At 67.5% G+C, this 111,583-nt stretch carries 106 protein-coding genes; 49 read left to right on the forward strand and 57 right to left on the reverse strand.

The window, feature by feature from the left end; translation table 11 throughout:
* Nucleotides 1-228 precede the first annotated feature (228 nt).
* Nucleotides 229-1,107 (forward strand): hypothetical protein, encoded by an 879-nt coding sequence (locus tag ACFQEY_RS10535; RefSeq protein ID WP_379768274.1) that lies wholly within the window; start codon nt 229-231, stop codon nt 1,105-1,107.
* 14 nt (nt 1,108-1,121) lie between these two features.
* Here the strand turns inward: ACFQEY_RS10535 and ACFQEY_RS10540 are convergent, their stop codons facing one another.
* A complete protein-coding gene (locus tag ACFQEY_RS10540) occupies nt 1,122-1,433 on the reverse strand; it encodes a hypothetical protein (protein ID WP_379768276.1) in 312 nt (103 codons plus the stop codon).
* 101 nt (nt 1,434-1,534) lie between these two features.
* A complete protein-coding gene (locus ACFQEY_RS10545; RefSeq protein WP_379768278.1) occupies nt 1,535-2,032 on the reverse strand; it encodes an SRPBCC family protein in 498 nt (165 codons plus the stop codon).
* A gap of 117 nt (nt 2,033-2,149) precedes the next feature.
* Between ACFQEY_RS10545 and ACFQEY_RS10550 the strand changes: the two genes are divergently transcribed.
* Both ACFQEY_RS10550 and ACFQEY_RS10555 read left to right on the forward strand, forming a co-directional pair.
* Nucleotides 2,150-3,076 (forward strand): DNA-3-methyladenine glycosylase family protein, encoded by a 927-nt coding sequence (locus tag ACFQEY_RS10550; RefSeq protein WP_379768280.1) that lies wholly within the window; start codon nt 2,150-2,152, stop codon nt 3,074-3,076.
* A gap of 137 nt (nt 3,077-3,213) precedes the next feature.
* Nucleotides 3,214-3,618 (forward strand): DUF555 domain-containing protein, encoded by a 405-nt coding sequence (locus ACFQEY_RS10555; RefSeq protein ID WP_379768282.1) that lies wholly within the window; start codon nt 3,214-3,216, stop codon nt 3,616-3,618.
* 82 nt (nt 3,619-3,700) lie between these two features.
* On the opposite strand, the gene ACFQEY_RS10560 is transcribed toward ACFQEY_RS10555, so the two are convergent.
* From ACFQEY_RS10560 to ACFQEY_RS10580, 5 genes are all read right to left on the reverse strand, one after another.
* Nucleotides 3,701-3,934: a UPF0058 family protein gene (locus ACFQEY_RS10560; RefSeq protein ID WP_379768284.1), complete on the reverse strand. Its 234-nt coding sequence runs from the start codon at nt 3,932-3,934 to the stop codon at nt 3,701-3,703.
* 186 nt (nt 3,935-4,120) lie between these two features.
* Entirely contained in the window at nt 4,121-4,300 is a 180-nt protein-coding gene (locus tag ACFQEY_RS10565) for a DUF7836 family putative zinc-binding protein (protein WP_379768286.1), read from the reverse strand.
* Between the two features lie 85 nt (nt 4,301-4,385).
* A complete protein-coding gene (locus tag ACFQEY_RS10570; RefSeq protein WP_379768288.1) occupies nt 4,386-5,387 on the reverse strand; it encodes a transcription initiation factor IIB in 1,002 nt (333 codons plus the stop codon).
* Nucleotides 5,388-5,743: 356 nt separating this feature from the next.
* Nucleotides 5,744-6,700, reverse strand: coding sequence for a mechanosensitive ion channel family protein (locus ACFQEY_RS10575; protein ID WP_379768290.1), 957 nt, complete (start codon nt 6,698-6,700; stop codon nt 5,744-5,746).
* 44 nt (nt 6,701-6,744) lie between these two features.
* Nucleotides 6,745-8,010 carry a Zn-dependent hydrolase gene (locus tag ACFQEY_RS10580; protein ID WP_379768292.1) on the reverse strand — a complete coding sequence of 422 codons (1,266 nt, stop codon included), beginning with the start codon at nt 8,008-8,010 and terminating at the stop codon, nt 6,745-6,747.
* Between the two features lie 100 nt (nt 8,011-8,110).
* On the opposite strand from ACFQEY_RS10580, the gene ACFQEY_RS10585 reads away from it, so the two are divergent.
* Nucleotides 8,111-8,320, forward strand: coding sequence for a PLDc N-terminal domain-containing protein (locus tag ACFQEY_RS10585; RefSeq protein WP_379769248.1), 210 nt, complete (start codon nt 8,111-8,113; stop codon nt 8,318-8,320).
* A gap of 34 nt (nt 8,321-8,354) precedes the next feature.
* Here ACFQEY_RS10585 and malQ read toward each other — a convergent pair whose 3' ends face one another.
* Together malQ and malA are read right to left on the reverse strand one after the other, a co-directional pair.
* On the reverse strand, nt 8,355-9,845 hold the full coding sequence (gene malQ / locus ACFQEY_RS10590) for a 4-alpha-glucanotransferase (protein WP_379768294.1): 1,491 nt from the start codon (nt 9,843-9,845) through the stop codon (nt 8,355-8,357).
* A 124-nt stretch (nt 9,846-9,969) separates the two neighbouring features.
* Nucleotides 9,970-12,075 (reverse strand): alpha-amylase MalA, encoded by a 2,106-nt coding sequence (malA, locus tag ACFQEY_RS10595; protein ID WP_379768296.1) that lies wholly within the window; start codon nt 12,073-12,075, stop codon nt 9,970-9,972.
* A 169-nt stretch (nt 12,076-12,244) separates the two neighbouring features.
* On the opposite strand from malA, the gene ACFQEY_RS10600 reads away from it, so the two are divergent.
* Nucleotides 12,245-17,011 (forward strand): DUF7997 domain-containing protein, encoded by a 4,767-nt coding sequence (locus ACFQEY_RS10600; protein WP_379768298.1) that lies wholly within the window; start codon nt 12,245-12,247, stop codon nt 17,009-17,011.
* 58 nt (nt 17,012-17,069) lie between these two features.
* On the opposite strand, the gene ACFQEY_RS10605 is transcribed toward ACFQEY_RS10600, so the two are convergent.
* The 6 genes from ACFQEY_RS10605 to ACFQEY_RS10630 all read right to left on the reverse strand — a co-directional run bounded on the left by ACFQEY_RS10605 (nt 17,070) and on the right by ACFQEY_RS10630 (nt 24,671).
* Nucleotides 17,070-17,555: a DUF8009 family protein gene (locus tag ACFQEY_RS10605; protein WP_379768300.1), complete on the reverse strand. Its 486-nt coding sequence runs from the start codon at nt 17,553-17,555 to the stop codon at nt 17,070-17,072.
* Nucleotides 17,548-19,383, reverse strand: coding sequence for a MutS-related protein (locus ACFQEY_RS10610; RefSeq protein ID WP_379768302.1), 1,836 nt, complete (start codon nt 19,381-19,383; stop codon nt 17,548-17,550). The genes ACFQEY_RS10605 and ACFQEY_RS10610 overlap by 8 nt, the downstream gene beginning before the upstream one ends.
* Before the next feature lie 70 nt (nt 19,384-19,453).
* A complete protein-coding gene (locus ACFQEY_RS10615; RefSeq protein WP_379768304.1) occupies nt 19,454-20,602 on the reverse strand; it encodes an acyl-CoA dehydrogenase family protein in 1,149 nt (382 codons plus the stop codon).
* Nucleotides 20,603-20,666: 64 nt separating this feature from the next.
* A complete protein-coding gene (locus tag ACFQEY_RS10620; protein WP_379768306.1) occupies nt 20,667-23,075 on the reverse strand; it encodes an AMP-binding protein in 2,409 nt (802 codons plus the stop codon).
* A 53-nt stretch (nt 23,076-23,128) separates the two neighbouring features.
* Nucleotides 23,129-23,563, reverse strand: coding sequence for a universal stress protein (locus tag ACFQEY_RS10625; protein ID WP_379768308.1), 435 nt, complete (start codon nt 23,561-23,563; stop codon nt 23,129-23,131).
* Between the two features lie 154 nt (nt 23,564-23,717).
* A complete protein-coding gene (locus ACFQEY_RS10630) occupies nt 23,718-24,671 on the reverse strand; it encodes a transcription initiation factor IIB (RefSeq protein WP_379768310.1) in 954 nt (317 codons plus the stop codon).
* Nucleotides 24,672-25,013: 342 nt separating this feature from the next.
* Between ACFQEY_RS10630 and ACFQEY_RS10635 the strand changes: the two genes are divergently transcribed.
* Together ACFQEY_RS10635 and ACFQEY_RS10640 are read left to right on the forward strand one after the other, a co-directional pair.
* Nucleotides 25,014-25,415, forward strand: a complete 402-nt coding sequence (locus ACFQEY_RS10635; protein WP_379768312.1) for a DUF7961 family protein — start codon at nt 25,014-25,016, stop codon at nt 25,413-25,415.
* A gap of 3 nt (nt 25,416-25,418) precedes the next feature.
* The gene (locus tag ACFQEY_RS10640) at nt 25,419-26,042 is read left to right on the forward strand and encodes an METTL5 family protein (protein WP_379768314.1); all 624 of its coding nucleotides are present in this window, start codon (nt 25,419-25,421) and stop codon (nt 26,040-26,042) included.
* 78 nt (nt 26,043-26,120) lie between these two features.
* Here ACFQEY_RS10640 and ACFQEY_RS10645 read toward each other — a convergent pair whose 3' ends face one another.
* The 3 genes from ACFQEY_RS10645 to ACFQEY_RS10655 form a co-directional block, all read right to left on the reverse strand.
* On the reverse strand, nt 26,121-28,058 hold the full coding sequence (locus ACFQEY_RS10645; RefSeq protein WP_379768316.1) for a rhomboid family intramembrane serine protease: 1,938 nt from the start codon (nt 28,056-28,058) through the stop codon (nt 26,121-26,123).
* Between the two features lie 77 nt (nt 28,059-28,135).
* Nucleotides 28,136-28,414: a UPF0058 family protein gene (locus ACFQEY_RS10650; protein ID WP_379768318.1), complete on the reverse strand. Its 279-nt coding sequence runs from the start codon at nt 28,412-28,414 to the stop codon at nt 28,136-28,138.
* Nucleotides 28,415-28,598: 184 nt separating this feature from the next.
* Entirely contained in the window at nt 28,599-28,814 is a 216-nt protein-coding gene (locus ACFQEY_RS10655; protein WP_379768320.1) for a DUF7120 family protein, read from the reverse strand.
* A gap of 208 nt (nt 28,815-29,022) precedes the next feature.
* On the opposite strand from ACFQEY_RS10655, the gene ACFQEY_RS10660 reads away from it, so the two are divergent.
* The gene (locus ACFQEY_RS10660; protein ID WP_379768322.1) at nt 29,023-29,661 is read left to right on the forward strand and encodes a sulfite oxidase-like oxidoreductase; all 639 of its coding nucleotides are present in this window, start codon (nt 29,023-29,025) and stop codon (nt 29,659-29,661) included.
* Between the two features lie 179 nt (nt 29,662-29,840).
* On the forward strand, nt 29,841-31,196 hold the full coding sequence (locus ACFQEY_RS10665) for an isochorismate synthase (RefSeq protein WP_379768324.1): 1,356 nt from the start codon (nt 29,841-29,843) through the stop codon (nt 31,194-31,196).
* Nucleotides 31,197-31,216: 20 nt separating this feature from the next.
* On the opposite strand, the gene ACFQEY_RS10670 is transcribed toward ACFQEY_RS10665, so the two are convergent.
* On the reverse strand, nt 31,217-31,957 hold the full coding sequence (locus ACFQEY_RS10670; RefSeq protein ID WP_379768325.1) for a proteasome assembly chaperone family protein: 741 nt from the start codon (nt 31,955-31,957) through the stop codon (nt 31,217-31,219).
* A 101-nt stretch (nt 31,958-32,058) separates the two neighbouring features.
* Between ACFQEY_RS10670 and ACFQEY_RS10675 the strand changes: the two genes are divergently transcribed.
* The 4 genes from ACFQEY_RS10675 to ACFQEY_RS10690 all read left to right on the forward strand — a co-directional run bounded on the left by ACFQEY_RS10675 (nt 32,059) and on the right by ACFQEY_RS10690 (nt 37,124).
* Nucleotides 32,059-32,988, forward strand: coding sequence for an RsmB/NOP family class I SAM-dependent RNA methyltransferase (locus tag ACFQEY_RS10675; protein WP_379768327.1), 930 nt, complete (start codon nt 32,059-32,061; stop codon nt 32,986-32,988).
* The gene (locus ACFQEY_RS10680; RefSeq protein ID WP_459863136.1) at nt 32,985-33,575 is read left to right on the forward strand and encodes a DUF7122 family protein; all 591 of its coding nucleotides are present in this window, start codon (nt 32,985-32,987) and stop codon (nt 33,573-33,575) included. The genes ACFQEY_RS10675 and ACFQEY_RS10680 overlap by 4 nt, the downstream gene beginning before the upstream one ends.
* A 159-nt stretch (nt 33,576-33,734) precedes the next feature.
* The gene (gatE, locus tag ACFQEY_RS10685) at nt 33,735-35,618 is read left to right on the forward strand and encodes a Glu-tRNA(Gln) amidotransferase subunit GatE (protein ID WP_379768329.1); all 1,884 of its coding nucleotides are present in this window, start codon (nt 33,735-33,737) and stop codon (nt 35,616-35,618) included.
* A 351-nt stretch (nt 35,619-35,969) separates the two neighbouring features.
* On the forward strand, nt 35,970-37,124 hold the full coding sequence (locus ACFQEY_RS10690) for an acyl-CoA dehydrogenase family protein (RefSeq protein ID WP_379768331.1): 1,155 nt from the start codon (nt 35,970-35,972) through the stop codon (nt 37,122-37,124).
* Nucleotides 37,125-37,180: 56 nt separating this feature from the next.
* On the opposite strand, the gene msrB is transcribed toward ACFQEY_RS10690, so the two are convergent.
* Nucleotides 37,181-37,591 carry a peptide-methionine (R)-S-oxide reductase MsrB gene (gene msrB, locus ACFQEY_RS10695; protein ID WP_379768333.1) on the reverse strand — a complete coding sequence of 137 codons (411 nt, stop codon included), beginning with the start codon at nt 37,589-37,591 and terminating at the stop codon, nt 37,181-37,183.
* A gap of 87 nt (nt 37,592-37,678) precedes the next feature.
* Between msrB and ACFQEY_RS10700 the strand changes: the two genes are divergently transcribed.
* The gene (locus ACFQEY_RS10700) at nt 37,679-37,918 is read left to right on the forward strand and encodes a CDGSH iron-sulfur domain-containing protein (RefSeq protein ID WP_379768335.1); all 240 of its coding nucleotides are present in this window, start codon (nt 37,679-37,681) and stop codon (nt 37,916-37,918) included.
* 28 nt (nt 37,919-37,946) lie between these two features.
* Here ACFQEY_RS10700 and ACFQEY_RS10705 read toward each other — a convergent pair whose 3' ends face one another.
* Together ACFQEY_RS10705 and ACFQEY_RS10710 are read right to left on the reverse strand one after the other, a co-directional pair.
* Nucleotides 37,947-39,032, reverse strand: a complete 1,086-nt coding sequence (locus tag ACFQEY_RS10705; protein WP_379768337.1) for a DNA topoisomerase IV subunit A — start codon at nt 39,030-39,032, stop codon at nt 37,947-37,949.
* On the reverse strand, nt 39,033-41,498 hold the full coding sequence (locus ACFQEY_RS10710; protein ID WP_379768339.1) for a DNA topoisomerase VI subunit B: 2,466 nt from the start codon (nt 41,496-41,498) through the stop codon (nt 39,033-39,035).
* Nucleotides 41,499-41,664: 166 nt separating this feature from the next.
* Between ACFQEY_RS10710 and ACFQEY_RS10715 the strand changes: the two genes are divergently transcribed.
* Nucleotides 41,665-42,669: an SDR family NAD(P)-dependent oxidoreductase gene (locus ACFQEY_RS10715; protein ID WP_379768341.1), complete on the forward strand. Its 1,005-nt coding sequence runs from the start codon at nt 41,665-41,667 to the stop codon at nt 42,667-42,669.
* A 229-nt stretch (nt 42,670-42,898) separates the two neighbouring features.
* Here the strand turns inward: ACFQEY_RS10715 and ACFQEY_RS10720 are convergent, their stop codons facing one another.
* Nucleotides 42,899-43,093, reverse strand: coding sequence for a cold-shock protein (locus tag ACFQEY_RS10720; protein ID WP_095635894.1), 195 nt, complete (start codon nt 43,091-43,093; stop codon nt 42,899-42,901).
* 191 nt (nt 43,094-43,284) lie between these two features.
* Between ACFQEY_RS10720 and ACFQEY_RS10725 the strand changes: the two genes are divergently transcribed.
* Nucleotides 43,285-43,941 carry an NAD-dependent epimerase/dehydratase family protein gene (locus tag ACFQEY_RS10725; protein WP_379768343.1) on the forward strand — a complete coding sequence of 219 codons (657 nt, stop codon included), beginning with the start codon at nt 43,285-43,287 and terminating at the stop codon, nt 43,939-43,941.
* A gap of 24 nt (nt 43,942-43,965) precedes the next feature.
* On the opposite strand, the gene ACFQEY_RS10730 is transcribed toward ACFQEY_RS10725, so the two are convergent.
* The 10 genes from ACFQEY_RS10730 to ACFQEY_RS10775 all read right to left on the reverse strand — a co-directional run bounded on the left by ACFQEY_RS10730 (nt 43,966) and on the right by ACFQEY_RS10775 (nt 55,815).
* Nucleotides 43,966-44,226 carry a hypothetical protein gene (locus ACFQEY_RS10730; RefSeq protein ID WP_379768345.1) on the reverse strand — a complete coding sequence of 87 codons (261 nt, stop codon included), beginning with the start codon at nt 44,224-44,226 and terminating at the stop codon, nt 43,966-43,968.
* Between the two features lie 126 nt (nt 44,227-44,352).
* The gene (locus ACFQEY_RS10735; protein ID WP_379768347.1) at nt 44,353-44,814 is read right to left on the reverse strand and encodes a universal stress protein; all 462 of its coding nucleotides are present in this window, start codon (nt 44,812-44,814) and stop codon (nt 44,353-44,355) included.
* Between the two features lie 3 nt (nt 44,815-44,817).
* Entirely contained in the window at nt 44,818-46,572 is a 1,755-nt protein-coding gene (locus ACFQEY_RS10740) for a VC_2705 family sodium/solute symporter (RefSeq protein ID WP_379768349.1), read from the reverse strand.
* Entirely contained in the window at nt 46,569-47,030 is a 462-nt protein-coding gene (locus ACFQEY_RS10745) for a DUF4212 domain-containing protein (protein WP_379768351.1), read from the reverse strand. Before ACFQEY_RS10745 ends, ACFQEY_RS10740 begins: the two co-directional genes overlap by 4 nt.
* Nucleotides 47,031-47,142: 112 nt before the next feature.
* Entirely contained in the window at nt 47,143-49,137 is a 1,995-nt protein-coding gene (gene acs / locus ACFQEY_RS10750; protein ID WP_379768353.1) for an acetate--CoA ligase, read from the reverse strand.
* Between the two features lie 209 nt (nt 49,138-49,346).
* Nucleotides 49,347-51,251, reverse strand: a complete 1,905-nt coding sequence (locus ACFQEY_RS10755) for a bacterio-opsin activator domain-containing protein (protein ID WP_379768355.1) — start codon at nt 51,249-51,251, stop codon at nt 49,347-49,349.
* A 323-nt stretch (nt 51,252-51,574) separates the two neighbouring features.
* Entirely contained in the window at nt 51,575-51,811 is a 237-nt protein-coding gene (locus ACFQEY_RS10760; RefSeq protein WP_379768357.1) for a DUF2061 domain-containing protein, read from the reverse strand.
* A gap of 72 nt (nt 51,812-51,883) precedes the next feature.
* A complete protein-coding gene (acs, locus tag ACFQEY_RS10765) occupies nt 51,884-53,854 on the reverse strand; it encodes an acetate--CoA ligase (RefSeq protein ID WP_379768359.1) in 1,971 nt (656 codons plus the stop codon).
* A 114-nt stretch (nt 53,855-53,968) separates the two neighbouring features.
* Complete coding sequence (gene hflX, locus ACFQEY_RS10770) at nt 53,969-55,330, reverse strand: GTPase HflX (RefSeq protein WP_379769252.1); 1,362 nt, start codon at nt 55,328-55,330, stop codon at nt 53,969-53,971.
* A 128-nt stretch (nt 55,331-55,458) separates the two neighbouring features.
* Nucleotides 55,459-55,815 (reverse strand): DUF2209 family protein, encoded by a 357-nt coding sequence (locus tag ACFQEY_RS10775; RefSeq protein ID WP_379769254.1) that lies wholly within the window; start codon nt 55,813-55,815, stop codon nt 55,459-55,461.
* Nucleotides 55,816-56,047: 232 nt separating this feature from the next.
* Between ACFQEY_RS10775 and ACFQEY_RS10780 the strand changes: the two genes are divergently transcribed.
* Nucleotides 56,048-56,791 carry a ThuA domain-containing protein gene (locus ACFQEY_RS10780; protein WP_379768361.1) on the forward strand — a complete coding sequence of 248 codons (744 nt, stop codon included), beginning with the start codon at nt 56,048-56,050 and terminating at the stop codon, nt 56,789-56,791.
* 297 nt (nt 56,792-57,088) lie between these two features.
* On the opposite strand, the gene ACFQEY_RS10785 is transcribed toward ACFQEY_RS10780, so the two are convergent.
* The 5 genes from ACFQEY_RS10785 to ACFQEY_RS10805 all read right to left on the reverse strand — a co-directional run bounded on the left by ACFQEY_RS10785 (nt 57,089) and on the right by ACFQEY_RS10805 (nt 61,271).
* On the reverse strand, nt 57,089-57,949 hold the full coding sequence (locus ACFQEY_RS10785) for a glycoside hydrolase family protein (protein WP_379768363.1): 861 nt from the start codon (nt 57,947-57,949) through the stop codon (nt 57,089-57,091).
* 365 nt (nt 57,950-58,314) lie between these two features.
* Entirely contained in the window at nt 58,315-58,773 is a 459-nt protein-coding gene (pyrI, locus tag ACFQEY_RS10790) for an aspartate carbamoyltransferase regulatory subunit (protein ID WP_379768365.1), read from the reverse strand.
* On the reverse strand, nt 58,770-59,711 hold the full coding sequence (gene pyrB, locus ACFQEY_RS10795; RefSeq protein WP_379768367.1) for an aspartate carbamoyltransferase: 942 nt from the start codon (nt 59,709-59,711) through the stop codon (nt 58,770-58,772). Before pyrB ends, pyrI begins: the two co-directional genes overlap by 4 nt.
* A 142-nt stretch (nt 59,712-59,853) precedes the next feature.
* Complete coding sequence (engB, locus tag ACFQEY_RS10800) at nt 59,854-60,474, reverse strand: GTP-binding protein EngB (RefSeq protein WP_379768369.1); 621 nt, start codon at nt 60,472-60,474, stop codon at nt 59,854-59,856.
* Nucleotides 60,475-60,560: 86 nt separating this feature from the next.
* Complete coding sequence (locus ACFQEY_RS10805) at nt 60,561-61,271, reverse strand: DUF4013 domain-containing protein (RefSeq protein WP_379768371.1); 711 nt, start codon at nt 61,269-61,271, stop codon at nt 60,561-60,563.
* 89 nt (nt 61,272-61,360) lie between these two features.
* Here ACFQEY_RS10805 and ACFQEY_RS10810 point away from each other — a divergent pair, with 89 nt between their 5' ends.
* Entirely contained in the window at nt 61,361-62,167 is an 807-nt protein-coding gene (locus ACFQEY_RS10810) for a 5-formyltetrahydrofolate cyclo-ligase (protein WP_379768373.1), read from the forward strand.
* 798 nt (nt 62,168-62,965) lie between these two features.
* Here ACFQEY_RS10810 and ACFQEY_RS10815 read toward each other — a convergent pair.
* The gene (locus tag ACFQEY_RS10815; RefSeq protein ID WP_379768375.1) at nt 62,966-63,382 is read right to left on the reverse strand and encodes a DUF1428 domain-containing protein; all 417 of its coding nucleotides are present in this window, start codon (nt 63,380-63,382) and stop codon (nt 62,966-62,968) included.
* Nucleotides 63,383-63,506: 124 nt separating this feature from the next.
* Here ACFQEY_RS10815 and ACFQEY_RS10820 point away from each other — a divergent pair, with 124 nt between their 5' ends.
* A complete protein-coding gene (locus ACFQEY_RS10820) occupies nt 63,507-64,634 on the forward strand; it encodes a thiamine pyrophosphate-dependent dehydrogenase E1 component subunit alpha (RefSeq protein ID WP_379768377.1) in 1,128 nt (375 codons plus the stop codon).
* Between the two features lie 18 nt (nt 64,635-64,652).
* Here ACFQEY_RS10820 and ACFQEY_RS10825 read toward each other — a convergent pair whose 3' ends face one another.
* The gene (locus ACFQEY_RS10825) at nt 64,653-65,966 is read right to left on the reverse strand and encodes an NAD(P)/FAD-dependent oxidoreductase (RefSeq protein WP_379768379.1); all 1,314 of its coding nucleotides are present in this window, start codon (nt 65,964-65,966) and stop codon (nt 64,653-64,655) included.
* Between the two features lie 234 nt (nt 65,967-66,200).
* Here ACFQEY_RS10825 and ACFQEY_RS10830 point away from each other — a divergent pair, with 234 nt between their 5' ends.
* The 4 genes from ACFQEY_RS10830 to cdd all read left to right on the forward strand — a co-directional run bounded on the left by ACFQEY_RS10830 (nt 66,201) and on the right by cdd (nt 69,202).
* Nucleotides 66,201-66,653 (forward strand): hypothetical protein, encoded by a 453-nt coding sequence (locus ACFQEY_RS10830; protein WP_379768381.1) that lies wholly within the window; start codon nt 66,201-66,203, stop codon nt 66,651-66,653.
* 48 nt (nt 66,654-66,701) lie between these two features.
* Nucleotides 66,702-67,937, forward strand: coding sequence for a pyridoxal-phosphate dependent enzyme (locus ACFQEY_RS10835; RefSeq protein WP_379768383.1), 1,236 nt, complete (start codon nt 66,702-66,704; stop codon nt 67,935-67,937).
* Nucleotides 67,938-68,089: 152 nt separating this feature from the next.
* Entirely contained in the window at nt 68,090-68,680 is a 591-nt protein-coding gene (locus tag ACFQEY_RS10840; protein ID WP_379768385.1) for a GNAT family N-acetyltransferase, read from the forward strand.
* Between the two features lie 120 nt (nt 68,681-68,800).
* Nucleotides 68,801-69,202 carry a cytidine deaminase gene (gene cdd / locus ACFQEY_RS10845; protein WP_379768387.1) on the forward strand — a complete coding sequence of 134 codons (402 nt, stop codon included), beginning with the start codon at nt 68,801-68,803 and terminating at the stop codon, nt 69,200-69,202.
* A gap of 320 nt (nt 69,203-69,522) precedes the next feature.
* Here cdd and ACFQEY_RS10850 read toward each other — a convergent pair whose 3' ends face one another.
* The 5 genes from ACFQEY_RS10850 to ACFQEY_RS10870 all read right to left on the reverse strand — a co-directional run bounded on the left by ACFQEY_RS10850 (nt 69,523) and on the right by ACFQEY_RS10870 (nt 73,441).
* Nucleotides 69,523-70,194 carry a metallophosphoesterase family protein gene (locus ACFQEY_RS10850; RefSeq protein ID WP_379768389.1) on the reverse strand — a complete coding sequence of 224 codons (672 nt, stop codon included), beginning with the start codon at nt 70,192-70,194 and terminating at the stop codon, nt 69,523-69,525.
* A 202-nt stretch (nt 70,195-70,396) separates the two neighbouring features.
* A complete protein-coding gene (locus tag ACFQEY_RS10855) occupies nt 70,397-70,966 on the reverse strand; it encodes a DUF7110 family protein (RefSeq protein ID WP_379768391.1) in 570 nt (189 codons plus the stop codon).
* Nucleotides 70,967-71,278: 312 nt separating this feature from the next.
* Entirely contained in the window at nt 71,279-71,623 is a 345-nt protein-coding gene (locus ACFQEY_RS10860) for a glutaredoxin family protein (protein ID WP_379768393.1), read from the reverse strand.
* 122 nt (nt 71,624-71,745) lie between these two features.
* Complete coding sequence (gene gfcR, locus ACFQEY_RS10865; protein ID WP_379768395.1) at nt 71,746-72,384, reverse strand: transcriptional regulator GfcR; 639 nt, start codon at nt 72,382-72,384, stop codon at nt 71,746-71,748.
* Entirely contained in the window at nt 72,371-73,441 is a 1,071-nt protein-coding gene (locus ACFQEY_RS10870) for a glucose 1-dehydrogenase (protein WP_379768397.1), read from the reverse strand. The genes gfcR and ACFQEY_RS10870 overlap by 14 nt, the downstream gene beginning before the upstream one ends.
* Before the next feature lie 115 nt (nt 73,442-73,556).
* Here ACFQEY_RS10870 and ACFQEY_RS10875 point away from each other — a divergent pair, with 115 nt between their 5' ends.
* From ACFQEY_RS10875 to ACFQEY_RS10920, 10 genes are all read left to right on the forward strand, one after another.
* On the forward strand, nt 73,557-74,351 hold the full coding sequence (locus ACFQEY_RS10875; protein WP_379768399.1) for an NRDE family protein: 795 nt from the start codon (nt 73,557-73,559) through the stop codon (nt 74,349-74,351).
* A 152-nt stretch (nt 74,352-74,503) separates the two neighbouring features.
* Nucleotides 74,504-74,857: a helix-turn-helix transcriptional regulator gene (locus tag ACFQEY_RS10880; RefSeq protein WP_379768401.1), complete on the forward strand. Its 354-nt coding sequence runs from the start codon at nt 74,504-74,506 to the stop codon at nt 74,855-74,857.
* Between the two features lie 411 nt (nt 74,858-75,268).
* Entirely contained in the window at nt 75,269-76,453 is a 1,185-nt protein-coding gene (locus tag ACFQEY_RS10885; RefSeq protein WP_459864475.1) for a LeuA family protein, read from the forward strand.
* Between the two features lie 493 nt (nt 76,454-76,946).
* Nucleotides 76,947-78,779 (forward strand): biosynthetic-type acetolactate synthase large subunit, encoded by a 1,833-nt coding sequence (gene ilvB / locus ACFQEY_RS10890; RefSeq protein ID WP_379768403.1) that lies wholly within the window; start codon nt 76,947-76,949, stop codon nt 78,777-78,779.
* Nucleotides 78,776-79,474 carry an acetolactate synthase small subunit gene (ilvN, locus tag ACFQEY_RS10895; RefSeq protein WP_379768405.1) on the forward strand — a complete coding sequence of 233 codons (699 nt, stop codon included), beginning with the start codon at nt 78,776-78,778 and terminating at the stop codon, nt 79,472-79,474. Before ilvB ends, ilvN begins: the two co-directional genes overlap by 4 nt.
* Nucleotides 79,475-79,502: 28 nt before the next feature.
* Nucleotides 79,503-80,558 (forward strand): ketol-acid reductoisomerase, encoded by a 1,056-nt coding sequence (ilvC, locus tag ACFQEY_RS10900; RefSeq protein WP_379768407.1) that lies wholly within the window; start codon nt 79,503-79,505, stop codon nt 80,556-80,558.
* A 61-nt stretch (nt 80,559-80,619) separates the two neighbouring features.
* On the forward strand, nt 80,620-82,041 hold the full coding sequence (gene leuC, locus ACFQEY_RS10905) for a 3-isopropylmalate dehydratase large subunit (protein ID WP_379768409.1): 1,422 nt from the start codon (nt 80,620-80,622) through the stop codon (nt 82,039-82,041).
* Nucleotides 82,038-82,694: a 3-isopropylmalate dehydratase small subunit gene (gene leuD, locus ACFQEY_RS10910; RefSeq protein WP_379768411.1), complete on the forward strand. Its 657-nt coding sequence runs from the start codon at nt 82,038-82,040 to the stop codon at nt 82,692-82,694. The genes leuC and leuD overlap by 4 nt, the downstream gene beginning before the upstream one ends.
* Nucleotides 82,691-83,689 carry an isocitrate/isopropylmalate family dehydrogenase gene (locus ACFQEY_RS10915; protein WP_379768413.1) on the forward strand — a complete coding sequence of 333 codons (999 nt, stop codon included), beginning with the start codon at nt 82,691-82,693 and terminating at the stop codon, nt 83,687-83,689. The genes leuD and ACFQEY_RS10915 overlap by 4 nt, the downstream gene beginning before the upstream one ends.
* Nucleotides 83,690-83,889: 200 nt before the next feature.
* A complete protein-coding gene (locus ACFQEY_RS10920; protein WP_379768415.1) occupies nt 83,890-84,258 on the forward strand; it encodes a DUF555 domain-containing protein in 369 nt (122 codons plus the stop codon).
* Nucleotides 84,259-84,399: 141 nt separating this feature from the next.
* Here ACFQEY_RS10920 and ACFQEY_RS10925 read toward each other — a convergent pair whose 3' ends face one another.
* Nucleotides 84,400-86,325, reverse strand: coding sequence for a beta-CASP ribonuclease aCPSF1 (locus tag ACFQEY_RS10925; protein ID WP_379768417.1), 1,926 nt, complete (start codon nt 86,323-86,325; stop codon nt 84,400-84,402).
* A 221-nt stretch (nt 86,326-86,546) separates the two neighbouring features.
* On the opposite strand from ACFQEY_RS10925, the gene ACFQEY_RS10930 reads away from it, so the two are divergent.
* Entirely contained in the window at nt 86,547-87,056 is a 510-nt protein-coding gene (locus ACFQEY_RS10930) for a hypothetical protein (protein ID WP_379768419.1), read from the forward strand.
* A 48-nt stretch (nt 87,057-87,104) separates the two neighbouring features.
* On the opposite strand, the gene ACFQEY_RS10935 is transcribed toward ACFQEY_RS10930, so the two are convergent.
* The 5 genes from ACFQEY_RS10935 to ACFQEY_RS10955 form a co-directional block, all read right to left on the reverse strand.
* Complete coding sequence (locus ACFQEY_RS10935; RefSeq protein ID WP_379768421.1) at nt 87,105-88,001, reverse strand: SDR family oxidoreductase; 897 nt, start codon at nt 87,999-88,001, stop codon at nt 87,105-87,107.
* A gap of 68 nt (nt 88,002-88,069) precedes the next feature.
* The gene (gene psmA / locus ACFQEY_RS10940) at nt 88,070-88,894 is read right to left on the reverse strand and encodes an archaeal proteasome endopeptidase complex subunit alpha (RefSeq protein WP_379768423.1); all 825 of its coding nucleotides are present in this window, start codon (nt 88,892-88,894) and stop codon (nt 88,070-88,072) included.
* Nucleotides 88,895-88,898: 4 nt separating this feature from the next.
* A complete protein-coding gene (locus ACFQEY_RS10945; RefSeq protein WP_379768425.1) occupies nt 88,899-89,378 on the reverse strand; it encodes an Rpp14/Pop5 family protein in 480 nt (159 codons plus the stop codon).
* A gap of 7 nt (nt 89,379-89,385) precedes the next feature.
* Entirely contained in the window at nt 89,386-90,027 is a 642-nt protein-coding gene (locus tag ACFQEY_RS10950) for a class I SAM-dependent methyltransferase (protein ID WP_379768427.1), read from the reverse strand.
* On the reverse strand, nt 90,011-90,760 hold the full coding sequence (locus ACFQEY_RS10955) for an RNase P subunit p30 family protein (RefSeq protein ID WP_379768429.1): 750 nt from the start codon (nt 90,758-90,760) through the stop codon (nt 90,011-90,013). The genes ACFQEY_RS10950 and ACFQEY_RS10955 overlap by 17 nt, the downstream gene beginning before the upstream one ends.
* Nucleotides 90,761-90,889: 129 nt before the next feature.
* Between ACFQEY_RS10955 and ACFQEY_RS10960 the strand changes: the two genes are divergently transcribed.
* A complete protein-coding gene (locus ACFQEY_RS10960) occupies nt 90,890-91,174 on the forward strand; it encodes a DUF357 domain-containing protein (RefSeq protein WP_379768430.1) in 285 nt (94 codons plus the stop codon).
* Nucleotides 91,175-91,211: 37 nt separating this feature from the next.
* Here the strand turns inward: ACFQEY_RS10960 and ACFQEY_RS10965 are convergent, their stop codons facing one another.
* The 4 genes from ACFQEY_RS10965 to ACFQEY_RS10980 all read right to left on the reverse strand — a co-directional run bounded on the left by ACFQEY_RS10965 (nt 91,212) and on the right by ACFQEY_RS10980 (nt 94,229).
* Entirely contained in the window at nt 91,212-91,724 is a 513-nt protein-coding gene (locus tag ACFQEY_RS10965) for an MOSC domain-containing protein (protein WP_379768432.1), read from the reverse strand.
* Nucleotides 91,725-92,028: 304 nt separating this feature from the next.
* Nucleotides 92,029-92,712 carry an HAD-IIB family hydrolase gene (locus ACFQEY_RS10970; RefSeq protein WP_379768434.1) on the reverse strand — a complete coding sequence of 228 codons (684 nt, stop codon included), beginning with the start codon at nt 92,710-92,712 and terminating at the stop codon, nt 92,029-92,031.
* A gap of 82 nt (nt 92,713-92,794) precedes the next feature.
* A complete protein-coding gene (locus tag ACFQEY_RS10975) occupies nt 92,795-93,958 on the reverse strand; it encodes a Cdc6/Cdc18 family protein (protein ID WP_379768436.1) in 1,164 nt (387 codons plus the stop codon).
* A 70-nt stretch (nt 93,959-94,028) separates the two neighbouring features.
* Nucleotides 94,029-94,229 (reverse strand): hypothetical protein, encoded by a 201-nt coding sequence (locus ACFQEY_RS10980; protein WP_379768438.1) that lies wholly within the window; start codon nt 94,227-94,229, stop codon nt 94,029-94,031.
* A 130-nt stretch (nt 94,230-94,359) separates the two neighbouring features.
* Here ACFQEY_RS10980 and ACFQEY_RS10985 point away from each other — a divergent pair, with 130 nt between their 5' ends.
* On the forward strand, nt 94,360-94,761 hold the full coding sequence (locus ACFQEY_RS10985) for a hypothetical protein (protein ID WP_379768440.1): 402 nt from the start codon (nt 94,360-94,362) through the stop codon (nt 94,759-94,761).
* Nucleotides 94,762-94,791: 30 nt separating this feature from the next.
* Here the strand turns inward: ACFQEY_RS10985 and ACFQEY_RS10990 are convergent, their stop codons facing one another.
* Nucleotides 94,792-95,877 (reverse strand): DUF7973 family transport facilitator, encoded by a 1,086-nt coding sequence (locus ACFQEY_RS10990; protein WP_379768442.1) that lies wholly within the window; start codon nt 95,875-95,877, stop codon nt 94,792-94,794.
* Complete coding sequence (gene glpK / locus ACFQEY_RS10995; protein WP_379768444.1) at nt 95,878-97,419, reverse strand: glycerol kinase GlpK; 1,542 nt, start codon at nt 97,417-97,419, stop codon at nt 95,878-95,880.
* Between glpK and ACFQEY_RS11000 the strand changes: the two genes are divergently transcribed.
* The 13 genes from ACFQEY_RS11000 to ACFQEY_RS11060 all read left to right on the forward strand — a co-directional run bounded on the left by ACFQEY_RS11000 (nt 97,413) and on the right by ACFQEY_RS11060 (nt 111,562).
* Nucleotides 97,413-97,772, forward strand: a complete 360-nt coding sequence (locus tag ACFQEY_RS11000; RefSeq protein ID WP_379768446.1) for a hypothetical protein — start codon at nt 97,413-97,415, stop codon at nt 97,770-97,772. The two genes, glpK and ACFQEY_RS11000, sit on opposite strands and share 7 nt — an antisense overlap.
* Nucleotides 97,773-97,950: 178 nt before the next feature.
* A complete protein-coding gene (glpA, locus tag ACFQEY_RS11005) occupies nt 97,951-99,837 on the forward strand; it encodes an anaerobic glycerol-3-phosphate dehydrogenase subunit GlpA (RefSeq protein ID WP_379768448.1) in 1,887 nt (628 codons plus the stop codon).
* Nucleotides 99,824-101,203 carry a glycerol-3-phosphate dehydrogenase subunit GlpB gene (gene glpB, locus ACFQEY_RS11010; protein WP_379768450.1) on the forward strand — a complete coding sequence of 460 codons (1,380 nt, stop codon included), beginning with the start codon at nt 99,824-99,826 and terminating at the stop codon, nt 101,201-101,203. The genes glpA and glpB overlap by 14 nt, the downstream gene beginning before the upstream one ends.
* 71 nt (nt 101,204-101,274) lie before the next feature.
* Entirely contained in the window at nt 101,275-102,819 is a 1,545-nt protein-coding gene (locus tag ACFQEY_RS11015) for an anaerobic glycerol-3-phosphate dehydrogenase subunit C (RefSeq protein WP_379769259.1), read from the forward strand.
* A 105-nt stretch (nt 102,820-102,924) separates the two neighbouring features.
* A complete protein-coding gene (locus ACFQEY_RS11020; RefSeq protein WP_379768452.1) occupies nt 102,925-103,839 on the forward strand; it encodes a hypothetical protein in 915 nt (304 codons plus the stop codon).
* Between the two features lie 716 nt (nt 103,840-104,555).
* Entirely contained in the window at nt 104,556-106,004 is a 1,449-nt protein-coding gene (locus tag ACFQEY_RS11025) for a CRTAC1 family protein (RefSeq protein ID WP_379768454.1), read from the forward strand.
* Between the two features lie 85 nt (nt 106,005-106,089).
* On the forward strand, nt 106,090-106,290 hold the full coding sequence (locus ACFQEY_RS11030; protein WP_379768456.1) for a DUF7576 family protein: 201 nt from the start codon (nt 106,090-106,092) through the stop codon (nt 106,288-106,290).
* A 99-nt stretch (nt 106,291-106,389) separates the two neighbouring features.
* Nucleotides 106,390-107,115, forward strand: coding sequence for a ribosome assembly factor SBDS (locus tag ACFQEY_RS11035; protein ID WP_379768458.1), 726 nt, complete (start codon nt 106,390-106,392; stop codon nt 107,113-107,115).
* 263 nt (nt 107,116-107,378) lie between these two features.
* Nucleotides 107,379-107,897 (forward strand): aminoacyl-tRNA deacylase, encoded by a 519-nt coding sequence (locus ACFQEY_RS11040; RefSeq protein WP_379768460.1) that lies wholly within the window; start codon nt 107,379-107,381, stop codon nt 107,895-107,897.
* 224 nt (nt 107,898-108,121) lie between these two features.
* A complete protein-coding gene (locus ACFQEY_RS11045; RefSeq protein ID WP_379768462.1) occupies nt 108,122-109,165 on the forward strand; it encodes a metal ABC transporter substrate-binding protein in 1,044 nt (347 codons plus the stop codon).
* Between the two features lie 100 nt (nt 109,166-109,265).
* The gene (locus ACFQEY_RS11050; RefSeq protein WP_379768464.1) at nt 109,266-110,006 is read left to right on the forward strand and encodes a metal ABC transporter ATP-binding protein; all 741 of its coding nucleotides are present in this window, start codon (nt 109,266-109,268) and stop codon (nt 110,004-110,006) included.
* Nucleotides 110,006-111,190, forward strand: a complete 1,185-nt coding sequence (locus ACFQEY_RS11055; protein ID WP_379768466.1) for a metal ABC transporter permease — start codon at nt 110,006-110,008, stop codon at nt 111,188-111,190. Before ACFQEY_RS11050 ends, ACFQEY_RS11055 begins: the two co-directional genes overlap by 1 nt.
* An 87-nt stretch (nt 111,191-111,277) precedes the next feature.
* Nucleotides 111,278-111,562: a DUF7545 family protein gene (locus ACFQEY_RS11060; RefSeq protein WP_379768468.1), complete on the forward strand. Its 285-nt coding sequence runs from the start codon at nt 111,278-111,280 to the stop codon at nt 111,560-111,562.
* Nucleotides 111,563-111,583: the final 21 nt, after the last annotated feature.

Consider the following 111,583-nt stretch of genomic DNA (forward strand, 5'->3'; position numbering starts at 1 on the left):
GAGAGAATATTGCTCTCCAGGAAGCTCACGGATAGTGTGTCCGTGGGCTTTTTTCATGTCTTGAAGGCTGTCTGTGTGCTATGCTTTGAAGGCTGTCACCGTACAGCCGAGGCGATCTACGCGATATCGTGAGCGTCGATCAGCATGAAAACTGCAGCCGATACAAATCTCAATATTGAAGCATATACCCGTAAGTTTATCATTTTTGTCGCTGAAGCTAAGATCCTAATGGCTGTTCCGACGGAGCGCGACAGCGATGTCACGGTTCGGATCGCCACCGACGGAAAGCCGTCGGTCCGTGACGGAATCGCGTCGGAACGGGTGGTTTCGGTGCTGTTCTGTACCGGTATCGAAGAGTGGCGACGGGGCTGGAACCGTCGGGCGAGCGGTGCACCGACGCGAGAGGCGATCGTTTCGGCGGGCGACAACACTCGCGGAACGGGTGTTACGACGCAGGTTGTTCCCGACCGACAACTCGCCTACACGGTTCTCGGTGCATCCGCCGACACGGAGCGCGTTCTCGACGCCGTCTCGGAATATCTCGGCGGGGGAGGGTCAGCGCCGTCCGTGGTGATCGACGATGTCGGGCCGTTGCTTTCCGATCGAGGAATCTCATCGGTGGAGGCCCTCGTCGAGGGTATAGGGGCTCGCCTCGCCGAATCGGTTGGGCGCGTCGTGATCGGTTGCTCGTTCGGATCGGAGACGGCCGCTGGGGTCGTGTCGACGTTCGATCCGACCGTCGATATCGGGCGCATCGAGCATCCGGTCGTCGAGGTAATCGAGCAACTTCGTCGCGACGACCCGACGACGTTCGGCTATCTTCGGCGTCACTGGTCGGAAGCCCGGGACGGGATCGAGGCCTGCGATCGGAACTATCCGCAATCGAAGCAGGTTCACGCTGTGCTCTCTGATCCCGAGACGTCGCCGAGAACCCTCGGCGCGGCGTTATCGGGGCTCGTGACGGTCGGCGTCCTCGATACGTGGGGCGAAACGGTCGGATCGACTCGGTACGATCTCACCGCCTACGATCCTGGTCGAATGTGGGCGGTCGGAGCGGCGTTTGAGAGCGGGTCGATCGGGGACGGTGACGAGCCGCTCGGCGTGTGACGCTCGCCGGGCTGCTACGAGCCTCGCTCCGTACGATCGTGTGTGTCGGCGTCCGGAGTACACAGACCGAGATCGTGTTCGATCACCGTTCCATCCGGATTGAGCGCGATCGTTCCGAGTGTCGCGGTCTCACCGGTTTCGAACTCCTCCGCGACCGCTTGTAGTATCGACTGCCGATCGAGTCGTTCCCATACTGCTTCGGCGATACGGGTCTGGAACGCGTCCGGGTCGCTCCAGCCGGAGTCGACGTCCGACGGGACGTGCACGACGAATTGCAGCTCCGTGTCTGTCAGATGGATACCGACGCCGAACGTGTCTGCACACATACTTCGGAATTCACCCCGGACCTTCTAATTCCCGTCGCCCGGTAGGTGCCGTCGTGACGGCGACCGTCTGCTGAAGCCGGACACTCCTCTGGCACCGTCGGCTACGGTTCGAACCGATCTATCGTCCGCTCGTGTCGATCCCGGAACACCCCTTCGAACCCGATCTTGGCGAGCGGGCCGATTACGTCACCGAACGCACCGAGCGGGAGTCGATAGTCGACGGTGTCGACCACTAGCGTTTCCTCGCCGTCTTCGTAGAACGCGTGGGTGTGCTCCCACCGTCGGAACGGCCCCCCGCCCATGACGTCGACGAAGCGAGCGCTCGGTCCGACCGCCTCTCTCCGATCCGGTTCGCGCTCGACGATCCGGGAGATCCATCGCTGTCGTGGCCCCACGCCGAAGGGACGAATCGACATCCGTATCCGCGATCCCTCGACGAGCACTTCCGGATCCGCCGTTCCGTCCGGACCTTCGACGCCGTCGATCTCGAGATTCATCCAGTCGGGTGTGAGCTCTTGGAGCCCGTCGATCTCGGAGTGGAACGTCCACACCTCGTCGATGGGAGCCGGTACGCGGGTCGTCCGCCGATACGTCGGCATACCTCCTGTACGGTGTGCTCGGAGAAAAACCCCCCTCGGAACCCTCATACCGAGGCTGCCAAATCTCCTCCGCCGCTATCGAAACTCGAATACGGCCGTGTCGCTACCGGATCGACCATGGAACGAGGCGCGGTCGACATCGCGAGCCTGTCGGGTCCGTTCGACCTGCAGGCGACCGTCGAGAGCGGACAGAGTTACCTCTGGAACCGCGTCGACGGCGGAACGTACGAGAATCTTCACGCCTACGGCGGGGATCACTGGTACGAAACCGTCGTCACCCCGGTATCCGGTGTCACGGACGAGCGGGTTCCGCTCCGAGTCAGACAGGAGGGCGGCGTCCACGACGGGACGCTCCGGTGGGAGTCGTCTATCGACGCCGAGCCGCTTCTCGAACACCTGTTCCGCCTCGACGACGACCTCGACGCGATCCTTGAATCGACGCCGGACCTTCCGTTACTCGACCGAGCCTACGACGCGTACGAGGGGATGCGGCTCACGCGCGACCCGATCTTCCCCTGTCTGATATCCTTCATCTGCTCGGCGCAGATGCGCGTCGCGCGAATCCACGGGATGCAGCGTCGGCTCCGCGAAGCGTACGGTGACGTCGTCGACTTCGACGGGGGCTCCTACCACGCCTTTCCGACTCCCGACCAGCTCGCGTCGCGGACGGAGGCGGAGCTCCGGGACCTCTCATTGGGGTACAGAGCGCCCTACGTGCAGCGGACTGCAGAGATGGTTGCGTCGGGAGAAGCCCGCCCGCTCGATGCGGCCGACCTCCCGTACGAGGAGGCTCGTGAGTCGCTGACGCGATTCGTCGGCGTCGGTGACAAAGTCGCGGACTGCGTGCTGTTGTTCTCGCTCGGATTCCTCGAATCGGTGCCGCTTGACACGTGGATCCGGACGACGATCGAGGAGTACTACCCGGACTGTGAACGAGGCGGCTACGCGGAGACGTCCCGGGCGATCCGAGAGCGGTTCGGCGGGGAATTCGCCGGCTACGCACAGACGTACGTGTTTTATTACCTACGGGCTGGCGGAACGTAGGAGGTTCTGACCGCGTGGTGACATCCCGTACGAGCGATCCTCGGATCCGGCGCAATCCCGGCGGACGCCCACTCGATCGTCGCTCTGTCCCTATCAGCCGAAGCTTCATGCCGGCTCGCGTGGTACTTACACTCGTGATGGACTGTCGAGTCGTCGTCGAAGCAGCCGTCCCGGTGTACGACGTGGGGACTGCCGACGAGGCGGTCCGAATCGCGATCTCGAAGACCGGCGAGATGTTGAATCCCGATCTCAACTACGTCGAGATCGAGACCGGAAGTCGGACCGCTCCTGGCGGCGAGGAACTCGCTCCGGCGTTCGTTGCAGCGGACGAGGCGCTCGTCGCCCTCGAACTCCGGATGGACGTGTTCAACGTCGATCGGGGTGAGCACGCGAGCCGCGTCGCGCGCAAGGAGATCGGTCAGCGGCTCCGGAACATTCCGCTGAAGGTGCTCGACGTCGAGGAGATCGGGGACGAAGGTGACGACGCGGCCGATGATTCGACCGATGGCTCGACCGGGGGCGCGGCTGGCGAAATAAGTTGATCGATCGCACACGCACTGCGGAGACGAACTGCATCGCTGCCGCTCGTCGGTTCATGAACGGTCTGCAATCGGCAGTGAAGATTCAGTCTGCGGTCGGGGCCAGCGGCTCGGATTCGGCTTCGTCCATCGGCTCTGTGATTCCTTCGGTCAGTTTAAAAACAGCGGCTTTGTGGTCGGTCTTCGATTTGTGGATCGATGTCGGTTTGACGCCGAGTTCTTCGTAGGCGTCGAGGTCGATGTCTTGGTTCCAGAATTCGCACTGTTTTCGTACTTCTGCGAGGAGGCCGTGAAGGTGGATGAGCTCCTGCTTCTTCATGAGTAACAGTCCTTTGCTACCGGAGGTTTATATTATTATCTTGAGTCACGTTACCATGGGTAGTCCGTATACACCCGGTTTGTGGGCCGTAGACGGGTCTTTTTGGGTTATCGATCGGGATGATTCTCACGGTGAGCGTCCACGCTGGGTGACTGCGGATCGGTGACGCGGTTCGCTGGCGCGGTGCTACTGAAACTGCTTGACAGCTTCGAGGTCACGTTCGGTCCGCATGAACTCCGTCAGTCGGCGAGTCGCGTGACACTTGGGACAACTGAAGTTCGATCGAAGATTTTGCAGCTCCGCGGGGTTGTCCTGCCACTCCTTGGTGCACTCCGGACAGACGAGTCTGACGAACGCATCCACCATGGACTGACGTACACGCCACCGGGTTAAAAACGTACGTGGCAGTCCCGACCGAGGGGCGCGCGTCACTCGCTGACGCCGATCACGATCAGGCTGCCAGCCCCTCGCTCGCTTCGAGAAGCTCCTTGTAGCGGTTCCGGATCGTGACCTCGGAGATGTCCGCGACCTCCGACACCTGGCTCTGGGTCACCTTCTCGTTCGAGAGCAGCGCGGCGGCGTACACCGCGGACGCCGCGAGTCCGACAGGCGATTTTCCGCTCGTGATTCCGGCGTCTTTCGCGCCGTCGAGGAGCTCGCGCGCGAGCCGCTGCGTTTCCTCCGAGAGTTCGAGCCGCGAGACGAATCGTGGGACGTAGCTCTCCGGGTCCGCGGGCTGAACTCGCAGGCCGAGTTCGCGGATGACGTATCGGTACGTCCGCGTGAGCTCCATCTTGTCGACGCGTGAGACGGCGGTGAATTCGTCGAGGCTCCGGGGATTCCCCACCTGTCGAGCGGCGGCGTACAGCGAGGCGGTCGCGACGCCCTCGATGGAACGGCCGGGCAAGAGATTCTCGCTCAGCGCACGGCGGTAGATGACGCTCGCGGTCTCGCGGACGTTGTCGGGGAGGCCGAGGGCGCTGGCCATGCGGTCGATCTCACCGAGTGCCTGCTTGAGGTTGCGCTCTTTGGAGTCGCGCGTGCGGAATCGCTCGTTCCACGTGCGCAGCCGCTGCATCTTCTGACGCTGATTGCTCGAGAGCGACTTGCCGTAGGCGTCTTTGTCCTGCCACCCGATGTTCGTGGAGAGCCCCTTGTCGTGCATCATGTTCGTCGTCGGGGCTCCCACCCGCGACTTGCTGTCGCGCTCCCCGGAGTTGAACGCGCGCCACTCCGGCCCGCGGTCGATTCCGTCCTGTTCGACGACGAGTCCGCAGTCCTCACAGACCGTCTCGCCGTGCTCCGTGTCCGTGACGAGGCGACCGCTGCACTCGGGACACGTCGTCGTCCGTTCGTCCGCTGTCGATTCCGTCTCGGATTCCTGCTCGCTCGATTCGGTCGTTCGGTCACGCTCCGTTTCGCCAGTGTAACCGCGTATGTGTGTCTCGGTCATGGGTTCTCTCCGATCGAACTCCCGACAGAAATACTGGCGTCGGGTTCGCCGATTCGTTAACTCAGGGTAAGTTACCCATATATAAAAATGATTCGTGAGGGGTGTTGTCACCCATCTCGGTCATGGGTCCCAAAACCCCCGAGAGCGACGGTTTAGCGGATCGGCTGGGTTCAGTCTCGCTCACCGGACTTTCCGCTTCCGAGTGTTCAGCATATATAAATCATGGAGAAGAGTTCCGTGCGAATCCGTCCCGGCGCTGATCTGGTCTCGATCCCCCGATTCCGAGCCACCGATTTCGACTCACCAATTCCGATTCGCCAATTTTGAGCCACCAATTTCGGCTCACCGATTTTGAGTCACCGATTCCGACTCACCGGGAATGCCACCCGGTTCGGTTCCTCGTTGAACCGTTCGAGGATCCGCTCGTACAACTCGTTTTTGACGCGCTGTCCACGCCGGGGGTGAGTGAGGTATCGCACGCGAAGTTCCACCCACGACTCCCCTTGCGTCACGTTCACCGTCGGCCGGTCGTGAACCTCGAGTTCCACCGGGGTCTCCGCGAGGGCCTCGCGGTACGCCGCGATCCCTGCGGCCATCTCTTCGCCCAGCAAGTCCGTCGTCTCCTCGGTCATAACCGTCCGTGCGAAGTCGAGGTCCGTCTCGTAGGCGACCTGGATTCCGACCTCGTTCCACACGTACGGGGATCCACCGCCGCCGAAATTAACCACGTTCGAGGAGAGCACCACGCTGTTCGGAACCGTCACCACTCGCCCGGACGGCTGATTCGTGGTGACAAGCTCGCCGTTGATCTCCCAGAGCGTCGTCACGAGGAAGTCGACGCCGATGACGTCGCCCTTCGCGTCGTCGATACGAACGCGATCTCCGACGCCGTACGGCTGTTTCACCGTGATGTACACCCACGCGATCAGCGACAACAGGGGCTGCTGGAGGGCGAACGTGATCGCGAACCCGATCACACCGAGCGAGAACAGGAGCCCGAGCCAGTTCTCCGTCAGCACGGCGAGCGTCGCGACCGTTCCCACGAATCCGAACGCGAGACGCAGGACGTTCCGAGTGTTGTGCGCGCGCCGCTTGTTCGCCGACCGCATCAGCACGCCCACCGAGAGGAGATACGATCCGTACGACACCCCGATCACGGCGACGACGAACAGCGCTCGTCCGATGGCGAGCGCCGCCGGATACCCGAGCAGATCGGGCCAGCCACCGAGCGCGTCGGTCGTCACAACGATTCCGCCGGCGACCGCGGCGACGATGCCGACGGCGAGGGATCCGAACGCGAAGGGTCGTCTCACGGTCGTGGATCGCTGCGGACCGGCAAAACGGTTGTGACGCCGCGCTACTTCCCGGTGGCGACGCGCGCCAGCGCGCCGGCCAGCACCGCTGTTGCGGCGGCACAATCCGCCCAGTCGGTCCACTCGCGCGGGCTGTGCGAGATCCCGTCCCGAGACGGAGCGAAAAGCAACGACGCGTCGGTGACGCGCGCGACCCGCATCGCGTCGTGAGCGGCTCCGGAGTGGAGGTCGATCGCCGTCCGTCCGGCGGTCTCGGCGGCGGCGTGTGCGGCGTCCCGGAGCTGGTCGCTCATCGGGGTCGGGTCCACGTCGAACGGGCGCTCGAACCCCGTTTCGACGCCGCGTTCGCGTTCCAGCCGCGAGAGGGACTCTCGGGCGGTCGCGACCAGCGCCTCCATCGACTCTGCCTCGACGTCGCGAACGTCCACTCCCGCCTCGACGCGGCCGGGAACGACGTTCGTCGCGTTCGGCGACACGGCCAGCGAGCCGACGGTGCCGACGGCGGAGGCGCTCTCCCGGTCGACGATATCGTTCGCGGCCGCCTCCACGTCGAGGACGAACTCGCTGGCGGCCGCGAGAGCGTCGGTTCGATCGCCCATCGCCGTCGCGCCCGCGTGGTTCGCCTCCCCTTCGATCGTCGCCTCGCAGTGGGTTATCCCGGTGATCGTCGTCACCACGCCGGCGTCGGCGCTCGCGTCCTCCAAGACCGTATCTTGCTCCACGTGGAGCTCGTAGAACGCCTCCCACCCCGCGGGATCGATCTCGTCGCTGCCGCGGTAGCCGATCCGATCGAGGGCGTCACCGAGCGTCTCTCCGGAGTCGTTTTCGAGCGCGAGCGACTCGTCGAGATCGGTGACACCGGTCGCGACGCTCGACCCGAGCAGTCCGTTCCCGAACGTCGCGCCCTCCTCCTCGGTGAAACTGACGACCGAGATCGGCCGCTCCGGCTCGATCCCCACGTCCTGCATCGCGCGCACCGCTTCGAGCGCGGCGTACACGCCGAGCGGCCCGTCGAATATCCCGCCCTCGGGAACGCTGTCGAGGTGGCTCCCGCTCGCGACGGGAGCGGCGTCGGAATCAACGGAGTCGGGGAGCCACGTCCCGACGAGGTTTCCGACGGCGTCGACGGCGACGTCCATCCCGGCGTCCTCGAAGCACTCGATCAGCCGATCTCGCGCCGCGCCGTTCGCCTCTGTACCGGTCCGGTTCGTCCGCCCGCGTTTCTCGGGATCGTCGTACGCGATCCGTCCGAACGCCGCGTTCGCTTCCAGATCCGCGCGGAGCCGCCCGCCGTCGACTGAGAGATCCATGCCCGATGGCGGAGCCGGTGACGCAAAACGGTTCGTGCTCGCGCGCGGACTGTCCCCTCCCGGAAAGCACTTGTCGCTGGGGACGGAACGCGGTCGCACGATGTCCCCGATACTCCTCCAAGGAGGGTCCGGTGCGATCGTCCTGCTGTTCGGACTCCTCATGCTGCTCGTCCAGATCGCGATCATCGTCTGGGTGTATTCCGACGCACAGACTCGAAGTGACCAACCGGCGTTCCTCTGGGCGATCGTGGTGTTCTTCGCACCGTTCCTCGGACTGGTGCTGTACTGGCTCCTCGGCCGGAACCAGTAGTGAAACGCGGGGTACCGCCAGTCGGAGCACCGAGCTACCGTACGTGGCGTCCGCCGAACTCCCAGAGCCGGTCGGCTATCTCGTCGTCGAGCGCGTCCTCCGTCACACGCCAGTCCCAGTTGCCGTCGACCGTTCCCGGCTCGTTGAACCGGGACTCGCTGCCGAGCCCCAGCAGGTCCTGTACCGTCGTCATCGCTAGCACCGCCTCCGAACTCCACACCTCGTCGAGTATCTCCCACTCGACCGGGCGGTCGCCCTCGGCACCCACGTTGTACCGGAAGCAGTCGCGCTGACGCTCCGGGAGGTCCTCGAAGTAGCCGACCCACGTGTCCGTGTCGTGAGTCGACGTGTACCCGACGGCCCCCTCGGGGTAGTGCATCGGCTGGTACCGGTCGCCCTCGGCACACCAGTTCGCGTACTGCGGCACGCGCATGCCGGGGAAGCCGAACTCCGACATCAGCTCCTCCATCGCCGGGTCCTCGAAGCCGAGGTCTTCGGCGATGAACGGGGCGTTCCCCAGTTCGCGCTCGACCGTCTCGAACAGGTCACGGCCGGGCCCCTCGTGCCACTCGCCGGCGGCGGGATCGTCGGCGTCGGCAGGAATCGCCCAGTACCGTACGAACCCGAGGAAGTGGTCGAGCCGCGCGACGTCTGCGAGGTCGAACAGCCGGCGGAACCGGGCGATCCACCAGTCGTAGTCGCGGTCGGCGAGCCGCTCCCAGTCGTACACCGGGTTCCCCCAGCGTTGGCCGTCGTCCCCGGCGTTGGGCGGAACGCCGGCCACCGCGCTCGGCCGGTTCCGCTCGTCGAGACGGAACACCTCGGGATTCGCCCAGACGTCAGCCGAGTCGAGCGCGACGTAGATCGGCACGTCGCCGACGATCGAGACACCCTCGGCGGCGGCGACGTCGCGGAGCTCGCGCCACTGCCGGTCGAACGTCCACTGAACGAACTCCCGGAACCGGATCTCCTCGGCGTGTCGCTCGCGTGCGTCCGATAGCGCCTCCGAGTCGCGCGTCCGGAGCGGCTGTGGCCACTCGGTCCACGCTCCCTCCGTGCGCGCGTCGGAGATCGCCCGGAACAGCGCGTAATCGGCCAACCACGGCTCTCGATCGCGGAACGCGTTCAGGTCGGTCGTCGCCTCCGCCGAGCCGTCCGCGTCGAACCGTTCGAAGGCCGTCCGCAACAGCGGGAGCTTGTACTCGCGGACCGCGCCGTAGTCGACGCGGTCATCGGGGAAGTCGGGGATCGGTTCGAGATCGTCCTCGCCGAGCCAGCTGTCCTCAGCGAGCCCGTCGAGGTCGATCAGGAGGGGGTTGCCGGCGAACGCCGACGGAGACTGATACGGGGACTCGCCAGCGCTTGCGAGGGTCGGTCCGATGGGGCAGATCTGCCAGTGGCCGACGCCCGCGTCGCCGAGGAACGAGCAGAAGTCCTCCGCACCGCCACCGAGGTCGCCGATCCCGTGTTCGCTCGGAAGCGAAGTCACGTGACAGAACACGCCGCCGGAGCGGTCGAATCGCATGTTCTCCCCTGTGATCCCCACCGACTCAAGCGTTGCGTCCGCACGGCTTCCCCTGGCTTCGGTCTTCACTGGTCACAGCCCCACCTGCTTCGGTCTTCACTGGTTCCCGCTCCTCCGGTCCCGTTCACCGATCAGTCTCCCGCACCACCGCGACCTCGTCGACGCGGACGCGCTCGGTTCCGTCGCCGTCGACGACGACGCACGACTCGTCGGTCACGAGGTCCCGGTCCGCATGGTCGACGTCGGGGAGCGCGACGCTAGCGTCCTCGGGCGCGAAGTTCAGTACCACGACCAGCGATTCGTCGCCGTCGCTCCGGCGGAACGCGACCACGTCGTCGGGGTGGATGTTCCCGCTGGCGACGATCGGCCGCTCGGAGAGATCGCCGCTGGCGACGTGGTAGTCGACCCGTTCGAGGTCGCTCTCGGGCCCGAGCGCCGGGTGGTCGGCGCGGGCCGAGAGCAGTCGCTCGTACCGTTCGCGGACTTCCTCGCGAGCGTGGTCCCACGCGATCGCGTCCCGGCGTCCGCGCTGTCCGATCTCCTGGCCCGCGTAGATCATCGGAACGCCGGGCAAGGTGACCGTAGCAGCTCCGGCCGCGGCCGCGGCGGCGTCGCCGCACTCGACGCGGTAACGCGTTTCATCGTGGTTTTCGATGTACTGGAGGAAGCCGGCGTGGTCGGGAAAGCCGATCTCCGCGCGCTGATCGATCGCGTCGAGGACGGTTGCGGCGGGCTCCGCGCCGCGGCCGACCTGCCGGAGCTGGAAGTACAGCGTCGCGTCGAAGTGGACGTCGAACATCCCCTCGTGGAAGTCGGGGATGTACGGGATCGTCTCGTCCATCAGCAGGAACTCCCGGTCGATATCTTTCACCCGGTCGCGCAGCTCCCGCCAGAAGGAGTCCGGCACCGCCCACGCCATGTCACAGCGGAAGCCGTCGACCAGCGGTGCCCACTCGTCGACGATGTCGAGGAGGAACCGTCGGACCGTCAGGTTCGAGTGGTTCAGGTTCGCGATCAGCTCCCAGTCGAAGTACGTCCCCGGCTCGCCGGAGTCCTGCCACTCGAAGCGGTCTCGGTACGGCGAGTCCGGGTTCCCGTAGGCGTCTCGAAACCACTCGTGGTTGCGCGCGGTGTGGTTGGCGACGAAGTCGAACAGCACGCGCATCCCGTGGTCGTGGGCAGTCTCGACGAGCGCCTCGTAATCGCTGCGGTCGCCGAGGTCGGCGGCGACGTCGAAGAAGTCGCTGATGTTGTACCCGTGCGGCTTCCCGTCGTGCTGGAGGACGGGCGTGAGCCACAGCGTGTCGACGCCGAGGTCGGCGATCTCCGGAATCCTCTCCGCTATCGCGTCGAAGGTCTTCCCCTCGTCGCCGCCGGCGAACGTTCGGACGTACACCTCGTAGACGGTCGCGTCCGTCGTCCACGCGGGCGGCTGGTTGAGCCGGACCGTTTCGAAGGACGGGTGCTCGCGGCCGTCGGGACGCCGGTCGGCCCGCTCCTCGGCTCGTCCCCCGGTTCGTTCCTCGGCCCGCTCGACCGACACCGCGTCGGCGACGCTGACGCGCGGCTCGCGTCCGGGCTCGCGTGCCACCGCGACGGCGTGGACCCGAAGGCGTTCGGGAACGGCGGACGCGGGGATTCGAACCGTCCGCCCCGAGTCGGCCGTTCGAAGCGCGTCTCGCGGATTCGGCCGCCCGTCGGCAACCGCGTCCGCGACGTCGCGATCGTCGACGACGAACGTCACCTCGAGGTCGTCGGCGTCGAGGGAGGACTCCGGATTCGGCTTCGGCGTCGCGCGGACGACGACCTCGAATTCGGTGCTGTCGCCGCCGTCGGATCCGGCCTCGTCCACGGTCGCGTCCAGTCGAATCCGCGGTCGACCGATCCCGTCGTGGGCCCGCTCGGAGCCGTAGTCGATCGCGGCGTGGTCGGCCTCGCGATCGCGCAGGGCCGTACCGCTCCCTCCGGCGACGTCGACGCCCTCGTAGCCGGCGGCGAACGTGCGGATCGTCAGCAGGTGGTCGCCGTCTGGAGCGTCGAGACCGACGATGAATCGACCGGGGACGTCCGGCGTGAAGGTCGTCACGGGATCGTCGCCGACCGTCGCATCGCTGCCGGGCGGGGCGTCGACGACGCGCCACGCGTAGTCCGCGTCCGGATCTGGGTCCCGCGGAGCGAGTTCCGTCGTCTCGCCCGTCGCGAGGAATCGAGGGGGTCCGGGATGGTGCATGCCATGGTCATCGTCACCCGGGGCCTTCGGTGTTGCTCTTCGACCCATCATCCGCCGCTCGAGGGATCGTCCGCCGCTCGATCGAACACGCGCCGATCGCTCGTTGACCCCAAGATCGCCCGATGGCCTCGTTCGTCAGGACTTTTACCGCGGGAATCGCAGGGAGACCATGCGACTGCGAACCGCTCTCACGGAGCACGAACGTCGGCGCGGCGAGCGCTACCCGGCGGAGCGTCCGACCACCGCCGGCGCGTTCACGGGCGACGACGGCCGGCTGGTCCACGTCGGATCGGACGGGGCCGTCCACGACTGTTCGTACTCCCTGTCGGGAGTCGGCGGGGCCGATCGGCTCCGAATGGGGATCACGGCGGGGCGGGGCGTCCGCTGGTTCGACGACCTCACCTCCACCCGCCAACACTACGACGGCGACACGCCGCTCGTCGAGACGGAGTACGACGCCGGCCGGTACACGGTCCACCAGTTCGATCTCGTCGTGGGCGATACCCACCTCACGCACGTCGAACTCCGCGGCGCGCCGCCCGCGGGAGCCGAACTCGTGGCCGCTTGCGCCTTCTCGCCGGACATGGTCGAGGGACGCGTCGGCAACCTCGTTCACGAGGAGGCCGGACCCGACGGCGGGAGCGTCGTGGAGGTGTACCACCGGAACGAACACGATTTCCTCACGGCGTCGACCGGGCTCTCCGCCGCCCACGGCCAACGACTTCGGACGATCTCCGAACTTCTCGGCGAGAACGGGGACGGCTTCCCACACCGCGGCGAAATCGACAAGCGCGAGGACTCCCGGCTCACGCCCGACGTCGTCGTGCGCGCACCCTTTGAGCGGGACGGTCGGACCGAGCGCGTCACCATCGCCGGCCGCGCCGTCGTGGACCGGCGAGAGACGCGAGACACGGGCGACGACGCGTTGGACGCGCTCTCTGACGGCCCCGATCGACAGCGGCGTATCGACGAGATATCGCGGATCGCCACCGCCTATCCCGACGCCGATTCCCTCCGCGAGGCCGCGGACGGTCGCGGTCCGTCCGTGCCCGAAGACGTTCCGCGCCGGGGTGTGATCGCGAGCGACCTCCGCGCGCTCGGCCTGCTCACCGCCGAGTCCGGCGCGCGAATCGCCGCTCCGGAGTTCGATCCGTTCTACTCGACCTCCGGCGGATACGGGTACACCTGGTTCCGCGACGAGGCAGAGACCTCGCTGGCCCTGCTCGGCGCGAGCGAGGAGCTCGGGCTCGACGCGGACGAGGAGCTGCTCGCGACGGCGGCCTTCTTCTGTCGCACGCAGGACGCCGACGGCTCGTGGCCCCACCGCGTCTGGGCCGACTCGGGGAAGGTCGCCCCCGGCTGGGCGAACGCTCGCATCGAAGGCGCGAACGGAACGGCCGGTCCGAACGATCAACTCGATCAGCCCGCCGCTGTCGTCGCGTTCCTCGCCCGGCTCCGCCGGACGACCGACCTCCCGGACGAGTGGCGCGACCGCGTCGACGACACCATCGCCGACGCCGTCGCATTCCTCCGCGAGACGACCGAAGACGACGGGCTACCGAGGCGCTGTCAGAACTGCTGGGAGAACGCGCTCGGACGGTTCACCCACACCGGTGCGACGTACCTCCGCGCGTTCGCCGCGGTCGCGCGCGCGCCGGTCGACGAGGCGATCAGGGCCGACGCCGCGACCGCCGCCGACGCCGCGCTCGTCGGGCTCGACGAGCGCTGGAACCCCGATACCGAGCGGTTTCCCCAGCGCGCGAGCGACGAGAGTCGGGACGACCGCGTCGACGCGAGCACGTTCGCGCTCGCGAGCGCGACCGCCGAGTACGCGGCGCTCCGGGAGAACCGAGGAGACAGTAAGGGACGGAGCGACGATGGTGCGGTCGTCTCGCCAGTCGCGACAGCGGAGTTCGAGACCTTCCTCGATCGCGTGGCGACCCACGTTCGACGGTCGATCGACGAGCTCCGCCGCGAAACCGCCGACGTCGAAGGGCTCGTCAGGTTCGACGGCGACGACTGGCGCACGGCCGAGCAGGGCGGCGAAAAGGTGTGGTCGATCGCGACGCTCTGGGGCTCGACCGCGGCGGCCGAGATCGGCGGGCTCATCGCCGACCGCGGTGGCGACGCCCACAGGCTGTTTTCGGCCGCCAAGGAACTGTACTCGCTGTGCGAGCCCGACGGTCCCTTCGTCAACGACGCCGGACTGTTCGCAGAGCAGGTCTTCGATGACGGCGATCTCGACGGCGCGACGCCCATCGCGTGGTCGCACGCCCTCCGAATCGACGCGACGGTGACGCTGGCCGGTCACGGCGCGCTACCGCTTCCGCACGACAGGCCTCGCGGCCCCGACGAAGCGCCCCACTGGACGACTGGCCGGAAGTTCGGCGTCGGCACGCCCGCGGACCACTCCTCAGCCGATCCGGTGCCGGTCTGGTTCACGCTGACCGAGGGTGCGTTGACGGAGGCTCGGTTCCCGCGGATCGACGTGATGAACGTGCGGACGTTCGACTTCCTCGTCGCCGACCCGGAAACCGGGTACACCGTACGCACCTTCGACGAGACGAGCCACGTGACGGCGACGGAGACGATCGAACGGACTACCGAGCCGACCGTCGGGGACGCGCTCGCATACACGCAAACGATCCGTGAGTCTGGCGACGAGCACGGCCACCGGTGGACGTTGACTGTCGAGTACGCGGTCGATACGGCGGGGAACGCGATCCTCGCCGATATCGACTTCGAAGGGAGTCGCGAGTACGACGTGTACGCGCTCGTGGACACGACGATAACGAACGTCGGGACGAACGACCGCGGGGACCGCGTCGGCGACGAGGCCGGCTACCACCTACTGGCGAGAAACGACGACGCGGCGGAGCGCGATCCGGGGAAGCTCGTCAACGACGAAGGCGAATCGTTCGAGGTCGCGCTCGCGCTCGCCAGCGACGGACGATTCGAGTGGGCGAGCACGCTCGCGGCGGGTAGCGACGAGGCCGACGCGCTGTTCGGTTCCGGCGATCGCGGGGACGGCACCGCCGAAGCGGTCGGCAACGTGGTCCTCGCCGGTCTCGTCGGCAGCGGCACCGATATTTCGGATACGGTGGCGCTCGGATTCGCGGAGAAGGCGGACACGGCGGCGGCACTCGGCGAGGCGCGCGGAGCCATCACCCGCGGGTTCGACGATGTCGCCAATTCGTACGCCGAGACGTGGCGAGAGTGGCTTTCCGAGCGAGAGTTCCCCGCGTCCGTGACCGGTGACCCCGAACTGGAGACGCAGTACCGATTCGCGCTGATGACGCTCGCGGCCGTCGAGGACAAGCGGCACGACGGGGCCGGGATCGCCAGCCCGTCGGTGCCGTGGGGCGAAACCGAGTACGCCGCCGAGGACCGCGGGTACGGCTACAACTTCGTCTGGTCGCGGGACCTCTACCAGGTGTTCACCGCGCTGATCGAGATCGGCGAGGTCGAGCGCGGTGCGGACGCGCTCGCGTACCTGTACAACACCCAGCAGGACGACGACGGGTTCCTTCCGCAGAACACCTACATCGACGGGCGCACGCGGTGGGGCGGCGAGCAGATGGACAACATCGCGTTCCCGTCGGTGATGGCGTGGCAGCTGTACGAACGCGGGTTTTCCCTTGAAGACGCCGACTACGCGTACGATCAGGTCCGACGCTCCCTCGGATATATCGCCGTCAACGGTCCGGAGACTGCCCAGGAGCGCTGGGAGGAGGAGGCCGGCTTCTCGCCGTCGAGCATCGCCGCCGAAATCGCCGGGCTCGTCTGCGGCGCAGCACTCGCGCTCGGCGAGGCCGACCGGATCGACGGCGACGTGGCCGACGATCCCGCTGCCGACGGAGACGCGGTCGACGGAGACGCCCACGGGGCAACCGCCCTCCGGGCCGACGCGCTCGCGTGGCTGGCCCTCGCTGACGACTGGAGCGATCGCGTCGAGGAGTGGTGCGCGACGGCGACGGGAACCGAGCGGCACGCCGAGACGCCGTACTACGTCCGGATCACCGCCGACGGCGATCCCGAATCGGGACGCCCGCGAACGATCGCCAACGACGGCCCGACGTACGACGAGCGCGAGATCGTCGACGGCGGCTTCCTCGAACTCGTCCGACTCGGCGTGAAGCCCGCAGACGATCCGGCGATCGCGAACTCCGTGTCCGTCGTCGACGACTCGATCCGGGTCGACACGCCGCACGGTCCGGCGTGGTACCGCTACGTCGGCGACGCCTACGGCGAAATCGCGAGCGGCGACCCGGGCGCTCCGTGGGCCGGAACCGGCGACGGGCGCGGCCGGCTCTGGCCGATATTCACCGGCGAGCGGGGGGAATACGAGCTTCGCGCCCGCGCCGACGGTCCGGACGGCTTCGGCGGCACCGACGAGGAAGCCCTCGAACCGGCGGCCTTACTGGAGACGATGGCCGGGTTCGGTAACTCCGGCCGGATGCTTCCGGAACAGGTGTGGGACCGCGAACACCCGACCGACTACGGCTGGGAGTTCGGCGAGGGAACCGGGGGAGCGACGCCGCTCGCGTGGTCGATGGCCGGATTCATCCGCCTCGCTCACGGCGTCGACGCCGGCGAACCGGTCGAGACGCCAGCCGTCGTCCGCGACCGCTACGTCGAGAGCGACCGCGCCGACGCGCCCGAACTCACCGCCACCGCCGAGTACGCGGGAGAGGGACTCGTCGTCTCCGGCGAGACTACCGGCGACGCCGTCGCCGTGTACACCGCCGACGGCTCCTCGTTCGTGACGCCCGAGGACGGCGGGTTCGAGGTCGATCTCGACCCCGCGCTCGACGCGCACGCGATCGTCGTCGCGGCCGCGGACACGACCGCCGCTGATGCGCTCGAGGACGGGCTCGGCGATGCGCTCGGCGAGTTCGCTCGGGCGGGCACGGCGGTCGAGCGATTGCGGCTGTGATGAGGCCGTAGATCCGTTTTCAGGTCAGTTCTCTTCAGAAGAGTCCATCCAATCCTGCCTACCCGAGCGCGTTCACGTCGACCTCGCGGTCCGGTCCGTCGTCGACGTCGAGGGCCACCGACTCGACGATCGAGTCTCGCACGCGCTCGCGCCACGCTTCGACTGCTTCCCCGTGAACTCGTCGATGCGTTTCGACGTCAGCGTCCGGATGTTTGGCGGCCGTCTCGTCGACCTCGGGGTATGCCTGTACGTCGGCGACGAGGTCTCGCGGATGGATGCAGATCGGCTCGGGACCCGCCTCTTCGTCCGCATTCGCCCTTGCCGGCGCGGCATCGTCGACGCTGTGCAGCCGCGCGCGCATCCGTCCGGAGAACGGCGGCGTTACGCGGAGGACGACCTCGTGATCGGTCCGGAGCGTCGCTTCCAAGGCGCTTGCGACGTCCTCGCGGTGGACCGCGATCGATCGGAGCCGACCCGGCCCGGACGACCCCGCGGCGGGATCCGGCGGATTGCCGTCGTTTCCGGACGGATCTGGGTCAGTCATCGCCGTCCGACCACTCCGCGTCCGAGAGGGTCCGCTGGACGGCCTCCTCGCCCACGGCCCCGGCGAGGTGCTCGAACCCGGCGCGGACCCCGCGATCGCTCGCGTTCGCGACGAGTCGCGAGACGATGAACTCCGGCGTCGACTTCCCGACCGTTCCAAACCGCGGCTGGTAATCGACGCGAAGGTCCAGGTCGCTCGTGAGCCCCTCGGCGAAGATTCCGTCGATCCGGGCGGCGTCGGGCAGCGGACTCAGGTCGTCGGCGAGGTGGGTAACGTACACGCCGAGCGCGCCGCGGTCGACGGTGAGCGTGACCAGTCCGTTCAGCAGGTCAGCGGCCCGTCCCGGTTCCGTGATGGCCTCGAACTCGTCGACGAGCATCAGCGTCCGCCCGTCCTCGACGAGCGGCGGTACGACGGACTTCAGCGTCGACTCCAACACCCCGGCGTTGAACGAGGCGTGCCGTCGGTGGAAGACGATCCGATCGAATGTGCCGATCTCCGCCTCCTCGGCCGGTACCGGTAGCCCCATCGATGCCAGCAGCGACACCGCACAGAGCGTCTCCAACAGGGTGGTCTTCCCGCCCGAGTTCGCTCCAGTGAGGACGCTCACGCGGTCGCCTGTCGGCGGCGTCTCGGCACTCGCGATTCCGGAGTCACTCGCGAGCGAGTGCGACCCGATCGCGTACGACACCGGCTGGACGTCGGCCCCGATAAAGAGATTCCGCGCGTTTCGAACGGCGATCCCGTCGTCCACCAACTCGGGACGGATCAGGTCACACTCGGCCGCGAACCGCGCGAGCGACAGTAGAAACGCGGCGTCCGAGACGGCAGCGACCGCCCGGGCGACGCCGCCGTCGGCATCTCCATCGGAGTCGTCGTAATCCTCGACCGCCCGAACGCCGCCGATTCGCTCGCGGATATCGGCGGCGACCGTCTCCTCTCGCTCCGCGACCGACGCCTCCAACTCCGCGACGAGATCGCGAAGGGTTCCGGAGACGAAGTCGGCGGCGTCGAGCGCGTCGTCGGGTGCAGCCGCTCGCACCGTCGCCGGATCGACCCCCGTCTCGCTCGCGACGTGTTCGATCGTCGCCGCCTCCAACGCTTCGAAGTCGCGCAGCGAGCCGTCTCGAACCGCGTCGAGCACGTCGAACGCGGCGGTCGAGAGTTCTCTCGCGGCGGCGAGCCGATCGCGCCGCCGGTCCAACTCCTCGTCCGCTCCGCGAGCCACGTCGAACGCGGCGTCGCCGTCCGGTCCCGGCTCGATCGCGCCTCGCACGTCGGCGAGTGCGCCTGCCATATCGCGCAGCGCCTCCCCGTCCAGCGAGCCGATCTCTTCGAACGGAGGGCCGGTGACCCCGACCTCGCGGAGCGCGAGCGCCGTCTCGACGGCCGCGAGGTCCGATCCGTCGGCGTCGTCGTAGGCGTCGAACGCGTCGACGATCCGATCGCGGTCGGCCTCGACGAGGTCGTCCCACGCGGCGCGCGCGGCGACCACCTCGTCGAGCCTGGATTCGATCGCCGCCCGGTCGGTGCTCGGTGTCAACACCCGGATCCTGTCGGCCGCGTGACCCGTCAGTGCGTGACTCGCCGCCAGAGAGAGGAGGTCGTCGTACACCGAGCGCGCGTCCCTCGTGGCGAGGACGTCCATGCCGGCCTCGCCGTTGGCTCGGCGGAGGATCCGGGTGGCCCGGCCGCGGTGCAGCCCGGCGTCGACGAGCGCGCGGACGTCGGCCGACTCGATCGCCTCGACCGCTCGCTCGGTCCCGAGCGAATCGCCCAGCCGCTCGCTCGTCTTCGGACCGATCCCCCAGTAGTCCTCGAGTCGCATACGCGGTACTGTCTCGCGGGCGTCTTGGCGCTTTCGCCGACGGCCGCGACCCGAATCGGCCCTCGCCTACTCACCGGGACTGCCGGTAGATCAGGTTCCGCTGGATGTCGTTCGCCCCCTCGTAGATCACCGGGATGCGGACGTCGCGGTAGACGCGGGCGATCCGTCGGTCGGTGAGTATCGAGCGTCCGCCGTGGAGCTTCATCCCCTTCTCCGCGCAGTCGGTGGCGACCTCCGTCGATTTCGTCTTCGCGAGGGCGGCCCAGTAGCCGGCGTCCTCGTTGTTCGCGACCTTCTCGCAGGCGCGCCAGTTGAGCGCGCGTGCCGATTCGAACCCGATACGCATGTCGGAGAGCGTGTGCTGGACGGCCTGGAACTCGTTGACGGTACGGCCGAACGCGTTGCGACCGTGGACGAACTCCTCGGCCTCCTCGATGGCTGCGGCGGCGAGCCCGAGCCCGTGCCCCCCCACGACGATCCGTCCGTGGTTGAAGAAGTCGGCGAGCACGTAGAAGCCGCCGCCCTCGCTGCCGACGACGTTCGCTTCGGGAACGAAGCAGTCGTCGAAGACGATGTGTCCCTGCTTCGAGGCGCGCATTCCCATCTTCTCGGGGATGTGTTCGGCCTCGTACCCGTCCGAATCGGTCTCGACGATGAACAGCGTGTAGTTCGAGTAGCGGTCCTCGCCGTCACCGGTCTTCGCGTAGACGATGAGCCAGTCGGCCTCGACCGCGTTGCCGACCCAGTACTTCTCGCCGGTGAGTTCGTAGCCCCCCTCGACCGGCTCGGCTTTCGTCGTCATTCCGGCGAGGTCTGAGCCGGTCTCCGGCTCGGAGACCGCGAGCCCGGAGATCTGGTCGTTCTCCGCGACCGGTCTGAGGTACTCCTCTTTCTGTTCGTCCGTCCCGTACTGCTCGACCATCTCGCAGCCGAAGCTCGCGAGCTGGAGCGTGAGCGCGATCCCGGCGTCGGCGCGGTAAAACTCTTCGGCGATGGCGAGGATCTGCGCGAGGTCGTACCCCTCGCCACCGTACTCCTCGTCAATGTCCTGTGCGACGAGCCCGGCATCCATCCCGGCCTCCAGCACCTCCCACGGGTACTCGCCCGAATCGTAGTACCCCTCGGCGTTCGGCGCGATGTACTCCTCGGCGAACTCGCGAGCCTCGCGCTTCACGTCCCGCGCGTGCTCCGGAACGACGCTGTCGTCGAGTAGGTCCATGCCCGATCCGCGGGCTCCGTGGTCAAAACGTTCGTGAAACAACGATAAACTTCGGGGTAGTTCACTACGTTGTTGCGTCGTCGTCCTCTGCGTCTTCGCTCTCCGCGTCGTCGTCCCGCTCGGAGCTCGGGGCCTCGCTGTCGGAATATCCGTCGTCGGCCCGTTCGTCGTCGAACTGTTCGTCGCCGGGAGCCTCGCCGTCGAGCAGTTCGTCGTCGAACTGTTCGTCGCCGGGAGCCTCGCCGTCGAGCAGTTCGTCGTCGAACTGTTCGTCGCCGAGATCCTCGTCGTTATCCCACTCTTCGTCGAACTGCTCGCCGTCGGCGTCCTCCTCCTCGGAAGCATGCTTGCTTCCGCCTCGTTCCCCCGTCCCCTCCGATTCATGGGGATCCGTCGGGTCGGCCGGTTCGAACCCCGCCGTCTCCAGTTCGGCCTCGGGGCCGCCTCGCGGATCGTGCCCCCTGTCCCGGAGGGCTTCCCGCACGGCTTCCCGATCGATCGTTCCGGAGACCGTCCGGGGAAGAGCGTCGGCGTACGCGACCGTCTTGGGTACTTTGAACCCCGCGAGCCGATCCCGGAGGACCGAGACGAGCCGTTCGTCGGCTATCGGAGAAGCCGGCGGAGACCCGTCGCTCGGCGTCGCCTCGTCTCCACCGTCCGAAATGTCCGCTTCTGTCGCATCGTCCGCTTCAGCTGAGTCATCCGCATCGGTCGAACCGCTCGAATCGATCGAACCGTTCGAATCGATCGAGCCGTTCGTACCGGCCTGCCCGTCAGCGTCGCTCTCCGCGGTGCTGTCGCTCTCCGTACCGTCGCCTTCGCCGTCGCTCTCGCCTTCGCCGTCGCTCTCGCCTTCGCCGTCGCTCTCGCCTTCGCCGTCGCTCTCACCTTCGCCGTCGCTCTCACCTTCGCCGTCGCTCTCACCTTCGCCGTCGCTCTCACCTTCGCCGTCGCTCTCGCCTTCGCCGTCGCTCTCACCTTCGCCGTCGCTCTCCGTACCGTCGCCGGTAGCTCCGAGTTTCCCCTCGTCGACCGCGATGAGGGCCGCGACCCGCTCGCCCCACAAGTCGTCGTCGAGCCCCACCACGGCGGCGTCCTCGATGTCCGGGATCGTTCGGATCGCGTCGACCACCTCGCCCGGTTCGACGTTCTCACCGCCGCTGATGATCCGGTCGTCGAGCCGGTTGAGCACGTACAGATATCCGTCTTCGTCGAACCGACCGACGTCGCCCGTGTGCAGTCCGAGAGGTCCGAACGCCGAACGATCCAACCCCGCTGACCTGTCCATTTCACCTGCCCGGTTTAAGCCGTCAGCCCGGTCCATTCCATCTGCCCGGTCCGTGCCGTCAGCCCGGTCCACTCCACCTACCCGGTCCGAGACGTCTGACTCGGGGGTGACGTAGCCGGGCGTTATCGTCGGTCCGTCGACGACGATCTCGCCTGTCTCGCCGCGATCGACCGGGACTCCGTCCTCGTCGACGATCGTCACGTCGGTGCCGAACAGGGGACGGCCGACGGTTCCGAGTCGTCCTTTCGTCTGTCGAGGCGTCGCGGTGGCTATCTGTGAGGCCGACTCGGTCATCCCGTAGGTCGGGTACACCGGGATCGAGTAGTCGCGACACCGCTCCAGGAGATCGTCCGACGCGGGTGCGCCCCCGAGCAGGACCGCCCGGAGCGTGTCCGAGAGGGTCCCGCGCCTGTCGAGCATCCGCTTGAGCATCGTCGGGACGAGCGATACGCCGGTCACGTCGTAGGTGTCGATGTCGTCGGCGGTCCCGCCGGGGTGAAATCCCTCGCGGAGCACGAGCGTCGTTCCGTACAGCGCCGAGCGGTACACCGGCGCGAGCCCGCCCATGTGGTGTAGAGACAGCGACACGAGCCAGCGGTCGTCGGGATCGACGCCCAGCCGAAACGCGGAGGCGACGGCGGAACTGTACACGTTGCCTGCGGTGAGCGGAACCGGCTTGGGATCTCCGGCTGTCCCCGAAGTGAAGAGCATACAGAGGTGATCCGAGAACGCCCACTCCGGCGGGTCGATCGGGTCGGGGTCCACGCCGTGGACCGCCCCGACGGCTTCGTCGGTCGGCTCGTCGACGGAGAACACGGGTGTCTCGTCGATGTCGTCGACCGCTCCGAGCGCGGCATCTTCGGTGGGATCCGCGCAGACGACCGCGGACACCTCGGCTCGATCGATTCGCTCGCCCAGCTCGCGCTCCGTGAGTTCCGTCCCGAGCGGGACGAAGGTCGCGCCGATCCGCATCGCCGCGTGGACGAGCCCGACGGTCCCGACGTACGGCGGCGTGAGAACGCCCAGCCTGTCGCCTTCCTCGATACCCCGCGCGACGAGTCTGCCGGCCGTTTCGGTGACCAGTCGATCGAGATCGGTGTACGTCCACGCCTCGCCGTCTTCGGCCCGCACGAGCGCGGTGTCGTCGGGCGAGGAGACGACGCGGTGGGATAACCAGTCGCGCATGTGATCACTCCGAACGGGGCGACTGCCCCGACGCTCGCTCGGCCGGTCGGGGGCTACTCATCCGTCGGCTGTCGGACCGTCAACACCGGTACGTCGGCGGTCCGGACGACGCGTTCGGTCACGCTGCCGAGGAGATACCGGTCCAACCCTTTCCGGCCGTGAGTTCCCATCACGATCACGTCGATGTCGTTGTCGTCGACGTAGTCGCGGATCGACTGGTAGGCGGTGCCGGTCGCGACCGTCGTCGTACAGTCGACGCCCGCGTCAGCGGCGGCGTCGGCGACGCGTCTCGTCGCCTCCCCGCCCTCGGCTTCGAGCGCTTCGACGACGATCTCCGCACCGGCTTCGAGCGCCGAGTACGCGCTCCCGTCGACGACGTAGAGTGCGTGGAGACGCGCGTCGTACTGCCGGGCGAGGTCGATCGCGTGCTCGATCGCGGCGTCCGACGCGGGACTGCCGTCGGTCGGTACGAGGATCTGAGAGTACATCTCGGCTGTCGCTACGCTCGGTAGCGATTAAAAACCCGATCACACTGCCGCGATCTCCTCCGCACTCCGGCCCCTCTCCGTTCTGTTCCGTCTCGCGCCACCCCGTTTCTCGCCTTCCCAGACCTCCTCCTGTACCAAGCGGTCCCCCGCCGAGCTACCGAAAGCCCATCGCTTCGATCTGCTCCTGGTAGCGGTTGCGGATGGTGACTTCGGTGACCTGCGCGACGTCGGCAACCTCGCGTTGGGTCTTCTTCTCGTTACAGAGGAGGGAGGCGGCGTAGATGGCTGCGGCCGCGAATCCGGTCGGCGACTTCCCCGACAGCAGCCCCTGCTCGGCGGAGACGTCGATGATCTCGGTCGCCTTCGACTGAACCTCCTCGCTGAGTTGGAGCGCGGAGGCGAATCGCGGAACGAACTGCTTCGGATCGACCGGCTTCAGTTCGAGTCCGAGTTCCTGCGAAATGTAGCGGTACGTCCGACCGATCTCCTTTTGGGGAACCCGCGAGACGTCGGCGACCTCGTCGAGCGAGCGCGGGATCCCCTCCTGCCGGCACGCGGCGTAGAGTGCGGCGGTGGAGACGCCCTCGATGGAACGACCGCGAATGAGATCCTCGTTGAGCGCGCGGCGATAGATCACGGAAGCGACTTCGCGTACCGACCGCGGAACACCGAGTGCACTGGCCATGCGGTCGATCTCGGAGAGCGCGAACTGGAGGTTGCGCTCGCCCGCGTCCTTCGTCCGAATACGCTCCTGCCACTTCCGCAGACGGTGCATCTGCGAGCGCTTCTCCGAGGAGAGCGATCGACCGTAGGCGTCCTTGTCCTTCCAGTCGATCGTCGTCGTCAGCCCCTTGTCGTGCATCGTCTCGGTGATCGGGGCACCGACGCGCGACTTCGACTGGCGCTCGGAGTGGTTGAACGCCCGCCACTCCGGACCGCGGTCGATGTTCTGTTCGTCCAGCACCAGCCCGCAGTCCTCACAGACGAGCTCCTGATCGGCGTCGGTGACGATGTTCTTCGACTCGCACTCCGGGCAGGAGAGCGTCTTCTCGTCCGATTCTCGCTCTGTGTCTCGCTCCTGTTGGCGCTGGCGGCTCGGACGTTCCATTATAAGGTTTCTGGTTATTGCCGCATTTAAACCTTTGTCCGAACGCCAGTCGCGAGGCGTTCCGCCGACTGCTCCGAGATAGCCATGAGCGACCGATTGCGGTCCTCAGACGTGCGTGTTGTGTATATCTGCGGGTCCGATTCGCCGCGCCGTGACCCGCCCGCGATCGCTCGTCGAACACGAAACGTGACCGACGCCGACGGTCGGAATCGCTTTCACTTCGAGTGGCATTCGGACCGCTCAGCGACGCGGGGGATCTCGTCGCCGGATCCCGCCGCCCGCCAAATAATTACTATTGAGCATTTACAAAAGCTTTTGTATTACCAATGTATATGATGGCATATGAGCACGACGCAGTCCGACGGGATCGAAGCGACGCTCCGCGGCTGTCGGCCGGCGGAGATCGAACCGGTCGTCGTCGACGCGGCGGACCTCGGTAGCACGGCACCGGAACGGCTTCGGGACCTCAAGGCCGAGCTGGCGACCCGCGGCTATCAGCCCGCGACCCTGTCCGTGGCCGCCCGGTTCGACGAGGAGGACACGCTCGCCACGCAGCGAGAGGCGGATCGACTTCGCGACTTCGTCCGCGCCGCCGCCTTCCTCGGTGCCGGGCGAGTCGAAGTTCGTCTCGACGAGGTCGCCGACCGGAGCGCGGTCGATCCCGCGCTGTCGGCGCTGGCGGAGCGCGCCCGTCGCGAAGGGGTCGAACTCGTCCGAACGGGCGGCGACGCGCCCACGGCCTGACGCATGGCATCGAAGCGCTCGCTCGCGACCAAGCTCGGCGTCGTCGCCGGGTTCGAGGATCCTCGCGTCGCCCTTGAACAGTACCCCACCCCGCCAGATCTCGCGGCTCACGTCGTCCATCTCGCCGACCTCCACGGCGACATCGACGGTCGAACGGTTCTCGATCTGGGCACTGGAACCGGGATGCTCGCGCTGGCGGCCGCCCTCCGCGGCCCCGCCCGCGTCTTCGGGATCGAGATCGACCGGGCCGCGCTGACGACCGCGACCGGGAACGAGCGTCGCGTCGCCGCCAGCGCCCCCGTTCACTGGATTCAGGGGGACGCGACGAGACTCCCGCTCGCCGCTCCCGGTCCCGTGACCGTCGTCATGAACCCTCCCTTCGGTGCGCAGGACGGAAACCGAAACGCCGATCGCGGATTCTTGGCGACCGCGAGCCGCGTCGCGACCGTCTCGTACTCGGTTCACAACGCCGGGAGCCGCGAGTTCGTCGAGGCGTTCGCGGACGACAACGGCGGCGAGGTGACTCACGCGTTCGCGGCCGACTTCGCCCTCGACGAGCAGTTCGACCACCACGCCGAGGAGTCGCGCGAGATCGATGCCGAGGTGTATCGGATCGAGTGGGCCTGAAAACGACCCCTCCCGTCGTCCCTCGATCGCGCTCACTGTCACCCTTCGATCGCGCTCACTGTCGCCCTTCGATCGCGCTCACTGACGTCCTTCGTACCGCTCTACCGCCGCGATCCGCACCCGCGTCTCCCCGCGCTCCGCGTACACCCGATCCTCCTCACGGACGAACGAGACCCCCCGAAGCGTCACCGATTCGTTCGCCGCCGGAATCGGAGCGGTTGCGTTCGTTCCCGCGTGCTCGACACGGAGTTCGAACCCGTCCGGCACGGCGGCGACCGTGACGTTTCGGCCGTCGATCCGCGGTTCCGCCCGGACCGGGTCGCTCGCGTACAGCGTCGATCGGGCGTCGTCCCGAATCGCGTCGACCCGGTAGACTGGACCGCCGTTCGCCGTCACCCAGCCGGTCCGCTGGACCCAGACGGTCTCGCGCCACCCGGTCCCCCCGACGTCGACCGCGCGGTAGCCCCAGAACGCGAGGTTTCCCCGGGAGACGGCCGTCGTCCATATCTCCCGGTCTGCGTTCTTCACGATCACCCCGGACGTGTTGACCGAGGTCGATCGCCCGAACGCTTCGATGTCGACGACGTTCACCACCTCGTTCTCGACGTTCTCGGCGTACGTCAACTGGTACCCGTCGACCTCGATCGGGTCTCCCGGAAGGTCGCCGTCGTCGACGGCGACGAGGTTCGGGAGGATCCCCGGTCCGGCGACGACCGCCAGCGCCGACGCGAGCAACAACAGCCCGATCGCCGCGGGCGTCGCCGACCGGATCCTCTCCCGAACCGTCTCCGGTTCGGGGACGGCGAGATCGGGGCGAAGCGGCTCGTCGCGGCCCGCGACCGCGACGGCGACGATCGCCGCGAGGGCGGCGAGCAGCCCGAACCCGACCGCGCGGTACAGCTCGTACCGCTCGTTCCCGAGGTACCAGTAGATCGCCCACAGCCGACGGGAAGTGCCGAACAACAGGATCGCCCCGAACGCGGCGAGCGCGGTCGTTCGCGAGCGTTCGGGTTCGCCGTTCGCGTCGTCTCCGCCGTTCGCGTCGTCTCCGCCGTTCGCGTCGTCTCCGCCGTTCGCGTCGTCTCCGCCGTTCGCTTCGTCTCCGCCGTTCGCGTCGCCTCCGATCTCTCCTTGTCGCCGTCGACGAACGAGCCACGCCGCGGCGAGGATCCCGGCTATCATCCCGAGCACGTGCGCCTGCACGGCGACGTTCGCCCAGCCCGGCGGGCCGTACGACCCGCTCGCCTCGGCGTACACCACCGGGTTTCGGAGCGTCTCGTACGCGACGTTGACCAGTGTCGTTCCCGTCAACGCCGCGACGGCCTTCACCGGATAGTGGATGAGCGCGAATCCCCAAAGCGCGAAGACGACGCCAGAGAATCCGATCACCGGCCCGAGCGCGAACAGCGACGAGACCGCGCCGAACAGCAGCGTCACCCCGGGGACGATCGAGAACGCGCGGACGTACGGATCCGAAGCGAGCGTCCCGGTCGAGCGCTTGGTCCGAACCGTCTCGAAGATCGATCGGAGGGAGCGACGGGACGGAACCGCGGAGCGCAGCGACTTCCGGTCGATGGTGTCGGGGAGGTGAGACCGCACCGTTCCGGTCTCGTCGTCGACATCGCGTCCGCCCGGGAAGTGACCGTACGCGTACTCCGCGAGCGCGCCCGCGACGAGCGTCGACAGGAGGTTTCCGGTGATGTGTCCGCGACTCGAATGCGCGAATCCGGACCAGAGGAGCCCCTCCGGGTAGAAGTACGACCACGATCGGAACGGGATCACGACGGGGCGGTTCGGGTTCTCCAGCCCGCTCTGCACGAGCAGGTAGACGGCGACGACGGCGGCGACGACGACGAGCGTTCCCCACGGAACGCCGAGCAGGAACCGCGATCGGAGGGCGCGGGTCCACGCACCGGCCGGTCGATCCGTTTGATAAACGACCGCAAGTGCGACGGCGACGAGCGCAGCGCCGACGGCGAGGTGTGCGGCGTCGGACGTCAGCGCCTCCGCGACCATGTGGTAGAGGGAGCGGACGGTCGCATATCAATCCGCGGGTCAGCGTTACGTCGTTTGGCGGGACCCGGTTGCAAACCTCAGATCTTGTTCTCGGCGTCGTCTGCGAGCTCTTCCATCCGCTTGCCGACGCGACCGGCGGGGGAGAACTCGTCTTCGCTCATCGCGTTGGCGAGGGCGTTACCGAGGACGAACACGGCGTGTTTGTGCTCGCTCTTCGATTTGTGGACGTGCGAGGGTTCGACGTCGAGTTCGTCGTACGGGTCGAAAAGCGCGCTGTCGACGGTCTCGTGATTCCGGAAGTGCTCCATGATCGTCACCATCTGTTCGTGGAGTTCGAGGAGCTCGTCCTTGTGCATGTCCCCCGATACGGGTCGTAGGCCCTTTAAGCGTTGTTGAGGGGAATACGCACGGTACCGCGTGCTCGGGGTTACATTACGTTCCGAAAACTCAGTGTTTGCGGGTCCTCCGCGTCTTTCCAGCACTTCGCGTCGGGCTCACAACTCGTGGCGCGGAGAACGCGCTGAAGCGACGATTGGATCGTCAGAAAACGTACTCGTCCTCGTGGCCCATCATCCCTTCGTCCTCGAAGCCGCTGGACTCGTCGTCGTCCATGGGGCCACTCGTCTTGTACGCCTTGATTCCCGTCGACAGGAGCTCTTCGACCGCCTCTTCGCGGTTGAGGAACTCACCCTGCTCGACCATCTGGGCGATCTGCATCTCCAGATGCTCCGGCACGGTTATCTCTACTCGTGGCATTTCCTGCCCGGGAGTAATGGTAATGGGTATATAAATGTGGCGTCGACGCTACGGAGATGAGAAACCGATAACGGGGAAAATCGTAAGTATATTTTAGATTGTTCCAATCAAAGACAGTATATCCCAAATTTGTGAGTGCTATCCAATATGACTCGCGTGCAGCGTCGAGAGCGATACCGATACGTGGGTGCAGCCGCTATCCGATCGTATGACCGGATCCGGTGCCACGGACGCCGACGTAGCGATCGAGGGCGACGTCGAGGACCTCACCGGCCTGTACCGCGAACACGGCGATCAGCGACTTCCCCCGGGACAACGAGAGACCGACCGTTTTCCGGTGCTCTCGAAGAGCGGGACGCCCGCGTGGGACCCCGAATCGTTCCGCTTCGAGGTCTGGGGTTCCGTCGACGACTCGCTCTCGTACTCGCTCGACGAGTTCCGCGATCTCCCGTCGGTCACGCAGCGACAGGACTTCCACTGCGTCACCGGTTGGAGCAAGTTCGACTGCGAGTTCACCGGCGTCGAGTTCGCCGATATCGTCGAGCGCGCCGGCGTCCGCGAGGACGCGGAACACGTGCTCTTCCACGCGCTCGACGGCTACACGACGAACCTCCCGCTCGACGAGTGCGCCCGAGAGGGGGTCCTGTTCGCGTTCGGCTACGACGGAGACGAACTCCCCGCGGACCACGGCGGTCCGATTCGGGTCGTCACTCCGCACACGTACGCTTATAAAGGAGCGAAGTGGGTCTCCGGCGTCGAGTTCCTCGCGGAAAAGGAGCTCGGGTACTGGGAGAAGCGCGGCTACAGCGACGCCGCGAACCCCTGGAACGAAGAGCGATACGGCTGACCGTCGCACCGTCGAAGGTGAGGGTGCGGCCTCCGGATTCGTCTCGGCTTGACGGCCTCCGGATTCATCTCGGCTTGACGGTTTCCGGATTCGTCTCAGTTTGACGGTTTCGACCGCGTTCGGCTCGGCGGTTCCCCCGATAGTCAGGATAAAGGTTCCCCGGCACCGACTCGCCGTCAATGGAACAGGTGCGCTCCACGTCGTCCCCCCCGCTCGTGAGCCGCACGACTGGGATCGACGCGCCGCCCTTCGCGGCCGCCTTCGACGCGCTTCCGTCGCCGCGGACGACGTGGAACGCGCCGGACGACGCGCTCGTTCTCGGCAGCGGCGCGGCCGCGACGCTGACCGCGAGCGGAACCGATCGGTTCGCAGACGTCCGCGCCGCCGCCGCCAATCTCTTCGACTCGGGTGACGTTCACGCGGGCACTGAGGCCGCGCGCCCCCGACTCTTCGGTGGCTTCGCGTTTCACGAGGGAGGGTGTGAGGGCGAACCGTGGGAACCGTTTCCGGAGGCACGGTTCGTGCTCCCCCGCGTCCAGATCACGTTCGCGGACAACGGCACCTGGCTCACGATAAACGCGACGGGACCGGATGCATCCGTCACCGCCGTCGAGGATCGACTCGCGAGCGAAGTCGATCGGTTCTCCGGACTCTCCGGAATCTCGGACTCCGCCGACCGATCGGATCGCCCGCCGCGACCCGGAATCACCGCGAGCCGTCGGACGACGACCCGCGAGGCGTGGCGAGAGAGCGTCGAGGCCGCGGTCGGTCGAATCCGTAACGGCGACCTCCGGAAGGTCGTGCTGGCGCAGGCGTTAGAGGCGGGGCTGGCCGCCGACTTCCCGCGGGCCGCGACCCTCGAACGCCTCGCGGAGAAGTACCCAGACTGCCACCGCTACTACTTCGAGCCCGACGACGGCGGGAGCGCCTTCTTCGGCGCGACGCCGGAGCGATTGGTCGCGCTGCGCGGTCGCACCGTCGAGACCGACGCGCTCGCCGGAACCACCGGTCGCGGCGAAACCCCGGCGGAGGACGAGTGGCTCGCGCGGGAGCTGCTCGACGACGACAAGAACGTCCATGAGCACGAGCTCGTCGCCGACACCGTCCGCGATCAGCTCGAGCCCTTCGCGGCATCCATCTCCGCAGGCGAGCGGCGGGTCCGCCGACTCGCCACGGTCCAGCACCTTCACACCCCCATCACGGCGGAGCTGAGCGACGACCGCCACGTCCTCGAATTGGTCGAAGCGCTCCACCCGACCCCGGCTGTCGGCGGGCTCCCGCCGGACCGGGCGCTGGAGACGATCCACGAGACGGAGCCGTTCGACCGCGGCTGGTACGCCGCCCCGGTCGGGTGGATCGACGCCGCCGGCAACGGCGCGTTCGCGGTCGCGATCCGGTCGGCCGTCGCGAGTCGCCGCCGCGCCACCCTCTTCGCCGGCGTCGGGCTCGTCGCCGACTCCGATCCCGACCGCGAGTGGGACGAGGTCCAACTCAAGTACCGACCGATCCTCGACGAGCTAGAGGACGACGATTGAGGGAGGGGATAGGAGGGGCGTCACTGGAACATCTTCAGCGGCTCCGCCTGTGAGCTCTCCTCGTTCGCCTCCTGCATCCGCTCCGCGAACGACCGCTTCGCCTCGCGTATCTCCTCCGCCTGGTCGACGAGGCCGTCGGTCGGCGTGTCCGTCCCCGCGATCGGGTCGATCCCCTTGCGGATGAGGATCCGGGCGGCCTCCGGGTCCGGAAACTGCGGGTCCGACTCGACGACGAGCCCCACCGCGTCGCGGTCGCGCTCCAGCGACTCCGCGAGCATCGCGCCGGTCGGCCCGGAGACGAGTCCGGACTCGTTCGGGTTCTCGACGTCGGCTCGCTCCAGCGCGTCGCCGCCGTTTCCGGTCGCGACGCCGTACAGCGCGGGCGGCTCTTCGCCCTTCTCCCGGCCGAGTCCCGAGAGGAAGACGGGGAAGGTTTCGGTCTCGGCGAACCAGCTGTCGAGGCAATTCGCGACCTCAGTGGCCGCGTTCGGGTGTACCGGTACGTCGCTTCGGAGTGCGACGAGGTCTCGGTCTGGATCGGCGTACAGCCGCACGGGCGTCGTCAGCGCCGGGTTCGACTCGCGGTAGACGGCCACCCGGGGGAGCCCGTCGCAGTGAACGTTGGCGTAGTGGACCATCTCGTGCGCCTCTATCATGTGATCGGTCGCGATCTTCCCGACGAGACCGACGCCGGGAAACCCCTCCACTAGCGTCGGCTCCTCCAGCGATACCTCGTCGTCGAGGACGGATATTCGTGCCATGTGTTCACCTATTCCGGGCAGCGACCTAAAAGTAGGGAGCGATGGGATACCGGTCGGGCGCGTCCCGAAACCGACTAACGGGCCGGCGCGAAAGGGGTGCCATGAATCCGCTTGAGCGGTACGAACCGCTCGTCGACGACGTGACGGCGTTTCGGGCGGCCTGCGATCGGCCGCTGCCGTCGGTCGTCCGCGTGAACGAGATGGCGGCGTCGCCCGCCCGCGTCCGCGAGGCCTTCAACGAGGAAGGTGTCGCCTACGAGCCCGTGGACTGGCACGACGGGCTCTTCCGACTGCCCGACGGCAACCCCGGCGGCAACTGGCCGTACGTCCACGGCTGGACCCACGGCCAGGAGGAGGTGTCGGTGCTCCCGGGGCTCGCGCTCGACCCGCAGCCCGGCGAGCGCGTCTGGGACGCCTGCGCCGCCCCCGGCAGCAAGACGACCCAGATCGCGGATGCGATGGCCGACGAGGGGACCGTCGTCGCCAACGACAACAACCTCGGTCGGCTCTCAGCGCTCCGGCACAACGCCGAGCGCCTCGGCGTGACCAACGCGATCGTCACGAACCAGGACGCCCGGAACTTCTCGACGAAACCGCTCGCGTTCGACGAGTTCGACCGCGCCCTCGTCGACGCCCCCTGCTCGTGTGAGGGAACCTGCCGGAAGAACCCGGACGTCGTCGACCAGTGGACGCTCGACCACGTCCACGGCGTCGCCGGGATCCAGAAGGGAATCTTAGCGCGCGCCGTGCAAGCGACCCGCCCCGGCGGCACCGTCGTCTACTCGACGTGCACGTTCGCACCCGAGGAGAACGAAGCGGTGCTCGACCACGTGATCGGCGAGGAGGACTGCCGGATCGTCGAACTCGACCTCCCGATCGACACGATTCCCGGCGTCACCGAATGGGACGGCGAGACCTACGACGACAGCGTCACCCGCGCGCACCGCGTCTACCCGCACCACAACGACACGGGCGGGTTCTTCTGTGCGAAGCTCCACGTGGGGGACGGTACCACGGGGGTCGAAGCGTGACCGACGACGGTTCCACGGATGACGCTCCAACCGACGATGGCCCCACCGACGACGCTCCAACCGACGACGCCCCCACCAACGACGGACAGCGCTTCGATCGCCTGCCGGATACCCCCGTCGACCGCGAGGTCGAGGGGCGTGCGAGCCGCCGCGAAGTGCTCGACTGGTTCGAAGAGCGGTTCGGGATCGACCCGACCGTCTTTGAGGGGTACAGCTTCTGGGAAAAGGGCGCGGGCAAGATCTGGATCTTCAACGGCGAGGCGATCGACCCGAGTCGGGTCGAAGCGATCGGGATGACCTTCCTCCGGACCAGACAGGAGCACTGGAAGCCCACCGGCCGGGCGGTCACCCGATTCGGTCAGCACGCTACTCGGAACGTGATCGAGCTCGATCCCGAGCGAGCCGCCCGGTTCGCCGCCGGCGAGGATCAGGACCTCCCCGAGTGGGACGGCGACTGGGGATACCTGATCGCGGCCCACGAGATCGCCGGCGAGCGGGCTCCGATCGGCGTCGGACTCTACCTCTACGACGAACTGCGATCCGTCGTGCCGAAGGGGAGCCGGGCGGATCTACCGGTCGTCGACTGACACCGTCTCCGTGATCACTGGTCGAGGAATCTGTTCTCGCAGCGACGGATTTACAGAACACGTCGTCGTCGGTCCGCAACACGCACTCCCGAGATCGCTCACCAGCACTCCCCGTCGAACTGCCACCCTTTTAGTCCCGGCCTGCCGGAGTAACGCGTAATGAGTACGGACGCGACCCCCGAGTACGACCACGAGGAACTGGGGCTCGTCGCCGGGTTGGAGATCCACCAGCAGCTCGACACCGCGACGAAGCTGTTCTGCGACTCACCGACGACCGAGCGCGACCCCGACGAGGCCGAGCGAGAGATCGCCCGTCGGCTCCACCCGACGAAGAGCGAACTGGGCGAGCTCGACGACGCCGCGGTGGAGGAGAGCCGCGTCGACCGCGAGTTCACCTACCTCGGATACGACACCACCTGCCTCGTCGAGGAGGACGACGAGCCGCCCCGGCGAGTCGACGAGGAGGCGCTCTCCGTCGCGATGCAGATCGCGGACCTGCTCGACGTGAGCGTCGTCGATCAAGCCCACGTCATGCGAAAGCTCGTCATCGACGGCTCGAACACCTCGGGCTTTCAGCGCTCGATCCTGCTCGGCCAGGCGGGCGAGATCGAGACGAGCGAGGGGCGCGTGTCGATCGCGGACCTGATGCTCGAAGAGGAGTCCGCAAAGCGCGTCGAGGAGACGGATGCGGGGATCGTCTACTCGCTGGACCGGCTCGGCGTTCCGCTCGTCGAGATCGGCACCGGCCCGGACATCCGCAGCCCCGAGGGGGCCCGCGAGGCCGCAGAACGGATCGGAATGCTGCTCCGCTCGACCGGTGCCGTCAAGCGCGGACTCGGAACGATCCGCCAGGACGTCAACGTCTCTATCGCCGAGGGCGCGCGCGTCGAGGTGAAGGGCGTCCAAGACCTGCAGGGGATCGAGGACATCGTCCGCGGCGAGGTCGGCCGACAGGCCGAACTGCTCGCGATCCGCGACAAGCTCGGTAAGCGCGACGCGAGCGTCGGCGACGTACGGGACGTGACGGACGCGTTCGCCGACACGGACTCCGGCGTGATCCGTGGCGCGCTCGACGACGGCGGGAAGGTCACCGCGGTCCCGCTGTTCGGCTTCGACGGGCTCGTCGGCCGCGAGATCCAGCCGGATCGTCGGCTCGGCACCGAGTTCTCCGACCACGCGAAACGGCACGGGGCGGGCGGGATCTTCCACACCGACGAGCTGCCGGCGTACGGCGTGACCGACGAGGAGGTCGACGCCCTTCGGGAGGCGGTGGACGCCGGCGGGGACGACGCGGTCGCCATCGTCGCCGCCGACCACGAGACGGCCGACCTCGCGATCGAGGCCGCCGCCGACCGTGCCGCCGCCGCGATCGAGGGAGTGCCAGAAGAGACCCGCGCCGCGAACGACGACGGGACGACTCGCTACCTCCGGCCCCTCCCCGGGGCCGCGCGGATGTACCCCGAGACCGACGTGCCGCCGGTCGAGCCGGATCCGACCGACGTCGACCGCCCAGAGCTGCTCGACGAGAAGGCGGACCGGTACGTCGACGAGTTCGGCCTCGACCGCGGGCTGGCCGAGCAGGTCGCGTTCGGTAAGCGCTTCCCGCTGTTCGAGACGGCCGTCGAGCGCGGCGTCGATCCCACCTTCGCGGCCTCGACGCTGGAGTCGACGACGACCGAGATCCGCCGTGACGGCGCGCCCGTCGAGAACCTCACCGACGAGCACTTCCTCGCGCTGTTCGACCTCGTCGACGGCGGCGACCTCGCGAAGGAGGGCGTCCCAGAGGTGCTGACGACGCTCGCGGAAACGCCCGAACTGTCGGCGGCGGAAGCCGTCGAGGAAGCCGGGCTCTCGGGCGTGAGCGAGGAGGAGGTCCGCGAGGCGGTCGTGGCGGTCGTCGAGCGCAACGAGGCCCAGATCGCCGAGGAGGGTATGGGTGCCTTCTCCGGCCTGATGGGCGAGGCCATGGGCGCGCTCCGCGGAAAAGCGGACGGCGAGATTGTCTCCGACGTGCTCCGCGAGGAGATCGGCAAGCGATCGTAGGCGGCTCGACGGCGGTACGACCTCTCCTACAATTTAAAAGTACAAGTGCGAGAGCGACGACTACTTATAAATGAACGTGCAGTGGCGTCGCCGGCGCGAGGGGTGCCGCGAGCGACTTTATAAGGCGAGAGAGCGGCGAGGCTGGGGAGAAATGTTCACCACGCTGTCAACGATTTATAAATAATCGCCAGCAGCACCCCACGCTCACTTATAAACAACCGAATCATTCCATCGAAATCCCTCCTCCTGTCATCGATTACGACGCCGCCACAAATTTAGAGAACTGTAAACGCGATCCGAATTCTCGATCATTTACGAACGATTATCAAAGACTCTGCGGAAGGACGAGGCATGGAGTTCCAGCTAACGGACGAGCAACGACAGCTACGCGAGGAGGTTCAGCGGTTCGCCGACGAGGAGATCCGGCCGGTCGCGACCGAGTACGACGTCGACGAGAAGTACCCTCACGGGGTGATGGAGAAGGCCGCAGAGATGGGATTGCTCGCCCCGCACGTTCCGGTCGAGTACGGCGGCGTCGGCTACTCCTCGCTGGAGAACGCCATCCTCACGGAGGAGCTGTTCGCGGCCGATCCGGGGATCGGCCTCTGCGTCTCCAGCGCCGGCTTCGGTGCTGAGGCGCTGATGGAGTTCGGCACGGACGAACAGAAAGAGCGCGTCCTCCCGGAGGTAACCGCGGGCGACGCGGTCATGGGATCGGCGATCTCGGAGCCGCAGGCGGGCTCTGACGTCACCTCGGTCGCCACTCGTGCGACGAAGGACGGCGACGAGTGGGTCATCAACGGCTCGAAGATGTGGATCACGAACGGGACGGTCGCGGACTACTTCGTGGTCGTCTGCGAGACGGACCCGGACATCGAGGACCGCTACTCCGGCTACTCGCAGATCCTCGTCGAGGCCGACCGCGACGGCCTCACCCGCGAGAAGATCACCGGGAAGTTGGGCATCCGCGCCAGCGACACCGCCGAGCTCCGCTTCGACGACGTCCGAGTCCCCGAGGAGAACTTGATCGGCCAGCGCGGCATGGGCTTTCTCCAGCTCATGCAGTTCTTCGACGAGACCCGGACCGCCGTCGCCGCGCAGGGCGTCGGGATCGCCCGCGGCGCGGCCGAGCGCGCGCTGGAGTACGCCGAAGAGCGGGAGCAGTTCGGTCGCCCCATCTCCGACTTCCAGGCGATCAAACACAAGCTCGCGGAGATGCACACGAACACGGAGGCCGCCCGCTGGCTGACCTACCGTTCCGCGTGGGCGGTCGACAACGAGTCCGGCGACCTGACCGCCCTCGCGTCGATGGCCAAGGAGTTCGCCTCGCGGGTCGCCGTCGACGTCGCAGACGAGGCCGTTCAGGTCCACGGCGGCGCGGGGTTCGTCAACGACCACGACGTCGAGCGGCTCTACCGCGACGCGAAGATCACCCAGATCTACGAGGGCACCACGGAGATCCAAAAGAACATCGTCGCTCGCGAACTGCTCGACGAAAACTTCTGAGCGGTGGCACCGCCGCGGTGGACGGCCTCGGTCCTGGTTGACGGTCCCAGCCGCGCTCACTCCTCGTCGTACTTCATCGCAACCGAGTTGATACAGAAGCGCTTGCCGGTCGGCTCCGGCCCGTCGTCGAACACGTGCCCGAGGTGCGAGTCGCAGTTGGCACACCGGACTTCGGTGCGCCGCATTCCGTGACTCGTGTCGACCGTCGTCGTCACCGACTCCTCCTCGGCGGCGTAGAACGCGGGCCAGCCGCAGCCGGACTCGTACTTCGTCTCGGCGTCGAAGAGGACAGCCCCGCAGGCTCGACAGCGGTACTCCCCGTCGTCGGGGTGGTGATCGACGTACTCGCCGGAGAACTTCGCCTCGGTGCCGCTCTCGCGGAGCACGCGGTACTCCTCTTCGGACAGCCGCTCGCGCCACTCCTCGTCGGTCAGCTCCGTCGGGTCGCGGTCGTCGGTCTCGCTCATACTCCCGGTAGACGCCCCACAGGCAAGGCGGTTGCGGCGGGTCGCCGCCGACCCAACTGGTTTCACCCTCGCGGCGGATCGATTCCCATGGCGCGCGAAATCACGCACGAGGAACGCGGTCCGTTCGTGCTCGACGAGTCGGACCAGGGCGACGACGGCCTGATCTACGTCTGTCGGTGCGGCCTCTCGGACTCGAAGCCGCTCTGTGACGGGTCGCACAACGCGACCGCGGACGAGAAGGAGGGCGTCGTTTATAAATACGCGAACGACGACGCGGACGGCGAGCGGAGCGAGATCGGCGAGATCGACGACGACTGCGAGGAGTGAGCACCGGCGCGTCGCGAGACGACGGCGCTCAGATGACGCCCATCGTGCCGAGCCGATCGGGGAGGTACGTGTCGGTGACGAAGTCGAGCCCGCGACTCGCGAGCGACTGCTGTTCGGACTTCTTGCCGATGTCGAGCTGTAACTCGATCTGTTCCTCCCAGTAGTCGGTCTGGAACCGCGGGTCCTCCAGCTCCGATTCGAGGGCGTTCACGTCCGAGTCGGACAGCGGGTCCGACGGGAGGTCGTACTCGACGATGTCCTCCGGCTGGATTCCCACGAACTGCGCCTCCGGCGTCGCGAGGTACTTCGAGAGGTGCGCCGACTTGATCGAGCCGTACGCCACGGAGCCGTAGATCCGGTAGGACCAGGGGTCGCCGTCGGCGAACACCGCGATGGGAACGTCCAACTCGTCGTGGACTCGCTTCGTGATCCGGCGGGTCGCTCGCGCCGGTTGGCCCTTGAGGTGGATGACGAGACAGTTGTACTCCTCGTCGAACCCGTTCTCGACGAGTCGATCGCGCATCCCGCCGGTCTCGACGGCGAGCGCGAAGTCGATGTCGTCGTCGAGGAACTCGATCATGTCGGGGTTGTTCGGGATCTGGTAGCCGCCCGCGCCCACGTCCTCCTGACAGTGGATTTCGCGCTCACCGCGGCGGGTCTGCTCGCGGATCAAAAGCGGTCCCATCAGGGTCGCGCCCGACTCCTCCGGCCGCATGTGGAAGTCCTCGCGGGTGACGCCCGTGACGATCTCCAGGTCCTCCACGAGGTCGTTCGACTCGTCCTGCGAGCCGAACTGCGCCTCGTCGTTGTCCCACGACTCGGAGAGGTAGTACAGCTCCCGCAGCGTCGACGACCGGTCCTCGTCGAGCTGATTTGCGAGGAATTCGATCGTGTACGCAGCCTTCAACAGCTTGCGCGCGCCCCGCACCGAGTTCGCGCTGCGCGTCGAGGTGCGATCCCCGTACGTCCACACGCCGCTTTCGGTGTCGTACTCGATGTTACTCTTCGTCCGCGTCGGGAGCTCCATCTCTGGGATCGTTCCGCCGGCGAACTGGTCGTAGAAGTCCGCTGCCAGGTCGATGAGCTCGTCTCGTGCGTCGCTTTCCGTCGTCATTTATGCGTTCACCGTGAGTTTCTCCGTTTCCACGCCGCCGACGCTGACGTCGAACTCCGCGTCGTCGCCGACCGCGTACGTCAGTTCCCGCTCGTCGCCCGAGGGCACCTCGGGCTTCCACTGGACGAACCACTCCCCGTCCATGTCGACGACCGTCCCGTCGGAGGGATCCGTCGGCTCAGCCGAGACGATGTCCGTGATCTCCAGTCGCTCGGTGACGTCCGAGTGGTTCTCGACGACCAGCGTCACGGTCCCGTTCGACACCTCTCGCTCGACGCTGACGTTGTTCATGATCCGCGCGAGCGCGCCGTCGATGTTTGGGCGTGGTCGGCCGGTGACCTCCGACACCTTGTCGGCCATCTCCGGGAGGATCGTCCCGAGGACGCTCTGTTTCTCCCGGCGCTGCTGCATTGAGCGCCGCTTGTTGAGATACGACTTCAGCTCGCGGGCGGCCTCCCTGACCGCGAGTTCGATCTCGTCTTCTATCGCCGGCACGTTCGCGAGCGCGTCCTTCGACTCGCTCGTGAACGGGACGTTCGTGGACGCGACGTGGATCGAGATGACCGCCGGACCGTTGGGTAACCCCGACCCGCCGGGCTGGTCGAGCCCGTAGTTGCGCCACCCGATGGACTTGATCACGTCGGTCGTCGCACAGGCACCGCGCTGGTAGACGAGCGGAACGCGGTTCGCGAACCGAAGCAACTCCACGGAGCCGTCTGTGGGGATATCGCCGCCGTAGGCGATCCCCGCCTCGACGATGAACGGATCGCCGCCATGAACCTCGGCGTCGCGGGTCGCGGCCGCATAGAAGTCCGCCTCGTACTCCTTGCGAAGCCCGGCTTCGACCAGCTCGGCCGTGATCGGCGCGAGACAATCCGTCGGCGGCGCGAGGATGTCCGTCTCCCGCATCGCTTCGAGGAGGTCGGCGGAGGCGTCGCGGTCGCCGGCGATATCCCGAACCTTCGGCGGTTCGTCCGGGACCGTGCGCGCCAGCGACCACACCGCCTCGACGACGTTCTCGCGAGCGGTGTCGCCGAACGTCGCGTCGTGTTGCTCTGCGACGAACGACGCCGCGTCCGCGATGAGCCGCACGAGGTCGTCGCGGGCGATCCGGAACGCGTCGCCGTCGAGGTTCGCGAACCGCCTGGCGAGTGCGTCGGCCATCGCCTGCACCGCGGCGTCGTCCTTCCGGGTCGACGTCGCGTCGTCGACCAGCGCGTACACGTCGGCGACGATGGCGGCCTCGACGGGGTCCGCAGGAGCGCCGCCGGCGTCGGCGTCTTCGCTTTCCGACTCGGCCGCAGCGCCGACGCCGCTGATCGCGGTCCATGCGGCGGCGGCCGCGTTCTCGCGAACGGTTCCGCCGAATGTCCGACCCGTCTCGGCTTCCACGTTGTCCGCGATGTTGCCCACTATCTCCGTCACTTCCGAGCGCGAGAGCCGGTCGTTTCCGGCGACCGTCTCGGCCACGCCTCCGGCGAATGCGGCCGTCGCTTCCTTCCCCTTGTTGGCGACCGCGTCCGCGACCGCGGCCTCGACGTCGCGGTCGGCGTGCGCGCGCGGCGGCGACCACGAGAGCTCACGACCGTAGTGCACGTCGCGGAAGCTGTCGATGACGCCGTCCGCGGTCTTCTTGCCAACTCGCGTGAACTCCTCCTGGAGGAATCCGGACACCGAGTACGACTCGGTGGCCTCCAGCATCTTGATCAGCGCGCCGAGTTCGACGCCGTGGGGGTGTGGCCGGATTTCCTCCGTCTCCGCCGGCAGTTCGTCGGTCGCGCGTTCGAACTTCATCGGCTCGGCGAGCCCCGGTTCGCGCAGTTCGATCCGAGCGTGGGGGTTGACGACGGCGGTGTGTTTCACGTAGTCGTGGAGCTGGTTGCGTGCGCGCATGTTCGCCTCCATCTCCAGTTCGATCCGGGTCCCGTGCGGCCGGTCCCACGTCGTCTCCTCGTCGGCCTTGATCTCCGGCTCGTTCGTGTCGGTGTCGATGATCAGCTCGAAGTACTGCGCCCGCGACTGCCCCTTCGGGCGGGAAGTGATCTTCGCCGGCTGACCTGAAGTCAACTGAGAGTACAGTACAGCCGCTGAAATACCGATCCCCTGTTGACCGCGACTCTGCTCCCTGGCGTGGAACCGACTCCCGTACAGGAGCTTCCCGAACACCTTGGGGAGCTGTTCTTTGGTGATGCCGGGCCCGTTGTCCTCGATCACGAGTCGGTAGTAGTCGCCCACTTCCTCGATCTCGATGTAGATGTCGGGGAGGACGCCGGCTTCCTCGGTCGCGTCGAGGGCGTTGTCGACCGCCTCCTTGACGGCGGTGACGAGCCCGCGAGCGCCCGAGTCGAACCCGAGCATGTGTTTGTTCTTCTCGAAGAACTCGGCGATGGAGATCTCGCGCTGACCCTCGGCCAGCTCCTCCGCGATCCCCTCCTCGTCGCCGATCGTCGACTGGAAGGACGTCATTCGGTGTGGGTACCTTTCGCCGAGGGACCTAAAAACACACCGGCAGCGAGGTGAAAGTGAATCGCGGTGTCAGACGCCGTCAGGGGCCGCCTTCCGAGTCCGGTTCCGATCGGGGCGTCGCCGACTCGTCGACAGCTTTCTTGCCCTCACGCTCTTCACGTCGCGTATGGCAGGATGGACGGCCGAGGAGATGCCGCGGTTGGACGGGAAGACGGTCGTCGTCACCGGGGCGAACAGCGGGCTCGGGTTCGAGGGCACCCGGGCGTTCGCCGCGAGGGGAGCGACGGTCGTGATGGCGTGTCGCAGCGTCGAGCGCGGCGCGGACGCCGCCGCCGAGATCAGCGCGGACGCCGCCGGCGACGTCGACGGCGCGCTGGACGTCCGGGAGTGCGACCTCGCCTCGCTCGACTCCGTCGCGTCGTTCGCTGACGGGGTCGCCGACGACTACGACGCCGTCGACGTCCTCTGCAACAACGCGGGCGTGATGGCGATCCCGCGGAGCGAGACCGAGGACGGCTTCGAGACGCAACTCGGCGTCAACCATCTCGGTCACTTCGCGCTCACCGGCCGGTTGTTCCCCCTCCTCGAAGCCGCGGAGGGTATCCGCGGCGACAGCGGGGAGCGCAGGGCAGCTGGCAGCCGGGCGGAGTCCGGCGACGCCCGCGTCGTCACTCAGTCGTCGGGCGCTCACGAGACGGGTGAGATGGACTTCGCGGACCTCAACTGGGAGGACTCGTACGGCAAGTGGAAGGCGTACGGACGGAGCAAACTCGCGAACCTGCTGTTCGCCTACGAGCTCCAGCGCCGGATCGAGGCGGCGGACCGATCGAACGACTCGGTCGGCGTTCGCAGCCTCGCGTGTCACCCGGGCTACGCGGCGACCAACCTGCAGATGCGGACGGCAGCGGAGAGCGGCAACCCGCTGTCTAAGACCGTGATGCGAGTCGCGAACACGCTGGTCGGCCAGGATGCCGCGACCGGCGCGTTGCCGATGCTGTACGCCGCCACGGCCGACGTCGACGGCGGCGCGTACGTCGAGCCGGGCGGGCTGTTGAATCTGCGCGGGGCTCCGGTCGTGGGGAGCTCGAGCGACGCGTCGTACGATCTCGACGACGCGCGACGCCTCTGGGAATTTTCGGTGCAAGCAACGGGCGTCGAGTTTCCACTGTAGCGGTTCGGTCGAACGCGTGGGTGCGGCGACGACGCGCGATCGACGCGATCGTCGAGACCGTCGCAACCCGCGCAGCCGGCGGAACCGACGCGGCCGTCGCGCCATTCGTTTCCAGCGGAATTGACGCGGCTTACGCGACGGGCGTAGCAACCGCTCTGGGGTGTGAATATACGCGAGACGCGTTTCGAGTGCTGTCCGATGTCGCCGGTCGCGGGTACGGCCGAACGAGCTACAGTCGAGTGAGGTTCTTTGCGCGCGGCCCCTTGTCCGCTTCCTCGATCTCGAACTCTACCTCCTGGCCTTCCTCGAGGTCCGGGCCGCCGACGTCTTCCATGTGGAAGAACACGTCCTCGTCAGCGTCGTCAGTCTCGATGAATCCGTAGCCGCCGGTGTCGTTGAAGAAGTCGACCTTGCCTGTCGCCATCGCACCTCGTTAGACTCCCGACTGGGTGATAAGTGTTGTGTGCGTACACGAGCTATTGGCGGGGTCGGCTCGCACCGAATCGGTTCGTACGGACTGCGTGGCACCGAACCATCACCGAATCAGTCGACGTCGAGCCTCCACCGATCAGTCGACACCGAAACGCCAAGGCTGTCCGGCGACAACGTCGCGACATGGTCACCCTCCTCGTCGGCGGCGGCAGCGGATTCATCGGTCGCGAGGTCTGTCGGCTCGGCGTTCGTGACGGTCACGAGGTCCGCAGCGTCTCCCGAAGCGGACGCCCCGCGATCGACGCGTCGTGGACCGACGACGTCTCGTGGACCAGCGCCGACGTCTTTCGGCCCGACGCGTGGCGCGATCGCCTCCGCGACGTCGACGCGGTTGTCCACTCGGTCGGGACGCTTTCGGAGGCCCCGAGCGAGGGGATCACGTTCGAGCGCGTCAACGGCGACGCCGCGATCATCACCGCGCTGGAGGCCGAGCGGGCGGGCGTCGAGTCCTTCGTCTTCCTCTCGTCGGCCGTGAAACCGCCGACCACCCGGCCAGCGTACCTCACCGCGAAGCGTCGTGCGGAGACGGCGATCGCCGATCTGGACCTCGACGCGGTCACGCTGCGACCGGGGCCGGTGTACGGAACCGATCAGCCACACTTCTCGACCGCCGTCAACGCCCTGTTCCGGGTGGCGTCGTCGGTTCCGCCGATCGCCGATCGGCTTGGCGAGTATCGACCGATTTCCGTCGATACTGCTGCGCAAGCCGCGTATCGAACCGCGCTGGCTCCCGACGAGGCGCTACTCGACGTGGCCGACATTCGAGCGGTTGCGCGGTAGCGCCAATCGTCCGATACGCTCTCGTCAGCGGCTCTCCTTCACCATCTCAAGCGAGATGAAGAAGCCGAAGTATGCCGGAATGCCGGCGAGCATGAACATGTACAGCACCCATTGCGGCGAATTCGCAAAGGCGACGTCGTACAGGACCGAGACGACCGTCACCCACACGACGGCGAACGCTAGGTCGTGGAGCATCCCGGTCCGGTTCTCGCTGACGTGCGACCGAACGCGGTCGGCGAGGCTCTGGTCGGTCTCCGCGTCGTCGAGCGAGTCCGTGTCGGTCATGTGTTGACGTGGGCGGCGAGGTACGTCGGTGTTGCGGAAGCGGGCGATCGAAAAGCGGTGCGAGAATTCGTAGTCGGACCCGTTCGAAGGTTAGTTCCCGTTTGAGGGTTATTCCCCGTTCGAGGGTCAGTCCTCGTCTACGTAGTCGACGACGAGGATGGGAACGTGCGTCGAGCGCAGCGTGCGTTCCGTGACGCTCCCAAGGAGCGCGCGCCGGACGCCCGCGCGACCGTGGCTTCCCATCACGATCAGGTCCATCTCGTGGTCCTCGGCGTAGTCGGCGATCAGCTTGTGCGGCCGGCCGCCGGAGACGTGTTCGACGACGTCGATGCCGCGTTCGTCACCGCTGGCGGCGACGGCTCCCGTCGCCTCGTCTGCCCGTTCTTTCAGCTCCTCCATCTCGCCGAACCGCCCCTGCCGGAGTCTGTCGACCTGTTCGGTACCGAGGCTGAGGTTCACCGAATCGATATCGACCACGTACAGCGCGTGTACCTCCGCGTCGTACCGCTCGGCGAGATCCAGCGCGTGGTCGACCGCTGCCTTGGCGACGTCGCTTCCGTCAGTCGGGATCAGGATGCGTTCGTACATGGATCACTCCTCCGTAGCCGCTTTTTCGGCGTCGTGCGCGTCGTCGTCGGCCGCGTCGCGAGCGACGCGGCCGCCGTCCGTCGCTACGTCCTCGCCGCCGTCGGCGGCGACCACGTCCTCCGCGGTCTGCTGCTGGCTCATCGGTTCGGGGCTGTGACACTGTCTGACGATCCGCTTCGTCTCCTTCGGCGGTTCGTCGGTGACCATCGAGACGACGATGGTGACCGCGAAGACGATCGGCACGGCGACGAGCGCGGAACCGATTGCAGGCACCCACGTCGCGAGCGTCGCGTTGAGCGGTGCTTCGAGGCTACTGGTGTACGTCGGCACGACCTCGTTCATCATCGGGATGAACCAGATGACGAGCCCGGTCGTCATCCCGGCGAGCGCGCCCTCGCGGTTCGTGTTCTCCCACCACATGCCGAGGAAGAACATCGGGAACAGCACTGCACCGGCCAGCGAGAACGCGTACGACACGAGCGCGGCGATGGGTGCGGCGGGATCGAGCGCGGCGAGCGTCGTCAGCGCGCCGAGCAGCACGATGCTCAGCCGACCGACCAGCACCTGCTGGCGCTGCGTCGCGTCGGGGTTGATGATGTTGGTGTAGATGTCGTGGGAGATCGCCGAGGAGCCGGCGATGAACAGCCCGGCGGTCGTCGCGATCGCGGCAGCGATGCCGCCCGCCGCGACCAGCCCCACGAACCACTCGGGGAGGTTCGAGAGCTGCGCGGCCAACACGACGATCACGTCGGCCGCCTCGGTCGTCATCCCGGGATCACCGTACACCGCTCCGATGTTCTCGCCGTACAGATCCGTTCCGAACGCCGCGAACGCCGGGGCGCTCAGGTAGAGGATGCAGATGAAAAACAGCCCCCACACGGTCGACCAGCGGGCGGTCCGCTCGTTCTCGACGGTGTAGAAGCGCACCAGCACGTGCGGGAGTCCGCAGGTCCCGACGATAAGCGAGAACGTCGTCGCCATCCAGAGGTAGTAGCTCGAGTTGACGAACGGTTCGGAGAACTCGGAGCTCAGATCGGCGATCAGTGCGCCGTACTCGATCTGCGGCAGGATCGTCGAGTAATCGTTCGTGAACCCGACAGCGAGGAGACCCGCGACGAACGCGACGATGAGGATGACGTACTGGGCGACCATGTTCTTCGTCGCGCCGAGCATCCCCGACAGCGTCAGGTAGCCGACGGTGATCGTCATCATGATCACGACCATCGCCTGGTAGCCGCTGAGCCCGAGGAAGCCGAGGTCGCCGAAGATGTACAGGCCGACAAGCCCCATCCCGCGCGCCTGGCCGATGGCGTAGACGAACCCGATGAGGAACGTTGTGATCGCGCCGATGGCGCGAGCGGTGTCAGAGTTGAATCGGTCGCCGACGAAGTCCGGTGCCGTATACTTCCCGAACCGGCGGAGCTGCGCGGCGAGGAAGATAAGTAGGATGAAGTACCCCGTCGTCCAGCCGACGACGAATACCAGTCCGTAGAACCCGGAGAGGGCGATCGATGCCGCCATTCCGAGGTACGACGCAGCGGACATCCAGTTCGCGCCGATCGCCATCCCGTTCTCGATGTTCCCGATCGAACGACCGGCGACCCACATGTTCTCCGTGTCGGCCACGCGGAAGACGAATCCGATGGCGATGAACACGAGCAGCATGCCGATCACGAGCACCGACGGGAGCGCCTTGAACGAGACGTTAAGCCCCTCTGGGAGCAGCTCGCTCTGCAGCAGCATCGCGGCGAGCGTCATGCCTCACCACCCGAGACGTCGTGATCGATACCGTACTTGTCATCGAGCTCGTCCCGCCGCCGGGCGTACCACGCGGACAGGATCAGCGCGCCGCCCGGCGCGCCGACGGCGACGAGGAAGTAGTGCAGCGGGAAGCCGATGATCGGCATCGTCATCGTCATGGGACCGGGCGCGAGGTAGGTGGCCGTCACCGGGCCGAATACGACGAGGGCCCAGATGACGAATCCCGTCCAGACGATCCGGAGGTGCTCGCGCATGTACGGCGTGCTCGGGTTAAGGAGGTTCACCTCCGAACTCAGGTAGTCGGTCTGTCGATGCTTCTGTGCCGCACCCGTGGCGACGCCGCCGTCGGTGGCCGCGTCGTCAGTTGCGCGACCCCCGTCGGTGACCGCGTCGTCAGATGCGCGACCCCCGCCGGTGACCGCGTCGTCAGCTTCGTGTGAGCTATTATCTGTCATGTGTTGTGGCGTGTATTGTCGCGGTGTGTCTGTGTTCGTTTTTCGTGATGATTCGCCGTGCGTCGTGAGCCGTGTCGCGTTTGTCTGCTGTCGAAAACGGAGCCGCAGGTGGCTACTCGCCGTCCGCCTTCCGTTGGATCTCCTCGACAATCTCCGGATTCCGGAGCGTGCTGGTGTTACCGAGCTCCTTCCCGTCGGCGATGTTCTCCAGCAGGCGACGCATGATCTTCCCGGACCGAGTCTTCGGCAGGTCGGGCGTGAACACGACCTGTTCCGGACGGGCGATCGGACCGATGGCGTCCTCGACGCCCGCGACGATGGCGTCGCGGAGTTCGTCGGTGCCTTCGTACCCGTCTTCGGTCGTCACGTACGCGTACACCGCTTCCCCCTTGATGTCGTGGTCGCCGCCGACGACGGCGGCCTCGGCGACGCCCTCGACGCCGACGATCGCCGACTCGATCTCCATCGTTCCCAGCCGGTGGCCGGAGACGTTGAGAACGTCGTCCACGCGCCCGAGGACGGTGATGTACCCGTCGGCGTCGATCTTCGCGCCGTCTTCCGGGAAGTACACCCAGTCGTCGGGGTCGTCGCTGTCCGTGTCGGAGTACTCTGCCCAATACTCCTCGATGTACCGCTCGTCGTTGTTGTACAGCGTCCGGAGCATGCCCGGCCACGGCTTCTGTACCGTGAGGTAGCCGGCCTTCCCCGCCTCGACCTCGTCGCCGAGCGTGTCGAGGATCTGTACGTCGAGTCCCGGCAGCGGCGGTCCGGCCGCTCCCGGCTTCATGTCCTTGATCCCGGGGAGCGTCGTCACCATCATCCCGCCCGTCTCGGTCTGCCACCACGTGTCGACGATCGGGCACTCCTCGTCGCCGATGTGCTGGTAGTACCACTTCCACGCGCGGGGGTTGATCGGTTCGCCGACCGTGCCGAGTAGCCGGAGCGACGACAGGTCGTGTCGGTCGGGGAACTTCGAGCCCCACTTCATGAACGCGCGGATCGCCGTGGGCGCGGTGTACAGCTGGGTCGCGTCGTACTCCTCGATTATCTCCCAGAGGCGGTCTCGCTCCGGGTGATCGGGCGTCCCCTCGTACATCATCGTCGTCGTCCCGAGCGCGAGCGGCCCGTAGACGATGTAGGAGTGGCCCGTGATCCAGCCGATGTCGGCCGAGCAGAAGTACGTGTCATCCGGCTTGATGTCGAGGACGGCCTGCGAGGTCCACGACACCCACGAGAGGTAGCCACCGGTCGTGTGTTTCACGCCCTTCGGCTTCCCGGTGGTTCCCGAGGTGTACATCAGGAACAGCATGTCCTCGGCGTCCCTGGTGACCGGCTCGACCTCCGCGCCCGCGTGGGCGTCGACGAGGTCGCCGTAGTCGACCTGATCGCCGCCGAGGTCGTGGCCGAAGTCGTCGCCGTTCGGCCCGAGGCGGTCGACAACGACCGTCGTGGTGCCGTGTTCGACGTCCGCGAGCCCCTCGTTCGCCTTGTCGAGGTGGTCGAGGGGATCTCCGCGGCGGTAGTAGCCGTCGCACGTGACGAGGTACTCCGAGTCCGCGGAGTTCATCCGCGTCGCGAGTGCGTCGGCCGAGAACCCGGCGAAGACCACGCTGTGGGGCGCGCCGATGCGCGCGCAGGCCAGCATCGCGATGGGCAGTTCCGGGATCATCGGCATGTACATCGTGACCACGTCGTCCTCCTCGACGCCCTGATCGCGGAGCGCGGCCGCGAACTCGTTCACCTCGCGGTGGAGTTCGGCGTACGTGTACGTGCGATCGGCCTCGTCGACCGGCTCGCCGACCCACTCGATCGCGGCCTCGTCACCGCGCTCGTCGAGGTGGCGATCGAGGCAGTTCGCAGACGCGTTCAGCTCGCCGTCCGTAAACCACTCGTAGAACGGTGGGTTGCTGTCGTCGAGCACCTGGTCGTAGTCGGACTCCCAGTCGAGGAGATCGGCCGCCGCCTCCCAACACTCCGGCCAGTTCTCCTCGAATTCCTCGTATATTCCAGGATCGGAGACGTTCGCCCCCTCCACGAACGATTCCGGCGGTTCGAACACCGCCTGTTCCTCCAACCTCGCTTCCAATTGGCCGTCACCCTCTGTCATAGTACGGGCATACCCAACCGATATCACCATATAAACGCTCACGCTAAATACGAAAAATCGTGATAGATTTGCGGCGATCGGCTGGTCCCGCCAGCATCGAGGCCGGTCCGAAATTGCGCGGCCTCGACGAGATCGTCGGAAGCCGGACGAAGTCACTGGAAAGCCGATCGAAGTCCCTCCGGAGCGGATCGGACCCAGTCTGGGAGCAGTCAGGGACGCTCGTGCCGGTCGCCTTCGAAAAGCCCGTCGAGGAGCGCCCGTTGGGCCTTTCGAAGGTGGTTGTGGAACGTCGGCGACGAGACGTCCATCGCGTCTGCGACTTCCTCGGCGGTGCTCCCGCGGGGCCAGTCGAAGTAGCCGCCGTGATACGCGGCCGACAGCGCTGCCCACTGGCGGTCAGTGAAGCGGTCCGCCACGCCCGTCCGGAACGAGGACTCGGCGTGTGACGTCCGCGCGACCGACTCCTTGCTCGCGAGCCGCGCGTCAGGGAAAGACGCTCGCAGCCCGTCGGCCACCGGCCGGACGTCGGCTCCTTCGGGGAGGTCCGCGACCACGCGGAGCCGCCCGTCTTCGGCCGCTGCGTCGCGAACCGTGGCACCGTGCTCGGTGAGCGTCCGCACGGCCGATCCGCCCTCGACGCGCACCGACACCGAACACCCGTCCTCGCGGGTCTCTCTCACCCTGAGGTCGGAGACGCCGGACGTCCCGTCCACGACGTCCGCGAACTCCTGCGGCATGGCTCCCGTCACTGACAGGTACAGTCGAGAGGCGTCCTCGGTGACCGCGACGGTCGACGCAAGTTCGATCCGGCAGCCGAGCGCCGCGCTCGATTGTGCGAGGAACGCGTCGTCGTCGGCGGTGTGGAACTCCACCTCGGTCACGGCGTCGGAGTGGAGCAGATCGCGCCATCGACCCGCGGTCACCGCCCACCCCAGACACTTCCCGAGCGCGGCCAGTTCGCGCCGTTCGACTGACGATATCGGAGATCCGCCCTCGGCGACGACGCACAGCGTTCCGTGCGTCACGTCACGGTACCGGACGGGAACCGCCAGCGCGTGTCGGTCGTCCTTTACGGATAGGTCGTCCTTTACGGATTGGTCGCCGGTCTCGGATCCCTCATCGATCGCGACGGGCTCGTCGATCACCACGGGGCCGTCGGCGTCGATGGCGTCGCACCACGGCCCGCCCGAGGTGACGCCGCGGTCGGCGAGGGTCTCGCGGTCGACGCCGGCCGCACCCGCGACTTCGACGCGCCCACCGTCGACCGTTCCGCGGAGCACCCACGCCTCGACCCAGCGATCGGCGGCGACCACCCCCTCCGGGACGCCCGCGAGCGGCGTCTCGTCCTCCTCGGCGTCGACGACGGCCTCGAACCCGGCGAGCGTCGATGGGTCCCGCCCACCGATCGGCGGTTCCGCGTCGGTGGGGTGAGGGTCAGCGTCGTCGACAGAGCGCGGTCCCGCGTCGTCGCCTACGCCGTCGGTAGACGAGCGTGCGTCCTCCGATACGCTGTTCGCTTCCGCCCGCGTTCCCGCGTCGATCGCGTCCGCTATCGCCGCGCCGTCGAGCGGCCCGAGGTACCCGTCCAGCGCACCCATCGTCTCCCAGCCGCCCGCCTCGCGCACGACGTGCGGATCGACGCCGCGGTCGACGAGCAGCCGTCGCGCGAAGGTGTGACGGAGGTCACTAGGCGTCACGTCGTCCGCGACTTCGCCGTTCGACAGCGCCGCCGCGCGGTCGGCGGTTTCGTTCACGATCATCTGCACCCGGCGGGGCGACACGTCGACGAACGACTCGGACTTGTCGAGTCCGGCGGTCTCGGCGTACCGTCGAAGCTCCGCCGCCAGCGACGCCGGAACGACCGTCTCGCGGTCTAACGTCTCGCGGTCCACCGTCTCCCCGTCGGCGTCGGGCTCTCCGTTCGCGGCCGGGACCGAGAGCAGGGTCGACCGTGCGGTCGTTTCCGGTTCCCGGAGGTGTCGCGGGGCGACGCGAGGTATCTCACCGGTCCGCAGTCCGGCCTCGCCGGCGAGCCGGATGACGACCGCCGCGCGATACGTCTCCGCGGCGGTCACCAGCGCGTCGTACGCATCGGCGTCGAGCGCGTCGCCCATCTACTTCGTATCTCAACGTAAATCCGAAACAAAATAGTTTCGACTCGATCGACCGCAGTTCGGGCTAATAAAAAGGAATGAATCGTGAGACGAGATCGATCGCTCACTCTCCGTCCTGAACGCCTCACGATACGCCGCTACATCTCCCACATGACTTCGGATACCATGTGAGACACGAAATTTCGTCCGGCGCTACTCCCCCGGGACCGCGTCGGACCGCGAGCGTCGTTCGGCCCGAGAGGTCGCTCGCGAGGCGTCAGTCGTCGGCGTCATGACAGTCTAACTTAACTTCACGTCGACCTCACGTCGACCTCACGACGGTCTCACGTCGCCGGCGAACTTCCCCAGTGAATGTGGTCCCAGATCCGCTCGTATCCGTAATAGGTCGCCGTCTTCACGACGTTCGTGACGAGACCGATGTTCACCGCGTCCCCGACGTCACCGACGACCGCCCAGGCGACGGCGACGGTTATCGCGACCATCACGGCCCGGTAGCAAACCGTCTTCGCCACGGCGCGCTTTCGAGCGTGGATCGCGGTGCGCGAGATCAATCTGCCCATACGAACCGAACGACCGCCGCCGTTAAAAAAACGAATGTAATTACATAATTTACTGTTCGAAACCTATTTTAGTTATCCATTTCGGACGGCCGATTCGATTTCGCCGACGACTTCCGGATTTCGCAGGGCGCTGATGTCGCCGAACTCGTCTCCGCGAGCGATGTCCTCCAGCAGACGACGCATGATCTTTCCCGACCGGGTTTTCGGAAGCTCGGGGGTGAACACGATCCGGTCGGGCCGCGCCACGTCCCCGACGGACGCCGCCAATCGCTCACCGATGGTCTCGCGGAGGGCGGCGTCGGGTTCGATCCCGCTTCGCGTCGTCACGTACGCGACGATCTTTCCGCCGTCGTCTCCGACGACCGCGGCCTCGGTCACCCCGTCGGCACCGACGATGACGGACTCGAGCTTGCCGGTGTTGAACCGGTGCGCGCGGACGTTGATCACGTCGTCGACGCGACCGAGAATGGTTACGTACCCGTCTTCGTCGACGGTCGCACCGTCGCCGGTGCGGTACCGCCAACCGTCCTCGGCCTCCAGCCAGTACTCCCGTCGATAGCGCTCGTCCCCCTCGCGGAGCCCCCGCAACATGCCGGGCCACGGCGACGCTATCGTGAGGAATCCCGGCTCGCCTGGATCGACGGGCTCGCCGTCCTCGTCGACGACCCGCGCGTCGATCCCGGGCAGCGGGGGGCCAACCTTCCCCGGCTTCATCGGAGAGACTCCGGGCAGCGTCGCGAGGGCGATGGCACCGGTCTCGGTCTGCCACCACGTGTCGACGATGGGCGCGTCGCCGCCGCCGACGTGCTCGCGGTACCACCGCCACGCCTTCGGCGTGATCGACTCGCCGACGGTCCCCAACAACCGCAGGGAGGAGAGGTCGTGGCTGTCCGGGTACTCCGCACCCCACTTCATGAACGATCGGATCGCGGTCGGCGAGGTGTAAAAGATGCTAACGGCGTTACGCTCGATGAGGTCCCAGACGCGGTCTCGGTCGGGGTAGTCCGGAGATCCCTCGTACAGGACCGTCGTCGTCCCCGTCGCGAGGGGGCCGTACACGCCGTAGGAGTGGCCCGTGATCCAGCCGATGTCCGCCGCACACCAGTAGGTGTCGTCGGGGCGAACGTCGAGGACGTTTCGGGTGGTCCACGCGACGTGCGCGAGGTAGCCGCCGGTAGCGTGCTCGACGCCCTTCGGGCGGCCGGTCGTTCCGGAGGTGTACATCACGAACAGCAGGTCGGTGGCATTGCGAGCGACCGGCTCGACCGTCGCCCCGTCGTGCGCGTCGACGATCGCCTCGTACCCGTGTTCGTCGCCGCCGAGCGTCACGTCGAGAGCGTCGCCGAGGCGGTCGACGACGACCGTCGCGTCCAGATCGCCGTCGATCCGCAGTCGGGCGTTATCCGCCTTCGATTTCTGGTTGAAGGCGTCCTCCCGCCGGTAGTAGCCGTCGCAGGTGATCAGGTACTCGGAGTCGGCGGCGTCGATTCGGGTCGCAAGGGCCTCCGCGGAGAGCCCCGCGAAGACCACGTTGTGCGGTGCACCGATGCGCGCGCACGCCAGCATCGCGATCGGAAGCTCCGGTACCATCGGAAGGTACAGCGTGACCACGTCGTCCTCCTCGACCCCGAGGTCCCGGAGCCCGGCCGCGAGCGCGTTCACCTCGCGGTGGAGGTCGAGGTACGTGTACGACCGGCGCTCGCCGCGCTTGCCGAACCACCGGATCGCGAGCTGATTCCGCCGCTCGTCGAGGTGTCGGTCCACGCAGTTTGCCGCGGCGTTGAGCGTTCCGCCCGTGAACCACTCGTAAAAGGGCGGATCCCCGTCGTCGAGCACCCGATCGTAGTCGCTCACCCAGTCGAGGAGGTCCGCGGCGCGCCGCCACGCGTCCGGACCCTCGGTCTCGAAGGCCTCGTACACTCCCACGTCGTTCGCGACGGCCCGGTCGCGGAACGCGGCCGGCGGATCGACGGCGTCGTCGCCGCTCGCGATCCCGTCGTCCCTCCCGACCGACCGCCGGCCGTCGACTCCGGCGTCATCCATGATACCCGTTCGAAATCGAAGGAATGTATACTTTGTCCGAAGCCCCGGTCGATGAGAGGGGTCGATTCGTGGTACGGACGAGCGCCACGTCGACTCCGCGGTAGGGGACGAACGCTACGTCGACTCAGCGGGCGCGAGTGCGGCCGCCTTCGACCGCGCGCGGGCCACGATCGACGGCTTGGCCTGGAAGTCGACGGTGACCTGGTCGTTCGCGTACGCCTCGTCGTCGACGTGGCCGTGGTCGTGGATCCACGAGACGAGACTCATCGCATCGTCCGAGACGGGGAGGACGAGCCGCTCGCGTTCCCAGTCGGGGAGTTCGTCCTCGACGCGATCGCGGAGCTCAGCGACGCCCGCGCCCGTCTTCGCCGAGACGGCGACGGGGTCCGGCGCGACGCCCGAAAGAGCGGCGCGCTTGTCCGCCAGCTCTCCGGGGGCCAACTGGTCGACCTTGTTGAACACGGTGACGATCGGCGCTTCGTTGCGCTCGTAGAGGGTGTCGTGGCTCGTAACGAGCTTCTCGCGCATCGCCTCGACCGACTCGCTGGCGTCGACGACGAGCAGCACGAGATCCGCGCGGTACACTGAGTCGAGAGTCGACTCGAACGACTCCACCAGCCAGTGCGGGAGGTCCGAGATGAACCCCACGGTGTCCGTCAGGAGGACGTCCCGCTTTTTCATCTCGGCCCGTCGGGTCGTCGTGCCGAGGGTGGTAAACAGCATGTCCTGTGACTCCGCCGTCGTGTCGAGGTCGGGGTGGCGGTCGGCGTTCTCGTCCACGTCGATTTCGGCCGCGAGCCGCCGCATCAGCGTAGACTTTCCGGCGTTGGTGTAGCCCGCGAGGGCCACAAGGTCGAACCCGGAGTCGCGGCGCTGCTCGCGACGGGCCTCCTCCTTCGACGCGATAGAGTCGAGCTCGTCGCGGATTTCGGAGATCTGGCGTTTGATGTCGCGCTCGACGCTCTCGTCGTACTCGCCGAGGCCCATGAATCCCGGGCGCTCGTCGCGCTTCGCGAGACTCGCCTTCGCCTCCGCGCGCGGGAGCTCGTATCGGAGCTCCGCGAGCTCGACCTGCAGCTGTGCCTTTCTGGTGTTCGCGCGCTGACCGAAGATCTCCAGGATGAGCGTGAACCGGTCGATCACCTCGACGCCCTCGGGGAGCTTCCCGCCGATGTTGAACGTCTGGTACGGACCGACGTCGTTGTCGACGATCACCGCGTCGGCGTCCGTCCGGCGGACCAGGTCACGAAGCTCCGCCACCTTCCCCTCGCCGAACATGAACGCCGCGTCCTCGGTGCGGGTCTGGGAGAGCCCGCCGACGACCTCGTAGCCCGCGGCGGCAGCGAGCTTGGAGATTTCGGTCAGGTCGGCGGTTCCGGCGTCGACTCGCTTCGCGACGATCGCCCTGCGAGCCGTTGACGCCGCCCCGTCGACGTCGTCGGTCGTCGATCCGACCCCTTCGATGTCGTCGGTCATCGATCCGACCCCGTCGATAACGCCGGTCGATTCAGCACCGTCGACATCGCCAGTCGGCGGCGATCCGTCCTTCCGGTGCCGTTGATTCTCTCCGTCGGAGTCGCCGGTCGTCTCCTCAGCGCCTCCGCTCATAGGAGGAGGTCTCGGGCGGCGTACGCGGCGTGGTGTGCTGCCTGCACAGTTTCGCGTTCACCTATGCTCTCGACGTATTTAAACTCGGGTTGGAAGCTCAGGCCCACCCGCTCCGCGGGCACCTCGTAGAACTCGCCGTGCTCCGCGACGATCGGTCCGTTCGGCGGTTCCGGGAGGGTGCCGATCGCGGCCGCCGTGACGCCGAGGGTCGCGTCGAGCGTTGGCCCCTCGTGCGCGACGCCGAACCCTATCCCCTCGACGGACCGAATCCGGGTCGAGTCGATCCGGGCGTGGACCGCGGCCGCGACCATCAGGTACCCGCCGTCCTCCTCGTGCCGGCCGCTGATGTCGATGCCGACGACTTCAGGGGCGGGGGCCCGTCACCTCGATTCGGCCGACCGACGCCGTCAGTTCGGTGTATGTCGCGTCCATACATCGAATAGATCGCCAGCCAAATTGAACGTTTCCGTCGGTGACCCGCGACCGCAGCGGCAGGCCTACCCCCAATGCGACGGCCGGGATTCGGTCCTCCAACCCAACGACCCGGATACGATCCTACAAGTCGATTCGGGATCGAGTGTACGTATGGCACGTGTCACCGTTTGGAACGAGTACCGTCACGAGCGGGAGCGCGACGTCGTCGCCGACCTGTATCCGAACGGTATCCACGCGGAGATCGCGGGGGCCCTGGAGGAGGGCGGCCACGACGTCGGCACCGCGACCCTCGACGAAGGACCGGATCACGGGCTCACCGAGGCGGTCCTGGACGAAACCGACGTGCTCACGTGGTGGGGTCACGCCGCCCACGACGAGGTCCGCGATGTGGTCGTCGAGCGCGTTCGTGAGCGCGTGCTCGACGGAATGGGTCTCGTCGTCCTCCACTCAGGCCACTACTCGAAGATCTTCAAGCGACTCATGGGGACCAACTGCTCGCTGAAGTGGCGCGAGGCCGCCGAGACCGAGCGGCTCTGGGTCGTCGAGCCGGGGCATCCGATCGCCGACGGTCTCGGGGAGTACGTCGAAATCGAGGAGGCGGAGATGTACGGCGAGCGCTTCGACGTGCCCGCCCCCGACACGCTCGTGTTCAACTCTTGGTTCCCGGGCGGCGAGGTGTTCCGGTCCGGCTGCTGTTACCGTCGCGGCACCGGTAAGGTGTTCTACTTCCGGCCGGGCCACGAGGCGTACCCCGTCTACTACAACGACGACGTCCGGCGTATCCTCCGCAACGCGGTCGAGTGGGCGACGCCGGGCGACGGACCGGGGCCGGAGTTCGGCAACGCCGACCCGATCGAGGACATCGACACGAGCGACGACCGGACGGTTCACTGATCGGGAGGGAGCACTCTCGGAGAACGCCGCCGAGTCTCCGTCTTCGAACGACCGAGCCGACAACTCCGAACGACCGAGTCTCCGTCTCCGAACGATCGAACCGACGGCTAGGGGCTGTAGAACGACCGCCGCTACGGTGCGGACGTTGAAAGGCGACTGCCCCACGCGAACGCGGGACAATCGGTGTGTCGCACACCGGCGGCCGGTCAAGTGTGTCTCGGCCGGCTCGACGTATAAACCCTCGTTCACGCGGGCGTCGACTAGGCGCGCGACCTCCGTCGATGGATCGCTACCGACTCACTCCGGCCGGTGCGTCTCGCCGTCGCGGCCGGCCGCGTCCTTCCGCCGGAGCGCTGCGGCCGCGTTGTTGGCGTCGTACCCGAAGAACACGTCCTTCGCGTACCGCTCCGCGACCTCCGTGGCGTGGATCAGTTCGTCGACGCCGACGTCGACCGCGTACAACTCCAGCGAGAACGGCGTCTCCGGTGGTGCGCCGTGGACGTCGTAGTCGCCGCCGAGCCGCGAACGGAATCCGCGAGCGATAGTTTCGAGCCAGTAGGTGGTGGCGTACTCGGTGTCGTACAGCGGGACGACGAACTCGTCGACGTGCGCGGCGAGCCGGTTGAGGTCGAGCCCAGCTCGCGCGCGCAAGTGGCCCGGATAGGGGTCGGGGTACAGCGTGAGCAGCACCCGCCCGGAGACCCGCTCCGCGGCCTCGGCGACGAATTCGGTGATCACGTCGGCGCGCCAGTCTCCCCGATCCTCGCGGTCGCTCCCGGCGAACAGCCGATCGCAGCGGTCGCAACGACAGAATCCCTCGCGCGGGAACCCCACGTCGTCGAGGCGCACGTCGTCGTTCTCGGCGGCGCAGTCCGCGACGATCTCCAGGAGCCCCTCGCGGTACTCCGGGTGGGTCGGGCAGATGTACGCCCAATCGAAGTAGTCGCGGTCGCGGGTCGCCGGCTCGCCGCGCTCGTCGACGGGGACGAGGTCGGGGTTCTCGGCGGCCGCGGCGTTGTCGCCGAAACACGACACCATGTTCACGGCGTTCGGGAGCGGCGCGGCGGCCCGGCCCGTGACGTCTTTGACCTCGTAGAAGCCGAGATCGAACGGCTCCATCTCGACCTCGTCGGCGTTGCGCGTGACGACCCCGTACATACCCGACGCTAGGAGCGTGCCGGATAAAAACGGCGGGCATCCGCCCGCGGAGGGGATCGCCTGCCGTCTCGGTTCGGTCGGCGGGAGGAGCGCCGACGTGTCAGACTTCGACCGGCTCCTTGTCGCCGGCGAACAGGAAGTACGCTAGCGCAACCAACGACAGGACGAGGACAAGCTTGAGTTTCTTGCTCATATGTGAACCAACGGGCGGCGGCCGCTAAAATCTACCGGAAGTGTCGCCTTCCGAGAACGAACCGACCGACCGCCCCGTCGACGGGGAGACCACGATATCAACGTAGAGGCCACGATATCGACGGGGAGGCCACGATATCGACGCGGAGATCACGACATCGACGTTGATCGGTCTAGACGTCGATGTGGTCGGCGATATCAGCGCGCAGGATGGTCGAGCAGTAGTCACAGCGGACGCCGTCGGCGACGACGTCGAATCGCGTCTCGACGGGCTCACCGGCGTTCGTGATGCAGTTGCGGTTCGGACACGAGAGCACGCCGGTCACGCTGTCGGGCCGGGTGACGCGGTTCTTCTCGACGACCTCGAACTCGCGGATGATGTTGATGGACGCTTCGGGGGCGATAAGCGAGAGGACGTCGACCTCCGACTGCGAGAGTTCGCGGTCCTCCACCTTCACGATGTCCTTCCGGCCGAGTCGGTCCGAGGGGACGTTCATCCCCACGGAGACGCCGAGACCCTCGGAGCCGTCGATGCCCAAGATCGCGAGCACGTTGAGCGCCTGTCCGCCCTCGACGTGGTCGATGACGGTGCCGTTGCGGATCTTCGAGACTCGCAGTTCGTGGTCGCTCATCGGTCCACCTCCATCCCTTCGGCCGCCTCGGCGTTTTCGAGGAGGGTGTCGAGCAGGGCCATGCGAACCGGAATCCCGTTGTGCGCCTGTTCGAAGTAGCGGGCGTGGTCGGTGTCGTCGACGTCGGGCGCGATCTCGTCGACGCGGGGGAGGGGGTGCATCACGGAGAGGTCGTCGGGCGCGTCCGCGAGGGTATCCGCGTCGATCTGGTACTCGCCGGCGACGCGGTGGTACTCGTTCTCGTCGGGGAACCGCTCCTTCTGGATGCGGGTGACGTACAGCACGTCCAGTTTCGGCAACACGCCCTCCAGATCGGTGTGCTCGCGAACCTGAGCGCCCGTCTCGTGGAGGTCGAACCGCACCGAGCGCGGGAGCCGCAGGGACTCCGGACTGATGAAGTGCTGATTGGCGTCGAAGTTCGTGAGCGCCGACGCGAGCGAGTGAACCGTGCGCCCGTACTTGAGGTCGCCCATGATACCGACGGTGAGGTCGTCGAGCCCGTGGTTCTCGCGGATCGTGTGCAGATCGAGGAGCGTCTGAGACGGGTGCTGCCCGGCCCCGTCGCCCGCGTTGACGACGGGGACGGAGACGTTCTCGGCGGCCAGCGTCGCCGCGCCCTCGCTCGGGTGGCGGAGGACGAGCGCGTCCGCGTAGCCCTCGATGACGCGGACGGTGTCGGAGAGCGACTCCCCCTTCGAGACCGACGAGGAGTCGACGTCGCCCATGTCGATGGTGTCGATGCCGAGGCGTTTGGCCGCGCTGTCGAAGCTCATCCGGGTGCGCGTGCTCGGCTCGAAAAAGCAGAGCGCGAGCACGCTCCCGGCGTGCCGGTCCGCGTAGGCGGCGGGGTCGTCGGCGACCGCCCGGGCCCGGTCGAGCACCGCCTCGATGTCATCCCGCGAGAGCTGCGTCGCGGTGATGAGGTGGTCCTGACGCATCGTCGGAGAAGGGGACCGGCAGTCTCTTGAATCCCTCGGCTCGACCGTCGACGAGGCTGTTCACGTCCGTGCCGATCGGCCCGGTCTGTCGCTTCGAGATTCGCAATGTGCGGCGTGCATTCACACGATCCGATCGGCGGTCTCAAACGACGAACTTCAACAGATCGTCGCGGTTGTGCTCGTGGAACCGCGTCCGGAGGCACTCCGCCAGCGGCTCGATTTCGCCGCGCTTCGCGGAGATGGGAGCGATCCGGTCGGACCACTGCTGCCACGGAGGGAACAGGCCGAGTCGGTCGCAGATCTCGTCGAGCCGCTCGTCGAGGTCGTTGATCTTGTCGGTCTTGTTCACGGCGACGATCGGTTCGACGCCGACGTCCTCCAGGAACCCGTACATCTCCACGTCGTGCGGGACGTTGCCGCGCTCGGCGTGCCGGTCGATAATGTCGACGGCGGCCTTCCCGTCCATCACGACGACGCCCGCCAGAATCGAGTCGGCGTTGTCCTCCAGGTAGCGCACGATGTTCGTCTTGATCGCCTCGCGGTGCTCCTCCTCGACGCCGGACATGAATCCGAAGCCGGGCAGGTCCGTGAACATGAAGTCCTCGCTGGTCCAGTCGTAGTGATTGGGCTGGCGGGTGACCCCGGGCTTGCCCCCGGTCGAGAAGTCGTGGCCCGTCAGCTCGCGCATCAGCGTGGACTTGCCGACGTTCGAGCGTCCCACGAGGACGACCTCGGCGTCGCGATCCGGCCGGTCTTCGAACATACCGGACAGTGGGCGACTCAGCGGTTTAAAAGGCGCGTCGTAAGGTGCGCCGGCAGTCGCGCCGACAGCCGGTTCGTTGAATCGCCTCAGTACGCGACCTCGTCGCCGACTCCACCAACATCGCCGCCGGCCGCTCCCGTCTCGATGGTGTCGTTCACGCTCGCGAACGCGGAGCCGAACATCCGGAAGATGGCGACCTGTCCGTAGAACTGGACGAACGGAACGAGCACTCCGCCGATGACGGTCGCGGTGAGCACGAGCGTCACGACGAACACGATGACGGCGACCACGAACGGCGTCAGCACCGCGAGGAGGTACTCCGTGCTGAGCAGCGTGGGCTTCAACAGTCCGACGTCGAACGCGGCGCTCATCTCGCCGCGGGCGGCGTACGCCGTCAGCGCGGCGGGGACGGCGTAGTAGATCAGGAACAACACCGGCAGGAACAACAACGCCAGCAGGACCCCGACGACGCCGATGAGCGCCCCCACGTCGCCCCCGATTCCGGCACCGGTACCGAAGACGACCGTGACGAGTATCCCGTACGCGATGAGCGGCACGATGGCGTACGCGAACCCGATCACGGTCGCGACGATCCCTTTTACGAGGAGGTCACCCCAGTCGTCGAACTCCGGCGGCACGTCGTCGCCGGCGACGGTCCGTTCGAGCACGCGAACGAGATAGCCGAAAATGGCGAACGCCGGCAGCACGAGTATCGACAGGAACCCCAACACGCCGCCGATGAGTATTCGACCGACCCAGTCACCGCGAACAGGGTACGAGAGTCCGTCTTCGAGCATACTTGTAATCAACACGGATCTGATACATAAACTCGTCGATACATTTTACCGATCCCGACGCTTAACACCGGTCGAGATCACCCTCCCGTATGGACAAACAGGCCGTCCGCGAGGCCGTCTGGAACGCCTTCGACGAGAGCGGAGCGGCGCGGTTTCCGTTCCCGCCACACGATCGGATCCCGAACTTCGCGGGCGCGGACGCGGCGTGCGAGCGGCTGACGGACACGGACGAGTGGGCGGCGGCGTCGACGCTCAAGTGCAACCCCGACGCGCCGCAGCTCCCCGTGCGACGCGCCGCGCTCCGCGCGGGAAAGACCGTCTACGTCGCGCAGCCGCGGCTCCGGGACCCGAACCCGTTCCTCCGGCTCGATCCCGACGATTTCGTTGACGCCGATTCCGCCGACGCCGATTCCGCCGACGCCGTGGACGACGGGCCGACCGTAAACGACGCGACCACCGTCTCGGGAATCTCGACGCACGGGACGCCGGTCGCGCCGGAGGACGTTTCCCGCGTCGATCTCGTGGTCTCGGGATCCGTGGGCGTCACGACGGACGGCGCTCGAATCGGGAAGGGAGAGGGGTACAGCGACCTGGAGTGGGGCGTCCTCAGCGAGCTCGGCGCGGTCGACGGGGAGACGACCGTCGCGACCACGGTCCACGAGCTGTCGGTCCTCGACGGCCCGACGTCAGCAGTCGTCACCGCGGTTGACGCGGGCGAGACGCTCCCGGCTCCCGACGACCACGACGTACCGCTCGATCTGATCGCGACCCCCGAGCGGACGATCCGAACCGAGACGCCCTACGCCCGCCCCGACGGGATCGACTGGAACGCGCTGGACGCCGAACGATCGAGCGAGATACCGGTGTTGGCGGAACGAGCGCCCGAAGAAGTGTGACTGAAATCTGATCCTGTTGAAAGGCGTCTCTTCAGACCTAAGCCGTTCGACATAGCCGGCCGCTGAACAATGCTCGTGATTGAGTACGGGAGTGGGTATTGCAGACCGCCGCCAGCGACGTGGTATTTAAAGGGGCGAAGGCAACGGCAACGACTATTTATAAATGATCGAGGCGGTGGCGTGCCTCTGAGCGCCGCAGGGCGCGAGGAGCCCGCGAGGTCGCCGGACTACGTCCGGCTGCCAGAGAATCTCCGATTCTCGCTGGACGCCGCGAGCGCCTTATAAAGGTGCGAAGCGGCGAGGCTGGGGAGGCGTGAGGTGCGGGGCGGTTGCGGTGCGGGTGGGATTCAAAGGGGCAGCCGTGAGGCGGGCGCAGGCGACACAAGCAGAGAGGGACCTCCGGTCCCTCATGACGCCGGCGCTCCGCGCCGGTGACACCGCAACGAGGGAGCGCAAGCGACCGAGTGAGGAGCACAGCGAGCGTGCGCCCGCCTCGCAGCTGGGGCTTTGTAGATGTTCACCGCGCCAGTAACAATAATCACCTATAAACAATCAACGGCAGAACCACAGCAATTCACCTCGCTAGTAACGATATATAAATAGCCGATAGCAACACCACTCGTTCACTTATAAATGCCCACTCCACCGCAATGAGATCCCCACTCCCGAAATCGATCAGGCGATTCCGCTCAGCGACCGGCTGTTTCACGTGAGAATATGTCTGAAGAAGGGGGTTTCATTCGAATCAAATACATGGCAATGCGTCCATCACTGTCAACGATGGGATTGATACCTACCCTAACTGCTCGTTCCGAGCGGTTCTTCGTCTGACGGGTCTTCTCGGTATTCGACGAGGGCCTCGAAGCCGCCATAGGCCATCCGGGCCACGTCGAACGGCATCTCGATCTCGTCCGCTCCCTCCATCGACTCCATCTCCTCCATCACGGCAGCGTTGACCTCGTCACGGCGCTTTCGGGACTCGTAGACGATGAAGGCGAATATCACCGTCTCATCCTGATCCGCGGCCACGAGATCGGGGAACGTTTCCATCTCCACGTCACCCATGTCCGGTTCGAGGTCATCTCCGAGACACTCGAAGTACTGAAGCGCGCCGTGCGCAATCCAGCTCTTTCCGGCCTCCGCCGCCATCTCCCGGTACTCATCGATCTTGTCGTTCGGGACCGGCAGCACATACCCATCGACGTATTGGCTCATGCGGTAGTCACCCGTTCGATAAACGCCGTCGAAGGGGAAATAGACCGCTGGCGATCCGTTGCGGTTCGAGAAGCTCCGTCAGTCGACCGCTAACTCCTTGTGACCGTAGCGCACACCGTGATCCATGGACGAACACGGCGTCGATCCGCTCGCCGACGAGGACGTCTTCCGCGTGCTCGGCCCCGACGGACGCCCGCTGCCGGACGCGACCGTTCCGGACCTGTCGGACGACCGGTTCCGCGCGATCTACCGGGCTCTGGTGACCACTCGACGGTTCGATGAGCGCGCGGTCAGCCTCCAGCGACAGGGTCGAATCGGGACGTACGCCCCCTGCGCGGGGCAGGAAGCCTCCGCGGTTGGGTCGACGCACGCGCTCGCGGACCGGGATCTGATCAGCTACCAGTACCGCGAGCACGGCGCGATCGTCGCCCGCGACCTGCTCTCCGAGTACCTCCCCTACTGGATGGGCCACGAGTCCGGGACCGAGGCGATAGCCGAGGGCAACGTCTTCCCGCTGAACATCGGGATCGCTGCCCACCTCCCGCACGCGGTCGGAGCGGCCTGGGCGTTCGACTACCGGAGCGAGGACCGGGTCGTCGCCGCGCACTTCGGCGGCGGCGCGACCAGCGAGGGAGACTTCCACGAGGCGATGAACTTCGCCGGCGTCTTCGACACGCCCACGCTCTTCTGCTGTCACGCCAACGGGTGGGCGATCTCGATCCCCGAGTCTGCCCAAACCGCGAGCGCGACCTTCGCCGAGAAGGCGGCCGCCTACGGCTTCGACGGCGTCCGCGTCGACGGGATGGACCCCCTCGCGAGCTACGCGATCACCCGGGAAGCGGCCGAGCGCGCCCGGGGGAGCGCGGACGGTTCGGAGGGCGACGTCTCGCGTCCCACCCTGATCGAGTTCGTCGAGTACCGGTTCGGTGCGCACACGACCGCGGACGATCCGACCGCATACCGCGACCCCGACGACGTGGACCCGTGGCGCGCGCTCGATCCGCTCGATCGGATGGAGGCGTTCCTCCGCGAGACCGGCCGGATCGACGACGAGGGCGTCGAGGCGATCCGGGACGAGGCCGACGAGGTCGTCGCCGACGCGATCGACTTCGCGGAGTCGGCCGAAGCAGATCCGACCGACATGTTCGACCACGCGTACGCGGAACTCCCACCCGAGATCCGTCGCCAGCGGGACGAACTGCTCGCGGCGGTCGACGAGCACGGGAAGGAGGCGTTCCTGCGCGGAGAGTAGGTTGACCTGAGGAGTCGTTCAGAGATACCGGCCCGCCGCCTGCGCCGCGTTCCGTCCACTTTCCAGCGCCCCCTGAATCGACGACCACTCGGTGTAGTCGCCGGCGAGGACGACCGGCCCCTCGGGGTCGTCGGGGTCGGGGAGGTCGGCGTGCACGCCCGGCGGTTGGGAGAACTGTGCGAACCGGATCCGGTGAACGTCGATCGTCTCCAGGTTCGCGAAGTCGCGGTCGGGGAACCACGCGCCGAGGGCGTCACGGACGTCGTCGCGGAGCGCAACTGCGGGCCGGTCCAGCGGGTCCTCGCCAAGGAACGTGGCCGCGAGGAGCGCGCGATCGTCGGGCGCGTACTCGGGCGCGACCTCCGAGATCGGAAACACCGCGTTCGGGGAGTCGGCGGCGGCGTTGAGCAGGATCCGCTTTCCGGTCTCGACGGTCTCGTCCTCGGGGAGCGTGTACCACCCCGTCACGTTCGGGACCACCTCGCTCGGGATCGACTCGACGCCGGTCAGTCGTCTGGCCTCGGGCGGCGTGGCCGCCACGACGACGGCGTCGGTCTCGCGGGTCGATCCGTCTGCGAGCTCGACGGTCGCCCCCTCGGCGTCCGCCCGTCCCGTCCGGAACGGAATCCGACCCTGCCCCCCGGTTCGAACCGACTCGACGTCCTCGCCCGTTTCGATCGCCACGCCGGCCTCGCGGGCGCGGGCCGCGAGCGCCTCGGGAAGCGCTGCCATCCCGTCGGCGGGGACGCCGATCGCGCCGCGGCTCATCGCGCGGAACGTGTACTCGAAGACGTGCTTCGAGGTCGACAGCGACCGATCGAGGGTGATCCCGCCGTAGAAGGGCTCGACGAAGTTCGCCAGGTAGTCGTCGGCGAACCCCCAGTCGCGGAGGTACTCTCGGATCGAGGCGTCGCGACCGGCGAAGAAGTCGGCCTCGTCGCGCTTCGAGAGATCATAGCGGAGCGCCAGCGTTCGGAGCTTGTCCGAGAGGGAGACCTCGTCGTTCCCGAGCGAGGAGATCGCGGTGCGGGGGTCGCGGAAGGGGTCCGAGAGCACCGACCGCGATCCCGGCCGGCAGATCGTCGCCCCGGGGGCGAACCGGCGGAGGTCGAGGGCGTCGGCGTCGAGTTCTGCCGCGACCGCCGGGTAGCCCTCGAACAGCACCTGGAAGCCTCGGTCGAGGGTAAAGCCGTCGACCGTCTCCGTCCGCACGCGCCCGCCGACCTCGGGGCGTCGCTCGTACAGCGTCACGGTCGCGCCCGCCTCGGCGAGTCGGGTCGCCGCGACGAGTCCCGCGAGCCCGCCGCCGACGACGGTGGCGTTTCCGTCCATACACATTCCTTCGGCCGGGACGCTTATAAGCGGCAACGGGTCGATCGCAAGAATCAGCGCCGCGTCAGGTTCTCAAATCGAATATTTAGAGAGTCAGGTTTACAATCTGATTCACACCAATTCGCACGATATGGCCCGCGTACCACGGCTCACCCAGGGGGACGCCGGATCCGAACCGCGCGACGGATCGCGCGGTGGACCGTGCACCGCTTCGTGTGCCGGGTCGGGGTTCCCATGAGCGACCCCCGCGAACGGTGGCTGTACTACGGCGCGATAGCGACCCCGATCGACCGCCCACGGCAGACGTTCGGCTACGTCGACGGCGACGAGGAGCCCCGGTTCGGGACGTTTCCCACGGACTTTCTCGAACGGTCGGACGTGCCGATCGACGAGGGGGACGGCCGAGTCCTCCTCTCCGAACTCGACCGTGACCTCTACCGGCGGTTCGGGAACGGGTTCGATCGCGTCGACGTCGGCGTTCTCGCCGCCGACCTCGTCGAGGAGACGCTCTTCACGCCACGCGAGGCCCGAATCGTCGTGTTGTTCGGCTGGTTTGACATGGACGCCGACGCGACGGCTGCGGCGCTCGAAACGGACGCGGACGGCGTGGTCTCCTCGGTGGCGGCGGTCCGCGGTCGGCGGGAACGGGCCGAGCGAACGGCGGCGATCCGATTCACTCCGGAGTAACCGCCGTCGAGAAGGAAGCGATTAGTCGCCTCCGACGAAACGGCGCGTATGGATTCGACGGAGCCGACCGAGACGACGCTGGCCTTCCGCGGGCTGGAGAGCCGCGCGTCGGGTCGCGTCCACGAGACGGCCGATCCGACGACCGTTCCGGACGAGGAGCAGGCGCGGGGACTCGACCCCGTCTACGACTACGACTCGGTCGATCCCGAGGCGGTACTGGGACCCTCGGAAGGAGGCCCCGCCGGGACGGGTCGCGGCCACTGGCGCTTCGACGCGCTGCTCCCGTTCCCCGCTGAAGAGGCCCTCTCGGCTGGCGAAGGCGCGACGCCGCTCGTCCCGACCGAGCGGCTCGCCGACGAACTCGACGTCGACGCCGTCTACGTCAAGGACGAGGGACGCAACCCGACGGGCACCGTGTTCGACCGCGGGCTCTCGGTCGCGCTCACCGCGGTCGCGGGCCGGGCTGCGGCGGGCGCAGACGTCGAGCCGCTCGCCTGCGCGAGCCCGGGCAACGCTGGACAGTCGATGGCGGCGTACGCGGGTCGGGCCGACCTGCGATCGTACGCGTTCGTCCCCTCGCGCTGCGCGTTCTCGAACAAGGCGATGACGAACGTCCACGGCGGCGACATGCGCGTGGTCGGCGGGCGGTTCCCCGACGCGGCCGCCGCCGTCGACGAGCAACTGGAAACCGACTACACGGATCTGGCCGAGTTCGCGACGCCGTACCGCCACGACGGCGTCAAGACCCTCGCGTTCGAGCTGGTCGTTGACCTCGACGGAGCCCCCGACGTCGTCGTCGTGCCGACCGGTTCCGGCGAGGTAATCGCTGGAGTTTATAAGGGATTCTCGGAGCTGGAGCAGGTCGGCGCGATCGACGCGGTACCGCGGCTCGTCGCGGCGCAGGCTGCGGGCTGTGCGCCGTTCGTCGCCGCGATCGAGCGCGGGCTCGACGAACCGGAGCCGTGGTCGACGCCCGACACGATCTGCGGTGAGCTGGAGATCGCCGACCCCGCGGGCGGCGCACCCGCGATCGAGGCGGTTCATGGGAGCGGCGGAACCGCGGTCGGCGTCGAGGACGAGGACATCCTCGCGAGCGCTGTCGCCGTCGCGCAAAACGAGGTGATGGAGATGGGAGTCACCGGGGGTGCGGCTCCGGCGGGCGCGTGGGCACTCGCGGAGGACGGGTTCTTCGACGGAGACGAGACGGTCGTCCTGATCAACAGCGACGCCGGACTGAAGACGCCGGACGTGTTGCGTAGCCACCTAATGGGACAGGGGATCTGATCGCGATCTGAAACCGATCGCCGGAAACGATCGCGACCTGGAACCGATCGCCGGAAATGATCGCGACCGGGTCCGGCCGTCGGGGAATGATCGCGGCTGCACCGACGCCCCGCGGGGAACGGTTTTTACGTCGCCCCGCGTACATGCATCACATGTACGTCCGCGACGCCAAGAACCGTGACGAGGCGTGGTTACTGGACGCGATCGAGCGGCTGGGGCTTGACGACGTCGCCTTCCGGTCACGGGACTACGTGATCGCGGTCGATCAGGAGTCGGGAGACAGGGCGGGGTTCGGTCGGCTCCGCCTGCATCGCGGCGACGAGGAAGCGGAGAACCGGATCGAGCTCACCGGGATCGGCGTGCTCCCCGAGTGGCGCGGTCGCGGCGTCGGCGCGCACGTGGTCGAGCGGCTCGTCGACACCGCGGCCGCCGACGGCTTCGAGACGGTGTACGTCCTCACCGACCAACCCGAGTACCTGACGCAGTTCGGCTTCGACGAGGTCGACACCGACGACCTCCCGGTAGCCCTCTCCGACCGACTCGACGAGAAGCGGGAGTTCCTCGGCGGCGGCGTCGTCGGTCTGCAGCTCTCCGCCGACGACTTCACGATGCCCGATCGCTTTCGGGAGGCGTTCAAAAAGGCCGAGCCCGCAGACGGCGGTGAGACCGACGCGACCGAGTCGCCGGAGGACTTCGGGATCGATCCAGACTCGGCGACGTACAAGTACGACACCGGTCGATAGGGTCGATGGGGTCGGTGAGATCGATGGGGTCGGTGAGATCGATGGGGGTCGACGGGGCGCTTTCGGCTCGCTCTTGATCGCGACCCGACCGCTTATCGCCCCGCCGGCCAACGATCCCATATGGACCTGATCGAGGCCGCGCGCAACGCGCTCGACGGCGCTCACGTCCCGTACTCCGAGTACCGCGTCGGCGCTGCGCTCCGGACCGCGGACGGCACCGTCTACACCGGCTGTAACATCGAGAACGCGAACTACTCCAACAGCCTCCACGCCGAGGAAGTCGCCGTCGCGGAGGCGGTTAAGAACGGTCATCGCGAGTTCGACCGAATCGCGGTTACGTCCGGCGTCCGAGACGGCGTCACCCCCTGCGGAATGTGTCGACAGACCCTCTCGGAGTTCGCGGCCGACGACCTGATCGTCGTCTGCGACGAGGGCGACGGCGAGACGAGCGAGTACACGCTCGGCGAACTCCTCCCGAACACCATAACCGAGGGGACGCTCGACGACGCGCGACACGACTGATCCGCCGCGTCGCCTCCAGCGGATTGCTTATAAACAATTGCTGGGGATTTGGGTCCCACCCGACCACACCGCCCAGCACCTCATACCTCCCCAACCTAGTCACCGGACCACGTTCGGTTGCAAGCGAGCGCTTTTCTCTCGCTTGAAGCCGGCGGCGGAGCCGTCGGCGACGCCGACCGCCTCGATCATTGATAAGCGATCGTCACTCTCTTGGTTTCACGCGTTCTGCTGCTTCGAACGAAAATGCGTCTGGAGAAGCGGATTTTAACAGACCCGTCGAAGTCGGAATCGCGGTCGCGGTAACGCTCGCGTCGATTCCGTCACTCTCCCTTATAAAGCCGCGTCGCCGTTCGCTCGGGGAGCCCGGCGTCGGTGATGGCCTCGCGAACGCGGTCGACGTCGTACCCGACGCGTCGGAGATCAACCGCGCCGGTCGCGGTGTCGAGCACGGCGTAGGCGGCGTCGGGGTCGCCGTCGCGCGGCTGACCGACGCTCCCGGGATTGACGACCTCTCCGTCGCCGACCGATCGAGCGCCCTGCACGTGTGTGTGCCCGAGGACGATCCCGTCGTACTCGTCCATGTACCGGTCGAGCGTCGAGAACTCCTCCGGACGAACGTACGCGTCCTCGCGCTCGGGTGCCGGATGCGAGTGAACGAGGAGGTACCGACCGCCCGCGATTTCGGCGGACCGAGGGAGCCTTCGAAGCCACCCGAGTTGGTCATCGGACAGCGATGCCTTTGCGTGTTCGAGTCCGGCCTCGGCCATTCGGTTGGCTCGGTAGCGCTCCGGAGTCTCGACCATGCGATCGTGGTTGCCACGGACGGTCGCGCTCGCGACATCTCGCACGCGCTCGACGCATTCGCCCGGCCACGGGTTGTACCCGATCACGTCGCCGGCACAGACAATCCGGTCGACGGCGGGCATGTCGTTCAGGACCGCTTCGAGCGCCGAAAGGTTCGCATGGACGTCTGAGATGAGCCCCACCTTCATCGGATGGAGGTTCGGCGTCGATCCCCGAATAGGTTCGGTCCGTTCGAACCGGTGTACCGGTTCGAGCGAGAGCGTGGCAGCCGCTCGCGTTTGTATACATACCGCGTCGCCGGCGGTCGTCTGTAAGACCGGCTCTCGCCACGATTCGGAACCGAACCGATCGCGGGATGAACCGATCGTGGGATGTCGAGACGCGCGCGGATCAGTCCGAAATAAACTCGTTGTCCCGCCAGTTGACGCCGCCATCGCCGTCGCCCGCTCCCTGCGGGCTCTCGACGACCTCGATGCTCGCGGGGCGGGCTTCGCCCTCGACGATGCGGGTCGCCTCCAGTTTGTCGTTCTCCTCGGTGATCGCGGTCAGCGTCCCCTTCTCCGAGAGCATCGCCAGCTCGCGGAGCACGAGGAACATCGGGTACTGGAGCGCCGAGTTCTGGAGGACGGTCTCGCGGTCGCCCTTGAAGCAGGCGAACTCGACGAGCTCAGAGGGGATCTCCTCCTCCTCGTCGTCCATCCACTGCGGCCCGCCGGCGCGCGGGGGCTCTTCCTCCCACACGCGGGTCTCCGTGACGGACGCCTTCAGCTGGGCGGTCGGCGTGTACTTGCTGATGCTCTCGTCGTCGGACAGGGCCTTGATGATGAGGGTGTTGTTTCGACGCGTGATGTCGATGTCGTCGATCTCCGGGGGGAGGTCGGGATCTTCTTCGAAGTACGTCTCCACGTCTTCGAGGGGCAGTTCGAGCGTCGAATGAAGTCGGAACACGCGGCCTGTCATTGTTGATTGGATGAGATGGGTCGGACCGAACGGCACGGCGGCAGCGGCGTCGCCTGCACGTACCGCATCTAGGCACCGTAGGTTTATAGGGCCTGCCCTTCGACCGACGAGGATCGAGGTCGCCGAACACCCGCGACGGAATCGAGACGACCGGTCACTCTGTGTTGGGGGCCGATCACTCGTCGTTGAGGGGCCGATCACTCGGCGGTAGGCCGGTCGATCACTCGGCGGTAGGCCGGTCGATCACTCGGCGGTAGGCCGGTCGATCACTCGGCGGTAGGCCGGTCGATCACTCGGCGGTAGGCCGGTCGATCATTCGGCGTCGAGTTCGCTCGCCAGTTCGCCGCGCTCGTCGAGCTCAGCGAGCACGTCGCTCCCGCCGACGAACTCGCCGTCGACGAACGTCTGCGGGATCGTCTCCCACCCGCTCCGCGATTCGAGCGCCTCTCGGTAGTGCGGGAGCGCCGGCAGCACGTCGATCGTCTCGAACTCCTCGACGTGCTGGCCGATGAGTTCGACGGCGCGCTTCGAGTAGCCGCACTGGGGCATCAGGCGGTTCCCCTTCATGAACAGGACCACGTCGTTGTCGGCGATCGCCTCCTCGACCCGGCTCTCGATCTCGTCGGAGTCGGCCTCGGATTCGGGCTGAAACGTCATGGGACGGGGTACGCGCCGCCGAGGCAAATGGGTTCCGCACGCTATCGACGCGATCTGGGCGACGGACGCTACGCGACCCCGTCGCCTCCCTCGCTCGCTCACTCTCTCACTCTCTCACTTACTCACTCCTCGCGGTCGACGCGGACGACGTCGACGAGCGAGTACACCGGCACGTCGTCGATCTCGTCGTAGCCCATCTTGTCGACGAGGACGACGCAGGCGACCGGCTCGCCGCCCTGCTCGCGGATCGCGTTGATCGACTCGCGCATCGTCGTCCCCGACGTGATGATATCGTCGACGACGTAGCAGTCGCGGTCCCGGATCCCGGCGAAGTTCCGCGAGAAGCCGCCGCCGTGCTCGTCGATGTCACCCTCCTCCCACTGGTGTTTGGCGGGCGCGTACGTCCCGAGATCAGTGTCGAGCTGGTTGGCGACCGCGGTCGCGAGCGGTGCGCCGGCCTTCTCGATGCCGACGGTCAGGTCGACCGATTCGCCCTCCTTCGCCAGCAGGTCCGCCATGGCGCTCGCGGCGTAGCGGAGCCGCGTCGAGTCGCGGCCGAGCGCCGACCAGTCGACGTGGATGTCGGCGGTCGACGTCGACGCCGCCTCGGTCTCCGTCGCGGCGTCGTTCCCGCCGCCGCGCTCGACGAGCCAGCTCGCGGTCTCTCGCGACACGTTCAGTTCGTCCGCGATCTCTCCCTTCGAGAGCCCCCGCTCCGCGAGCTCTGCCGCGCTGTCTATCAGGTCGTCAACGTTCTTCATATACGTCGAATTCTACCGCCGTTTTAATAGTCGTGTCGTCATCCGCGAACGCGGCCTCGAACTCGTCGAGACCGTACACGCCCGTGACGAGATCGTCGACGAAGCGGTCGGAAAAGCGGCGAAGCGAGTCGACGGCGGCCTCGAAGTGCTCGTACCCGGAGTTGACGCTCCCGACGAGCGCCTTGTTGTGGAGGACGAACTCGCGGTGGAGTCGCCCGCCGTCTATCTCGAACGACCAGTCGGCCGGGACGCCGAGCAGCGCGCCGACGCCGTTGGGCGCGAGCGCCTCGACGGTCTCGAAGGCGTGCGGGGCGTGGCCGGTCGCCTCGAAGACGAGATCCATCGGCTCGTGCGTCTCCGACACCGACGACACGGGCGTTTCGTTCGAATTGACGTACGTCGCACCGAGCGATTCGATGATGTCGATCGTGGGATCCGGGCGCTCGCGCCGACCGAGGCAGTAGATCCGATCGAACGATTCGTCGAGCGTCGCGACCGTGAGCAGCCCGAGTGAACCGTTACCGAGAACCAGTGCGGATTCGGGGTCCCAGTGAAAGGCCGACCGGCTGGCGTACGCGTGCTCGATCGCCTTCTCCGCGATCGACACCGGCTCGACGAGGAACCCCCATTCGGCGAGTTCGGGCGGGATCTCGACGAGGAACTCCGCGGGACTCGTGAAGTACTCGGCCATGAACCCGTGCGCGCCGACGATGCCGCGCTCGTGGTACTGGCCCTCCGGGGCCATGTCGGGCTCGCCGCGGGCGAAGTACTCGTTCGCGCCGTTGGGCGGTCGTCTGACAGTGGGCACGACGATATCGCCGACCGAGAACGGCGTGTCGTTCGGATCCTCGACCACCCCGACAGCCTCGTGTCCCAACACGAGGTGATCCTCTCCCTCGGGAACCCCGCCGTGACCGCCGGCGAGGACCTCGTGGTCGGTCCCGTCGACCCCGACGCGGAGAGTGCGGACGAGCGCCTCGCCAGGGACCGGATCCGGCCGCGGCTTCTCCGTCACGACCGGTTCGTCGGCCCCTTCGTACACGGCAATCGCGTTCATGTCTCGGCTATCGACGCCAGTGACCAAAAGATTTCTTTTATTGTGAGTAAAGAATGGCTCCCTTCGATCGACCGACCCCGGGTTTTTCGTCGCGGTCGCACCGATTGAATACTCGATGTGCACGCTCACGCTCGCGTGGCGAACGTTCGGTGACGCGCCGATCGCGCTCGCCGCCAACCGCGACGAGGCGCTGGACCGACCCGCCGAACTGCCGGACGTCCGCGGCGATGGGCCGAGATACGTCGCCCCGCGCGACGCGGAGGCCGGCGGAACGTGGATCGGCCTGTCAGAGGCGGGCGTCGTCGTCGCGGTCACCAACCGCTGGCTCGACGCCGATCGCGACGGCGACCGCTCTCGGGGGCTCCTCGTGTTGGATTGTCTCGAAGCCGACTCGGCCGAGTCGGCCGTGCGCGCGGTCGAGAGGGAGCTCGACGAGCGGTCGTACGACGGGTTCAACATCGTGATCGTCGACGAGTTCGCCGCCTTCTTCCTCGAGTACGACGGCGAGCTCTCGATCACCCGGCTCGACCCCGGCGTTCACGTGATCGGCAACGTCGGCGGCGTGGTCAACGGCGTCGAGCGCTTCGCGATCCCGAGCCGTCGGCGGGAGTTCGGCGCGGAACGGGCCGACAGCGTGCGAGCGGTCGCGGCGGCGCTCGTCCCGGAACCGGGTGAGTCGGGCGAGGCGTGGCTCGACTGCGCCGGCGACGTGCTCGCGAACCACGAGTACGGTGCCTGTCTCCACGGCGACGGGTTCGGGACGCGGTCGTTCACGCGGATCCGGACGGCTCCCGGTCCGGAGACGCCTCCCGAATTCGCCTACGCGGACGGGCCGCCGTGCGAGACGCCCGCGGAACCAGTGTCGCTGCCGGCGGGGTTCGGGTCGGGCGCGCCGACCGAGAGCGAATAGCGGTCGGAGGACCCCTCGACCGTTCGGTCAGTCGCTGTCAGCGCCGTCACGTTCGCGGTCATCGCGCTGTCATCGCGCCGTCACGTGCGGCGTCACTGGCGGGGACGGCGCGGAAAGCCAGTTTTAAGCGACTCGCGAGCGGCTGTTCGCGCATGAGCGTGTCCGAACTCGAGGCCGAACTGTCGGAGGACGAACGCGCCGGCCTCGAACTCATCCGCGAAACCGGCGGCATCCACCAGAGCGACTTCTGGAAGGAACTCGACGTCTCCTCGCGGAAAGGGAGCCGCATCGCGGAGGCGTTGGAGGAGTCCGGGCTCATTCAGCGCTCCGATACCGTGTACGACGGCCACAACACGTACTACTTGGAGCCCGCCCCGCGCGACCTCGACTTCTCGCTTTTGATGGCCGGCGACATGCTGTCACCGTTTATCGGCGAGGAGGAGGTCGACGCGCAGGCCGACGCCTTCTCGCAGTGGATGATGAATCTCGCGTACGAAGAGTACTGATCCAGGCAGGCCGAGGCGATTGATCCAGGCCGGTGAGATCCAGGCCGGTCGAGGCGATTGATCCAGGCCGGTGAGAGGTTGACACTTCGAGGCTCTCGGTGTCCGGACGCCACTTCGGTGTCGCGAGAGAAGGAACTTCGCCGCGCGTCGGCGGTTCACGGAACGAAACGAACGTCGATTCACCTTATGAATCCGGTTTCAAAACCACAGATCCTCGATGTGACGGGGCGTGTATTATGTCTATAAGGTCATCTACTAGCGTTGGTGTCGTGCGGTTTTTGATCATCGATCGTTCCGCCGGTTCCGGTTCACGCGAGTCGTTTTTGCGATCGGCACAAGGGTTAAGTCCCTGACCGTATTGTCGTCAGTCGATGACAGACATCACGGAGGCTTCGTCGGACACCCCGGCGGATCGAGTTCTTCCAGGGCACGATAGCTTCTAACATCGAAATCGGTCCTGTACGGATCTTCGACACGACGTTACGAGACGGAGAACAGTCACCACGGACGTCGTTCAGCTACGATGAGAAACGCCGCATAGCGGCGACGCTGGACGACATGAACACCCACGTCATCGAGGCTGGGTTCCCGGTGAACTCGGACGCGGAATTCGAGGCCGTGAGCGACATCGCCGCCGCGACGGACACGACCGTCTGCGGGCTCGCGCGGGTCGTCGAGGGCGACATCGACGCCGCCATCGACTCCGGCGTCGAGATGGTCCACGTGTTCGTCTCCACCAGCGACGTGCAACTGGAGGACTCGATGCACGCGACCCGCGAGGAGGCGAAGGAACGCGCCGTCGCCGCCGTCGAGCGGGTGAAAGACGCCGGCGTCGAGTGCATGTTCTCGCCGATGGACGCAACGCGGACCGACCCCAACTACCTGATCGACATCGTCGAGGCGGTCTCGGACGCCGGGACCGACTGGATCAACATTCCGGACACCTGCGGCGTCGGGATGCCGACCAGCTTCGGCCAGACGGTGAAGGCGGTCGTCGATGCCACCGACGCGCGCGTTGACGTCCACACGCACGACGACTTCGGGATGGCCGCGGCGAACGCCATCATGGGCTTCGAGAACGGCGCTCACCAGGCGCAGGTGTCGGTCAACGGGATCGGCGAGCGCGCCGGCAACGCCGCGTACGAGGAGGTCGTGATGGCGGTCGAGTCGGTGTACGGCGTCGACACCGGGATCGACACGACCCAGATCACGAAACTGGCCCGGATCGTCGAGGAGGCCTCGGACATTCCGGTTCCGGCGAACAAGCCCATCACCGGGCGAAACGCGTTCGCTCACGAGTCCGGCATCCACGCGGCGGGCGTCATCGAGAACGCCGACACGTTCGAGACCGGCGTGATGACCCCGGAGATGGTCGGCGCAGAGCGCGAGTTCGTGCTGGGCAAACACACTGGCACCCACAGCGTGCGAAAGCACTTGATCGAGGCCGGGTTCGACCCGACGGACAGCGAGGTGCGGCACATCACCAAGCGCGTCAAGGAGTACGGCTCCGGAAAGCGCCAGGTGACCGCCGGCGACGTCGAGCGCTTCGCCGAGGAGGCCGACGTCGATCGCGAGGAGGAGGAGGTCCGGATCTGATGGCCGCCTCCCTGGACGGACCGTCCGCCGAGCGACGACCGTTCGAAGCGCGACGACCGTTCGAAGCGCGACGACCGTTCGAAGCGCGACGACCGTTCGAAGCGCGACGACCGTTCGAAGCGCGACGACCGTTCGAAGCGCGAACGTCGAACACGCACGCGCGTGACGCGACGTCTTCGCTCTCGCGAGCCGAGACGACGCTGCGAGCGTCGCCCCGTCTCCGAGCGGACGACGGTTCCCGACAGGGATTTATACCCCGAATGCGTTGGTTAGACCGAGATGCGACGGCACCGCGCTATCCCGGCGACCGCAGACGTCGACGGAGCCGTTGCGCCGATTATCGTAGGGGTCTGACCCCCTACATAACCCCTTCCTCACCGACGCGACGTACCGACGAACGCCAGCGGACGATCCGGTTTCCGTCCGGCGATCCGGCGTTCGGAGCGACCCGGTCTCACACCCGCGAGATGCCACACCGAACACCACCAAGACAATGAGCGACACAGCAGCACAGCCACGAGAGGACGAGGCGGACGAGCCCGCCGATCCCGAACGCGCGGCCGATTCGGGGCGATCTATCGACCCCGACGAACCGACCGACGCTGACGGCGGCCCCGCCGCGGGTCCGGTGTCGACCGGTGCCGAGTCGGTCGTCGCCGCGCTGGAGGCGGCCGGCGCGGAGACCGCCTTCGGCGTGCAGGGCGGGGCGATCATGCCCGTCTACGACGCGCTGTACAGTTCGTCGATCAACCACGTGACGATGGCCCACGAGCAGGGGGCCGCCCACGCGGCCGACGCGTACGGCGTCGTCACCGGCGATCCCGGGCTCTGTTTGGCGACGTCGGGCCCCGGTGCGACGAACCTCGTCACGGGGATCGCCGATGCCGACATGGACTCCGACGCAGTGCTCGCGCTGACCGGACAGGTGCCGACGGAGTTCGTCGGCAACGACGCGTTCCAGGAGACGGACACGATCGGCGTCACGCGTCCGATCACGAAGCACAACTACTTCGCCGGCGAGGCCGACACCGTCGGCAACACCGTCGGCGAGGCGTTCGAGCTGTCGCGGTCTGGGCGTCCCGGCCCGACGCTCGTCGACCTCCCGAAGGACGTCACGCAGGACGAGACGGACGAGACGCCCGGACCGGCGTCGCCGCCGGCCGGGGCCGATCCCGATCCGAGCGCGGACGATGACGCGGTCGAGGCGGCGGCCCGCGCGATAGAGGGGGCCGAGCGGCCGCTGTGCCTGTTCGGCGGCGGCGTGATCAAGGCCGACGCGAGCGACGCCGCGCGGACGTTCGCGCGGACGTACGGGATCCCGGTGACGACGACGATGCCGGGGATCGGCTCGTTCCCCGAGGACGAGGACCTCTGTCTCTCGTGGGCGGGGATGCACGGCACCGGTTACGCGAACATGGCGATCACCCACACCGACTGTCTGATCGCGGTCGGCACCCGGTTCGACGACCGGCTCACGGGCGGGATCGACACGTTCGCGCCCGAGGCCGAGGTCGTCCACGTCGACATCGACCCGGCGGAGATAAGCAAGAACGTTCACGCCGACTACCCGCTGATCGGCGACGCGGGACGCGTCCTCGATCAGTTGACCGCGGCGGTCCGCGAGGACCCCGCCACCGAGGCGTGGCGCGAGCAGTGCGCGGAGTGGAAAGAGACGTACCCGCTCACGTACGCGACTCCCGAGGACGAGCCGCTGAAGCCGCAGTTCGTCGTCGAGGCGTTCGACGAGGCGACCGACGACGATACCATCGTGACGACCGGCGTCGGCCAACATCAGATGTGGGCCTCCCAGTTCTGGACGTACACGGAGCCCCGGACGTGGGTCTCCTCGCACGGGCTGGGAACCATGGGTTACGGCGTGCCGGCGGCGGTCGGCGCGCGCGTCGCGGCCGACGCGATGGGCGAAACCGACCGCGACGTGGTCTGTTTCGACGGCGACGGCTCCTTCCTGATGACGATGCAGGAGCTGTCGGTGGCCGTCCGCGAGGACCTCGACGTCACGATCGCGGTGCTCAACAACGAGTACATCGGGATGGTGCGCCAGTGGCAGGACGCCTTCTACGAGGGGCGACACATGGCCTCCGACTACACGTGGATGCCCGAGTTCGACAAGCTCGCCGAAGCGTTCGGCGCGCTCGGACTCCGCGTTGACGACTACGACGAGGTCGCGCCCGCGATCGAGGAGGCGCTCGACTACGACGGCCCCGCCGTGATCGACTTCCACGTCGATCCGGAGGAGAACGTCCTGCCGATGGTGCCGAGCGGCGGTGCCAACGGCCAGTTCGCCACCGCGGAGGACCAGCTATGAGCGGGGAATCCGCCGCGTCCGGGCACGACTCGGACACCGAGTCCGGTGGCGACTCGCGGCCCATGCCCGGAGATCAGCCCGGGCCCGAGGAGCGACCACACCCCGAGGGGCGTCGCAACCTCGAAGGGATCCGCATCGACCCCGTCGTCGAGGCGGAACACGAATCCCGCCGGGCCGTCATCTCGGCGCTGGTGGAGGACGAGCCGGGGGTGCTCGCGCGCGTCTCCGGACTCGTCTCCCGTCGCCAGTTCAACATCGAGAGCCTCACCGTCGGGCCGACGACGGTCGACGGTCACTCGCGGATCACGATGGTCGTCGAGGAGACAGATCCCGGCATCGACCAGATCGAAAAACAGATGGCGAAGTTGAAGCCGGTCATCTCGGTCGGCGAGGTTGCCGGCGACGCCGTCACGGCCGAGCTCGTCCTGTTGAAGGTGCAGGCGGACGACCCGGCAGCGGTCCACGCGGTGTCAGAGATGTACGACGGCCGGACGCTGGACGCCGGCCCGCGGACGATCACGGTCCAGCTCACGGGCGACGAGGCCCGGATCGACGACGCGCTCGACGCGTTCAGGCAGTTCGGCATCATCGAAATCGCCCGGACGGGACAGACTGCGCTCGCGCGCGGCGATATCCCGACGGCACCCGGAGAGAAGCCCGGAACGGCCGGCGAACCGACCACACACGACGACTGACGCAGTTACAGACCCAACACGATACACAATGAGCGACAACGACATGCAGACGGTCGAAGCCAACGTATACTACGACGAAGACGCGGACGGCGAGGCGATCGCCCGGAAGACCGTGGCCGTGCTCGGCTACGGGTCGCAGGGACACGCCCACGCCCAGAACCTCCAGGACAGCGGGATCGACGTGATCGTCGGGCTCCGCAAGAACAGCTCCTCGTGGGACGTCGCCGAGAGCGACGGTCTCGACGTGGCGACGCCGGCGGAGGCGGCCGCCGAAGCCGACATCGTGAGCGTCCTCCTCCCCGACACGGTCCAGGCGAGCGTCTACGAGGACGCTATCGAGCCGAACCTGGAGCCCGGGGACACCCTCCAGTTCGCGCACGGGTTCAACATCCACTACAACCAGATCCAGCCGCCGGAGGACGTCGACGTGACGATGATCGCACCGAAGTCGCCCGGTCATATCGTCCGCCGGAACTACGAAGACGATCAGGGGACCCCGGGGCTACTGGCGGTGTACCAGAACGCCACGGGCGAAGCCCACGACGAGGCGCTCGCGTATGCGGCCGCGATAGGTTGCACCCGCGCCGGCGTCGTCGAGACGACGTTCCAAGAGGAGACCGAGACCGACCTGTTCGGCGAGCAGGCCGTCCTCTGTGGCGGCATCGCCTCGCTGATCAAGCAGGGCTACGAGACACTCGTCGAAGCGGGGTACTCCCCCGAGATGGCGTACTTCGAGTGCATGAACGAGATGAAACTCATCGTCGATCTGATGTACGAAGGCGGACTCGGTGCCATGTGGGACTCCGTTTCGCACACCGCCGAGTACGGCGGCCTCACGCGAGGCGACGAGATCATCGACGATCAGGTCCGCGCGAACATGGAGGAAGTCCTCGAAGGCGTCCAGAACGGCACCTTCGCACGCGAGTGGATCTCGGAAAACCAGGCCGGCCGGCCGGCGTACACCCAGCTCCGCAACGCGGAGAAGAACCACGAGATCGAGGCCGTCGGCGAGGAACTCCGCGGCCTGTTCGCGTGGCAGGAGGAGGGCGAGGACGAGGAGGAGTCGGCCGAGGTGACCGCGTGATGGGCGTACGCGGCGACGCGAATCGAACCCACGCGACCGCACACCGCACGGGTGACTCCCGATGAGCGAGGGGACCCTGTACGACAAGGTGTGGGACCGGCACAGAGTGACGGAGCTGCCGACCGGCCAGGACCAGCTGTTCGTCGGTCTCCACCTCGTCCACGAGGTCACCAGCCCGCAGGCGTTCGGGATGCTGAAAGAGCGTGACCAGGAGGTCGCGTTCCCGGAGCGGACGCACGCGACAGTCGACCACATCGTTCCGACGGACAACCGCGACCGGCCGTTCGAGGACGACGCGGCCGAGACCATGATGGCGGAGCTGGAGGCAAACCTCAGCGGGTCGGGTATCGACTTCTCCGATCCGGACTCCGGAAATCAGGGAATCGTCCACGTCATCGGGCCGGAGCAGGGGCTCACCCAGCCCGGCATGACCATCGTCTGTGGCGACTCACACACGTCGACGCACGGTGCGTTCGGCGCGCTCGCGTTCGGCATCGGCACCTCGCAGATCCGCGACGTGCTGGCGACGGGTTGCGTCGCCATGGAGAAACAGAAGGTCCGAAAGATCGAAGTCACGGGCGAGCTCGGCGAGGGCGTCACCGCGAAGGACGTGATCTTGACGATCATCGGGAAGCTCGGTACCGACGGCGGCGTCGGCCACGTCTACGAGTATGCCGGCGAGGCCATCGAGGACCTGGGTATGGAAGGGCGGATGTCCATCTGTAACATGTCCATCGAAGGCGGCGCTCGCGCTGGCTACGTCAACCCCGACGAGACCACCTACGAGTGGTTGAAGGAGACGGACGCGTTCGCCGATACACCCGAGAAGTTCGAGCGGCTGAAGCCCTACTGGGAGTCGATCCGAACCGACGACGATGCCGAGTACGACGACGTCGTTACGATCGACGGCTCGGCAATCGAGCCGACCGTCACGTGGGGGACCACGCCCGGACAGACCGCGGGAATCACCGAGCAGATCCCGGACCCGAACGATCTGCCCGAGGAGGACCGCGACACCGCCCGCCGCGCCCAGAAACACATGCGCGTCGAGCCGGGCGACACGATGGAGGGCTACGACATCGACGTGGCGTTCTTGGGGTCGTGTACGAACGCGCGCCTGAAGGACCTCCGCGAGGCCGCGGCGTTCGTCGAGGGCCGCGAGGTCGACGACGACGTCCGCGCGATGGTCGTCCCCGGAAGCCAGCGCGTCCGCGACGCCGCGGAGGCCGAGGGGCTCGACGAGGTGTTCACGGAGGCCGGGTTCGACTGGCGCGAGCCCGGCTGCTCGATGTGCCTCGGGATGAACGACGACCAGCTGGAGGGCGACGAGGCGAGCGCGTCCTCCTCGAACCGGAACTTCGTCGGCCGACAGGGCTCGAAGGAGGGCCGGACCGTGCTGATGAGCCCGATCATGGTCGCGGCCGCGGCGGTGACCGGAGAGGTCACGGACGTCCGCGAGATGGAGGAGGTGGCGACCGTATGAGCGCGCCGGAGTTCAGCGCCGGCGAAGCGCCGGCCGAAAAGGTCACCGAGGTCGTCGGCACCGGTATCCCGGTGCGGGGCAACGACATCGACACCGATCAGATCATCCCGGCGCGGTTCCTGAAGGTCGTCACCTTCGACGGGCTGGGGCAGTTCGCCTTCTTCGACCTTCGGTTCGACGACGACGACAACGAGAAGGACCACCCGTTCAACGAGGAGCGGTACCAGGGCGCGAACGTCCTGGTCGTCAACGGCAACTTCGGCTGCGGCTCCTCCCGCGAACACGCCCCGCAGGCGCTGATGCGCTGGGGGATCGACGCGGTCGTCGGCGAGTCGTTCGCGGAGATCTTCGCGGGGAACTGCCTCGCGCTCGGCATCCCGACGGTCACCGCGGACCAGGAGTCCATCGAGGCGCTCCAGGACTACGTCGAGGCGAATCCCGACGCGAACGTCGATATCGACGTTGCCGCGGAGACGATCGCCTACGACGACACCGTGATCGATGCGACGGTTCACGACGCCCAGCGGAAGGCGCTCGTCGAGGGTGTCTGGGACACCACGGCGCTGATGGGCGCGAACGCGGGCGCGGTCCGCGAGACCGCCCGCTCGCTACCCTACGTTCCGGAGTCGGACATTCCGGAGGACGAGACGTGAGCTACGAGATTGCCGTCATCGAGGGCGACGGGATCGGCCGGGAGGTCGTCCCCGCCGCCATCGACGTACTGGATGCCTTCGACGTCGACTTCGAATTCGTGGAGGCGGAGGCCGGCGACGCGGTACAGGAGGCGACAGGCGATCCGCTCCCGGACGAGACCTACGACCTCGCCGCCGAGGCCGACGCGACGCTGTTCGGCGCGGCGGGCGAGACCGCGGCCGACGTGATCCTCCCGCTGCGGGAGGCGGTCGGATCGTTCGTCAACGTCCGCCCCGCGAAGGCGTATCCGGGCGTCGACGCCGTCCGCCCGGAGACCGACGTCGTCTTCCTCCGCGAGAACACGGAGGGCGTCTACGCCGGGCACGAGGACCGGCTCTCAGAGGATCTCTCGACGCTAACGCGGGTCGTCACGTCCTCCGCGTCGCGCGAGCTGGCGGAGTACGCCTGCGAGTTCGTCGCGGACGGGCGCGGTCCCGCGGGCGATCCGGACGAGGGGTTCACGGTCGCGCATAAGGCGAACGTGATGCGCGAGACCGACGGTCGGTTCCGCGAGGAGCTGTTCGCCGTCGCCGAGGAGCGCGGCGTCGACGCCGACGAGGAGCTGATGGACGCGTTCGCGACGAAGCTCCCGCTCGACCCGACGCAGTACGGCGTCGTCGTCTGCCCGAACCTCGCGGGCGACGTGCTCTCGGACCTCGCGGCCGGACTCGTCGGTGGGCTCGGCCTGCTCCCCTCGGCCAACGTCGGCCACGACAACGGGCTGTTCGAGCCGGTCCACGGGACCGCACCCGACATCGCGGGCGAGGGGGTCGCGAACCCGACCGCCGCGATCCTCTCGGCGGCGATGCTGTTGGAGTTCCTCGGCCACGTCGAGGAGGGACAGCGCGTCCGAGACGCCGTGGAGGGCGTGCTCTCCGACGGTCCCCGAACCGGCGACCTCGGTGGGGACGCGACGACCGAAGCGGTCGCGGCGGCGGTCGTCGATCGGCTGTAGGGGTCGCTCGCTCCGATCGAACATTTCCATTTTTGATTGAACGGTTACGTCTCAGAGAGCGCTCTCAGCTGGTGCATGTCGCGTGTCCGACTGGAGCGTTCGTCGATGATCTCAATTGTCGGAGACTCCGATCGCCCGGTACATCTGATCACCGCGGGGAAACCACAAGAAACGAAACCCTGCGGCCCATCGGCTTCGATATGAGCAACTACTCGGTCGCGATGGAGGCAGCCTGGTTGGTCCGTGACGTCGAGGAGACCGACGACGCCATCGGCGTCGCGGTCAGCGAAGCCGGAAAGCGACTCAACGAGACGGACAAGCAGTACGTCGAGGTCGAACCCGGCGTCACCGGCTGTCCCGCCTGCGGCGAGCCGTTCGACGCGGCGTTCCTCGCCGCGAACACGGCACTCGTCGGTCTCCTCTTGGAGATCGACATCTTCAACGCCGACAGCGAGGAGCACGCCGAGCGGATCGCGAAGAGCGAGGTCGGCGGCGCGCTGCGAGACGTCCCGCTCGAAGTCATCGAGATCATCGAGACCGAGTCGGACGACGGCGACGGCGACGAGTAAACGAGAAGCGGCGACGCGTTCGGTCGATTGTGGAGGGATACCGACTTCGGAGCACGCAGACGGTTTCTCCCGTGAGTGACGCTTCGTCCTTGAGCGACGCTTCGCCCGTGAACGATTGACGCACCCCAACCGCTCAGCGCCTCACTTGAACCGGAACGTCTCCAGGTTCTTCGGGGCGAACGTCCGCATGTTGTAGTCGTGGTACAGCGCCGACGAGAGGTCCTGAACGGACCGTTCGTCGCCGTGGACGCAGAGCACCTTCTCGGGGCGCGGGTTCATCGTCTTCACGAAGTTCTCCAAGCCCTGCCGGTCCGCGTGACCGGAGAAGCCGTCGACGACCTCGGTCCCCATCTGCAGGGTGAGCGTGTCGCCGCGGCCGCCGCCGCCCCAGCCGTCGACCGGAATCTCGTCCCAGCCGTTCTGGATCCGGCGGCCGAGGGTTCCCTGCGCTTGGTAGCCGACGAACACGAGGTTCGAGTTCGGGTCGGGACCGATGTGGCGGAGCCACGACATGATCGGTCCGCCCTCGATCATCCCGGAGGTGGAGATGATGATCGACTGGTCGCCGTCGGAGACCTCCTGTCGCTCGTCCTCGCCCGCGTCGATGTGGTTGAACTGGTCGGCGAGGAATGGATTCTCGTCGTCGTGGAAGATCCGGTCGCGGAGGTTGTCGCGGAGGTACTCGGGGTACGTCGTGTGAATCGCGGTCGCCTCCCAGATCATCCCGTCGAGGTGGACGGGCATCGTCGGAATGTCTCCCTCCCGCATCGCCTCCTCCAACACGAGCATGATCTCCTGGGAGCGCCCCACGGCGAACGCGGGGATGACGACCTTCCCGCCCTGCTCGTACGTCTCGTTGATGACCTCTTTGAGTGCCTCCTCGGAGTCGGCCTGATCGGTCTGGTAGTCGTCTCGCCCGCCGTAGGTGGACTCCAAGACGAGCGTCTCGACGCGCGGGAAGTCGTTGACCGCACCGTTGAACAGGCGGGTGTCCTCGTAATGGATGTCGCCCGAGAAAGCGACGTTGTAGAGGCCGTCGCCGATGTGGAAGTGGGTGACTGAGGACCCCAGGATGTGACCCGCGTTGTGGAAGGTGAGCTTCACGTCCGGTGCGATGTCCGTCACGTCGCCGTACTCCAGCGGGATGGTGTGTTTGATCGCGTCGCGGACCTGCGCCGATTCGTACGGCGGAGTCCGTCCCTCCTTGGCGGCGACGTCGAGGTAGTCGAGCGTGAGCAGTCCCATGAGGTCGCGGGTCGGCTCGGTGGTGTAGATCGGACCGTCGTAGCCGTATTTAAACAGGAGCGGCAGCAGTGCCGAGTGGTCGAGGTGAGCGTGGGTCAGGATGACCGCGTCGAGCGTCGCCGCGCCGGCCCCGAGCGCCTCCGGAACCTGGAGGTACGGCACTTCGCCTTCCGCGCCCGGCTTGTCGCCGCAGTCGATGAGGATCCTTGTCTCGGGCGTCGAGAGGATGAAGGCGGCGCGACCGACCTCGCGACAGCAGCCGAGCGTCGTGATCCGGACCCACTCGTCGTCGGACATCTCCTCTCGGTGGATCTGTCGGCCGACGCGTTCGAGGATGTCGCGGCGCTCCTCGCGTTCGTTCTTCAGGAATCCGCGCACGTTGGAGACGGTCGAGGACTCGATCGGGGGCGTCCGAACGACCTCGGGCGTCCAGCCGACCTCCTGGGTGATCTCCCGGAGCGTGGAGCCGCGGCGACCGATCACCATACCGGGTTTTTCGGCCTCGATGACGACCTCACCGGTGTCCTCGTGGAAGTCGAGGTCGGTGACGCCGGCTTCCTCGGGGATCACGGAGCGGACCGCCTCTTCCGCGCGGGTGGGAGGCGAGAGAGCGCTCGGGTCGGGTCGAACCGTGATTCGCTTCCGGAGCTTGGAGGCGAGCCGCCGGATCAGATCGCCGTCACCGGCGAACCGCTTCGGGTCGCGGGTGTACACGACCAGTTCGGGGCCCTCGTACTTGACGTCGGTGACCGTGATGTCGTTCGGAATCTCCTGTTCGATCTCTGATTTCAGGGTATCGAGTTGCTTATCGACTTGACTCATATCTTACCGCGGGTCGTCGGGGTCGCCGTCGAATCGAGCCGCGTTCGGATACTGGGCTCGTCGCGAACGGTCGACCGTGCCGGGATAGGCATAGTGGTAGTACTGTCCGTAGGTGGTACCGTGCGGGAACAGCCAGCGAAAACCCGCTTGGCCCAAGATACATCCCGGCCGTTATAAAACCCTTCGCAAAGGGCAAGCCCCTGCGGGTCGCTATCGGCCACATGCGCGTTACGCCCGAGATGGTTCGCGACGAGCACGCGTGGGTCCGCGACCGAGCGCCGGTCGTCGTCCCGATACTCAACGACGCCCGCGAGCGGCTGGGTCGACTCTTCGAGACCGACGTGGACCCGGTGAGCCGAGACGGCTACCGCCGCGAGGTCGACGCCGTGTTCGCGAACGGCGAGGTCGCCGTCAACGTCGCCGGTTATGTCGCGGTCCTCCGCGATCTCGACGTCGAGGGCGACTATCCGGGGTTCGTCGTCGACGAGGTGCTCGGCCGCGAGCTCGCGGCGACGATCGCCGGCGGCCGTCCGCTCTCACTCCTCGCGCAGGCGACGTTCCACTTCGTCGACATCCACGTCGACGGGGACGGGACCGCCGCCGGAACCGACACCGCGGGTGCCGACGACCTCGACGCCGCGCTCGCGGCCGGCTTCCAGACGCGGCTTCCGGGGTGGGACTGGCGGGAGGGAGAGAATCCGTTCGCCGTCGATTCGCGGTCGCGGCGCTGAGGTCACGACGCGAACATCGCCGAAGTAACGGCGCGAACATCCCCGACGTTACGACGCGAATTTCCGCACGAGCTCGTACCCCGCGTCGAGGATTGTGTCGGGAAGGAATCGCGCGAGCACGCCGACGCGAGCGGCGGTTCCGGGCTGGACGCGGGCCGGCGGCTGGGTCGCGCTCGCGGCGTTGAGGATTTCGGCGGCGACGAGTTCCGGCTCGACCGCGACCGGACCGTCACCGCCGATCAGTTGCGTGTCCTCGAATATCTCGTAGAACTCCTCGTACGCGCCGGAACGATCGAGCCCGTCGTCCGCACCCCCGGTGGTCGGCGCGTCGTCCGTATTCTCGGCGGCCGCCTCGCGGTCGGCGCGTTTCGAGAAGTTAGTCCGCACGGGACCGGGTTCGACGACGACCACGTCGATGTCGTACGTTGCGACTTCGTTGCGGAGCGCGTCCGACATCGCTTCGACGGCGAACTTCGAGCCGCAATAGATCCCGCCACCGGGAAAGGAGACGCGTCCCGCGACCGACGAGATGTTGAGTATCGTTCCGTCGCGCTCTCGCCGCATCCCCGGCAGAACGGCCTTGATGAGCCGGTGCGGTCCGTACACGTTCACGTCGAACTGCTCGCGGACCTTCGCGGTCGGCACGTCCTCCACGGGACCGAACTGACCGTATCCGGCGTTGTTGATCAGCGCGTCGATGGTTCCCTCCTCGTCGAGTATTCGGTCGACGACGCGGTCGACGTCGGACTGGTCCGTCACGTCCAGCGTCGCGAGCTCGCAGCCCGCCTCGCCGAGCGTCTCGATGTCGGCAGGGTTCCGCGCGGTCGCGTACACGGTCCACCCCTCGTCGTTGAATGCGCGCGCCGTAGCCCGGCCGATGCCCGAGGAACAGCCGGTGATGAGTACCGTCTTCTGCACGCGTCGTCGGTCGGTCTCCGGCGGCATAACTCTCCCGACCGGGCACGACTGAGAAGCTGCCGAAACCGAACGCAGGGACGGAATACGGGGAGCCGTTACTCCTCGTCGTCAGCGGCGTCGTCTCCGCTGTCCTCGCCATCCTCGCCGTCCTCGCCCTTCTCGTCCTCCTCGCTCCCTTCGTCCTCGTCGGCCGCGAGGAGACCGCGATCGTCGAGGATAGATTCGAGCTCGTCCGGCGACCGCTCCGTGTAGCCGTCGTCGCCGACGGTGATCGTCGCGACGCCGACGCCGTCGGGGGACAGTTCACCGTCGTTCGACTGCGCGAGGGTGTCGAGCGCGAGCCCGACGGCCTCGTCCGTGGTAATTCCCTCCTCGTACTCCGCTTCGAGGTAGTCGCGGAGGTCGCTCCTGTCGGAGCCGATAGAGAGCGCCTGCCACTCGTAGGGAGTACCAGAGGGGTCCGTCTCGAACAGGCGCGGCTCGCCGTTCTCGACCCCGCCGACGATGAGCGCGACGCCGAAGGGGCGCGCGCCGCCGACCTGCGTGTACTGTTGGATGTGGTCGGTGATCGTCTTCGTCAGGGTCTCGATGCCGATCGCCTCGCCGTAGCGGAGGCGATTCACCTGCGCCTGGCGGCGGGCGAAGTCGATCAGTTGGCGGGCGTCGGCCACGTGGCCCGCGCTCGCGACGCCGACGTGGTCGTCGGCCTTGTGAAGCTTCTCGATGCTCGCCGGCTCCATCAGCCGGGACCGGGCGCGTTTGTCCGCCGCGAGGACGACCCCGTCCTCGGCGCGGACGCCGACGCTCGCGGTCCCGCGTTTCACCGCCTCCCGGGCGTACTCGACCTGGTAGAGCCTGCCGTCGGGAGAGAAGATTGTGATTCCTCGGTCGTACGCCTGCTGTTGGGATTGGCCCTGCATGATATCACTCGATGTCGAACGTCGCCGCGCCGACGTACCCCGAGTCGGTCCGGACGTCGCACGCGTCTCCGCGTGCGACCCCGGGCCGCTCGGTGCCTTCGAACGCGACGTCTCGCTGTGTTAAATTAGCGGCCGCGCGACCCATATATCTTTCCTCACAGGCACGTACCGTCCCCGAGATCCCACGAACGCGGATTCCGACGGGGTCACCATCGACCTCGCTCACGCACGCGATCGCGGCGCGAGCCTCGTCGACGTGTCCGCGTCGAACGCGGACGACCGCCTCGCCTCGGCCGCTTTCGTGTGTAAACGAGAGCAGCGTGAGGTCGGCGTCGGCGCTGCCGGCGTCGCCGATCAGGTTGCCGGCGGCGTACCACAGCGCGCGCTGGAACGGCCGCCGTCCGACGTCGGCATCGGGCCACGTCTCGATCCCGACCGCGAGGTACCGCCGGCGCGGCCGGAGGTGTTTCGGGAGGTGTTTCACGGGGCGATCACTCCGCGCTACCGTCGGTCTCGTTCCGGTCGCCGAACTGCTCAGCGACGATCACGGCGACCTGATCGTGGACGCGCTCGACGCCGGTCACGGCGAACCCCTCGGCCGTGAACGCCTCGACGAGCGTGCCGACCGTCGCCGGGTCATCGACCGCGGGTCCGTAAAAGGGCGCATCGGGGTCCGGCTCCTCGAAGAAGGCGACGTCGCCGAGGACGATCCGGCGGACACCCGTCTCGGTCATCACGCGGATCGCCTCGCGCTTCTCGTCGTCCCCGAGGTGGTGGAGCGCGAAGTTCGAGGTGACGACGTCTACCCGCTGATCCTCGTCGATTTCGGGAGCGCGAAACTCGCCGTACGCGAATTCGACGTTCGAGAGGCCGCGTTCCTCGGCCTTGCGCCGCCCCTCGTCCATCATTCCCTCGCTGATGTCGCGGGCGATCACCCGCTCGGCGTCGGGCGCGAGCGCCAGCGCGATGGCACCCGTGCCGGCACCCAGATCGAGGACGACGTCGTCCGGTCCCGGGTCGGCGCTGTCGATCACCAGGTCCGCGCAGGCGTAGTACTCGTCGCTCTTCGAATCGTCGTACTCGGCCGCCTTCTCCGAGAAGCGCTCGGCGTGCTCCTCAACCGTCTTCTTCATACCGTCCACGTCGGACCCCCGGCTCTATGAAGTCCTCGGAGCGCCGCTCTCGGTTCCGGGCCGCGATCTCGCCCCACGCCCGGAGCCCTTCTCTCACCCACTCGGCGTCGAATCCGACCGTCTCGGCGGCGGCGACGACCTCACGCGGCGCTCGAAGTTCGAGGTGCGATCGCGGATTCGCGCTGACGACGTGGGGCGCGTCGTAGTAGGTCACGATCTCCCGGAGCTTCCGGAGGTCCGCGAGCGCGCGGACCCGTTTTCCCCCGGTCGCGCGGAGCAGCGGTCCGAGGTCGAACTCGACGTGAACGCCGTTGTCGCGGGCGGCCTTCGCGAGGACGTGATTGAAGTCGCCCGACCCGTCCATCGGGCGAGCGAGCACGTCGATCCGGGGCTCCTCGACGGCGAAGCGATTGAGGTCGTCGTCGCCGCCGCCGAGGCAGACGACGGTGCGCTCGGGTCGGTAGTTGCCGACCGCGCCCGAGGCGCTCGTCGCGTCGGCGACGTCGATCTCGACCGCGTCGACGACGTCGACGCCGTACTCCTCGCGGAGGGCGGCCGCCTCCCGGGACCGATCGGCAGCCCTCTCCTGAGAGAGGTCGCCCGACTCCCCGATCGGATCGAGCGCATCCCGCGTGCGGACGACGACGCCCTCGTAGCCGTAGCGCGCCGCGGTGGCGGCGTGACGGGCGGCGGTCGCGTCGCCCTCGGGATGGGCGTGAACGGCCTCGTACATGGGCGCTCGTTTCGGCTCCGACGGTATCGTCGTTGCGATTTCGGAGACGCGAACCCCGGAGGGTTGCCATCTCACGGAACCGGCTCGCCGCCCGAGGGTTTTTTGCGTCCATCGGGGGAACCGTCACTCATGGCCGCCGATCTGGCAGAGAAGACCGACCGCTACGAGCGGATGCTCGCGGACGCGCTCGCGGTCGCGGAGCCCAGACCGCCGGTGGACACGCCGCTCGGCGCGGCCGCGGCCGACGTGGTCGAGATGGCCGAGTCGTACCTCGAAGACGGCCGCCACTTCCGCGCGGACGGCGACCCCGTCAACGCGCTCGCGTCGTACTCGTACGGCTACGGCTGGCTCGACGCCGGCGTTCGGATGGGCCTGTTCGCCGTCCCGGAGGACACCGAACTGTTCACGACGTGACTGTCACCTGCCGTCACGTCTGTTCACGCCGTCACCGTCACGACGAATCCGCGAGTCGCGAGCGCGCCGCATCCGCCGCGTCTCCGACAATCTCTATTGGGGCACCCGGTTCGATGGTCCCGTCAGAGACGATTCGTGCGCGGAGCCCGCCCCGGTGGACGAGCGCGTCGTGGATCCCCTCGCGGTCGAGCAGCCGTTCCAGGTATGAGCACGGTTCACAGAGTTCGACGCCCTCACAGGCGACCTCGCCGACGCGGAATCGTGTTCCGACGAGGCGGTTGAGCCCGACGCCGGCGGTCGTGAGGTTTCGCCGGTGTTCGCCCTGACCGACGGCGACGCCGTAGTCGCGTTCGACGGCGTCGAGCGTTTCGCGTTCGATCAGCGAGAGTTCGCGACTCACGCCGCGCGCCGAGTCCGAGTAGGTCCCGCGGTCGAGAAAGTATCGATCGCCGCGGAGTCCCCGTCCCGAGACCGCCTCGACGCGATCCCGCTCCTCCATGGGCGCGCCCGCCTCCGGTGCCGTGTGAATGGCCTCGATCTGCCCGGTCATGGCCGTGTCTCACGAGCACGACGGACAAAGCGGTTGCGCCAGGGCGTGGATCCGAACTGTCGTGTCGGGTTCGACGGCATCGAGTAGATTTCCGTGATCGACGTTCTTCCGAGACCGATCACGACCATCCGGTCGCTCGTTTATAAATAGTTATCGGTGAGTTGACGGAGAACGCGTTCAATGCCCCCAGCCGATCGTTTATAAGCAGCGTATCGTGCGCTCGTCGCTCATTTATAAATACACGCTGACGCTGGGCGGGCTCATTCCGCGTTCACTCCGGTCTCACTCCGGTCTCACTCCGGTCTCACTCCGCGCGCTCGCGGAGCGCCTTCAGCACGTCCGCCGTCCCGTCCATGTAGGCGTCGTCGAGGACGACGTCGGCGGCGTCGCGGGCGGCCGCGTCCGCGTTGGCGACGGCGTAAGACTCGCCTGTGAGGGCGAACGTGGAGACGTCGTTCTCGCTGTCGCCGACGGCAACGAAGTCGGCGGGGGAGAGATCGAGCGCGTCGGCGACGCGTTCGAGCGCTTTCCCCTTGCTGACGTCGGTCGATTTGACGTGGTACGCGTAGCCGGTGTCCACGACCTCGACGTCGCCGCCGGCGGCCGCGGCGACCTCGCGCAACAGGACCTCGTCGGCGTCGAGCGACAGCGCGACCTCCGTCTCGCGCCAGCGATTCACGGTGTCGCCGTCGCCCCAGCCGACCTCGCCGCCGCGCTCGCGGAACGCCTCGACAACGGCTCTGGGCGCGGCCGGGTCACCGAGAATCGCGGTCTCGCCGTCGACGTACGCCACCCCGCCGTTCTCGGCGATAACGACCTCCTCGCGGCCGAGGAAGTGCGCCAGTGCGACCGGGTAGGGGAACGCCTTCCCCGTCGCGAAGACGACCGGGGCGTCCCACTCTGGCAACAGCTCGAAGACGCGCGGGTCGATCCGGCCGCTCGACGTCGTCAGCGTGCCGTCGATGTCCAGCGCGAGAGGCGGAATCATACCGGAAATCGGACCGACCGAGCAAACTGTCTTGCGTTCGTCGCCGGCGGCTGGAACGCGCCGTGTCCCTTCTCGGCCCGCGCTATCCCGGGCGGTCGAACAGCTCGCGGAACACGAGGGTCGGGAACCGCGGGACGAGCCGACTCGGCGGCCGTCCCTTCCCGTCGCTGCGCGCGGCCGTGACCCGGTCGAGCAGCCCGGCGTCCGCGAGCTCGTACAGCACCCGGCGTACGGTCGACGCCGAGAGGTCGACGGTCGGCCGGGAAGCGATCGTCTCCGTCGCGACGCTCACCGACGACCGGTCGGACTCGGGAAGGCTCACCAGCTCGTAGAGGAGCCGTCGCCGGCTCTCGGAGAGCGCCAGGACTCGCCCCAGCGCTGCGCCGGGCTTCGGAACGCCCTCGATCCCCTCGTCGAGGTCCTGGGGTCGAACCGTGGAAGCGCCCGCGCGCTCCGCGGTGATCGCCGCGCCCGCGATCGCGGCGAGCGCATCGTGAGCGTCCCCGTCCGCCCACTCGCTGATCTCGCGGATCTGGTCGTGGCTAAGCGCGTCGCGACCCAGCCCGGTCGAACATCGACTGGTCAGCAGTTCGACGAGCACGTGACGCCGGTACGGCTCGAACGTCACCGACGCGTTCGGGTCCCACCCAATTTCGGAGGGCGGGTCCCGGCCCAGACACACCGGCGTGATGTCGTCGCCGACGTCGGCGAGCCATTCGACGACGGTCGTCGCCGTCGGCGTCTCCGGCTCGTTGACGTGATCGACCGCGACGACGAGATCCGGGCCCGTCCGAACGGCGTCCCGAAGGGAGTCGGCGAGTTCGCCGGTGCCGATTCCGTGACGGGGGACCGGATCGTCGCTCACGTCGGCGAACGCGGCGTGGTAGAGCCGGAATCGAGTGGACGCCCGTCGCGCGTCCACGTAGACGAATCCCGGAAGTGTCGGCTCGACCGCGCGCGTGGAGGTCTGTATCGCCCGCCGCGGACCGCTGTGCGCCGCGAGCCGATCGAAGAGCGCGGAGAGGCTCGCCGATTTGCCGCTCCCCTTCGGCCCGTGAACGTAGGCGGTCGGGGGGAGCGATCCGGAAAATACCGGACTGAACACGTCGAGAAGTCGCTCGAATGCGGGTCCTCGCCCCACGGGAGACTCGACGTGCGACACCGGCGAGACGGCGTCGAGATCGACGATGACGCCGGCCCCGGCGTCGTAGCCGAGCCGCCGTTCGATCCGGTCGTCGATGTTCACGGTCGGGCCTCCGACGCGCGGAAATAAAACCGACTCGGAGCGGAACGGTCGGGGCCGGAGAACCCCGCTGTTACCAGTGTTCCGGCTTGTATCGGTTGATGAGTAGCGTCGATATCACGAACACGACGGCGCTTATCGCGCCGCCGACCGCACCGGCCGCGACGCGGACGCCGACCGGTCCCTCCGCGCTGAACGCCATGACGATAGTGACGACGACCGCGACCGCGACCAGGTTCCGCGCGTCGCGTCTCTCGAGTCCGAGCGTGTTCATGTCCCGTGATGCGCGCGAACGGTGTTAAATCCCTCTCGGGCGGACCCGACCGCGATCGGGCGGGCTGTTCGCGCGGCGTCGGCGGGGGGCGCTCCACACACTTAACCCGAGCCGCCGCTTCTCGGCGAACATGCCCGACCAGCAGTTCCACGACTCGGTCGTGGCCGCCGGCAGATGGAGCAAGGTCGTCGCGCTGTTCGCCGCGATCGGAGTCTTCTTGGTCGCGGGCCACCTGCTCGGCGACGCGCAGGCGGCGTCGATCGTCGCCGCGGCGGCCGGAATCGGCACTCGGCTGTACATCCCTTACCACGCGAGCATTCGAGTCCCGGAGGCGGAGCGGAAGCCGCTCCGCGATCATCCGACCGCGGGGAACTACCACCACGGCGCGGCCGGTCTCGCACTCGTGGCGGCGTCGCTCGTCTCGCTTTTCGCGTCGCTGGTCCGTCATGGCTTTCTCACCGGTGTTGTGATCGGGGGCATATCTGGTGTCCTCGGCTACGTGGTGTTCGCTCGGCTCCTTCCGTCCGAATAAAAGACCGCCGCGGCCGCGTCGGCCGATCGATCAGACGGCTCCGGGGACCCAGACCGCGGATCCGAGGATACCGACGATCGACAGGATCGCGATGAACGTGTGCGTGATCGCGATCGAGGCGGCGGGCGGGTCGACGTGGGTGTCGCCGTGCGCGTAGAAGACGCGCTGGAACGCCTCGCCGACGAGCGCGCCGAGGACGCCGAACAGCCCGGCGATCACCAGCGCGACGATCGGACTGTATCCCGTCCCGGCGGTCGCGAGGTACGCGGTCGCCGCGGGGAGCGTCATGTGGTGGGTGACGGGTATCCGCTCGACGCCGAGGTTCAAGAACAGGAGCGTCGCCGCGCTGATCCCGAAGCCGAGGAACGGACTCCCCGTCTGGATCGCGGCGTACGCGGCCCCAAGACCCGCGACGAGACCGATCGCCGTGACGTGCGACCACTTGTACATGTTCGGCAGCCACGGCTCGACGGCGAGACGGTCCGCTCCGTCTTTCTCGCCGTCGCCCGGAACCGATCCGGCCGACCGCATCTCCTCGCGCTCGAACGGTCCCATGTCGAAGTAGCCGCTCGCCCTGTCGCTCACGGTGCCGATCACGGAGTACCCGAACACCAGCCGGTGGAGCAGTGCGCTGGCCACGACGGTGAACGCGATCGGGTCCGTCGGAATCGCGCCGTTCCGAAGCACCTGTTCGAGCAGGATGCCGAACACCCCGAAGGCGGCACCGACTGCGAGGATGTCCGGTCGGCTCCCGAGCGCGAAGCCGATGTCCTTCGCGTTGTGGTAGTCGAACCCGGACTCCATGTCGCCCTTCTTGGCGGCGTACGCCGCCGCGGCAGCACCGCCCGCGAAGGAGATGTGCGGACCGAACACCGGTCCGAAGCCGACGCCGACGCCGACCCCCTGGGCGGCGTCGCCGCCCCAGACGCCCGCGATGACGAGGAAGCCGGTGAAGATGAACGCCGGGAGCGCACCGAGCGCTGCACCGAACGCCCCGCCCGCGGCGGCCCCGAGCCAGATCGTGGGATCGAGGAGGACCTCCAGGATCGCGTCGACCGATCCCGCGTTCCACCCGCTGGCCTGTGCGAGCGCGGCGGTTGCGACGAGGGAGCTCATCTACTCGCCCTCCCCGTCGTCCCGCGCCCAGTTGAGAGATCGCTCGACGGCATCCCCCCAGCGGCTGTACAGCGTGTCGACCTCGGCCTGGTCCTTCTCCGGGGAGAACTCCCGATCGATCTGCCAGTTATCGCGGAGTTCGTCGACGGTGTCCCAGTAGCCGACCGCGAGCCCGGCGGCGTACGCCGAGCCGAGCGCCGTCGTCTCGTCGACCTCCGGGCGAGCGATCTCCGTCTGGAGGATGTCCGACTGGAGCTGACAGAGGAAGTTGTTCTTGACCGCGCCGCCGTCGACGCGAAGGCTCGTCGTCTCCACGCCGGAGTCGGCCTCCATCGCCTCGGCGACGTCGCGCGTCTGGTACGCGATCGATTCGAGCGTCGCCCGCACGATGTGTTCTTTCCCCGTACCGCGGGTCATCCCGACGATGGTACCGCGGGCGCGGCCGTCCCAGTGGGGCGCGCCGAGTCCCGTGAACGCCGGAACCATGTAGACGCCGTCGGTCGACTCGACCGACCGCGCCAGCTCCGCCGTCTGCGCAGCGTTGTTGATCAGGTCGACGTCCTCCAGCCACTCGATGGCGGCACCCGTGATGAAGATGGAGCCTTCGAGCGCGTACTGGACGGGCTCGCCGGACATCTGGAAGCCGATGGTCGTCAGCAGGCCGTGGTCGGACGCGACGGCCTCGGTTCCGGTGTTCATCAGGTAGAAGGAGCCGGTGCCGTAGGTGTTCTTCGCGTCGCCCTCGTCGAAGCAGGTCTGTCCGAACAGGGCGGCCTGCTGGTCGCCGAGCGCGCCGGCGACGGGGACTTCCTCGCCGAGGAAGCCGTCGGCGTCGGTGTGGCCGTAGTGGTCCTCGTCGGAGGAAGGCCGAACCTCGGGTACCATCTCCTTCGGTACGTCGAACTCCTCGAGGAGCTCTTCGTCCCACTCTAGGTCCCGGATGTTGTACAGCATCGTCCGCGACGCGTTGGTGACGTCCGTGATGTGGTTGCCCGTCAGGTTGTAGATGAGCCACGCGTCGATCGTCCCCATGACGAGTTCCCCCTCGCGGGCCCGGTCGCGGAGGTCGCCTCCGCGGGAACTCTGCATCTTGAGGGGCTCGGCGTTGTCGAGTATCCACTCGGTCTTGGTCGCGGAGAAGTAGGCGTCACACTCCAGCCCAGTCTTCTCGCGGATCTCCTCGACTTTGCCCGCCTCCTGGATCTCCTCGACGCGGTCCGTCGTTCGGCGGTCCTGCCACACGAGGGCGTTGTGAACCGGCTTACCGGTCTCGCGATCCCAGACGATCGTCGTCTCGCGCTGGTTCGTGATCCCGATGGCGTCGAGCTGGCTCGCCTCCAGTCCCGCGTCGGCGAGCGCGTCGAGGACCACCTGTTGTGTGTTCTCCCAGATCTCGATCGGGTCGTGTTCGACCCACCCCGGATTCGGATAGATCTGTTCGTGCTGTTCGTAGGCGTTCGCGACGACCTGCCCGCCGTGGTCGAACACCATAAAGCGGGTGCCGGTCGTCCCTTGGTCTATCGCACCGACGTACTGTGTCATGTGTTGGATCCCTCCTGTGGCGCTGGTCCGCTTGCGACGGCGACATCGTCACCGACGGCGATGTCGGCTGCGACATCGGCTGCGACGGCGACGTCGGCTGCGACGTCGACCGCGACGGCGACATCGTCACCAACGGCGACCGCGACGTCGCCGCGACTGCGGCCGGCGACGACGACCGAGAGCCGAGCGGCGATCGCGTCGCCATCCGGGCCCTCTCACCGACGCGCGGACCGGATCATCGCCTCCGGCCGAGCGCCGCGTACGGCCCGGAAACCGGTTCTGAGACCGGAATCCGGAATCGTCATCGTCGCCGCCACGACATATCTTCACGGGAGCTACCACGCCGTTCGTGAACATAATGTACTACCATAATAATCTTCCTGTTAAAATCCGGTTTTCGGCGCGTGTGATAAACGAGATATATAAATAACGCCTCCGTGTCGGCACTCGTATTAGTCGATCGACCCTGATTGTTATGGACAACTCGGTGAAGGAGATAAAGTAAAGTGGGCGGAGTCCGACCGGATCGATATGGACCAACAGGTGGACGTCGTCGTCGTCGGCGGGGGGTCGACGGGCTGCGGCGTCGTCAGGGATCTGTCGCGGCGGGGACTCGAGACGGTCCTCGTCGAGAAGGGTAACCTGACGCACGGGACGACCGGGCGGATGCACGGGCTCCTCCACAGCGGGGGCCGGTACGCCGTGTCGGACCGGAAGAGCGCCCGCGAGTGCATCGAGGAGAACCGCGTGCTCCGGGACATCGCGGGCCACTGCGTCGAGGAGACCGGCGGGCTGTTCGTCAAGCGCCCCGAGGACTCCGAGGAGTACTTTCGGGAGAAGCTGGAGGGCTGTCGCGCGTGCGACATCCCCGCCGAGGTGATCGACGGCGAGGAGGCCCGCCGCCGCGAACCGTACCTCGCCCGCGACGTCGACAAGGCGATAGCGCTCCCTGACGCCGCGATCGACCCATTCCGGCTCTGCGTCGCGAACGCGGCGGACGCCCGCGAGCACGGTGCGCGGATCGAGACCCACGCGAAGGTCACCGACGTGCTCGTCGAGGGTGACGAGGTCGTCGGCGTCGAGGTCGAACACGAGACGGGACCCGGCGAGCGGGTCCACCGCGAACCGGGAACGACCGAGGCGATCCGCGCGCGCCACGTGGTCAACGCGACCGGCGCGTGGGCCGGAAACGTCGGCGAGATGGCCGGCGTCGACGTCGAGGTGCGCCCCTCGAAGGGGGTGATGACCGTGATGAACACCCGGCAGGTCGACACCGTGATCAACCGCTGCCGGCCGAAGGGCGACGCGGACATCGTCGTCCCCCACGAGACCGCCTGCATCCTGGGCACGACCGACGAGGAGGTCGACGACCCCGAGGACTACCCCGAGGAGGAGTGGGAGGTCGACCTCATGATCGAGACGCTCTCGGAGCTGATTCCGGCGCTAAAAGACGCCCGGACGCTCCGATCGTTCTGGGGGGTCAGACCCCTCTATGAACCGCCCGGGACCGGCACCGAGGATCCGACAGACATCACGCGCGACTACTTCCTCCTCGATCACGGCGAGCGCGACGACCTCCCCGGCATGACGACGATCGTCGGCGGGAAGCTCACCACCTACCGGATGATGGCCGAGTCCATCTCGGATCACGTCTGCGATCTGCTCGGCCACGACGCGACCTGCGACACCGCCGAGACACCGCTGCCGGGCTCCGAGAACCCCGCCCGAATGGACGAGCTGATGGACGAGTTCGGCCTCCGATCGCCGGTCGCCCGGCGCTCGGGTCAGCGACTCGGGTCGCGCGCGGACGACGTGCTCGGGGGCGTCGATCCGAACCCGGTCGTGTGCGAGTGCGAGGGCGTCACCCGGGCCGAGGTGCGGGACGCGATCGACGAGGCGGGCAGCGATCTCAACGCAGTCCGCCTCCGGACGCGGGCGTCGATGGGGAACTGTCAGGGCGGGTTCTGTTCTCACCGGATCGCCGCCGAGCTCGCCGAGGAGTACCCCGAGTCCGTCGTGCGCGACGCGGAGGACGAGCTGTACCAGGAGCGCTGGAAGGGGCAGCGGCACGCGCTGTGGGGCCGCCAGCTCTCGCAGGCGATGTTGAACCACCTGCTGCACGCGACGACGATGAACCGCGACGGCGACCCGGCAACTCTCGATAACGAGGTCGACTTCGATGCGTTCGATGCGGGGTCGGAAGGGTCCGGAACGGCCGGATCTGGCGGCGAAGGCAGTGATGCCGGAACTGCGGCGACGGACGGCGGCCGCGCAGCGGACGACGCGGCCGCCGATGGGGACCGCGCAGGGGACGACGCGGCCGCCGATGGGGACCGCGCAGGGGACGACGCGGACGTCGATGGGGACCGCACAGTTGGCGACCCGGCGGCGCACGGAGGGACCGATGGCGATCGATAGCGACGTGCTCGTCGTCGGCGGGGGGCTGGCGGCGATCACGTCGGCGATCGCGGCGGCCCGCGAGGGCGCGGACGTGCGGTTGCTCTCCCACAAGGCGAGCACCCTCCGGCAGGCCTCGGGGCTGATCGACGCACTCGGGTACGTCCCGGCTACCGAGCCCGCGAAGCCGCCACGAGAGGGGCCGCCGACCGCGGGCCGCGAGCTCGACCGCGACGAGTGGCCGGATCCGGAGGGGCCGCTCCCGGATCCCTACGAGGCGATCGATCGGCTCCCGGTTGATCACCCGTATCGCGTCGTCGGCACCGATGCGCTCCGGGAGGGGCTCGGCCTGTTCGACGAGCTCACAGGAGACGCGTATCGCGGCGGGCACACCGACCGGAACGCCCTGGTACCGTCGTTCGGTGGGAGCGTGAAGCCGACCGCGCGCTACCCGGCCGCGGCCGAGGCGGGACTCGCGAGCGACCCGCGCCCGACTCTGATCGTCGGGTTCCGGTCGCTCACGGAGTACGACGCGCGGGCCTTCGCCGGACGGCTGGAGGCGGCGGGAGTCCCCTTCGACGTCGCCGGCGCGGAGGTGGAGTTCGCGGAGGCGTTCCGGACCGACACGAAGATCACCCGGTTCGCGAAGGCGCTCGACCACGACGAGGTGATAGACGGGACTCCCGCTCGCAAGGCGCTGGCGAAGGCGGTCGGCCCGCACCTCCACGACGTGGTGGACGAGAAGGGCGGCGTGGACCGCGTCGAGCGCGTCGGCTTCCCGGCGTTCCTCGGCGACGGGGCAGGCGACGAGGTTCGCGCGGAACTGGCGGACCGCCTCGGTGCCGACGTGTTCGAGATCCCGATGGGGCCGCCGAGCCTGCCCGGGCTCCGCTTGGAGGATCGGCTGTACGACGCGCTCGACGCCGAGGGCGTCCGGTTCGAGACGGGCAACCCGGTGGTCGGGATCGACGCGAAGTCCGACGGACGGATAGCGACGGTCGCCGTCGACCGGAAGGGGCGGGAGGTCCCCTACGGTGCCGACGCGTTCGTGTTGGCGACCGGCGGGCTCGTCGGGAAAGGGCTCGACTCGGACCGCGAGGGGGTCAGCGAACCCGTCTTCGGTCTGCACGTCGAACAGCCCGCGGACCGCTACGACTGGTTCGTCGACGACGCGTTCGGCGACCAGCCGTACGCACGGTTCGGCGTACGGATCGGTGAGGACGGGCGCGCGCTGGACGCGGACGGGGAAGCGGCGTATCGGAACGTCTTCGCCGCCGGCGGGGTCGTCGGCGGCGCGGACGCGGCGAGAGAGAAGTCCGCGAGCGGGGTGTCGCTCGCGACCGGGATCGTGGCGGGGCGGCAGGCGGCGACGGAGGCAACCCAATGACACGACACACGGACGACGGAGTGACGGACGACGGAGTGACGGACGACGGAGTGACGGACGACGCGAGCGGAATGACCGGAACCGGCGGTGGCGACCGCGACGGGACGGGAACGCCCGCCCCCGGCGTCCCGGAGGCCGGACGCGACGAGCAGCCGTCGATCTTCGTCCCGGACGACGGAACGATGCCCGAGTCGACCGCGTCTGCCGACCGCGGCGGTAGGCGCGTCGCGGGCCACGCCCCGGCCGCGGACCGCGCCGCCACCGACGGCGGCGTCGAGAGCGCGGGGAGCGGTACCCAGAGCGAGGGGAGCGCCACCACGAGTGCGACCGGCGGCTCAGACTCCGCGGAGCTCGACCCGGACGCCTACGACCCGGTCGACGTGTTCCCCGGCGGCGACCTGGACCTCCGGGAGGGCGCGGACTCCTGTTACAAGTGCACGAGCTGTGACACCTCCTGTCCGGTCGCCGAGGTCGACGAGGAGTTCCCGGGGCCGAAGTTCCAGGGCCCAGAGCAGTGGCGGCTCAAGCGCAAGGACGACCACGACATCGACGAGTCGATCACCTCCTGTTCGAACTGCATGCGCTGTGACGACGCCTGTCCCTCCTCGGTACCGCTCTCGCAGATGCACAACGAGGCTCGCGGCCAGTACGTCGACGAGCAGATGGAGACGCTCTCTCGGGAGTACGTTCGGAACCGCATCCTCTCGAACTACCGATTCTTCGCGTCGATCGCGAGCAAGGTGCCGCGGCTGGCGAACGCTGCGACGAAGATTCCGGGCGCGATGACGCTCGGCGAGAAGGTGCTCGGGATCGCGGGCGATCGCGAGTTTCCCGAGTTCGCGACGCAGACGTTCCGCGAGTGGTGGACGGATCGCGGCGGCGCGCGGATCGAGAATTCGGACAAGCGCGTGGCGTACTTCCACGGCTGTTACTCCAACTACAACACGCCGGAGGTCGGCAAGGCCATGGTCCGTGTCTACGAGCACTTCGGCTACGAGGTCATGGTGCCGCCCCAGAAGTGCTCGGGCACGCCGATGTTCGCCAACGGCATGCTGACGGACGCACGTCGGCACGCGGAGACGAACGTCCAGAACCTGATCGAGGCCATCGGCGAGGGCGCGGACGTGATCGCCTCCTGTACCTCGTGTTCGCTGTCGCTGCGTCAGGAGTACCCGGAGCTGTTCGACATCCACGGGATCGAGGACGTCTCGGAGCACACCTTCGAGGCGCTGGAGTACCTCCGAATCCACGAGGACCTTGAGGGCGAGCTCTCGGGGACCGAGTTCGCCGACGAGCGGGCGTTCGCCTACCACGCACCGTGTCACGCCCGAAACCAGGGGCTCTCGCGCCAGGCCGTCGAGACGTTCCGCGACGTCGACGGCGTCACCATGGAAGACGTCGGCGACTCCTGTTCGGGCATCTCGGGGACCTACGGCTGGAAGGCGGAGAAGTACGAGACGTCGATGGAGATCGGCGCGGAGATGTTCGAACACATGGAGGACGCCGAGGGCGACGTGGGGATGACGGAGTGTCCGACCTGCGCGATGCAGATGGAACACGGCACGGGCTACGAGGTCGAACACCCGCTCCAGCTGCTCGAAGAGACCATCGCCTGAGCGCGGGCGACGAACCCGCGATATCGGGCGCGCACGGTCACCCCGGTTTTCAAACAGGATACGTGCGAGACAATATTTATACGCGGTTCGCTCCGAAGTGGCGCCGTGACCCTCGAACAGCTCTTGGATCGCTTCGACGGCGTCGAGCGGTCCGTCGTCGTCGTCAACCGGACCGACCCCGATCCGGTGTTGAACATGCTCGTCGACACGTTCGGGGACGACGCGGTGCGCGTGGTCGACGAGAGCGTGACGAAATGTCACATCTCCGACGGTGACTCCGTGTTTTCCGGCGACGGCTCCGCCGGTCCTGCGATCGACGTCGACGCGCTCCGACGGAACGACGCCGTGCCGTTCGACGGCGACGATCCGGAGGACGTCGAGAACCTCGCGTTGCTCGTCGAGGGCGACGAGGTCGTCGCCGGGTCGACGCTCGGCGACCTCGGCGACGCGGTGCTGTTCGTCAACTCCGACCTGTACATGACCGGGAGCCGTTCGCTGGACGACATCGACCTTCCGGCAGTGATCACCGGTCTCGACGACACGACGTTCACCCTGCGTGGGTACCCCGAATCGAACCGGCAGAAGCTGCTTCTCATCACCATTTCGCGATTCATCGAGCAGGCCGCGTGGACGGCCGGTGACGGTACGCTTCGGTCGTCGTTCCAGCGGCTCTCGCGGATCGACGACGAGGTGGGCACGCGCGAGGTGTACGAGCGCGTGGCCGCCACCGGAGTCGACACGCACCTCTACGGAGTTCCTGACCACCTCCCGCGCGATCTCGACGCCGTCGTCCACGCCGGGGACACCCGCGATTTCACCGACAGCTGGTTCGTGGTGTACCGACCCCCGGAGGGGACGTCGCCGGTCGACGCCGACCCCGGGAACCACCTCGGGCGCGGGATCGACGGCGGGGTCGGCCTTCTCGCCGTGGAAACGGAGCCGCGGGTCTGGCGCGGGATGTGGACGTTCGATCCCGATCGGGTTTCGGCGATCAATCGCTACGTCGAGCGACGCCTGTAGCGCGGCTGTTTATAAGTGATTGTTGTCCACAGCGCGGTAAGCACCCCCCAAAGCCCCAGCCACTCGCTTATAAATCGTTGCTCGCGGATCGGCGGTAAGCACCCCCAAAGCCCCAGCCGCGAGGCGGGTGCACGCTCGCTGTCGCCCGAAAATCTCCGATTTTCGGGATGACGAGAGAGCTTTGCTCTCTCGAACCACGCTCCTCGTCACTCGCGTTGCTCGTTCCTGCGGTGTCGTCGGCGCTTCGCGCCGGCTTCAAGAGGGACCTCCGATCCCTCCCTGCTTACGTCGCCTGCGCCCGCCTCGCGACTGCCCCGTTGAGTCCCGCCCTACCAGCACCGGCAACCGCACCTCACGCCTCCCCAGCCTCGTCACCGGCGCTTTGCGCCGGTTTCCAGAGGCGCGTAGCGCCTCGCTGCCGCTCGCGCCTTAAAAAGGGCGCTCGCGGCGTCCCTCGCGCGATCTCCTTGGCCCCGTTGGGGCGCTCGGAGGCACGCAGGGCGAGAGCGAAGCTCTCGCTTGCAGCCGGTGCTACGCGCCGGCGACAGCGTGGCGCGAAGCGCCACGAGCAGCCGGACGGAGTCCGGCGACGCCACCGCACAGCATATTCATTTATAAGTAGTCGTCGCTGTCGAGTTCGGCCTTTTATACTCCGCGTCGCCCGCGGGCGGGAGCCAACCCGTGCGTTCATATTCCCCGAGCGGTGACGGACGGCCATGTTCACGGAGCGGTCGGACCTCGTCGCGGACGACGACCCGGTTCGCGGCTACGGCGTCGCGGTGACGCCGGGCCGAGAGGGGCCGCTCGTCTTCGTCGCCGGCTACGGCGAGCCGAACCGGCTGTACGCCCGTGACGGCGACCGCTTCGTCGACACGGCCTGCGGCATCGTCGCCGACGGGACGCGCCACGGAATGGGCGTGTGCGCGGCCGACCTCGACGCCGACGGTTGTGAGGAGGTGTACGTCCACAACTGCACCAAGGGCGTCGACGGCGGCGGGGACCCGGACCTCCTGTTGAATCGGCTCGAATCGGAGCGGTACCGCTGGACCGACGTGTTCGCGCTCGACGTGAACGCGGACCGCCTCGACGTCCGCGCCGGACGGTCCGTCGCCGCGCTCGATCGGCTCGGGACCGGACGGTACGGTGTCGCCGTCTCCGGGTACTCGGCCCCCCTGGCCTTCTACGAACTCGGCGACGACGGGGAGATCACGGACATGGCCGACGCCGTCGGACTGGAGGTCGACGGCGGCTGCCGGTCGCTGCTCGCCGTCCCGGACTGCTCCGGCGAGGGCGACCTCTTTGCGGGCGTCGAGCGCGGCCCGAACCGACTCTTCCGGAACGAGGGGGGCCACTACGACGGTGCCGACGCCGCGGACGGGCACCCTGCGCTCGCGGACCCCGCGGGCGACACTCGGGGAGCCGCCCTGGTCGACGAGGACGGGACGTTCGCGTTCGCGATCGGGAACGAGGGCGGGCCGAACCGACTCCTCCGCCGCACTAACGCCGGCGCGTTCTCGGACGTCGCCCCCTCGTCGCTCCGCGGTCCCGATCGAGTCCGCACGGTCGTCGCCGCCGACTTCGACAACGACGGCCGCGAGGAACTGTTTTACAACGCCTCCGGGGAACCGAACCGCCTCTACGAACGGACCGGGTCCGGGGACGAACCGCTCGCCACCCGCTGGCGGCGAGTCGACCCCGGACCGGCCGCCGAGCCGGACGGGTACGGGACCGGCGCTGTCGCCGTTGACCTCGACGGCGACGGCGTCCTCGAACTCGTCGTCGTCCACGGCGAGGTCGCCGCGCAGCCGATCGCCGTGTACGCGGACCCGACCGCGGCGGACGCCGGCTGGATTCGCGTCCGACCCACCACGCGTCACGGAGCGCCCGCGCGCGGCGCGGTCGTGCGGCTCGAAACGACGACCGGCGTTCAGCGCCGCACGGTCGACGCCGGCGGGGGATGCCTCTGCCAGACCGAGCCGGTGGCGCACTTCGGGCTCGGCGGCTCGGCACCGGTTCGCGTCGACGTCCGTTGGCCGGACGGTCGCGAGCGGACGCTGGCCGACCTAACCGCGGACGAAGAGATCACCGTCGACCACCCGTCGAAGCGGAACGCGAGGCGGGGAGAGGAACGTCGCCGTCCCGGCGAGCGCACCGCAGGACGGTGACGCCGGTCTCGTGGCCGGGTGCATTTGCCCCGGCCAGAACTGCCGCCCTTCGCGGGTTCAAGTGCCCGGAGGTCCACCCAGGAGTATGGTAGATCCGACTTCCGACCTCGAGGAGGACGTCGACGAGGAGTCCGCGCCGCGCTGTGAGACGTGTGGGGGGCCGGCGCTGGGCGTCGGCCGGCGGACCGTCACGTGGGTCGACGGCGAGGACGTGGAACACCGACACTTTTGTTCGCAGGGCTGTCGAAACGGGTGGACTGACGAGCGCTCGACGACGAAGAGCTGAACGCCGCGAAATCGAGGGCGTGTCGACTCCGCTTCGAAGCCGCTTCGAACGCCGCGGCGCGCGGGAGGCTTTTTGACCACGGGGGTGGTATCCCCTGGTATGATATCGCTCGACGAGGCCGTGACGGCTCGACTGGAGTCGCACGGCGAACGATTCGAGGTGCTGATCGACCCCGACGCCGCGCTCGCGATGAAACGGGGCGAATTCGACGGCGACCTGGAGGACGTCATCGCCGCGGAGGACGTCTTCGAGAACGCTTCTCGCGGCGATCGGCCCGCGGAAGAGGACCTCGAGACCGTGTTCGGGACGACGGACCCGCTCGCGATCATCCCCGAGGTCGTCGAGCGCGGGGAGATCCAGATCACCGCCGAGCAGCGCCAGGAGATGCTCGAACGGAAGCACAACCAGCTCGTCACCACCATCACGCGGAACGCCGTGAACCCGCAGATGGACGACTCCCCGCACCCGCCCGAGCGGATCGAGCGCGCGCTGGAGGAGGCGGGGTTCCAGGTCGATCCGATGGAGCCCGTCGAGAATCAGGTCGACGACGCGCTCGACGCGCTTCGACCCGTCATTCCGATCCGCTTCGAGGAGGTGACGATGGCGGTCCAGCTCCCCGCGGACTACGCGGGATCCGGACAGGCGCAGGTCCGAGAGTTCGGCGATCTCGAACGCGAGGAGTGGCAGAATGACGGATCGTGGGTCGGCGTGCTCACGTTCCCGGCCGGGCTCCAGAACGACCTGTACGACCTCGTCAACGAGGTCACGTCCGGCGAGGGCGACGCTCGCGTCATCAAGGACAAAGACGAGCTTCGGACGCGATGAGCGAGGCGCGAGTGAACCGTGCACCTCGAACCCGTGCGGCAGCGAGGTGCGAAGCGCCGCTGGAAGCCGGCGGTTGAACCGCCGGCGACGGAGTCGCGAGTAACGGCCCGGGAGTAACGACCCGCGAGTAACGGTCCGTGAGTAGCAGCCCGCGAGCAACGACCCGCCAGGAACGGCCCGCGACGACGGACGCCGTTCGATCGGCCGGAATACGTACCGCATCCGGGAACTTGATAACACGTCCCGAGCGCCGTACTCGCAGGATGCACGAGCGCGCAGCTGAGTTCGCGGAGCGGGCACAGGACCGGTACGGCGTCGACCTCGACGTGTTGGAGTTCGACGCGGGAACGAAGACGGCGGCCGCGGCCGCCGACGCCGTCGGCTGCGACACGGCGGCGATCGCCTCGACGATCGTGGTGTCGCTGTCGGGAGTCGACGACGGCGGTAACGGCGACGGTGATGGTATCGGTGACGGCGACGACCTCGTCGCCGCGATCACCAGTGGCGCGAACAGACTCGATCTCGACGCCGCGGCACAGCACTTCGGCGCGTCGGCGGCCTCGATGGCGGATCCGGTCCGGATCCGCGACGTCGTCGGCTGGAGCATCGGGGGCGTCCCGCCCCTCTGTCACGACGCCGCGCTCCCGACCGTCTTCGATCCGACGCTCGTAGCGTACGACACCGTCTACGGTGCGGCCGGGACGCCGAGCGCGGTGTTCGCGATCGATCCGGACTCCCTCGCCGACCTCGCCGAAGCGGCAACGGTCGACCTCACCGAGTGAACGGACCGCGTTTCGGTATCGGCGGCGAGGTAGTTGGACGAGTCGCCATCGGCGGTACCGGCGAGTCGCCAGCGGTGGTACCGGGTGAGTCGCCATCGGCGGTACCGGGTGAGTCGCCATATCCCTCGCCGCGTTGACAATTCTCGATCGCTCTCGACGCCGATTTATTAACCTTGAGTTATGAAATAACAATTCTTTTCTGTTAACTGTCCGTAGTCGTTGGTATGGATCACTCACGTCGGTCGGTGTTGAAACGCGGGACGGGGCTCCTCACAGCCGGAGCGGCCGTCACGCTGGCCGGCTGTTCGGACGCCGGGGAGGGCGGACCCGGTGCGTCCGACGAGTTCGACGGCGGGTACGCCGCCTTCTTCACCCTCAGCGACTGGGCGAATCGGGTCGCGGGCGATCACGCGACCTTCGAGGATCCGGTCGACGTCGGTCGGCTCGGCCACGGCTGGTCACCGGACGGGACCCTCTCCGCGGAGGTTGCCTCGACGGACGCGTTCGTCTACCTGGACAGCCCCGAATTCTCGTGGGCGCAGGACCTCGCGGCGACGCTGGAGTCCGACTACGACTCCATCGCCGTCATCGACGGACTCGCCGGATTGGAGGACGACCTCCTCGATTGGGACCACGATCACGAGGGAGACGCCGACGAGGAGGACCACGATCACGAAGGGGAGAGCGAAGACGACCACGATCACGGGGAAGGCGGCGACCGCGACGAGGGTCAGCACGATCCCCACGTCTGGACCGATCCCGTCCTCGCGGTCGAGATCGTCGACACGATCGCGGCAGGGCTCGGGGAGGCCGATCCCGACAACGCCGACGACTACGCGGACAACGCGGCCGCGTACGCCGAGGAACTCGACGCGGTCGATTCCGCCTTCGAATCGATCGCCCAGGACGCCGAGCGCGACGTCGCGGTCATCGCCGGACACAACTCGTTTCAATACCTAGAGGCGCGGTACGGATTCCGGCTCCACTCGCCTGTCGGCGTCTCGCCCCAGAACGAACCGAGCCAGAGCCAGATCGCCGACACCATCGAGCTCGTGAACGCGGAGGGGATCGACACGGTGCTGTACGACCGGTTCGAATCGCCGAGACTCGCCGAGACGATCGTGGAGAACAGTGACGCGACCGAGACGGTCGCTGTCTCGCCGGCGGGCGGCACGACCCGAGAGTGGAACGACGCCGGCTACGGCTACCTCGAACAGATGACCGAGATCAACGTTCCCGCGTTCGAGCGGGCGTTCGGCGTCCAGTGAGCCGTCTCCTCACCGCGTCGCTGTCGGTCCGCCGTCCCGCCGCCGACGAACGCGGACTAAAAGAGCTAAACGTTCGGCCGACGCAGATCCCCCACGTCCAGTGACAGCGATAGTCGACCTCGACGGCGTGACGTTCTCCTACGGCGACACGGTCGCCGTGAGCGATGTCTCTCTGACGGTCGAGGAGGGCGACTTCCTCGGACTCGTCGGCCCGAATGGCTCCGGGAAGACGACGCTGCTCCACCTCATGCTCGGGCTCCACGCGCCCGACGAGGGGTCGGTCGAGCTGTTCGGCCGGCCGGTCGACGAGTTCGACGACGGCGGTCGGATCGGCTACGTCTCACAGAAGGCGACGAGCCGTGGCGGGGCGATGCCAGTCACCGTCCGCGAGTGCGTCACCATGGGTCGGTTCGCGCACGCCGGGCGCGGTCGGCTCTCGGCGGCCGATCGCGCCGCAGTCGCCGACGCGATCGAGACGGTCGGCATCGGCGACCTCGCCGACCGACTGCTGACCGAGCTGTCGGGCGGCCAGAAACAGCGGGCGTACATCGCGCGGGCCCTGGCGAGCGACGCCGACCTCCTCGCCCTCGACGAGCCGACCGTCGGCGTCGACGCTGAGTCCCGAGACGCGTTCTACGCCCTCCTCGACGAACTGAACGCCGACGGGATCACGATCATCCTCATCGAACACGACATCGGCGTCGTCACGGACCGCGCGAACCGCATCGCCTGTATCAACACCGAGCTGTACCATCACGGGGACACCGCGTCGTTCGTGGAGAGCGACGCGCTCTCCGAGGCGTACGGCGCGACCGGACAGGTCGTCCACCACCACCACTGATGAGCGACGAGTCACCCGCGCCGCCCGACGGACCGCCCACCTCCGCCGACGGCACCGTGGCCGACAACGCCGACAGCACAACCGCCGACAGCACAACCGCCGCCAACACCGCCGCCAACACCGCCGCCGCAGCCGACAACGTTGACGAGTCGGCTCGCGGACGACATCGAGAGCGCGGGATCCGACGGACGGTGGAGCTCGCGGCCATCGCCGCGACGGCCGTCGTCGCGGTCGCGATGCTCGGGTTCGTCCTCCTCTACTGGACCCGAGACCTCCCGGTCGCGAGCGACGTGTACGCCGCCTTTCGGACGTTCGGACGCGGGATGGACGCGGCGTTCGGCACGAACGTGTTCCGGCACCCGATCATGTGGCAGTCGATGGCGACCGGCGTCCTCGTCGGCGTCGTCGCCCCGCTGGTCGGCTCCTTTCTCGTTCACCGGGAGATGGCCCTGATCGGTGAAACACTCGCGCACACGGCGTTTGCGGGGGTCGCGATCGGCATCCTCGTCAACGCGGCGACGGGCTGGAGCGGGTCCCTGTTGCTCGTCGCGCTCGTCGTCGCCATCCTCGGGGCGCTCGCCGTCCAGTGGCTCACCGAACGGACCGACGCCTACGGCGACGTGCCGATCGCGATCATGCTCAGCGGGAGCTTCGCCGTCGGCACCCTGATCGTCAGCTACGGGCGCGGGCTCACGGCGATCAACATCGAGGGGTACCTCTTCGGAAACCTCGCCGTCGTCACCGCTGAGGGGGCGCGGCTCATGGGCGGACTGTCGGTGCTCGTCGTCGCGGGGGTCGCGCTCACGTACAAACAGCTGCTGTTCATCACCTTCGACGAGCAGGCCGCCCGAGTCGCACAGCTGAACGTCACCGGCTACAACACCTTGCTCGTGGTGATGACCGCCGTGGTCGTCGTCGGCGCGATGCAGGTGCTCGGCGTCATCCTCGTGGCGGCGATGCTCGTCGTCCCCGTCGCGGCGGCCTCACAGCTCGCCCGGAGCTTCCGCGAGACGACGTACCTCGCCGTGATCTTCGGGCAGCTGTCGGTGATCGGCGGCTTCGCCGTCTCGATCGGGCTCGGACTCCCCTCCGGTGGTTCGATCGTCGTCACGGCGATCGCCGTTTACCTCGCGAGCATCGCCGCCTCCGGCTTCTCCGTGAAGGCGATCTCGGCGCACGGGTAGCGGTCGCCGAACAGCTTTCGGCGGAGCCCGTTCGCCCGCGGCGAACGCTTTCCACAGACCCTTATGTCCCGACCGTGAGTGGGAGGTATGGGAGAGACGGAAACCTACACGATCACCGGTCCCGACGGTGAAGAGGAGTCGTTCGAACTGCCCGCCGGCCTCGTCGACGTGCTCAGCGAGCAGGGCGAGCAGTCGACTCGCGTCGTCAGCGACGTCGTCGTGCAGGCGATGGCCCAGCAGGCGCACGTCATCGTCCACCACAGCGAGGGCGAGGTGCCCGAGGACATCGCCGAGATGAACGACACGGGCGCGGAACTGTTCGAGGAGCGGTTCGGCCAGTCGCTCGAAGACGCGCTCGGCCACTCGCACTGAATCACCCGAGCACCCCACGAG

It is taken from the genome of Halorubrum trueperi (assembly GCF_042662525.1).
GTDB classification, from domain to species: Archaea; Halobacteriota; Halobacteria; order Halobacteriales; family Haloferacaceae; genus Halorubrum; species Halorubrum trueperi.

What these genes read in the sequence shown, in the direction of transcription:
- ACFQEY_RS10535 (WP_379768274.1), top strand. Translation starts at nt 229, where the DNA reads ATGGCTGTTCCGACGGAGCGCGACAGCGATGTCACGGTTCGGATCGCC.
- ACFQEY_RS10540 (WP_379768276.1), bottom strand. Translation starts at nt 1,433, where the DNA reads ATGTGTGCAGACACGTTCGGCGTCGGTATCCATCTGACAGACACGGAG.
- ACFQEY_RS10545 (WP_379768278.1), bottom strand. Translation starts at nt 2,032, where the DNA reads ATGCCGACGTATCGGCGGACGACCCGCGTACCGGCTCCCATCGACGAG.
- ACFQEY_RS10550 (WP_379768280.1), top strand. Translation starts at nt 2,150, where the DNA reads ATGGAACGAGGCGCGGTCGACATCGCGAGCCTGTCGGGTCCGTTCGAC.
- ACFQEY_RS10555 (WP_379768282.1), top strand. Translation starts at nt 3,214, where the DNA reads ATGGACTGTCGAGTCGTCGTCGAAGCAGCCGTCCCGGTGTACGACGTG.
- ACFQEY_RS10560 (WP_379768284.1), bottom strand. Translation starts at nt 3,934, where the DNA reads ATGAAGAAGCAGGAGCTCATCCACCTTCACGGCCTCCTCGCAGAAGTA.
- ACFQEY_RS10565 (WP_379768286.1), bottom strand. Translation starts at nt 4,300, where the DNA reads ATGGTGGATGCGTTCGTCAGACTCGTCTGTCCGGAGTGCACCAAGGAG.
- ACFQEY_RS10570 (WP_379768288.1), bottom strand. Translation starts at nt 5,387, where the DNA reads ATGACCGAGACACACATACGCGGTTACACTGGCGAAACGGAGCGTGAC.
- ACFQEY_RS10580 (WP_379768292.1), bottom strand. Translation starts at nt 8,010, where the DNA reads ATGGATCTCTCAGTCGACGGCGGGCGGCTCCGCGCGGATCTGGAAGCG.
- ACFQEY_RS10585 (WP_379769248.1), top strand. Translation starts at nt 8,111, where the DNA reads ATGTCCCCGATACTCCTCCAAGGAGGGTCCGGTGCGATCGTCCTGCTG.
- malQ (WP_379768294.1), bottom strand. Translation starts at nt 9,845, where the DNA reads ATGCGATTCGACCGCTCCGGCGGCGTGTTCTGTCACGTGACTTCGCTT.
- malA (WP_379768296.1), bottom strand. Translation starts at nt 12,075, where the DNA reads ATGCACCATCCCGGACCCCCTCGATTCCTCGCGACGGGCGAGACGACG.
- ACFQEY_RS10600 (WP_379768298.1), top strand. Translation starts at nt 12,245, where the DNA reads ATGCGACTGCGAACCGCTCTCACGGAGCACGAACGTCGGCGCGGCGAG.
- ACFQEY_RS10605 (WP_379768300.1), bottom strand. Translation starts at nt 17,555, where the DNA reads ATGACTGACCCAGATCCGTCCGGAAACGACGGCAATCCGCCGGATCCC.
- ACFQEY_RS10610 (WP_379768302.1), bottom strand. Translation starts at nt 19,383, where the DNA reads ATGCGACTCGAGGACTACTGGGGGATCGGTCCGAAGACGAGCGAGCGG.
- ACFQEY_RS10615 (WP_379768304.1), bottom strand. Translation starts at nt 20,602, where the DNA reads ATGGACCTACTCGACGACAGCGTCGTTCCGGAGCACGCGCGGGACGTG.
- ACFQEY_RS10620 (WP_379768306.1), bottom strand. Translation starts at nt 23,075, where the DNA reads ATGCGCGACTGGTTATCCCACCGCGTCGTCTCCTCGCCCGACGACACC.
- ACFQEY_RS10625 (WP_379768308.1), bottom strand. Translation starts at nt 23,563, where the DNA reads ATGTACTCTCAGATCCTCGTACCGACCGACGGCAGTCCCGCGTCGGAC.
- ACFQEY_RS10630 (WP_379768310.1), bottom strand. Translation starts at nt 24,671, where the DNA reads ATGGAACGTCCGAGCCGCCAGCGCCAACAGGAGCGAGACACAGAGCGA.
- ACFQEY_RS10635 (WP_379768312.1), top strand. Translation starts at nt 25,014, where the DNA reads ATGAGCACGACGCAGTCCGACGGGATCGAAGCGACGCTCCGCGGCTGT.
- ACFQEY_RS10640 (WP_379768314.1), top strand. Translation starts at nt 25,419, where the DNA reads ATGGCATCGAAGCGCTCGCTCGCGACCAAGCTCGGCGTCGTCGCCGGG.
- ACFQEY_RS10645 (WP_379768316.1), bottom strand. Translation starts at nt 28,058, where the DNA reads ATGGTCGCGGAGGCGCTGACGTCCGACGCCGCACACCTCGCCGTCGGC.
- ACFQEY_RS10650 (WP_379768318.1), bottom strand. Translation starts at nt 28,414, where the DNA reads ATGCACAAGGACGAGCTCCTCGAACTCCACGAACAGATGGTGACGATC.
- ACFQEY_RS10655 (WP_379768320.1), bottom strand. Translation starts at nt 28,814, where the DNA reads ATGCCACGAGTAGAGATAACCGTGCCGGAGCATCTGGAGATGCAGATC.
- ACFQEY_RS10660 (WP_379768322.1), top strand. Translation starts at nt 29,023, where the DNA reads ATGACCGGATCCGGTGCCACGGACGCCGACGTAGCGATCGAGGGCGAC.
- ACFQEY_RS10665 (WP_379768324.1), top strand. Translation starts at nt 29,841, where the DNA reads ATGGAACAGGTGCGCTCCACGTCGTCCCCCCCGCTCGTGAGCCGCACG.
- ACFQEY_RS10670 (WP_379768325.1), bottom strand. Translation starts at nt 31,957, where the DNA reads ATGGCACGAATATCCGTCCTCGACGACGAGGTATCGCTGGAGGAGCCG.
- ACFQEY_RS10675 (WP_379768327.1), top strand. Translation starts at nt 32,059, where the DNA reads ATGAATCCGCTTGAGCGGTACGAACCGCTCGTCGACGACGTGACGGCG.
- gatE (WP_379768329.1), top strand. Translation starts at nt 33,735, where the DNA reads ATGAGTACGGACGCGACCCCCGAGTACGACCACGAGGAACTGGGGCTC.
- ACFQEY_RS10690 (WP_379768331.1), top strand. Translation starts at nt 35,970, where the DNA reads ATGGAGTTCCAGCTAACGGACGAGCAACGACAGCTACGCGAGGAGGTT.
- msrB (WP_379768333.1), bottom strand. Translation starts at nt 37,591, where the DNA reads ATGAGCGAGACCGACGACCGCGACCCGACGGAGCTGACCGACGAGGAG.
- ACFQEY_RS10700 (WP_379768335.1), top strand. Translation starts at nt 37,679, where the DNA reads ATGGCGCGCGAAATCACGCACGAGGAACGCGGTCCGTTCGTGCTCGAC.
- ACFQEY_RS10705 (WP_379768337.1), bottom strand. Translation starts at nt 39,032, where the DNA reads ATGACGACGGAAAGCGACGCACGAGACGAGCTCATCGACCTGGCAGCG.
- ACFQEY_RS10710 (WP_379768339.1), bottom strand. Translation starts at nt 41,498, where the DNA reads ATGACGTCCTTCCAGTCGACGATCGGCGACGAGGAGGGGATCGCGGAG.
- ACFQEY_RS10715 (WP_379768341.1), top strand. Translation starts at nt 41,665, where the DNA reads ATGGCAGGATGGACGGCCGAGGAGATGCCGCGGTTGGACGGGAAGACG.
- ACFQEY_RS10720 (WP_095635894.1), bottom strand. Translation starts at nt 43,093, where the DNA reads ATGGCGACAGGCAAGGTCGACTTCTTCAACGACACCGGCGGCTACGGA.
- ACFQEY_RS10725 (WP_379768343.1), top strand. Translation starts at nt 43,285, where the DNA reads ATGGTCACCCTCCTCGTCGGCGGCGGCAGCGGATTCATCGGTCGCGAG.
- ACFQEY_RS10730 (WP_379768345.1), bottom strand. Translation starts at nt 44,226, where the DNA reads ATGACCGACACGGACTCGCTCGACGACGCGGAGACCGACCAGAGCCTC.
- ACFQEY_RS10735 (WP_379768347.1), bottom strand. Translation starts at nt 44,814, where the DNA reads ATGTACGAACGCATCCTGATCCCGACTGACGGAAGCGACGTCGCCAAG.
- ACFQEY_RS10740 (WP_379768349.1), bottom strand. Translation starts at nt 46,572, where the DNA reads ATGACGCTCGCCGCGATGCTGCTGCAGAGCGAGCTGCTCCCAGAGGGG.
- ACFQEY_RS10745 (WP_379768351.1), bottom strand. Translation starts at nt 47,030, where the DNA reads ATGACAGATAATAGCTCACACGAAGCTGACGACGCGGTCACCGGCGGG.
- acs (WP_379768353.1), bottom strand. Translation starts at nt 49,137, where the DNA reads ATGACAGAGGGTGACGGCCAATTGGAAGCGAGGTTGGAGGAACAGGCG.
- ACFQEY_RS10755 (WP_379768355.1), bottom strand. Translation starts at nt 51,251, where the DNA reads ATGGGCGACGCGCTCGACGCCGATGCGTACGACGCGCTGGTGACCGCC.
- ACFQEY_RS10760 (WP_379768357.1), bottom strand. Translation starts at nt 51,811, where the DNA reads ATGGGCAGATTGATCTCGCGCACCGCGATCCACGCTCGAAAGCGCGCC.
- acs (WP_379768359.1), bottom strand. Translation starts at nt 53,854, where the DNA reads ATGGATGACGCCGGAGTCGACGGCCGGCGGTCGGTCGGGAGGGACGAC.
- hflX (WP_379769252.1), bottom strand. Translation starts at nt 55,330, where the DNA reads ATGACCGACGACATCGAAGGGGTCGGATCGACGACCGACGACGTCGAC.
- ACFQEY_RS10780 (WP_379768361.1), top strand. Translation starts at nt 56,048, where the DNA reads ATGGCACGTGTCACCGTTTGGAACGAGTACCGTCACGAGCGGGAGCGC.
- ACFQEY_RS10785 (WP_379768363.1), bottom strand. Translation starts at nt 57,949, where the DNA reads ATGTACGGGGTCGTCACGCGCAACGCCGACGAGGTCGAGATGGAGCCG.
- pyrI (WP_379768365.1), bottom strand. Translation starts at nt 58,773, where the DNA reads ATGAGCGACCACGAACTGCGAGTCTCGAAGATCCGCAACGGCACCGTC.
- pyrB (WP_379768367.1), bottom strand. Translation starts at nt 59,711, where the DNA reads ATGCGTCAGGACCACCTCATCACCGCGACGCAGCTCTCGCGGGATGAC.
- engB (WP_379768369.1), bottom strand. Translation starts at nt 60,474, where the DNA reads ATGTTCGAAGACCGGCCGGATCGCGACGCCGAGGTCGTCCTCGTGGGA.
- ACFQEY_RS10805 (WP_379768371.1), bottom strand. Translation starts at nt 61,271, where the DNA reads ATGCTCGAAGACGGACTCTCGTACCCTGTTCGCGGTGACTGGGTCGGT.
- ACFQEY_RS10810 (WP_379768373.1), top strand. Translation starts at nt 61,361, where the DNA reads ATGGACAAACAGGCCGTCCGCGAGGCCGTCTGGAACGCCTTCGACGAG.
- ACFQEY_RS10815 (WP_379768375.1), bottom strand. Translation starts at nt 63,382, where the DNA reads ATGAGCCAATACGTCGATGGGTATGTGCTGCCGGTCCCGAACGACAAG.
- ACFQEY_RS10820 (WP_379768377.1), top strand. Translation starts at nt 63,507, where the DNA reads ATGGACGAACACGGCGTCGATCCGCTCGCCGACGAGGACGTCTTCCGC.
- ACFQEY_RS10825 (WP_379768379.1), bottom strand. Translation starts at nt 65,966, where the DNA reads ATGGACGGAAACGCCACCGTCGTCGGCGGCGGGCTCGCGGGACTCGTC.
- ACFQEY_RS10830 (WP_379768381.1), top strand. Translation starts at nt 66,201, where the DNA reads ATGAGCGACCCCCGCGAACGGTGGCTGTACTACGGCGCGATAGCGACC.
- ACFQEY_RS10835 (WP_379768383.1), top strand. Translation starts at nt 66,702, where the DNA reads ATGGATTCGACGGAGCCGACCGAGACGACGCTGGCCTTCCGCGGGCTG.
- ACFQEY_RS10840 (WP_379768385.1), top strand. Translation starts at nt 68,090, where the DNA reads ATGTACGTCCGCGACGCCAAGAACCGTGACGAGGCGTGGTTACTGGAC.
- cdd (WP_379768387.1), top strand. Translation starts at nt 68,801, where the DNA reads ATGGACCTGATCGAGGCCGCGCGCAACGCGCTCGACGGCGCTCACGTC.
- ACFQEY_RS10850 (WP_379768389.1), bottom strand. Translation starts at nt 70,194, where the DNA reads ATGAAGGTGGGGCTCATCTCAGACGTCCATGCGAACCTTTCGGCGCTC.
- ACFQEY_RS10855 (WP_379768391.1), bottom strand. Translation starts at nt 70,966, where the DNA reads ATGACAGGCCGCGTGTTCCGACTTCATTCGACGCTCGAACTGCCCCTC.
- ACFQEY_RS10860 (WP_379768393.1), bottom strand. Translation starts at nt 71,623, where the DNA reads ATGACGTTTCAGCCCGAATCCGAGGCCGACTCCGACGAGATCGAGAGC.
- gfcR (WP_379768395.1), bottom strand. Translation starts at nt 72,384, where the DNA reads ATGAAGAACGTTGACGACCTGATAGACAGCGCGGCAGAGCTCGCGGAG.
- ACFQEY_RS10870 (WP_379768397.1), bottom strand. Translation starts at nt 73,441, where the DNA reads ATGAACGCGATTGCCGTGTACGAAGGGGCCGACGAACCGGTCGTGACG.
- ACFQEY_RS10875 (WP_379768399.1), top strand. Translation starts at nt 73,557, where the DNA reads ATGTGCACGCTCACGCTCGCGTGGCGAACGTTCGGTGACGCGCCGATC.
- ACFQEY_RS10880 (WP_379768401.1), top strand. Translation starts at nt 74,504, where the DNA reads ATGAGCGTGTCCGAACTCGAGGCCGAACTGTCGGAGGACGAACGCGCC.
- ilvB (WP_379768403.1), top strand. Translation starts at nt 76,947, where the DNA reads ATGAGCGACACAGCAGCACAGCCACGAGAGGACGAGGCGGACGAGCCC.
- ilvN (WP_379768405.1), top strand. Translation starts at nt 78,776, where the DNA reads ATGAGCGGGGAATCCGCCGCGTCCGGGCACGACTCGGACACCGAGTCC.
- ilvC (WP_379768407.1), top strand. Translation starts at nt 79,503, where the DNA reads ATGAGCGACAACGACATGCAGACGGTCGAAGCCAACGTATACTACGAC.
- leuC (WP_379768409.1), top strand. Translation starts at nt 80,620, where the DNA reads ATGAGCGAGGGGACCCTGTACGACAAGGTGTGGGACCGGCACAGAGTG.
- leuD (WP_379768411.1), top strand. Translation starts at nt 82,038, where the DNA reads ATGAGCGCGCCGGAGTTCAGCGCCGGCGAAGCGCCGGCCGAAAAGGTC.
- ACFQEY_RS10920 (WP_379768415.1), top strand. Translation starts at nt 83,890, where the DNA reads ATGAGCAACTACTCGGTCGCGATGGAGGCAGCCTGGTTGGTCCGTGAC.
- ACFQEY_RS10925 (WP_379768417.1), bottom strand. Translation starts at nt 86,325, where the DNA reads ATGAGTCAAGTCGATAAGCAACTCGATACCCTGAAATCAGAGATCGAA.
- ACFQEY_RS10930 (WP_379768419.1), top strand. Translation starts at nt 86,547, where the DNA reads ATGCGCGTTACGCCCGAGATGGTTCGCGACGAGCACGCGTGGGTCCGC.
- ACFQEY_RS10935 (WP_379768421.1), bottom strand. Translation starts at nt 88,001, where the DNA reads ATGCCGCCGGAGACCGACCGACGACGCGTGCAGAAGACGGTACTCATC.
- psmA (WP_379768423.1), bottom strand. Translation starts at nt 88,894, where the DNA reads ATGCAGGGCCAATCCCAACAGCAGGCGTACGACCGAGGAATCACAATC.
- ACFQEY_RS10950 (WP_379768427.1), bottom strand. Translation starts at nt 90,027, where the DNA reads ATGAAGAAGACGGTTGAGGAGCACGCCGAGCGCTTCTCGGAGAAGGCG.
- ACFQEY_RS10955 (WP_379768429.1), bottom strand. Translation starts at nt 90,760, where the DNA reads ATGTACGAGGCCGTTCACGCCCATCCCGAGGGCGACGCGACCGCCGCC.
- ACFQEY_RS10960 (WP_379768430.1), top strand. Translation starts at nt 90,890, where the DNA reads ATGGCCGCCGATCTGGCAGAGAAGACCGACCGCTACGAGCGGATGCTC.
- ACFQEY_RS10965 (WP_379768432.1), bottom strand. Translation starts at nt 91,724, where the DNA reads ATGACCGGGCAGATCGAGGCCATTCACACGGCACCGGAGGCGGGCGCG.
- ACFQEY_RS10970 (WP_379768434.1), bottom strand. Translation starts at nt 92,712, where the DNA reads ATGATTCCGCCTCTCGCGCTGGACATCGACGGCACGCTGACGACGTCG.
- ACFQEY_RS10980 (WP_379768438.1), bottom strand. Translation starts at nt 94,229, where the DNA reads ATGAACACGCTCGGACTCGAGAGACGCGACGCGCGGAACCTGGTCGCG.
- ACFQEY_RS10985 (WP_379768440.1), top strand. Translation starts at nt 94,360, where the DNA reads ATGCCCGACCAGCAGTTCCACGACTCGGTCGTGGCCGCCGGCAGATGG.
- ACFQEY_RS10990 (WP_379768442.1), bottom strand. Translation starts at nt 95,877, where the DNA reads ATGAGCTCCCTCGTCGCAACCGCCGCGCTCGCACAGGCCAGCGGGTGG.
- glpK (WP_379768444.1), bottom strand. Translation starts at nt 97,419, where the DNA reads ATGACACAGTACGTCGGTGCGATAGACCAAGGGACGACCGGCACCCGC.
- glpA (WP_379768448.1), top strand. Translation starts at nt 97,951, where the DNA reads ATGGACCAACAGGTGGACGTCGTCGTCGTCGGCGGGGGGTCGACGGGC.
- glpB (WP_379768450.1), top strand. Translation starts at nt 99,824, where the DNA reads ATGGCGATCGATAGCGACGTGCTCGTCGTCGGCGGGGGGCTGGCGGCG.
- ACFQEY_RS11015 (WP_379769259.1), top strand. Translation starts at nt 101,275, where the DNA reads ATGACCGGAACCGGCGGTGGCGACCGCGACGGGACGGGAACGCCCGCC.
- ACFQEY_RS11025 (WP_379768454.1), top strand. Translation starts at nt 104,556, where the DNA reads ATGTTCACGGAGCGGTCGGACCTCGTCGCGGACGACGACCCGGTTCGC.
- ACFQEY_RS11030 (WP_379768456.1), top strand. Translation starts at nt 106,090, where the DNA reads ATGGTAGATCCGACTTCCGACCTCGAGGAGGACGTCGACGAGGAGTCC.
- ACFQEY_RS11035 (WP_379768458.1), top strand. Translation starts at nt 106,390, where the DNA reads ATGATATCGCTCGACGAGGCCGTGACGGCTCGACTGGAGTCGCACGGC.
- ACFQEY_RS11040 (WP_379768460.1), top strand. Translation starts at nt 107,379, where the DNA reads ATGCACGAGCGCGCAGCTGAGTTCGCGGAGCGGGCACAGGACCGGTAC.
- ACFQEY_RS11045 (WP_379768462.1), top strand. Translation starts at nt 108,122, where the DNA reads ATGGATCACTCACGTCGGTCGGTGTTGAAACGCGGGACGGGGCTCCTC.
- ACFQEY_RS11055 (WP_379768466.1), top strand. Translation starts at nt 110,006, where the DNA reads ATGAGCGACGAGTCACCCGCGCCGCCCGACGGACCGCCCACCTCCGCC.
- ACFQEY_RS11060 (WP_379768468.1), top strand. Translation starts at nt 111,278, where the DNA reads ATGGGAGAGACGGAAACCTACACGATCACCGGTCCCGACGGTGAAGAG.